This is a genomic window from Streptomyces sp. NPDC111520, assembly GCF_055635295.1.
Map to the genome: position 1 here is coordinate 110,892 of NZ_JBVKBW010000015.1, position 94,915 is coordinate 205,806.

A 94,915-nucleotide genomic window follows, 5' to 3' on the forward strand; every position below is an offset into this window, starting at 1 on the left:
CCGGTCGCCGCCGCGTCGCCGTCAGCCCTTCACCGCCCGGTCGGCGACCGCGACGGGCGCGGCGGTCCCCGCGCGGGCCGCGCCGATCGCCCGCACCCCCGGCACCGCCGCCGTCGCCAGGCAGGCGGTCGCCACGAGCGCCGCCGAGACCCACAGCGGGACCGCGGGGCCCCACAAGCCCTCGGCGAGCGGGGCCAGCGCGTAGCCGGCCGGCATCGCGGCGAGCGACAGCAGCCAGTCGTACGAGGTGACCCGGGCCAGCGCCTGCGGGGGCACCTGCTGCTGGACGACCGTCTCCCAGACCGGGTTGAGGTAGCCGAGGGCGGTCAGCGCCAGCCCGTACGCCGCGACGAGCAGCGGGGCCGGTGCGGCGAGGGCCAGCAGGGCCGACGGCAGCGCGTACGTCGCCAGGCCCAGGTTGGCGACGAGCACGGGACGGCGCGGGCGGGCCCGCGCGGCCAGCAGGGAACCGAGCACGAGCCCGACGGCCCCGGCCTCCAGCACCCAGAACCACACGCCCTCGCCGCCCAGCCGGTGGATCGCCACCCCCGGGCCGAGGGTGGTCAGGACCGCGGCCGCGCCGTTCCACGCGGCGTGCGCGACCAGGCTCGTCCAGTACCAGTCACGCGAACGGACCTCGCTCCAGCCCTGCTTGAGGTCGGCGAGCATCGACGCGCGGGGCAGCGGCGTCCGTTCGACCCGCAGCACCGCCAGCAGCGCGGCGCTCACCGCGAAGGAGGCGGCGTCCAGCACGAAGGCGAGGCCGGGGCCGGCGGCCCAGATCAGCGCCGCCGCGACTGCCGGGCCGCACAACCGGGTCACGCTGCTCGCCACTCCCAGCAGGGAGTTGGCCCGCTGCCGGGCCGCGCCGTCGGTCACGGTGCCGGCGACCAGCGGCGACTGGGTCGGCATCGAGAAGGCGGAGGCGGCGCCGCCCACCGCTTCCGCGAGCGCGATGGGGACCAGCGACGGGTCGCCGCCCAGCAGTTCGAGCCCGACGAACAGCTGCGCGGCGCAGCGCACGAGGTCGGTGGCGAGCGCCACGCGGCGGGCGTCGAAGCGGTCCGCGACCACCCCGCCGAGCGGGAGGAGCAGCAGCTTCGGCACCAGCGCGCAGCCCAGGACGAGGGCGAGGGCCGAGACGTCGCCGGTCGCCCGGGTCACGGCGATGACCAGTGCGGCGGGTACGAGCCCGTCGCCGAGCAGGGACAGCGCGCGTCCGGCGAACAGCAGCCGGAAGCCGCGCAGCCGGAGGGGGTGTGTGGGCGTCATGGCACGCCAATGTATTTCGGCACCGAATCATTCGCCACCGAAATATATTGCGCCGTACGATTCGGCCATGGAAACCGATGCCGAAACCGTCGCCCACACCGCGGCCGAAACCGTCGCCGACACGGCCGCCGAGGGCGCCGCTGTGGAACGGGACTGGACCGACGGGCACGTGGAGCGCTGGCTGCCCGTGCTGCCCGACCTCGACCCGGACATCGAGGGCGCCGTCACCCGCATGAAGCTCGTGACCAGCCACCTGCGCAAGGTCCGCGAGCAGTCGCTGGTCGACTTCGGCCTGCAGCGGCACGAGTTCGACACCCTGCACGCCCTCGCCGGGCGGGGCGGCCGCGCCGCCCCCTCCGAACTCGCCGCCGACCTCGACCTGGCCCCCGCCTCCGTCACCGGCCGGCTCGACGCGCTGGAGGCCCGCGGCCACGTCCGGCGCACCCACTCCACCGCCGACCGCCGGCGCATCGACGTCGAGCTGACCGGGTCCGGCCGGGCCACCTGGCTCGGCGCCATGGACGTCCTCGGCCACGAGGAGTACCGGTTGCTGGGGACCCTCGACGCGGACGAACGCCGTCACCTCTCCGACCTGCTGCGACGCGTCATGGTGAGGGCCGAGGGCGGCTGAGCACAGGATCCGGGAAGACCCGACATCCTGTGCGAAATTTGTGAGCGTTCACCGCTGACAGGCTGCCGAACCGCCGAGTAGCTTTACCTTCTCTTCGGCACGCAACCGCTCCGTCACTGCCGAAGGCCCGACCTGGGGGCAGCATGTTCAACGAGGACCGCTACCTGACCCTCCCCTCACCGCGGGGACCCTTCCCGGGCTTCCCCGTCGCCGGGGGCGTGGGACTCGCCACGCCGTCCGGCGACATGCGCCGCCCGGGGGCCGTCTGGCTGATGGGGCCCCTCACCTTCGGCGTGTACTGGCTCGTCTGGTACTACCGGGCCAACAAGGAGCTGCGGGAGTTCGACCCCGGCATCAAGGTCCGTCCCGCCCTGGCCGTGCTCGCCGTGAGCCTCGGCGCGCTGCTGCTCGTGCCCGCCGTCGTGTCCCTCTACAACACCGGCTGCCGCATCGCCCGCGCCCAGCGCCGCGCGGGCCTCCACAACACGGTCTCCGGCCTCAAGGGGCTCCTGCTGGCGCCGGCGTTCGGGCTGACCTCCTTCTACTACCAGGAGCAGCTCAACCAGGTCTGGGTCGCCCGGAACTGACGCTCAGCCCGTCGCGCGGTCGTCCGCCGGCAGGTCCGCGGCGTGGCCTGGACGCGTGAACTGCTCCGTCACCTGGATGAACGCCGCCTTCAGGTGCTCCGGGATGCCCAGCGCGTCCGCCGCCTGCGCGGCGGTCATGCGCGGTCCCGCGGAGGTGCCGCCCGCGGGGTGGGCGCCGGGCCGGGGGAGGTCGTCCTCGCTCAGCTTGCCGGACCGGACGAGCACGTCCCGTACGGGGATGCCGAGCGCGCGGGCGAGCCCGCGCATCGTCTCCAGGTCCGGCATGCTCTGCCGCTGCAGCAGCCGCGTGATGGCCGCGCGGTGCACCCCCGCGTCGTCCGCGAGCTTCGACTTGCCGCCGCCGCGCGGGCTGTCGATGTCGTACCCCCGGCCGCGCATGAGGCCTTCGATCCAGTCGGCGAACTCTTCGATGTGGTCGGCATCGCTCGGCACCTGTGGGGCTCCTCCCTCTCGCATCTTCACGATAACCAGCGTGCGCGTGCGAAATGTACCGTTGCGCGCTCGCATCGGTGAAGATCCCGTGTCCGGGTCGTCCCTGGTTGCCGCGGCGCTACCCGTGGCACCTCGAGGGGGTTCTTCGAGGGGGGCTCCCGGAGGACTCTCCGCGGGGCCCCGGAGAGGTTTGGCATATGCCGCAGGCACCAGCCTCCGGCCTGCGCCGGCAACAAATTTGTTGCGAGCGCGATCGCAACATGCGAAAGTATGTTCGAATTCGAGTCGTCGACGTCGGAGGGTCCGACCGCCGTGTCCTTACGTTCCCCGCACGATCCCCAGCCCCCGCGAGCCCCCGCCTGCGCCGGCCTGCCACCCTCCGTGGTCTTCGCCCGGCGCACCGGGGAGGCGATGCCGGCGCTGCTCGCCTGCGCCCGGTGCCCGATCCGCGCGACGTGCGAGGAGGTCGTCGACCCCGAGCACAGCTGGTTCGACGGCGTCTGCGCGGGCCGTCTGTGGCGCAACGGCCGGGTGATCGCGGCGGCGCCGGCCCCCGGCCTGTCCGCGTGAACCCCACCGCCGTCCACGACGAAAGGAATCGGCACGTGACCTGCAACCTCGCCATCGAGCACACCGCCCGGGCCGCCCGGTGGCTGGACATCCTCCGGCGTCAGTTCCCCGAACTCGTCCGCGAGCTCGTCCCCGGCAGCCCCGGCTCTTCGGCGATGTCCCGGGACCCCCTGGCGCCGGAGGCGCTGCGCTCGCTCGCCGAGCGCGACCGGGAGGACCGGGCCGACCGCGCGTGGGTGCTCGGCGGGGGCTCCGCCCCGCTGCGGCTCCATGTGTCCGACGCCCTCCGGGACATCACCGACGGCGTCGTCGAACTGGAGGAGGCCGTACGGGACAGGCTCGGCCTCGGCCGGGCGCGCCGCGCCCCCGTCCCCGAACGCCTGGGCCGGATCGCGGGTCTGCTCGACCGGGTGGCCGGGCATCCCGTCCTGGCCGCGCACGTCCTCGACGAATGCCGTCGCATGGCCCGCCGCTGCCAGTCGGTGCTGGGCGAGACCGAGGTCCTGGTCCGGGTCGACGGACGCTGCCCCTGGTGCGACTCGGTCTCGTTGCGGGCGCTTCCCGCCCGCCGGGCGGTGCTCTGCGTGAACCCCGGGTGCCGCTGCACGGACGAGGGCTGCGGCTGCGCGGACGACCCCGCGCGCCGCCACACCTGGGCCGAGACCGCGTGGGGTCAACTCCCCCTGGACCCGGCGGCGATCGCCGGACTCGTGGACCGGGAGGCCGAGTGAGGGGCGCGGCGCTCCCGGGACCGACGCTGATCAATGGTGAGGCCGCCGCACGCGAGACGGGCGTCGTCCCGGCCACGATCCGCAAGTGGGTGCAGCTCGGGCACCTGGCGGCGGCCGGCCGCAACGGCCGGGCGAGCCTGTACCGGCTGGAGGACGTGTTCGCCGCCGAGCGGAGGGCGCGTGGCCGAAAAGCGACCATCCGGCGCCCCTGACGCCACCACACCCCCATGCATCGCCCCGCGTACCCGAGGAGGTACGCGGGGCGCCGTCGTGTCCGGGGGACCGGCCGGCGTCAGGTCATGCCCGCCCCCGGCAGGCCTCGGGGCGGACGCCGCGGTCGCTTCGGCCGGGGAGCGGGCACCGGTCCCCGCGGGGCGGGCGCCGCGTCGGGCGCCGGGTCGACGAGCCGCGGAAAGCCCCCCGGGCGGGGGCGGGCGGCGCCGTCCTCCCGCTCCGTTCCCGCTTCCTCCCCGTACTGGTCCATCGCGTCCTGCCAGCCGTGGGCGTAGGCCCGCAGGGTGATCTCCTCCAGGTGGGAGCGGGTGACGGCCACGAGCCCCCCGGGCAGGCAGGCCTGGACGATCTCCTCGATGAGCCCGCGGGCCTCCTCCTCCGTCAGGAACCGGGCGGCGGGCGGAGCGGCGGGCCGGGCCTGTTCCTGAGCGTGTTCCTGCGTGCGCTGCCGTACCCGGTGCTCCACCGGTTCGTGCATGTCCTCCGTGCCTGGCACGGCACTCCCTCCCCGTTGCCCCCTGGTGCCGGGCGGCGGCCGGGCGCCGCCCGGCACCAGACGTCCTTCAAACACGTGTTCACCACTTTGAGGCGTCGTCAATCCTCGTGCGGCGTGGACGGGCGACGGAATCCGGCCAACGCGCGGACATTCAAGTTGCGTGCGCGAGCGCAATCAATCACCATGGATGCAGCGGCGGAGCTGTGCCCGGGACTGGGCCGGCCCGCCGCTTCGTGCTGGACGGCGGCCTTCCGCCCGTACCGCGGAACGCGCCGCCACCGACCGGAAGGAGCAGAACCCTTGGCCAATCCGCCCGTCTTCCCCGATGTGGAGAAGCTGGTCGTCGACTTCCTGAAGGCCCGCCCCGAACTGACCGGGGCGAGTGTCGACAACGTCGCGCCCGCCGGCTTCGACGGCACCCAGCCGGTCGTCCTGGTCTCCCGCGCGGGAGGGGCCTGGATCGACGACGCGCACCTGGACCAGCCCCTGGTCGACCTGGAGGTCTACGGCCCGACCAAGACGGCCGCCCACACCCTGGCCCTGTCCGCCAGGACCGCGCTGCAGGCGCTGCGGGCGACGGCCTACGGGACGGCCGTCGTCACCGACGTCGTCGAGGCCGACGGCCCGCGCTGGCTGCCCGACTGGAACCGGGCCGCCGCGAACCGCTACTACTCCACGACGCGGCTGTACATCCGGCCCGCCTGAGCGCGCACCGGCGCTCACCCCTGATCAGGCCCCGCCGTCCGGCGGGGCCTTCGTCATATCCGCATCCCTGACAAGGAGCCCCACATGGCAGGCAACAACTCCTCCGAGATCCGCGTCGCCGGCACCGGCCGCATCCTCGTCGCCCCGGTCGGCACCGCCGCCCCGGTCGACACCGTCGTCGCCTGGGCCGCCGCCTGGAAGGACCTCGGCTACACCTCGCCCGACGGCATCAAGTTCAACAAGAAGGACAAGCTCGACCCGGTCGAGACCTGGCAGTCCGTCAGCCCGGCGCGGTTCATCTACTCCGACCGCGACCTGAGCGTGAAGTTCCAGCTCCTGCAGCTCAACGAGGACACCCTGCCCTTCTTCATGGGCGGCGACACCGTGGCCGCGTCCGGCACGGAGTGGAAGTACGACCTCGCCGGCGCCCCGAAGTTCAACGAGAAGGCGATGGGCATCGAGTTCACCGACGGCTCCAACACCACCTACCGCTTCGTGATCCCGCGCGGCCAGGTGACCGAGACCGAGGAGATCACGCTCAACCGCACCTCCTCGGTCAAGCTCGGCGTGACCTTCACCGCGCTCGCCGTGGACGACGTCAAGCCGCTGGCCACGATCCTCATGAAGGACGCCTCCTACGCGTAGGCGTCCCACTCCCGCAGCCGGGGCCGGTGGCGCCATGCCACCGGCCCCGCCCCCGTTCCGCACGTCCCGCACGTCCCGTTCCACCCACCACCCATCACAGAGGGGACCCGCCATGGCCGGTTTCGACGTCAGCGCAGCCAGGGCCCAGCGCCTGGAGGCGCTCGGCCGCTCCTGGACCTTCACCGTCGACGGTGACACCTTCGAGCTCCCCACCGAGCTCACCCGCTCCACGGCCCGCGAACTGCGCGCCCTGGACGACAACGACGTGGACGGACTGCTCCAGCTGCTCCTGGGCGAGCGGCAGTTCGACCGCTTCGACCGCCACGAGGTCACGATGCAGGACATCGCGGCCGTCCTGGAGGCCTACGGCAAGGAGACCGGGCTCGGCCTGGGGGAAGGCTGAGCCTCGGCGGGTTCGTCGACGAACACGCCGAGGCGCTCGAGGCGGACCTGCTCCGCCACTACGGCGTGGACCTGCTGGACTGGCACCGCGGCCGGCTGTCCTCCCGCCGGCTCGCGGTGCTGGTCCGGCACCTGCCACGCGACAGCGCGACCCTGCGCCGCATCCACGGTGAGGCCGCCGACTGGTCGGTGGGCGACCACCTGCTCGCCGGCGTGGTCGACCACCTCGCGGAGGCCAACTGGATGTTCGCCACCGTCAACCGTGACGAGGACGCCGAGGCGCTGGAGTACCCCCAGCCCGTCCCGCGTCCCGGGGCCGGGGCCGGAGCGGCCGGGGACGAAGCCCCGCCGCCCCCCGGGAACCCCACGCCCGCCCAACTGATCCGCTTCTTCGCCTGAGGGGTCCATCCATCCGTGACCAGTTACACGGCGCTCAGCGCGCTTCCCTTCCCGCAGCCCACCGACAGTGCCGACCTGCCGGCCCACATGAAGGCCCTCGCCGACGCGGCGGACGGCCGCACCGTCCTGCGCTTCGCCGACGCCGCGACGCGCGACGCCAAGATCACCGCGCCGGCGGCGGGCATGGTCGCCTGGCTGGCCGCCCCCGGCTGCTTCACGTACCACAACGGCACCGCCTGGGTGCGGCTCGGCGTCTGGAACGGCTACACCCCGACCTGGACGGCCACGACCACCAATCCCACGATCGGCGACGGCACGATCGCCGGGCGGTACGCCCTCGTCGGCAAGACCTGCCACTTCCAGATGACCCTCGTCCACGGCTCCACCACGACCAACGGCAGCGGCGCGTACACCTTCGGCCTCCCCGTCGCCGCCGGTGCCGTCGGCACGCTCGTCCAGTTCGTCGGCAACACCTCCAACTCCGCCGGCCGTGCCCTCGTCAGCGGCCAGCTCTCCGCCGCGTCGGGGGCCACGGGCTTCACCGTCTGGGCGCCGGGCTCGACCACGGGGAACACCCTCGGCCAGCTCGGCAGCGGGGGCGTGTTCGGAACGGCGTTCGCGAGCGGGAGTTTTTTGCGTCTGAGCGGGACGTACGAGACGGCGTAGGGCCCGTGACGGCTCTGGGGCGCGCCGGAGGACTAGCCCAGGACGATCAGCGCCAGTGAGAGGAGGAGCGCGGTCGCGGAGCCGATGACAAAGGCCAGCGCCACCCTGCCGTTCGTCATCCGGTCCGGGGTCTCGACGTTGACCGGCTCTCTCGGGTCGTAGACCACATCGAGAAGGCCGCCTGTGCGGACGGGTGCGAAATTGAAGGGGCCAATACTGGTCCTTATGGTTTCCCCGGCGTCCGTGGTGAACTGTACGAGAAGCTGAACACTGCCGTTGGGACCGCCGCCCGTGTTCACGCACGTTGCCGTGGTCCGAATCCCGCGCTTCCTCAGCGCGCGACCCCCTCGGTAGATCCGTAATGACAGCCAGAGAGCGAGGGCCGACAGAGCGGACACCGGAATCGGCGGGCCGTACATTTTCCCCCCTTGTGGGAGCCTCAAGGTCTGTCGAATGAACGACGCTCCAGTCTGGGCTTGCTGGTTGCATATGTCAAGTGCCCTTTGGGCGTCCATCTTTAATGGGAGGGAAGCGTCATGACGAATCACTCGATCGATGAGGTGTACAGTCAAGTAGCAGACATAAGGGGCAAATTGGAGACGGGGGGTGGTATGGCCACCCAGGCTTACATCGACGGAAAGTTCAAGGAGCAGAAGGCGGGGGGGCTCACCAAGGAATACGTCGACCAAAAATTCAAGGACGCGAAGGAAGAGCCGACCCAGGCGGAGAACTGGGCCAAGTCGATCGGCTTCGGGCTGGATGGAGTGGTCAAGGGAATCCAGGACTTCAAGGCCGACTCGGTGGCGGCCTGGTCGACATTCGCGGCTATGTTGACCGGCTTCGCCGTCACTACCCTCTTCGACACCGAGAAATTGAAGGCATCGCTTTTGTCGAAGGCTCGGCTCAAGCACGATGATAACGGTATTCCGCGCCTGCGGAGAGATTCGGAGCCGGCGGTTCAAGCCCCGGTGACGGGAATTGATGTTGAGCGTGTGAAAACCATGCGGAGCGCGTCGATCGCCCTGTCCAGATCTCTCAGTGATCTCACCAAGGAACTGAACGACGCTGCACGGCAGATGGCCTGAAACGAACTGGAGTACACATGTCTCTTTCGAGAAGTGCGAACACGGCCGCGGGATCGCTCGCGCGCTTTCGGGGCGCGGCCTCCCAAGCGGTTACGGCCGCGCGCCAGATCCAGTCCTCGACCGCGGGGGCCGGGCCCTCGCTGGACAGGATCCGCGGCGGCTCCGACCGGCTGAACACCTCGCTGGGCAGAATGAGGTCGGCGGCAGCCGGCGGCGGCTCCGGCCTCGACAAGGTGAAGTCGTCGGCGGTGGGAGCCGACGGGGGGATGGGGAAGGCCAAGGGAGGGGCGGACAAGTTCAAGACGTCGCTCGACAAGCTCAAGGGTTCGTCCGGCAAGGCCGAGGGGGCGCTGCGGGAGGTCAAGCAGCAGGCGGACGCGGTCGAGAAGTCCGTCGGGAAGGCCGGCAAGAACGCCGACCGGGGCGGGAAGTCCATGGGGGGTCTCGGCAAGGGGCTCAAGGGGGCCTCGCTCGCGCAGCGGGGGCTCAACCTCGCGATGGCGGCGAACCCGTTCGGGCTGGTCATGGCCCTGCTCGCGCCGATCATCTCCCAGTTCATCAACATGGACAAGGTGTCCGCCGCCCTGGCGAAGGGCGTGAAGTGGGCCTGGAACACCATCCTCGGCGCGATCAAGTCCCACGCGGGCCCCATCAAGTCGGTGCTGCGGGGGATCATCAACGCCTTCACCGCGCTGCCCCGCGCCTACATCAGCGGCATCAACTACATGATCTCCGCGCTGAACCGGGTGCACGTGTCCATCCCGGGCTGGGTGCCGGTCATCGGCGGCAAGTCGTTCTCGATCCACATCCCGCAGATCCCCAACATCCCCGCCCTCGCACAAGGCGGTGTCGTCCCCGCCCGCGACGGCGGCACGCTCGCGCTGGTGGGTGAGGGCGGTGAGGCCGAGGCGGTCATCCCGCTCAGCAGGCTGGAGCGGATGCTCGGCGCGGGCGGCGGATCGGCGGCGCACATGGCGCGGCTGGCCGCGGCTGTGGAGAGGCTCGCGGAGCGGCCCGTGCTCGTCCAGGTGGACGCGCAGACCATCGCACGGGCCGTGGCCCTGGGCAACAGGCAGCTCGCGCGGCGCTGAACCGCGCTCCGCCCTTCGTACGGATTCGACGCCGGCGACCGTGTCGCCGGCTTTTTTCATGCCCTCACGGCAAGAGACGAGGTGACACATGGGCAGGAACCTGTGGATCGGACCGCCCGGTTCGCTGTACGAGATCGACCGCGCGGCGCGGACCTTCGACCGCAGCGCCGACCTCGGCGTGTCGGAGTTCACGTCGCTCGGCGGCCGGGTGACCGTCGTGCGCAACGTGCGCGCCAACCGCCGGACCAAGCTCAGCTGGGACACGCTGGAGCCCGCGCAGGCCAGGGTGCTGGACCGGCTGGCCCGCCGTACCGACGGCGCCGGCCCGGTCGCGCTGCTCGACCCCGCGGCGGCCAACATGCTGGACGGCCTGCAGGCGGCGGGACGGGGGGAGCCCGGAAGCCCGGGGCTCGCCCAGTGGTTCCTGGTGACGGGCGGCGGGACGGGGGTCGTCGTGGAATCGGCCTCTCCCGGGGTCTTCGCCTTCACGGCCTCGGACACCGCGGGCAAGGTCGCCTGGCGCCACCGCTACTGGGGCAACTTCCCCGTCGCGCCGGGCACCCGGATCTCCTTCCGGGCTCCCACGGCGATCGCCGCCCTGCCGACGTGCGCGGTGATCCTCGACTTCAAGAATGCGGCCGGCTCCTACCTGTCGTCCTTGTCGGCCAACGGCCCCTACACGGCCGGGACCGTGCCCGCGGGCGCCGCCTTCGTGACGCCCTGCGCCAGGCCCGGCACCACCGGTACGTACGCACTCGCCGGGGCCTGCCTGTCCTACGACGACGGCGCCGCCGACGGGATCCCCGGCGACGGCTGCCCCGCCATGGCGGTGACCGGGTACAGCGACGCCCCCGCCCAGCCCCTGCCGTACCGCGGCGTGAGCATCGACCTGGTGGAGGTGGCCGGTGCAGCGGGCTGACGACGACCTCGCCACCGCCCTCGCGCGGGGCGAGCGGACCACGTCCCACTCCACCCGCTTCGGCGGCCAGGAACTCGGCGCCCAGGTGCAGTCCTGGAGCGTGGACCGGTCCTACGCGACCGACCTGCCGGAGGCGATGCGGGCGTTCTCCGGCAGTGCCTCCGCCCAGGCCGAGTTCGAGATCTCGGGCGCGGCGCTCACCACGGCCGAGCACCTGCAGGGCCGGCCCGACCGGTCCGGCCCGCAGCTGTACTCGCCGTGGGCGCCCAGGACCACGGGAGACCTCGTGCGTCCCGGGCAGTCCGTGGTGCACGCCGCGGGGCTCGACGGGAACGACCTGTCCGCCTTCCGCGGCACGGTCCGGTCCCGCAGCGCCGCCTCCGGCAGCGACACCGTGAAGGTCACCGCGCTGGACGGGGCCGAGCGGCTGCGTGGCCCCGCCGTCCTGCCGAAGCCGTACATCGGGTTCTTCCGCAAGCGCCCGGTGTCCTCGGTGACCTGGTGCGTGGACGAACTCCTCCGGCAGGCGGGACTGCACAGCTCCCCGCCCGCGCGCTACCCCGAGTTCGTGGAGGGGCAGCCGCTCACCCTCGTGCACGCGACGCTGCACGGCGGGTTCACCACGCCCTACGGCCAGCCGGAGGTGCTGCCCGATCCGCGGAACTACACGTGGACCCGGCAGGACGCGCCGCACGAGATGGCGCTGGTGCCCACGGGCCTGGAACCGGGCACGACGGGCCTGACGGCCTCGTGGTTCCCGCGCAGCCGGGTCACCGTGCCGGGCAGCCGGCTGCTCGCCGAGGCGTGGGTCAACAACGCCGTGGGCATCGGCGACACGGTGGAGATCCACCTCCAGCTCAACCGCACGGGAACGGCGACGGGGACCCTGCGCCTGGTCGTCGACTTCGCCGCCGGCACCGTCCGCATCCACTCCGAGGGCTCGGACCCCCAGGGCTACTGGTACTTCGAGTGGTCGTGGCCGGCGCTCAGGGCCCAGCGGGGCGTCTGGCACATCGGCGCGTTCTTCGACACGACGGGCGCCGGCGGCACGGTCTACCCCACCGTGCAGCCGCGGCTGACCGCACCCGACGGAACGCACCTGCTGGGGCCCGCGGCCACGTACGTCCAGCCGCCCGGCGTCCAGAAGTCCTCCGAACTGGACCAGGTGCGGCTCGTGACCACCATGGCCGTGGAGTCGCTGCAGGTGACCTCCGGGCTGGCGGCCATGCCGGTCGCGGCCGACTTCGGCCAGTCCGGCACATGGACCAAGGGCGCCGTCCTCGACGACGCGGTCCTCCCGCTGGTCTCCGTCCCCCGGGTCTCGGGCTCGCAGTGGGACGTGCTGACGCAGATCGCCAAGGCGACCATGGCGACGGCCGAGTTCGACGAGCACGGCGTCTTCCGCTGGCGCAACCACACCCGGTTCGCCCAGCCCCCCACGGCGGCCGACCTCACGCTCACGACGGTGCGGGACATCGGCGCGCTGACCGTCACCGAGGAGATCGACGCCTGCCGGAACTACTGCGTCCAGCCCGCCAAGGACTGGTCCAGGACCGGCGCGGCGACCGGGACCGTCTACGACGACAGCACCGTCCGGGAGATCCCCGCGAACCGGTCCGTCACGGTCAGCTACGTGATGGCCGAGGAGGAGTTCGACATCGGACCGCCGCTGACCGACGACGACTCCGTCACCACCTCCGGGTCCTCCGTGCGTTTCGCGACCTCGCCCGCGGCCGGGGCGACGGCGGTCAAGGGGGCGGTCGACGTCCTGACCCGCCGTGAGGACGGCTACCTGGTGGTGCGCTTCAGCAACCGCAGCGCGCAGACGCTCTACACCGTCACGAAGACCGGCGAGCCGTCCGTCCACCTGGAGACCCTCAAGCCGGCCGACGACCCGGCCGAGCGCTACGCCACCTCGTGGGTGGCGGGTACCGCCGGCGAGCGGTTCTACGGCCGGCAGGAGTACTCCGCCGAGCCGACGGACTGGGTGCAGGACCTGCGGGGCGCCCAGTCGCTCGCGGACGCCATGCGCAGGGCGGGCGAGTACCCCGTCCCCGTCATCGGCGACGTCGAGGTGCTCCACGACCCGCGGATCCAGCTCGGCGACGTCGTGCGGCTGGTCGACACCCATGGCGCCCAGCTGGACACCCTGGCCTGGGTCACCGGGATCAAGACCGCGGCGACGGCGGCCGGCGGGGTGCGGCAGACCCTGACCCTGCGCGGGACCACGCCCAACGGGGTCCCCGCGGACTCGGGGCTGACCCCCGACGCCCCGGCGGACCCGGTGACGGCGGTGTGGCAGACGTACGCCCAGGTGGCGGCCGCGTGGCCGACCCTCGCCGAGGTGAAGGCCGACGGCCGGACCTGGCGGGACGTCAAGGAGGGCACCCATGCCTGAGAACACGCCCGGCACCGTGCCCGTCACCCTGACGGACGACCAGTTCCAGCAGCTGGCCGACACGGTGACGACGGAACTCGCCGGATACCTCGGGGTCGGCGTCGGCGCGGGGTACGGGCCCGACCACCCGGTCGCCGTCACGGTCAGCGACGGCCCGCCGCCGGAGGGGCAACCGGGGCCGCCGTCCCCGGAGGGCCCCGCCGAGGAGGAACCCACCCCGTACACGAAGACCGCCGAAGGCGGCGGCGTACCCGACCCCGCGACGGAGGCGACGGCGTGACCACGCAGTACACCCCGATCAGCAACCTGCCCTACCCCCAGGCCACCGACGCCGCCGACCTGCCCGCGCACCTCAGGGCGCTGGCGGAGGGCGTGGACGGCCGTACCGTGATGCGTTTCGCGGACGCGGCCTCGCGCGACGCCAGGGTCACGGCCCCCGTGGCCGGCATGGTCGCCTGGCTGACGACCCCGGGCCGGCTGGTGCAGTACACCGGGACCGCCTGGGTGCCGGTGGGAGCCGTACCGGTGTTCCGGGTGAACCTGGACGGCGGCACCACGACCTCGACGACCTACGCGGAGACGCTGACCGACGCGGTCGGCGACCCCATGGCGGCCGCCTTCACGGCGCCCGCCTCCGGCCAGGTCATCGTGACGGTGGGGGCCTACATGTGGAGTTCCGGGACGTACAGCTCCTTCATGTCCGCCACGGTGCGCAGGGCGTCGGACAACGCGGTGTTCCTGACGACCAGCGACGACCGGGCGGCGCTGGTCACCAACACCGGCCGGGCGTCCTCGTCCAGCCAGTTCCTCGTGACGGGCCTCACGGCGGGCGCCGGCTACACCGCCACACCCGCCTACCGCTCCGGCAACGCGGTCAACACGGCCACCTTCGACACCCGCTTCATCCGGATCGACCCGCTGATGTAGCGGCGCCGAGCGCCCCCGCCCCGAGCCCCGGACCGCCGTGCACACGGCGGTCCGGGGCTTTCCCGTTCCACCCCTTCCACCCCATCAGATCCGTCCCCCACCAAAGGAGGAACCATGGCCGCACCCGTCTCCGCGACGGCATTCCTGGCCGCTCTCGACGCCGAAGGCGTCACCGTCGCCGGGCACGGCGACTGGCGCACCCACCACCGCAACGCCGTCGGCGCCTGGGGCCCGGTGCACGGTGTGATGCTGCACCACACCGCCGGCCGGGACAGCGTCGGGCTCTGCCGGACCGGCCGCCCCGACCTGCCCGGACCGCTGTGCATCGGCGTCGTCGCCAAGGACGGCACCGTGCACCTCGTCGGGTACGGGCGCACCAACCACGCGGGAAGTGGTTCGAGCGCCGTCTACGAAGCCGTCCGCGCGGGCCGCCCGGTGCCCGCGAGGCCGGGTGCCGACACCGTCGACGGCAACGCCCACTTCTACGGGTTCGAGATCGAGAACCTCGGCGACGGCCGCGACCCCTACCCGGCCGCCCAACTGACCGCCGTGGAGCGGACCGCGGCCGCCCTGTGCCGGGCGCACGGCTGGAGTGCCGCCCACGTCGTCGGGCACAAGGAGTGGACCCGGCGGAAGATCGATCCGAGCTTCTCGATGCCCGCCATGCGGCAACGCGTCGAGAAGCGCCTGGGAGCCCGCCCCGCACGCACGTACGAGCCCTTCCCGGGGGCGGCCTTCTTCCGGGCCGGGCGCCGCAGCGACGTCGTCACCGCGATGGGGAAGCGCCTGGTCGCCGTCGGCTGCGGCCGCTACCGGCAGGGTCCCGGCCCGGAGTGGACCGAGGCCGACCGCAGCTCCTACGCCGCCTGGCAGCGCAAGCTCGGCTACGGCGGGGCGGACGCCGACGGGATCCCCGGCCGCACCAGTTGGGACGCCCTGCACGTCCCGAGGAAGGAGACCGCGTGACCGACGCCGACCGCCGTACCGTCCGCACCCTCGTCCAGACCGGCGTCGCCCTCGCCGCCGCCGCGCCACTGCTGGTGGACGCGACCTGGCCGGGCACCTGCACCGTGCTCGCCGTCGCGGCGGGCGTCACCCGCGTGATGTCCCTCGACGCCGTCGAGCGGCTGCTGCCCTCCTGGCTGAGGAGGTGCGGCGGATGACCACGCATCAGGAGGGCACCCTCGGGGTCGCCCTCGAACTGGAACGCCTGCGCCGCTCCGTCGACGTCGGCTTCGCCACCACGCGGGGCGACCTCGCCCTGCTCCTCCAGCGCGCCGACCAGACCGACAAGGTGCTGGGCGAGCACGAGGAGCGTCTGGAGGCGCTGGAGCGTTCCCGCTGGCCGCTGCCCGCCGTGGCGGCGCTCACCGGGCTGCTGGCGCTGGTCGTCGCCGCCTACGGGATCTTCGCCCGGTGACCCGCGGGCCCGGGCCGCGCGACGGCGGCCTCAGCGGGCGCGGCTCGAGCCGCGCCCGCGCCGCCGCGCGTCCCCCCGGGCGGCGGCCGTACGCTGCGGCAGCGGGCGGCGCCTGATCGCCAGGACGAACGCCGCCACGGCCGCCACCAGTACGGTCTCCGCGGCCGGTCCGACCCACGAGGACCCCTTCGACCCGTCGGCCTCCGCCGCGGGGCGCGGGCCGGGGCCGTCGGCCGGCGGCCCGCCGGCCATCGCGCGCGCCTGGCTCAGCGTCGGCACCAGCTCCCCGACCGGCTCCACGCGGCCCACCGCGTCGAAGCCCCAGTCGAGCAGGTCGGCCGCCTCCTGGTACACCTCGTCGTAGCCGGACTCCGGGTGCATCACGGTCACCAGCAGCGTCCGCCCGTCGCGTTCCGCGGCGCCCGTGAAGGTGTTCCCGGCGTTGGTGGTGTAGCCGTTCTTCACCCCGATCATGCCGTCGTAGTCGCCGAGCAGCCGGTTGGTGTTCTGGATCTCGAAGCTCGCGCCCTTCTCCCCGGGGAAGCGGGCGACCCGCGTGGCGCAGTAGTGCCGGAAGTCGGGGTTCCGCAGCCCCGCGCGGGCGAAGAGCGTCAGGTCGTACGCCGAGGAGAGCTGGCCGGGCGTGTCGTAGCCGTCCGGGCTCACCACGTGCGTGTCGTTCGCCTGCAGCTCCCGCGCCCGCGCCCGCATGTCCCGGACGGTCTTCTCGACGCCGCCGTTCATCGAGCACAGCACGTGCACCGCGTCGTTCCCCGAGCGCAGGAACACCCCGAGCCACAGCTGCTCGACCGTGTAGCTGATCCCCGCCTCGATCCCGACCAGACTGCTCCCGGCCCCTATGTCCGCCAGGTCCGCGTGCGTCACCTGGTGCCGGGACCGCCGGTCGAAGAGCGGCAGCAGCGTGTCCGCGAAGAGCATCTTCAGCGTGCTGGCCGGCGGCAGCCGCCGGTGCGCGTTGTACGACGCCAGGACGTCACCGGAGTCGGCGTCCGCCACGATCCACGACAGGGAGTTCGTCTCCGGCAGCTTCGGCGCCCCCACGGCCACCTGCACCCCGTGCAGCCCCAGCCGCTCGCCCCCGACCACGGATCTGCCGGCGGCCACCGCCTTTCCGGCGGGGAGCAGCGCGGCAGCCACGCCGAGCCCGAGGACGGCACGTCGCGGCGGTGTGGGGGGTGTCGCGGCCATGGGGGGACGGTACAAGCTGCGACCCCCCACGGCCGAACCGGGCCCACCCCCGTGCACACCGGTCGGCCCAGCGCACGGGGGGTGCTTGCGCCGGACGGGGGAAGCGCGGGGCGCTGTCAGAGGGCGGTCCTACGCTCGGTCGGGACGGGGAACGTGGGGTCGCCGCATGGGGGTGGACGGTGAGCGTGATCGTGTGGGGGGACGGCGGGGGGCCGGCCGTGCCCGGGTACGGGCTCGGGGTGGCGCAGCCGCTGGGCGGGGTCACCGCGCAGCTCGGCATCCGGGACGGGCGGGCCGTGCTGGGGTGGCGGAACGCGGCGGGCAAGGCCCTGAAGGGCGCCCCGGGGGCCGTACGGCGGGAGTACGCCGGGGAGTTGACGCGGCTCAGGACCGCCGTCAGGGACATCGACCGGACGCTGGCCGCCGAGACCGGCCGGCTGGACCGGCTGTTCCCGGAGCGGCCCGCGTGGCCGTACGCCGTCTGGCGGGACGGGTTCGCCGGCCACCCGCTGCTCGGCACCCTCGCCCGGCGGTTGCTGTGGACGGTCGACGGGGTCGCCTGCGGCTGGGCCGGGGGTGGCCTGCGCACGCTCGACGGCGCACCGGTCCCGGCCGGCGCAGAGGGCGTCGTCGTCGCGCTGTGGCACCCCCTGGGGCGCGAGCGCGCGGAGGTCACGGCCTGGCGGGAGTGGCTGGAGCGGCACGGCGTCACCCAGCCCTTCCGGCAGGCCCACCGCGAGGTGTACGGCCCGGCCGACGCCGGACGCCTCTTCGCCACCCCGCACGTCCTGAGGCGGCGGCGGTTCGCCGCGCTGGCCACCGCCCGGGGCTGGCGCCACCTCCCGCTCCCACCGCCCGGGGACGCCCTCCCGCCCGCCACGCGCGAACTCCCGCAGTGGGGGCTGCGCGTGGAACTGCCCCTCCAGGGCCTCGACGGCGACGGCGACGACCCGGCCCTCTGCGGCGGCCCCGCGCTCGTCGCGGCGGACCGGGTGCGCTTCCTCCCGCTGGACGCCCCCGCCGGGCGGGCCGACCCGTTGCCGCTCACCGGCGTCCCGCCGCTGGTCCTCAGCGAAGTCCTGCGCGACGTCGACCTGTTCGTCGGAGCCGCCGGCATCGGCAACGACCCCACCTGGCAGGACGGCGGCCCCGAAGGCCGGTTCCGCGCCTACTGGACGTCCTACGGCTCCGGCGAGCTGACCCCCTGCGCCGAGACCCGCCGCGACGTGCTGGCCCGCCTCGTGCCGCGCCTGGCCGTCGCCGGCCGCTGCGCCGTCGACGGCCGCTTCCTGCACGTCCGCGGCGACCGGCACACGTACCGGATCCACCTCGGCTCGGGCAACGTCCTGATGTCCCCGGGCGACCGCCACCTGTGCGTCGTCCCGCCCGCGACCGCCGGCGCGGTCCCGGGCCCCCTGCCCTTCGAGGGCGACCCCATGCTGCCGGTGATCCTCGCCAAGGCGCTGCTCCTGGCCCGCGACACGGAGATCACCGACCCGACGATCGTGAGCCGGCTGTGAGACGCGTACGGACCCTCGAGTACTCGCCCTGGGAGGACCCGGGCCGCATCGACCTCATCGCCCGGCTCACCGCGCGCGGGGACGCGGCCGAGCTGGCCGGGCAGTTGCTGTCGGCGCCGGAGTGCGAGGGGTACGGAGCGGTGTCCCTGCTGAGGGCGATGCCCCAGGAACTGCGGTTCACCCTCGCGGGGCTGCTCGTCGAGCGTGCCAACGCGCCCGGTTCGACGCCCGACCGGTACGAGCGGGTCACGGTGCTGCTGGCCGCGGTGTCCCGGGGCTTCGTGCACGACGCGTGGTGCGCCCTCTGGAACGACATGCTGGAGGGCATCGCCAGGCGGTCCTACTGCTTCAACTACGGCGACGAGATGCCCGTCGTCGCGGAGGCCCTGCTCGACGCGGGACGTCCGTTGTCGGCGGAGGTCGTCGGGATGATCCGCCGGTGCGCGCACCACGGCCTCGACTGGGCGGAACTCCTCCTGGACCGCCTTCCCGAGCCGCCCCTCAACCCCGGCGAGCCCTGGTCCGACCGCGTCCTGGCCGAGCTGCCGGCACTCGGCGCCCGGTGGCGGCGGCTGATCCCGCACCTGCGCGCCGCCAAGCCGGGCCCCGGCGCGCGCTGGGACCGGGCGGCCGCCGGGATCCTCGACGGCGTCGGCCCCGAGGCGGTACGCCGCACCGCCACGCCCTGGCTCGCCCTCGCGACCCACGGCGGCAGCGCCGAAGCGGGCGCCCACGACCCCTGGAACGTCTCCGCCGTACGGGGCCTGGCCTGGCTGCTGTCGTCCCCGGCCGTGCCTCCCCACCGGGAGACCGTCCGCGTCCTGGGCGCACTCGTGGAGCGGTCCCCGGTCAAGACCGTCGTCGCCGGTGCCGGCGTACGCGCCCTGGCCCGGCTGGAGGGCGGCGCCGGACGGGAGGAACTGCGCAGGCTCGCGGGGCGCGTCGACCACACGACCACCCGCAAGCAGATACACCGGGCGCTGGCCCCGTGAACGCCCGAGGGCCCCGCGGCCCGGCGGGAACCGGGTGCGGGGCCCTCGGGGGAGCCTCGGCGGAGGGGATCAGAAGCGACGCGTGATGAGCGCGCGCTTCACCTCCTGGATGGCCTTGGTGACCTCGATGCCACGCGGGCAGGCGTCGGTGCAGTTGAACGTGGTGCGGCAACGCCACACGCCGTCCTTGTCGTTCAGCACCTCGAGCCGCTGCTCGCCCGCCTCGTCACGCGAGTCGAAGATGAAGCGGTGGGCGTTCACGATGGCCGCCGGGCCGAAGTACTGGCCGTCGTTCCAGAAGACCGGGCAGGACGACGTGCACGCGGCGCACAGGATGCACTTGGTGGTGTCGTCGAAGCGCGCGCGGTCCTCGGGGGACTGCAGGCGCTCGCGGGTCGGCTCGTTGCCCTTGGTGATCAGGAAGGGCATCACGTCCCGGTAGGCCTGGAAGAACGGGTCCATGTCGACGACCAGGTCCTTCAGCACCGTCAGGCCCTTGATGGGCTCGACGGTGATGGGCTTGTCCGGGTTGATGTCCTTGATCAGGGTCTTGCAGGCCAGCCGGTTGCGGCCGTTGATGCGCATGGCGTCGGAGCCGCAGATGCCGTGGGCGCAGGAGCGACGGAACGTCAGCGTGCCGTCCATGTCCCACTTGATCTTGTGGAGGCCGTCGAGGACCCGCTCCTTGGGGTCGATCTCCAGCTCGAAGTCCTGCCAGGTGGCCTCGTCCGAGATCTCCGGGTTGAACCGGCGGATCCGGAAGGTGACGGTGATGTAGGGCGAGGCCTGGGCCTCGGCCTCGACCTTGTCGAGGGTCGCGGTGCTCATCAGTACTTACGCTCCATCGGCTGGTAGCGGGTCTGCACGACCGGCTTGTAGTCGAGACGGATCGACTCGGCGCCGTCGGCACCCACTTCGCGGTACGCCATCGTGTGCCGCATGAAGTTGACGTCGTCGCGGTTCGGGTAGTCCTCGCGGTAGTGGCCGCCGCGGGACTCCTTGCGGGCCAGGGCCGAGACCGCCATGACCTCGGCGAGGTCGAGCAGGTTGCCGAGCTCGATGGCCTCGAGCAGGTCGGTGTTGAACCGCTTGCCCTTGTCCTGGATCGACACGTTCTTGTACCGCGCGCGCAGCTCGCCGATCTTCTCGACGGCCGTCTTGATGGTCTGCTCGGTGCGGAACACCATCACGTTGGCGTCCATGGTCTCCTGCAGCTCCTTGCGCAGCTGCGCGACCCGCTCGTTGCCGGTGGAGGCGCGGAGCCGCTCGACCTGGTCCACGACCAGCTGGGCCGGGGCCTCGGGGAGCTCGACGTAGCCGTGGTCCGCGGAGTACTCGGCGGCCGCGATGCCGGCCCGGCGGCCGAAGACGTTGATGTCCAGCAGCGAGTTGGTGCCCAGGCGGTTGGCGCCGTGCACGGAGACGCAGGCGACCTCGCCGGCGGCGTACAGGCCCGGGACGACGGTGGTGTTGTCCGACAGGACCTCACCCTCGACGTTGGTGGGGATGCCGCCCATGGCGTAGTGCGCGGTGGGCTGGATCGGGATCGGGTCCGTGTAGGGCTCGATGCCGAGGTAGGTCCGCGCGAACTCCGTGATGTCCGGGAGCTTGGCGTCCAGCTGCTCCGGCGGCAGGTGCGTCAGGTCGAGGTAGACGTGGTCGCCCTCGGGACCGCAGCCGCGGCCCTCGCGGATCTCGGTGTAGATCGCGCGGGAGACGACGTCGCGCGAGGCGAGGTCCTTCATGACCGGCGCGTACTTCTCCATGAAGCGCTCGCCGTCCTTGTTGCGGAGGATGCCGCCCTCACCGCGGGCGCCCTCCGTCAGCAGGATGCCCATGCGCCAGATGCCGGTCGGGTGGAACTGGAAGAACTCCATGTCCTCCAGCGGCAGACCGCGGCGGTAGACGGCGGCCTGGCCGTCACCGGTGAGGGTGTGCGCGTTGGAGGTGACCTTGAAGAACTTGCCGGTGCCGCCGGAGGCGTACACGACGGCCTTCGCCTGGAAGACGTGGATCTCGCCGGTGGCCAGCTCGTAGGCGACCACACCGGCGGACTTCTGGACGCCGTCCTCCTCGACGAGGAGCTGGTCGAGGACGTAGAACTCGTTGAAGAACTCCACACCCTCCTTGACGCAGTTCTGGTACAGCGTCTGGAGGATCATGTGGCCGGTGCGGTCGGCCGCGTAGCAGGCACGGCGGACCGGGGCCTCGCCGTGGTTGCGCGAGTGACCGCCGAAGCGGCGCTGGTCGATCCGGCCCTCGGGGGTGCGGTTGAAGGGCAGGCCCATCTTCTCGAGGTCGAGGACCGCGTCGATGGCCTCCTTCGCCAGGATCTCGGCGGCGTCCTGGTCGACCAGGTAGTCACCGCCCTTGATCGTGTCGAAGGTGTGCCACTCCCAGTTGTCCTCCTCGACGTTCGCGAGGGCCGCGGCCATGCCGCCCTGGGCTGCGCCGGTGTGGGAGCGGGTGGGGTAGAGCTTCGTCAGCACGGCGGTGCGGCTGCGCTTCGTCGCCTCGATGGCGGCGCGCATGCCGGCGCCACCGGCGCCGACGATGACGGTGTCGTACTTGTGGATCTGCATGAGGGGTCGCTTCCCTGTCCAGCCCTGGCTAGCGGATGTTCGGGTCGAAGGTGAAGATCACCAGCGTGCCGAGGATGATGGTGAACGCGGTCGCGGTGTAGAGCACCATCTTCAGCCAGAACCGGGTGTTGTCCCGCTCCGCGTAGTCGTTGATCACGGTGCGCAGGCCGTTGCCGCCGTGCAGCATCGCCAGCCACAGCATGACCAGGTCCCAGGTCTGCCAGAACGGCGAGGCCCAGCGGCCGGCGACGAAGGCGAACCCGACCTTGGTCACGCCGCCGTCGAGGACCAGCTGGATCAGCAGGTGACCGATGACCAGGACGACCAGGACGATGCCGGACAGGCGCATGAACAGCCAGCCGTACAGCTCGAAGTTGGTCCGGGTGCTGCGCGGGGTGCGCTTGGTGCGGGCGCGCGGCGGCTCGATGACCGGGGCCGGGTTGTCGGGGCCGTAGGCGGCGCTGGAGGAGCTGAGCTCCACGTGTTCGGTTGCGGACATGACTTCGCTCAGCTCCCGAACAGCACTCGTGCGGCGTGGCCGAGGACGGGGTAGATGGCCCCGATCATCAGCACGACCCAGATTCCGACGACGGTCCACAGCATCTGCTTCTGGTACTTGGGGCCCTTGGACCAGAAGTCGACGGCGATGACGCGCAGGCCGTTCAGAGCGTGGAAGAGGACAGCCGCGACCAGCCCGTACTCGAGCAGGCTGACGATGGGCTGCTTGTAGGTGTTGACGACCTTGTCGTAGTCCTCGGGGGAGACACGCACCAGTGCGGTGTCGAGGACGTGGACGAACAGGAAGAAGAAGATGAGGACACCGGTGACTCGATGAGCCACCCATGACCACATGCCTTCCCGGCCGCGGTACAACGTTCCAGCCGGCACGGAAAAAACCCTCCGGGAGCGGATGTGGGGCCTGCCGGCTTCGTTGGTCGGTCGGCCCGGCCGGGTACGGTCCACCGGCCCTGGCCATCGTAGCGACGGCTTGTCGGGTACGTCCTGCCGGGTCCTTCAGGTGTGATCGATCCCGCACGTGTGGGTGTATCGGCCGGGAACCCCGGGCCCGCCCCGTGCGTCCCCGAGGGCCAGTCGCACCAGGCGGGAGCGGGTGACGCGGCGCAGTTCCTCCGCGGCCGTGACCCGTTCCTCGTCCGGGTCGTTGCCCAGACGCTGACGGAGTGACGCCAGCATCCGGTCGAGGGACTCACCGGGGTGCACGCCGTCGAGGGACAGCACGAAGACATGGCCGAAGCGCGCCTCGTACGCGGCCTGCGCGGCCCGCAGCGCCGTGTGCGCGGCGAGGTGGCCGCGGGTGGGGGCGGAGTCCGGCGGGGCGCCGGACGCCTCGGCGGCCAGCGCCTCGGCGAGGTCGGCGGGCGTCAGGTCGTAGGCGGCCTCGTCGGCGGCGGCCAGCAGTGCGGCCAGGTCGGGGTAGGGGCGGTGCGCGGCGACCCGGCGGGCCCAGCGCAGGCTGCCGCAACAGCTCAGCAAGGCGGCTTCGGCCGCGCCGGGCGAGGCGTCGTTGAGCCGCCGCAGGCCGTGGGGGAGGCCGGGGCGGATCGCCGGGGCGGGCCGGGGCACGCGGCCGCGCGACTGCGCGGGGAGGTGCGCCGGGGCCCGTGGCGGGACGGCGGGGGTGTCGCTGGACAGCGGTGGGCTCCTGGGAGGGAACGGTGACGGCGGTGGGGGGAACCGCGAGGCGGCTGCGCGGCGTGAACCACAGTGGGACGGCGAGTGACGACCACCGTATCGGCCTATGTTCGGCCCTGTACGACGGATGCGCGAATTTCACTCGTACGGGAACGAAAGTGCACGACTTCTCCAGGTCCGCGCGGCGAGATCCACACAGCGGGCATAAATTCGGATCATGTGGCAGATGCGGGCGAAACGTGCGTCGGCGTACGCGGCGACGGCCGTACTGGCCGCCGGGCTGACCGCTGTGCTCGGGGCGGGCCCGGCGCTCGCCGCGCCCGTGGGGACCACCGCCCCCGGCGCCCCGCGGACGGGGCAGGCGGGCGCGTCCGCCGGGTTCCCGTCGATCCCCGCCGTCCGTTCCTTCAGGCCCGCCGCCGGGGACGCCGCCTTCGTCCCGGGACCGGGTTCGCGGGTGGTGGCGCCCGCCGGGAGCGCGGTGGAGGACGAGGCGCGGCTGCTCGCGGGGGAGCTCCGCCGGCCGTACGCCGTCGGGCCCGCCGGACCGGGGGACATCTCACTTTCACTCGAACGGAGTAATTCGGGGCCGGAGTCGTACGAGATGACAAGTTCGGCCGACGGGGTGACAGTGCGCGCCGGCACCGACGCCGGGGTCTTCTACGGCACCCGCACCCTCCTCCAGGCGGTCCGTTCCACCGGAAGGGTGCCGGCCGGCACCGTCGAGGACGGTCCGGACCGCCCGGAGCGCGGGCTGATGATCGACATCGGCCGCAAGTACTTCAGCCGCGAGTGGCTGGAGGCCCGGGTCCGCGAGCTCGGCGACCTGAAGTACAACCAGCTCCACCTGCACCTCAGCGACGACCAGGGCTTCCGCGTGCAGAGCGACAGCCACCCCGAGGTCGTCTCGGCCCGGCACCTGTCCAAGGAGGACGTCCGCGCCGTCGTCGAACTCGCGGCGCAGCGGCACATCACCGTCGTCCCCGAGATCGACAGCCCCGGCCACATGGGCGCCGTGCTCGACGCCCACCCGGACCTGCAGCTGCGCTCCGCGAACGGCACGCCCGTGCGCGGGGCGCTCGACGTCTCCCGGCCCGGCGCGGCGGCCGTCGTCGACGACCTGATCAAGGAGTACGCGCCGCTCTTCCCCGGCACCTACTGGCACGTCGGCGGCGACGAGTACGGACCGCTCGTGACGGACGACCCGGAGGCGTCCTTCCCGCAGGTCGCCGCGTACGCGCGCGAGCGCTACGGCCCGGACGCGGGTGTGGCCGACGCGGCGGCCGGCTGGCTCAACGACCGCGCCGCCACGCTGCGCTCGCTCGGCAAACGGGTCGAGGCGTGGAACGACGGCTTCTCCGACGGCGCCCGGGTCGCCGCGGACCCGGACCGGGTGGTGGCCTACTGGTCCAGCAACAAACTGCGCGGACGGCTGCCCGAGGAGTACCTGCGCGAGGGCCGGCAGCTGCTCAACCTCAACTCCTGGTACCTCTACTACGTCCTCGGCGCGCCGGAGAACTTCCCCTACCCCAACGGGCGGCGCATCTACGAGGAGTGGACCCCGGCCGTCGTCTACCGGGACGACGCCGTGCCCGCGGCGCTGTCGGGGCCGGACCGCATCCTCGGCGCGCGGCTGGCCGTCTGGTGCGACCGGGCGGACGCCCAGACCGAGGAGGAGGTCGCGGCCGGCATCCGGATGCCGCTGCGCGCGCTCACCCAGAAGCTCTGGGATCCCGGTCCGCCCGCCCTGAGCTGGCAGGACTTCAGCGCCCTCGCCGAGCGCGCCGGCTGAACCGGCGCGCTCGCGCACACAGGTGAAGCGGCCGAAGTCCGCCTCCCCCCACAGGAGCGTCTCCGGCCGCTTCTGATTGTTAAAGCGCCGGCGCGGCCGAAAACGTCACACCCATCGCCACGCGGCCCGGCAGGTGTGACGATTCAATGCGAATCCACGCTGTACAGGATGCCGGCGATTCGAGGGGACGGTGTGGCCAGCAACGGGGGGCGCCACGATCCGCGGACCGACCGCGACATGGAGCTCGGGGCCGCGGTCCGGCGCGCCCAGGGCGGGGACGAGCACGCCTTCGCGGTCGTCTACCGGCTCGTCCAGCCGCTGCTGCTCGGCTACGTGCGCGGCCTCGTCGGCGACGAGGCCGAGGACGTCACCTCCGAGGCCTGGCTCGAAATCGCCCGCGACCTCGGCCGGTTCCGCGGCGACGGGGCGGGCTTCCGCGGCTGGGCGGCGACCATAGCCCGGCACCGCGCCCTGGACCACCTGCGGCGTCAGGACACCAGGCCCCGCGCCCGGCCCTTCGACGCCGAACTGCTGGACCTCCCCGCGGCCGAGGACACCGCCGACCGCGCGCTGGAGGCGCTCGCCACACGACGCGCGCTCTCCCTGATCGCCTCGCTGCCGCCCGACCAGGCGGAGGCGGTCCTGCTGCGCGTCGTCGTCGGGCTCGACGGGGGCTCCGCGGCCCGGGTGCTGGGCAAACGGGCGGGAGCGGTCCGCACGGCGGCGCACCGCGGCCTCAAGCGGCTCGCCAGGCTGCTGTCCTGACCCTTGGTGACCAGCCGGTAACCGCCCCGGGGGCCCTGCGGCCGCCCACCATGCGGCAGTATGGTGCGCGATTCCGAGGGGGAGGCTCGAACGTGGATTTGGCGACCGCGGTACGCGCGGCGCAGGAGGGGGACGAGGACGGCTTCCGGTTCGTGTACCGAGCGGTGCAGCCGCAACTGCTGCAGTACGTACGCTCACTGGTCGGCGCGGGGGACGCCGAGGACGTGGCGTCGGAGGCGTGGTTGCAGATAGCGCGCGACCTGCCGGGCTTCAGCGGCGACGGGGACGCGGTACGCGGCTGGGCCGCCCGGGTCGCCCGCAACCGCGCGCTGGACCACCTGCGGGCGGTGGGCCGCCGGCCGCTGGCCGCCGCCGGCGTGGAGGAACTGGTCGACCGGCCGTCCGTCTCGGACACCGCCGAGGAGGCGGTCGCCGCGGTGGGCACCGGTGCCGCGCTGGCGGCCATCGCGGCCCTTCCCCAGGACCAGGCCGAGGCGGTACTGCTGCGCGTGGTGATGGGCCTGGACTCCCGGTCGGCGGCCGAGGTCGTCGGCAAGAGGCCCGGTGCGATGCGCATGGCCACCAGCCGCGGCCTGCGCCGTCTCGCCGAGCTGCTGGATTCCGACGGCGGCTCGTCGAGTGTGACGTTTTCGGCGCCCCGAACGCTTGAGGACATGAGATGAGCGATAACCGAGGACACGACTGGCTGGACGACGCCACCGCGGAGCGGTTGCTGCGGGGTGCCCACGGTGACGACCCCGCCGGGCGGGCCTGGCGCGACGAGCGTGCCGCCGCCCTCGCGGGGCTGCTGTCCGCCGCCGCGGAGCCCGCGCCCCTCGACCCGGAACGCGAGGAGGCGGCCGTCGCCGCCTTCCGCGCCGCGCGTGACGACCGGGCGCTCACGGCGGACCCCGCGGGCGTCCGCCTGGGCGCGTCCGACGACTGGTCGCCCGGCGCGGGCGCGGGCGGGGTGTCCCGCAGCGTCCGCAACCGCACGGCCCGTCAGACCCGGTCGCTGACCGGGTCGCTGATCGCGACCGCGGCGGTGGCGGGGGTGAGCGTGGCGGCCGCCGCGGGCGCGCTGCCCGCCCTGCTCGGCCACGGCGTCCCGGACCCGACCCCGGTCCACACCCAGGGCGCGGCCACGGCCGCCTCGGACAGCGGTTCGCCGTCCCCGGGCCGTACCGCCCCGCCCGTCTCCTCCCGCCCCGGCTCCGGCAGCGACCGCCCGGCGGGCGGCGCCGGCGGCACCCACGGCACGGTCGTCCCCGGCCGGCCCGCCGGTACGCCGTCCTCCACGGCGCCGGTCACGGCGGCCCTGGACCACAAGGCGCTGTGCCGCGCCTACGCCGCTGCCGGACGGCACCGCAAGGGCGTGGACGAGCAGACCTACAAGCAGCTGCGCACGGCGGCGGGCGGCGGCGGCCAGCAGCAGGTCCGCCGCTACTGTGCCGGACTGCTCGGCTGGAACGCCGGGAACGCCGGGGAGGGCGCGAACGGGGCGAACGGCGGCAAGGCCCGGAGAGGTGACGAGTCGGGCGACAACGACTCGCAGGATGGCCGCGGCCGTTGGAAGAATCGTTCCGGTGGACCCCACCGCCACGGGGGCCGCGCACCGCGCGGCACCGCCGGGGGCCCTCCGGCCTTCCGGGCGGGCCCGTCCGTACCGACGTCCCGCCCGGCGGCGACCTCCCGTCCCGCACCGGCCGACGGGAGGCCGGGACCGCGTTCCGGACACGGCTCGCACGGCTCGCACGGCTCGCGCGGCGCCCACGGGTAGTGACACTTCCGGTGCCGCGGTTCGAGCGGACTGCCCAGCCGTGGGTCCGTGTGGGTGGGACGTGGCGCGGGACGCGTGCAAGTCCCCGGCCTGATTGGCGTTGAGCGGCGGCCATCACCGGAGAGCAGCAGACCGTCCAGGTCCCCTCGTCCTGCATCAGGGCTGTTTCCGCCTAACCGGGTGATTGTCAAGGCGCCGTGTGATCTGGAAAGAAGGGCCCGTACGGCACCGGGGGCGCCACCTGCGGTAGGGGCGCCCCCGGCGAATCGTCCGCGTCAGTCGACTTCGCCGTACTTCACGGGGAAGTCCGGGGGCCAGGGTTGATTGAAGTCGAACAGGGACGGATCCTCGAACTTGACGTGCGCCTCGCGTCACGAGGGATTACCGGAGACGACGAAGCTGTCGCCGCCGGATTCGATCATCCAAGTGACGACCGCCTTTTCCGAAGGGAGGTCATGGCGCTCCTGCAGTACCGCAAATTCGGCCTCGGTCGCTCGCCGAAGGTGAATACCCTTCTCGTAGATGGGCTTGAGCAGCATGAGCGTCACATGGCCGAAGTACACCTCGACGCGCGTGTTTGTATTGTCGACCGCGATGGCATCGCTGCGTAGCATCAGCGTCCGGTGCGACGGCGCGAAGCTGACCACGCGGAACAGTCGCCCCTCGCATACAAAATCCGGCATTCTTTCTTCCTGTTCCTGAGGTCCTCGGGTCACTGCGCCCAGTCCGGTATGGGCATGTCTTTGATGAGGCTCGGCGCGCTGTCACCCGGTTTGGTGAAGTACCAGTCGATGTCCTTGTACTCTCGGGCATCGGTGATCACCTTGAGACGTACAGTCGCCACTTCCCACGCGGTGCCGTTGTTGTTCCCTTTTTTGGCCACGACTTCCCACTTGCCATTCACCAGCGGTCTCCCGCGTTCAATGAGCTTGGTTAGGGCGTCAGCCGCGTTGGTCACCCCGCGGGTGAGTTCCGAGCGGATGGCGTCCACTACGGTTCGGGGCAGGAAGCGCCGCGACTGGAGAGGTGCCCCGCAAGCGCTCCGGGAAGATCGCGACCACCAGACCGATCGCATCCGCCTCGTTGTCGCGTCGCTCGTCCAACGCGGCGGAGCCGCCCGGCCCCGCGGATCCGGGCCTTTCCGTGCCCAGGGGTCCGCACCCGAGCGCGGCCGGGCGGCTCCCCTCTCCCGGCCGCGCTCCCGGGCGCGGCGGGTCCGGGGTGTGACACTTTCGGCCCCCAGGGCGCTTTAACCAGTAGACCGACTGGTCATCGGTCGAGGGGTCGCCCGGTCCCCCCGTATCGGGCCCCCAACGAGGGACGCGGGCGGAGCGCTTTCCCCCCGCTCCGCCCGCGTCCTCACGTACCGCCCCGGGGACGGCGGCGTAGGGTCGATTCCGTGATCTTCCGGATCGAGCGGCACTGCCCGCTCCCCGCCGCCGAGGCCTGGCGCCGGGTCACCGACTGGGAACGCCACGCCGAGCTGGTGCCGTTCACCACCGCCGTCGTGACGGGGGAGCGGTCGTTCACGGCGCGCACCGGGATCGGGCGGGCGGTCGTCGACGACCCCATGGACGTCGTGCGATGGGAGCCGCCGGAGGCGGGCCGTCCCGGGCGCTGCCGGCTGGAGAAGCGCGGCCGGACCGTGCTCGGCTGGGCCGAGATCGAGGTGTGGCCGCGCGAGGGCGGGGGCTCGCGGGTGGTGTGGCGCGAGGAGCTGCGGGTGCGCCCGCTGCCGGGGGTGTTCGACCGGCCCACCGCGTGGGCCGGCCGGTTGCTGTTCGGGCGGGCGCTGGACGGGCTCCTGGCCCGGGCTCACCAGTAGACGACGACCTTGTCGCCGATCCGCACCTGGTCGAAGAGCGCCGAGATCCTGGCCCGGTCGCGCACGTTGACGCAGCCGTGCGAGGCCCCCGCGTAGCCGCGGGCCGCGAAGTCGGCGGAGTAGTGCACCGCCTGGCCGCCGCTGAAGAACATCGCGTACGGCATGGGCGTGTGGTAGATCGTCGACACGTGGTTGCGGCTCTTGGCGAAGACGCTGAAGGTGCCCTCACGGGTGGGCGTGTACTGGGAGCCGAAGCGGACATCCATCGCCGAGACGACCCTGCCGTTCACGACCCAGGCCAGGGTGCGGCTGGTCTTGCTGACGCACAGCACGCGGCCCGTCATGCAGCGCGGGTCCAGCTTGGCCACCGTGTTGGCGGTCGGCGGGTACATGGCGTCGTGGGTGGGCTGCCGGGTGACCGAACGCAGCTTCGCCCAGGTCCTGTCGGTGACGGTGCCCGTGACCGGCAGCTTGTTGCGGGACTGGAAGGCGCGGACGGCGGAGACGGTGACGTCCCCGTAGTAGCCGGTGGGGTTGCGGCCGAAGAAGCCGAGCTGCTTCAGCCGGGCCTGCAGCTCGCGGACCCGGGCGCTGGTGCTGCCCCGCGCGATGACGACGACCGGCCGGGGGGTGCGGTCGGCCTTCGGCTTCTTCGTGGCCGTGGCCGTGGCGGAAGCGGAAGCGGAGGCCGTCGGGGAGGCGGAGCCGGTGGACGGCGCCGTGCTCGGGCTCGTGCTCGCGGAGGGGCTCGCCGTGCCGGCCGAGGCGTCCGGTGCCACGGAGCCCCTGGCGGTGGGCTCGCTCGCCTGGGCCGTGCAGCCGGCGAGGAGGGCCGCGGTGAGAAGCGCGGCGGCCGCTGCCGCCGCGCGCGGTCTTGCGACGGATATGAGTGCCACGTGGTCCCCCTGGTGATGAGTCGGTACACCCTTTGACTGATTTCCCCGGCATGTAGTTGCACCGGCGCGGGCACCGATCGCCGCACACTGAGGAAAGGGGCCCCGAGTCGCTGGAGGCACGAGACATGGCACGCGAGTCCGAATCCGGTCTGCCGATCGAGCCCGTCTACGGCCCCGGTGCCCTGGACGGCTGGGACCCGGCCGAACGGCTCGGTGAGCCGGGCGGCTACCCGTACACCCGCGGCGTCCACCCGGCCATGTACACCACGCGGCCCTGGACGATGCGCCAGTACGCGGGTTTCGGCACCGCCGCCGAGTCCAACGCGCGCTACCGGCAGCTGATCGCCCACGGCACCACCGGCCTGTCCGTCGCCTTCGACCTGCCGACCCAGATGGGCCACGACAGCGACGCGCCCCTCGCCCACGGCGAGGTCGGCAAGGTCGGCGTGGCCGTCGACTCGGTCGAGGACATGCGGGTGCTGTTCGACGGCATCCCGCTCGACCGGGTCTCCACCTCGATGACGATCAACGCGCCCGCGGCCCTGCTGCTCCTGATGTACAAGCTGGTCGGCGAGGAGCAGGGGGTCCCCGCGGACCAGCTCACCGGCACGATCCAGAACGACGTGCTCAAGGAGTACATCGCCCGCGGGACCTACATCTTCCCGCCCAAGCCCTCGCTCCGGCTGGTCGCGGACCTCTTCCGCTACTGCCGCGCCGAGATCCCGCGCTGGAACACCATCTCCATCTCCGGCTACCACATGGCCGAGGCCGGCGCCTCGCCCGCGCAGGAGATCGCCTTCACCCTCGCCGACGGCGTCGAGTACGTCCGTACCGCCAGCGCCGCCGGCATGGACGTCGACGACTTCGCGCCGCGGCTGTCCTTCTTCTTCGTCTCGCGCACGACCCTCCTGGAGGAGGTGGCCAAGTTCCGTGCCGCCCGCCGCATCTGGGCCCGGGTCATGCGCGAGGAGTTCGGGGCGAGGAACCCCAGGTCGCAGATGCTGCGCTTCCACACCCAGACCGCGGGCGTGCAACTCACCGCCCAGCAGCCGGAGGTGAATTTGGTGCGGGTCGCCGTCCAGGGGCTGGCCGCCGTGCTCGGCGGCACCCAGTCGCTGCACACCAACTCCTTCGACGAGGCGATCGCGCTCCCCACCGAGAAGTCCGCCCGGCTCGCGCTGCGCACCCAGCAGGTCCTGGCGTACGAGACCGACGTGACGGCGACCGTGGACCCCTTCGCCGGGTCCTACGTCGTGGAGTCGATGACCGACGCCGTCGAGGCGGCCGCACTGGACCTGATGGCCAGGGTGGAGGAGCTAGGCGGGGCGGTGAGCGCGATCGAACGCGGCTTCCAGAAGGCCGAGATCGAGCGCAACGCGTACCGGATCGCCCGGGAGACCGACTCCGGGGAGCGGGTGGTCGTCGGCGTCAACCGCTTCCGGCTGGCGGAGGAGGAACCGTACGAGCCGCTGCGCGTCGACCCGGCGATCGAGGCGGCGCAGGTGGCGCGGCTGGCCGCGCTGCGGGCCGGGCGCGACCGGCGGGCCGTGGACTCGGCGCTGTCCGCGCTGCGGAAGGCCGCCGAGGGCACGGAGGACGTCCTGTACCCGATGAGGGACGCGCTGCGCGCCCGTGCCACGGTGGGCGAGGTCTGCGACGCGCTCCGCGAGGTCTGGGGGACGTACGTCCCCTCGGAGGTGTTCTGAGTCATCCGGCGAAGCGGGCGAGCCAGGCGGTGACGCGCTCCGGGTCGTGCGTGGCGAGGCCGAGGTAGCCGTCCGGGCGGACGACGAACAGGCCCTCGCCGTACTCCCGGTGGACCGGGTCGCCGGGCCGGGCGCGGTGCGTGCGGACGAAGCCCGGCAGGTCCGCGGGTGGCTCGGCGCCGACCGCCAGCACGGTGAAGTGGGGGCCGCGCAGGACGTCGAAGAGCCGCCGCCCGCCGTCGAGCGGCGCGTCCGGTGCGCGGTCCCCGGCCCGCGGCCCCTCCTCGCCGAGGCCTTCGCGGGTCTCGGCGGTGAGCGGGCCGCCCCGGTAGCCGAGCCCGAGCTGGTGCACCTCGGTGCCGCGCTGGCTGCTCGCGCGGGAGTCGCCGACGGTGCCGCGGTGCAGCCGGGTGCTCATGCCGAGGACGTCCGCCGCGACCGGCCGCCGTTCCCGCTCGTAGCTGTCCAGCAGCGTGTCGTCCGCTCCGTGCCGCAGCACCTGGCCGAGTTTCCAGCCGAGGTTGTAGGCGTCCTGGACACCGGTGTTGAGGCCCTGGCCGCCGGCGGGGGAGTGGATGTGGGCGGCGTCGCCCGCGAGCAGCACCCGGCCGTCCCGGAAGCGGTCGGCGAGGGCCGCGCGCGGCCGGAAGTCGGAGGTCCACATGACCTCGCGGACGTCGCCGGCCGTGAGGTGGGTGCGCTGCTCCACGAGCTTGCGCACGCCGTCCGGTGAGGTGTCGGGGCGCTCCGCGTCGTCCGGGTAGGTCGCGACGAGCTGGACGTCCTCGGTGGTGCCGCCCAGGGGGAAGGCGACCAGACCGCTCCGGTCCCGGCCCCGCCACACGTGGATGTGGTCGCGGTCCAGGCCGCTCAGGCGCACGTCGGCGACGAGCATCGGGGCGGGGTCGACGGTCTCGCCGCGCATCGCGACGCCGAGCAGCCCGCGGACGGTGCTGCGGCCTCCGTCGGCGGCGACCAGGTAGGACGCCCGCAGGGCCGTACCGTCGGCCAGCTCGGCCGTCACGCCGTCGGCGTCCTGGGCGACGCCGGTCAGCCCGGCGCCGAACCGGACGGAGCCGCCGAGTTCCCGCAGCCGTGCGTGCAGGATCTCCTGGGTGCGCCACTGGGCGAGCATCCACGTCGTGCCGTAGGGGGCGGCGGGGGTGGCCGGGACCCGCTCGAACATGTCCCAGTCGTGGACCGGGCGGCCGTCCTGCCAGAGCCGTCCCTGCGGGTAGGGGGTGCCGGCGGCCAGCACGGTCCCGATCACGCCGAGGTCGTCCAGGACCTCCAGCGAGCGGGGCTGCAGCCCCTTGCCGCGGGAGCCGGGGAAGAGCCCGTCGGAGCGCTCCAGCACGAGCGCGGGCACGCCGCGCCGGGCGAGGTCGACGGCGAGGACCAGGCCGGTGGGGCCGGCTCCCACGATCAGGACGCCGGTTTCCTTAACGCTGTTAAGTCCCATGACCCGAGGGTCTCCTTAACGGTGTTAAATTGTCAAGGGGCACCGACGGACGGACAGGATGGGCACGTGGCAGCGACGCGACTGGACCGCGACAAGGTGGTGGAGACCGCCCTCGGCCTGCTGAACGAGGAGGGGCTGGAAGGGCTGACCCTGCGCCGGCTCGCCAAGGAGCTCCAGGTACAGGCACCCGCCCTGTACTGGCACTTCGCCAACAAACAGGCCCTGCTCGACGCCATGGCCACCCGCATGCTGCGGCAGATGCTGGAGAGCGGCACGGGCCAGGAGGTGCCCGGCTCCGACTGGCGGGACTGGATCACCGCCGCCTGCCGCGGCACCCGCCGGGCACTGCTGGCCTACCGCGACGGCGCCAAGGTCTTCAGCGGCACCCACCTCACCGACGACAGCCACGCGGGAGCCCTGGAACGCTACCTGGGCGGCTTCGTCGAACAGGGCTTCCGCCTCGAGGACGCCCTCGACGCGTGGTTCACCGGGTACACCTTCACCATCGGCTTCGTGATCGAGGAGCAGGCCGTGCAGCCGCTGCCCGGCCGGCGCGACCCGCGCTACGACGCCGACGAGCGGCAGGCCCGGCTCGGGGGCGACTTCCCGCTGGTGGGAGGGGCCGGACGGGAGATGTTCGACCACTACGAGGCACGCTTCGAGACCGGCCTGCGGATCCTCGTCGCGGGCATCGCCGCGACCCTCGCCCCGGACCCCGCACGGTAGCCCGCGTCGTCACACGCCCGACGCGGCGTGCGGCCCGGTCCCTCCGGCGGCCCGCGTGCGCAGGGGCCGGCGCGGTGGTCCGCGCCGGCCCCTGGTGTCGTTGACGGCCGCGGTCAGCGGCGCGACGCGACCCGCTTGATCCGCCGCGCGACCCGGCGCACGGCCGGGTTGGCCGGCAGGAACGCCAGCTGGGACGGCACCGCCCCCGGCAGCCCCAGCGACGCCAGCCGGCGCCGCTTGAAGTAGCGCCAGGTGCCGGCGTCCAGGCCGTCGGTCAGGTGGCGTACCGCGTCGTCCCGCAGGTGCGCGTACGTCTGGGGCTGCATGCAGTAGCCCACGGCGCGCACCAGGGAGGCCAGCTCGCGTTCGACCCGCTCCGCCGTCGGCGGCCGCCAGGCCCGCACCGCCTGCGGGTCCTCCAGGTCCGGCAGGAGGCGGTCGGCGATCGTGACGGGCACGCGGTTGCTGTTCGGGTACGGCGACAGCCGCTCCAGCACCAGCTCCGTGCCCACCCGGGCGACCGGCAGCCCGTACACCGCGGACGCGGTGAACAGTGCGGTGGAGAAGCAGCCGGCGACCAGCCGCGGCCGGGCCCGCAGGAAGAGGACCTCGGCGAGCTCGGACGCCCCGGCCACGGTCAGCTCCGCGCCCAGGGCCTCCGCCTCCCGCTCCAGCCGCCGCGACCAGTGGACGGGCGCCGTCGGGTGCGGCTTGAAGACCACCGTCCGGTGACCCGCCGCGACGGCTCCGCGCACCATGCGGACGTGCAGCTCCTCCTCCTCGTCGGCGGTGAGGACGTCCAGCGCCGACAGGTACTGGCCGAGCAGCAGCGCGCCGTCCTCGGGGAGCGGTGCCGGGGCCGTGTCGTGCTCCGCGATCCCCGCGAGGACCGCGGTGAAGGCGTCCGCGGGGACGAGCCCGGCGGGGACGTCGTGCTCCGACAGCAGCAGCGGCCGCAGCCCGGGGACCAGGTCCAGGTGCAGCACCCGGTCGACCCGGGTCGTGACCAGCGGGTCCAGCTTGTCCCGGGTCGGGCCGTAGACCATGAGGCCGTCGGCGTACACCCCGACGGGCGCGCCCGGGAAGACGTTCACCAGCGCCAGGGCCGGCTCGACGTGCAGGGACTCGACGACCAGCTCGACCTCGTCCTGGCCCAGGCCCCACAGCCGCCGCAGGTGGCGCTCCCACAGCGGTACGTCCTCGGGGCGGGGCGACCAGCCCGACGGGTGCAGCGGGGCGATCGTGTCGTTCCACGAGAGCACCCGGTCGAAGCGGGAGCGCAGCGCCCCGAAGCCGGGGGCCGTGTCCAGCGCCGGCGAGATCTCGGGGACGGCGGCGTTGTTGCTGACCAGCAGCAGCCTGCGGTCGGCCGGGGCGAACAGCCCGGCGTCCAGCGCGGCCGCCACCGTGGCGGCGCCGAACAGCGTCGACGCCAGGAACAGCTGGGTGCGGGGCATCAGGCCGCCACCGCCCCGGCGACGGCGAGCCGCCTGCGCGTCCTGCGCAGCAGCACGCTGCGCTTCATGTCCATCGAGTCCAGCGCCTCGTTCAGGATGTCCTGCGGCATCTGCTTCAGGGCCGCCGCGCTCAGCGCCTTCAGCCTGCGCGCGACCCGGGGCTCGTAGCGGCCCATGGCGCCCAGGTGGTGCGCGATCACCGCGCAGTAGGTGCGCACCGCCTTGGGCAGGAAGCGGTCCGCGTCGGGGTCCGCCGCGGTCTCGGCGAGGACCTGGTCGAAGGAGCGGATGAAGTCCAGCTGCCGGACGTCGCCGATCTGCGTGAGCGAGGTGGCCACCCCGCGCCGGTAGAAGACGCCCAGCAGGCCGACCACCGCGAAGGACTTCGCCTCGCGGTGCAGCCGCCAGATCCACGGCCGGTCCTCGGCGGTGCGCAGCCCGTCGGGGAAGTGCAGCAGCCCCGCGTCGACCAGCCGCCGGTGGTAGATGCCGGCCCAGGCGTACGGGTAGTCCACCGAGGTCGTGCGGTCGGCCGGGAGGATCGCCTGGCGCGGGTCGAGGGCGACCCCGCGACGGCCGTGCGGCACCCGGGCGACGGTGCGCCGGCGCCCGTACGAGACGACGTGGTCGGTGCGCACGAAGTCGGTGCCGAGGGTCTCGATGGCCTCCAGCAGGCGCGGGAGGTAGCCCTCGGCCAGCCAGTCGTCGCCGTCCAGGAAGGTCAGGTACTCGCCCCGGGCGGCGTCGATGCCCGTGTTGCGGGCGGTGGCGAGCCCGCCGTTGCGCTCGTGGGAGACGAGTATCGCCCCGGGCAGGTCGGGCAGCGCGCGCTCGAGGATCCCGGGGGTGTCGTCCGTTGCGCAGTCGTTCACGAGAATGAACTCGAAATCCGCGCGGGCATTCGCGCGGAGGCTCCTCAACATGTCAGGAGCAAAAGCCTGCACGTTGTAGAACGGGACGATGACGGAGAGCTTAACCACGTCGCGCACCCTATGGGGTGGCTCGTCCCCCGCCCTGACGCCTCCCCCACCCCGAGGTGAACGGGAGATGTCGGAACCGTGAATCCGGTGCCGGGGGCGGCCGATTCTTCATTCGGCGGCGTGTTGTTAACCGTCCGTTGGCGTTGCGTTGGAGACCCGCTCGGAATGCATTCCTACCGTCTGCGGCGTGCCAGCAAGTACCGCCGACCCGATGAGGGTCACCGTCCTCGCCGACTCGGACACCCGATGGAAATGGGGTGCGCTGACGGCGCGCCGCATCGCCCCGGAGGCGCGGCTCGACGCCCGCCTGCTCCGTGGCCGGGCGACCCCGACCGAGCGCCAGCTCGCGGAGGTCGGCATCCCCGCGGACTCGATGCGCGAGGTCACCGCGGCACAGTTCCTGGCCGGGACCTCCCGTGACACGGCGGACGTGGTCGTGCTCTCCTGCGTCGGCGGCTCCGTCCAGGCCATGCTGCACGGACTCGCCCGCGCGTGGCAGGGCACCCCCCGCCGTCCGGTCGTCGTGACCGGCTACGTCGGGGTCGTCTACGAGAAGCTCGCCGACGGGCTCCTGCTGCGGGCCGGTGCCGACGCGGTGCTCGCCAACAGCGCCCACGACGCGCGGCGCTTCCGCGAGGTCTACGAGGGCGTCGGCACGGACGCCGGGGCGATCGTCGAGACCGCCCTGCCCTTCCTGGAGGGCAAGCCCTACGAGTCCTCCGCGGACCGCCCCTTCACCGTGGTCTTCGCCGTCCAGCCCTCCGTGCCGGACAGCCGCAAGGACCGTACGTACCTGCTGCGCCGCGCGGTGGACCACGCGCGCTTCCACCCGGAGCGCGAGGTCCTGGTCAAGCTGCGCAGCAAGCCCGGTGAGCACACCACGCACATCGAGGAACAGCCGTACCAGAAGCTGGTGTCCAAGCTGGACCCGCCGAAGAACCTCAAGCTCGTCTACGGGCACATGGGCGAGGTCCTGGACCGCACCGACCTGCTGGTCACGGTGAGCTCGACGGCGGCGCTGGAGTCCATGCACCGCGGCATCCCCACGGCCGTCCTCACCGACCTCGGCATCCGCGAGGCGCTGGGCAACCACCACTTCCTCGGTTCCGGCGCCTACGCCTCCTGGGACCAGATCGACTCCGGCGACGTGCCGAGGGTGCACCCCGAGTGGGCCCGCGCCCAGGGCATCGCCTCCGGTGGCGACCCCTTCCGGAGCGTGCGCGAGCGCGTCACGGCACTGGCCGCCGCCCCCGTGCTCCCGCCGCTGGCGCCGTACTACACGACCACCACCGCGCCCGGTTACCTGCCCGGCGTCCTCGCCCGCCACGGCCTCGACCCCAAGGGCGAGCCCCTGCCGGGCGCCGCGACCGAGCCCACCGAGCCCAGTCCGCTGCGCCGGGCCGTGCGCGACATCGCGCGCAACTCCGCGCGTGCCGCGTACCGCCAGGGCGTGCAGCGCGTCGCGCCCGTGATCCGCAGGTGGGGGCAGCTGTGAACCCGCACCCCAAATCGCAAGGAGCCACCATGCCAACGGTGTTGGCCGTCATTCCCGCCCGCGGCGGCTCGAAGGGCGTACCCGGCAAGAACCTGGCCACGGTCGGCGGCGTGCCGCTGGTCGCCCGCGCCGTGCGGGCCTGCACCGAGGCGGACCTGGTCACCGACGTCGTCGTCTCCACCGACGACCCCGCCATCGCCGACGCGGCCCGCACCGCCGGCGCCGAGGTCGTCCTGCGACCGGCCGCCATCGCCGGGGACACCGCGACCAGCGAGGCCGCGGTCCTGCACGCGATGGACGCGCACGAGGCGATGACCGGCCGCGGCGCCGACGTGGTGCTGCTCGTCCAGTGCACCAGCCCGTTCATCACCACCGAGGACGTCAACGGCGTGGCCGCCGCGGTCGTCGAGGACGGCGCGGACACCGCCGTGACCGTGGCCCCCTTCCACGGCTTCATCTGGCGCGACGCCGCCGACCAGATCGGCGCCGCCGCCGCCGCGGCCGCCGACGAGGCCGCCGAGGGCGGCCGGGCCCGTACGACGGTGGCCGCCGCGACCGGCGGCTACGGCGTCAACCACGACAAGGCCCACCGCCCGCGCCGCCAGGACCGGCCGCAGGACCTGCTGGAGACCGGCGCCGCCTACGCGATGCGCGTCCCGGGCTTCCGCGAGGCCAAGCACCGCTTCTTCGGCCACACCGCGCTGGTGCGCACCGACCCGGCCAAGGTCCTGGAGGTCGACGAGCCGGACGACCTGGCCCGCGCCCGCGCCCTGGCCCCGCTGCTCGACCCCGCCGCGGATGCCGCAGCCGAGGCGCCGGCGCGCCCGACCCGCGACGACGTCGACGCGGTCGTACTCGACTTCGACGGCACCCAGACCGACGACACGGTGCTGGTCGACTCCGAAGGACGCGAGGCCGTCACCGTGCACCGCGGTGACGGACTCGGGATCGCCGCCCTGCGCGACAACGGCCTGCCCGTCCTGATCCTGTCCACGGAGACCAACCCGGTCGTCGCCGCGCGGGCCCGCAAGCTCAAGGTCCCCGTGCTCCACGGCATCGACCGCAAGGACCTCGCACTCAAGCAGTGGTGCGAGGAGCAGGGAATCGCCCCCGAGCGGGTCCTGTACGTCGGCAACGACGTCAACGACCTCGGCTGTTTCGCGCTCGTCGGCTGGCCCACGGCCGTCGCCAACGCGCACGACATCGTCAAGGACGCCGCCCGCTCCATCACCGCAACGCCCGGAGGAAGCGGAGCTATCCGCGAGATCGCCTCGTGGATCCTCGGCCCCTCACTTTCCCGAAGGGAACTCTCGCAGTGACCACCACCAACGCCCGCCTTCGTCCGATCGGCGACCGCCTGGTCGGCCCCGGCCAGCCCGTCTACGTCACCGGCGAGATCGGCATCAACCACAACGGCTCCCTCGAGGACGCCTTCGCCCTGATCGACGCGGCCGTGGAGGCCGGCGCCGACGGTGTGAAGTTCCAGAAGCGCACTCCGGAGATCTGCACCCCGCGCGACCAGTGGGACATCGAGCGCGACACCCCCTGGGGCCGCATGACCTACATCGACTACCGCCACAAGGTGGAGTTCGGTGAGGACGAGTACCGCGCGATCGACGAGTACTGCACCAAGAAGGGCATCGACTGGTTCGCCTCCCCGTGGGACGTCCCCTCGGTCGCGTTCCTGGAGAAGTTCGAGAACGTCCGGGTCCACAAGGTCGCCTCGGCCTCGCTGACCGACGACGAGCTGCTGCGCGCCCTGCGCGCCACCGGCAAGACGGTCATCCTCTCGACCGGCATGTCGACCCCGAAGCAGATCCGCCACGCGGTGGAGGTGCTCGGCAGCGAGAACATCATCCTGTGCCACGCCACGTCGACCTACCCGGCGAAGCACGAGGAGCTCAACCTGCGGATGATCAACACCCTGCAGAACGAGTTCCCGAACGTGCCGGTCGGCTACTCCGGCCACGAGATCGGCCTGCAGACCACCCTCGCGGCCGTCGCCCTGGGCGCCGTCTTCGTCGAGCGCCACATCACCCTCGACCGTGCCAACTGGGGCTCGGACCAGGCCGCCTCCGTCGAGCCGCAGGGCCTGGACCGCCTGGTCCGCGACATCCGCATCATCGAGCAGGCGCTCGGCGACGGTGTCAAGAAGGTCTACGAGGGCGAGCTCGGCCCGATGAAGAAGCTGCGCCGCGTGCCCGGCGTCATCGCCGAGCAGGAGGCGGCCCAGGCGGCCGCCGCCGCCGAGGCCGAGACGGTGTCGGCCTGACCCATGGGCGACAGCGGCACTCTGGCACTCGTAGAGAGCCCCGTTCAGCTGCTCAACGTGCTGGAGTGGGCGCATGTTCACCCGCCCGCGGTGCCCACACCGCGGCCCGGGACGGTCACGGCCGTCCCGGGCCCGGTGGCGTCCGGGCGGCCGCTCACCATCGTCGCCCTCGCCCCGCGTGACCCCATGACGCGTGGCCAGCTCCGTCGCATGACGGAACTGGCGATGGACGAGGGCATCACCGTGCGCTGGTGCGAGGCCCGCTCCTCCCGGGGCTCGTTGCTGCGCACCGCCGCCGATCTGACGCCGGCCCTGCGGGCCGCGCGTCGGATCGTCCTGGGTGACCCCTTCTCCCGGCTGGTGCAGGTGCTCCTGCCGCTCAGCCGGGCGAAGGAGATCACCGTCGTGGACGACGGCACGGCGACCATGGAGTTCACCGAACTCCTCACCCGGGGTGCCCGGCTCGTCCGCTGGCACCGCAGCGGCCGCCGGCTCTCGCCGGCGGACGCGGCCTTCGGCGTCTTCGCCTCGGCTGCCCGGCGCCGTCTCACCCCCGGCGCCGGAAGGCGCGTCGAGCTGTTCAGCTCGATGCCCGCCTCGCCTCCCCCCGGGATGGCGTTGCGGACCAACCGCTTCGCCTGGACCCGGGCGCGGTTCGGGCCGCCCAGGGTCAGCGCCGGCACCGACATCGTCGGCACCTCCCTGGTGGAGACCGGGGTCGTCGATCCCGAGCGCTACCTGACCGCCGTCGCGGCCCTGGCCCGGGCGCACGGCGCCACCCGCTACTTCGCGCACCGCCGGGAGAGCGCCGACAAGCTGCACCGGCTGTCGGTGGAGACCGGGCTGCAGATCGTGCGGCCCGACCTGCCGTTGGAGCTGATCGCGCGTCGTGGCCCGATCGGCCACACGATCCTGAGCTTCCCCTCCACGGTCGTGCACACCCTGCCGCTCGCCCTGGAGGGTACCGGCGTCAGGATCACGGTCTGCGACGTCGACCCGGAGTGGCTGACCGACAAGGCCTCGCCCCGGGCCCAGAGCTTCCTGTCCGGGATCACGGGCAGCGCCCGCGACCTGCACGGCCTGGCCTCGGTGGCCTCGGGCACGGTCCCGGTCAACTGAACCCGGCTCGCCGGCTTCAGTCGACCGGAACCGCCGGGGGGTCAGTGCGTGACGGAGACGACCTCCATCTCCGTCGGCAGGCTGCCGCTGCTCAGCTGGGCGGCCAGCCGGCCGGCGGAGCTGCGGGTGTAGTTGCCGGTGATGACGGCTGTGCCGCCGGTGATGGCCGAGTTGACCAGCGGCGCCGACAGCACGGCGCCGTCGAGCACCATCGCGCACTGGTTGGCCGGGCTCAGCCGGGACGCCAGGCTCCTGGTGAGGTCGGCGAACTTCCGCGCGCCGCCGCTGCCGAAGGTCAGCCGGACCTGCCAGCCGGCGGCGTTCTGCGTGTCCAGCACGGCCTCCGCGTCACTGATGTCGGTGCCGCCCAGGGCCACCGGCCCGAGCAGGTACTTCGCCCAGGCACCGCTCTCGGCCCGCTCGGCGCAGGCGACGGCCCGGTCCGTGGCGCCCCGCCGGTGCTCGGCCCGCTGGGCCGGCACCGAGCAGTCCAGGGCGGCGTACTCCGCGCTGCCGGGCGCCGAGGTGCCACCGGAGCCGCCCGTCGACCCCGGCGGTGGCGCGGGCGAGCCGCGGCCGGAGGCCTCCAGCATCACCACCGGCCGGAAGACCAGGACCGCGGGCTTCCCCAGCGAGGCGATCTCCCACTCGCTCCCCCCGCGCAGGGAGACCGTGACCCGGCCCGCGTCGGCCTCCGCGGTGACGTCCTCGTAGCCGAAGCCCTCCGCGCGCTGCGCCATGAGGCCGGCGATCTGCCGCAGCCGTGCCGCGTCCACGGGCTCGCGCGGGGCGAACACGGCCGTCGTACGCGGTCCTTCGGCGGACCCGCCCGACCCCTCTCCCGCGCCCGGCAGCGAGCACGCCGACGCCATCGCGGCGCAGCACAGCGCCATCGCCGCCGCCGACCGTCCACGGTGCGGCCGCTCACCCACCGGTGACCGCCCGTACGCTCTCGTGGACCGCGGTGACCAGCCCGGTGAGCGCGGTGGCGTCGCCGACGAGGGCCCGCAGCCGGGTCAGCCGCTCGCCCACCCGGCGCCCGTCCACACCCCCGCCGTCCGCGCCGTACGCCGCCGTTTCCGCGGAGGCGCCCGCGCTCCCGGCGCCCGGGTATCGCGATGTCACACGCCCCACCCCCATTCCCCTCGTCACACCAGTCTGGAGGCCGGTGACAAGCTCCCGAAAGGCGTGGCAAGGGTGAAAACCGGCCGCGCCGGGGCGCGTTGAAGTGCGGGGGCGCGCAAGAGCGCGTGAGCCGGCGGCTGGTGTCGTTCCGCTCACCGCAAGATCCACTTCACCGAGCGGTCACCCGAACCCGGTTGTCTTGATCCATGGCAACGGCACCGAGGTCCGCGCCGCGCATCGCGGTCCTCGCGGACAGCGCGCTCGACGGTGACTCCCGGGCGCACCGCGTCGCCGCCGCCGCGGCCGCGGCGGGGTACGACGTCACCCTCATCGGCCGCGCCGCCGACGCACCGGTCACCGGCGCCGGCACCGCGCCCGCCGGGGTGCGGCTGATCCGTGTGACCGTCGCCGAGACGCTCCACCGCAGGCGGCTGCAGCGCCCCCGTCCGGGCCTGCGGCACGTCCTGGCCTACCGCAGCGCCGACGCCCACGCCTACCGCACCGCGCTGCTCGCCGCCCACGCGTCCCTGCTGGCCTCGCGCGGGGCCGAACTGGATGTGATCCACCGCCCTTTACCGCTGAAGGCCGCCGCCCGCCTGGTCCACGCGGGCGGGCGGTTCCGGCACGTGCTGCGCCGGGCCTGGACGGCGGTGCGCTCGGCGCAGTACCGCGCCGCGGTCCGCCGCCGCGCCACTCCCGGCGGTTCCCTCGAAGGGGCCGCCGCCACCGCGACCCGGCTGCTGCTCGGCAAGCGCTGCTGGCGCCGGCTCGACCCGCTCCTGCTCGACCTGGAGATCGCCTACGGCCCGGTCCTCGACGAACTGCGCCCGCACCTCGTGCACGCCCTGGGCCACCGCACCTTGGGCACCGCCGTGCGGGCCGCGATGCGCGCCGAGGGCACCGGGCACCGGGTGGAGGTGGTCTGGGACACCACCGCCAAGGCCGAGGCCACCCGGCGCGCCGCCCTCGCCCGGGACGCCCACGAGCGCAGCTACGTACCGCTCACCGACGGCGTGGTCACCGTCGCCGACACCTACGCCGACCGCCTCCGCGAGCGTCACCGGCTGCCCGCGCGCCCGGCCGTCGCCCGCAACACCCCGCCGCACGAGCCGCCGCCCTCCCCGCCGCCTCCCGGCGTCCGCGACCGCTGCCACCTCGCCCCCGAGGTCCCGCTGCTGGTCCACAGCGGCTCCGCCGGCCCCGCCGGCGGCCTGCTCACGGTCGTCGACGCGCTGCCCAAGCTGTACGACCTGCACGCCGCGCTGATCGTCCCCGACCCGGACGACCCCTGGATCCGCACCCTCACCGGCCGCGCCGCCGAGCTGGGTGTGGCCCGCCGGCTGCACGTGCTGCCCTACGTGCCGCCCGCGGAGATCCCGCGCTTCCTGTCCTCGGCCGACATCGGCGTGCTCCCCATGCACCGCCTCCCCGACCGGCAGGTCGCGCTCCCGGCCCGCTACTTCGAGTACGCGCACGCCCGGCTGCCCGTGGTGGTCAGCGACGTCCGCGTGCTGGCCCGCCCGACCCTGGAGATCGGCAACGGAGAGGTCTTCCGCTCCGGGGACACCGCCGACTTCGTCCGTGCCGTGGGCGCCGTGCTCACCAATCCGCGCCGCTACCGCAAGGCGTACGAGCGCGGGGACGTCCTGCGCGAGTGGTCCTGGCAGAAGCAGTCCGAGCCGCTCCTCGACCTCTACGCCCGCCTCCTGGGCCCCCGCCGTCCCTCCCCGGAGCTGTCCGCCTCCGAGGCACCCGTCGCCCTGGCCTGAACCGTCACGGAGTGTCGCTGCGCACCCTCGCTCCGGGTCGCCCACGGGTTGCGGCGAGGCCGGCTGGGCCGTTCCGGGCCGCTCACAGGGCGTTGCCTCGCGGCCTGGCGATCGTTGCGCCACTATGGAGTGGCGAGGGATAAACCAGGTTGATACCCCTGTACGGGGCGGGGTACGCGCCGAACGGGGGAGTTTTTCTTCCTCGCGCGGCATGAATTTACGGCGATGTAGTGATCGGGAGCACAGATGCGGTCTAGCCTGTCGGAGGTGAACGACTCAGCCTCCGAACCCTCCGAAAATCCCGTGCCAGTGGCGCCCACAGTTCCCGCCGCACCCGAAGGTGCGCTGCTGGGCGTACTGCCCGAGCGCCTCCGGGTCGAGCTCGTGGCGTTCCGGCGGGACCTGCACATGAACCCCGAGCTGGGCCGGCAGGAGTTCCGTACCACCGCCGCGATCAAGGCCCGCCTGGAGCAGGCCGGCCTGCGGCCGCGCGTGATGCCCGGCGGTACCGGTCTGCTGTGCGACATCGGCGCCACCGACCCGGAGCGTCCGCGACTGGCGCTGCGCGCGGACCTCGACGCGCTGCCGATCCCGGACACCAAGCGGGTGGAGTACCGCTCGACCGTGCCCGGCCGGGCGCACGCCTGCGGCCACGACGTGCACACCACGGTGGTGCTCGGCGCCGGCCTGGTGCTGGCGGAGCTGGAGCGCGAGGGCAAGCTGAGGCGTCCGGTACGGCTGGTGTTCCAGCCGGCCGAGGAGGTCATGCCGGGCGGCGCGCTGGACGCCATCAAGGCGAACGCGCTGGACGGCGTGGGCCGGATCCTGGCCCTGCACTGCGACCCGAAGGTGGAGGTCGGCCGGATCGGGCTGCGCCAGGGGCCGATCACCTCGGCCGTGGACCGGCTGGAGCTCTCGCTGGACGGCGCGGGCGGCCACACGGCCCGCCCCCACCTCACCACCGACCTGGTGACGGCCGCCGCCAAGATGGCCACCGAGCTGCCGGCCGTGCTGGCCCGGCGGATCGACCCCCGCTCCGGGATGAGCATCGTGTGGGGCCGCATCGAGGCCGGCCACGCGGCCAACGTCATCCCGCAGCACGCCGAGCTGGAGGGCACGGTCCGCTGCCTGGACCTGAACGCCTGGCACGAGGCCCCCGACCTGGTCCATGAGGTGATCGACCAGGTGGCCGCCATGTACCGGGCCAAGTGGGAGCTGACCTACCACCGCGGCGTGCCGCCGGTGGTGAACGAGGCGGACTCGACCGAGCTGCTGCGCGACGCCATGACGGCCCGCTACGGCGCGCACACCGTCGAGGACACGGAGCAGAGCCTCGGCGGCGAGGACTTCTCCTGGTACCTGGAGCAGGTCCCGGGGGCGCTCGCGAGGCTGGGCGTACGGCCCGTCGGGGACACGGCGAAGCGTGATCTGCACCAAGGTGATTTCGACGTCGACGAGGGCGCGATCACGGTCGGCGTGGAGCTCTTCACCTCCGCTGCGCTGCTCGCATGACGGTGGGTGACCCGGCCGACACGGCCGGGTCACCTGGCCGAAATGCGACGATCCGATAACGGGCGGCCAACCCCCCTTTACCTGACATCTACGCGCGTTAAGCTCCGGTTAAGCCAGCGCCGGACGGGGCGCTCAGAGTTGAAGGGGTACCCTCTTGCGCCGGGTAACCAAGATCGCCGCCGCGGGTATAGCCTCCGCGGCTCTCGCGCTCACTGCGACCGCTTGCGGCAGCAGCTCCAAGGACAGTGACACCACCAGCGGCAGCAGCGACAGCAGCAAGCTGAAGGTCGGCGTCGCCTACGACGTGGGTGGCCGTGGTGACCACTCGTTCAACGACTCCGCCGCCGCGGGCCTGGACAAGGCGAAGGCCGACTTCGGCGTCGAGGTGAAGGAGCTGACCGCCAAGACCTCGGACACCGAGGCCGACCGCGAGCAGCGCCTGGAGGACCTGGCCGACGCGGGTTACAACCCGGTCATCGGTGTCGGCTTCGCGTACGCCGAGTCCATCACGGCCGCGGCCAAGAAGTACCCCAAGACGACCTTCGCGATCGTCGACTCGGTCGTCGACGCCAAGAACGTCGACAGCATCGTCTTCACCGAGGAGCAGAGCTCCTACCTCGCCGGTGTCGCCGCCGCCCTGAAGACCAAGGACAACAAGGTCGGCTTCATCGGTGGCGTGGACATCCCGCTGATCAACAAGTTCGAGGCCGGCTTCCGCCAGGGCGTCGAGGCGACCAACCCGAAGGTCAAGGTCACCACCCAGTACCTGACCCCCGGCTCGGACATCTCCGGCTTCTCCGACCCCGCCAAGGGCAAGGCCGCCGCGCAGGGCATGCTGGACAACGGCATCGACGTGATCTACTCGGCCGCCGGCTCCTCCGGCAACGGCGCCATCGAGGCCGTCGCCGGCAAGTCCGGCACCTGGGCGATCGGTGTCGACTCCGACCAGCACGAGCAGCCCGGTCTGGCGAAGTACAAGGACTCGATCCTGACCTCCGCGCTGAAGAACGTGAACGTCGCGGTCTACGAGGCGGTCAAGTCGGTCAAGGACGGTGCCCCGCTGACCGGCACCAACGCCTACGACCTGGCCAAGGACGGTGTCGGCCTGTCCACCAGCGGTGGCTTCATCGACGACATCAAGTCCCAGCTGGACGAGGCCAAGACCAAGATCGTGAGCGGCGAGATCAAGGTCAAGACGACCGTCAAGTGACGTCCGGTCTCTCATGAGCGCCGGGCGCGAGGCTCGGGAGGGGACAGCCCAGGCTCCCCCCTTCCCGGGCCTCGCGCCTGCGTTCAGCCGGGTGTCGCGCACGCGGTATCCGTTGTGACTCATCCCCTTATGGATCTGGCAACGCTACGCGTGTAGAAGCCCCTCCTCGCGATACGTTCGCCACACCCCGCCCACCCCGCTCTTTTCCGCGAGGAGAGTGCGCCATCGACGCGTCCAGCCCCCCCAGCCAGAACGCCGTGGAGCTCCGCGGCATCACCAAGCGATTCCCAGGCGTCGTGGCCAACCACGACATCGACATCACGGTTCGCCGTGGCACGGTGCACGCCCTCGTGGGCGAGAACGGCGCCGGCAAGTCGACGCTGATGAAGATCCTCTACGGCATGCAGAAGCCGGACGAGGGCACCATCACCGTCGACGGCGACCGGGTCACCTTCCACGACCCGGGCGACGCCATCGCCCGCGGCATCGGCATGGTGCACCAGCACTTCATGCTCGCCGACAACCTCACCGTCCTCGAGAACGTCGTCCTCGGCAGCGAGAAGCTGTACGGCATCGGCGGCAGGGCCCGGGCGAAGATCAAGGAGATCTCGGACGCCTACGGCCTCGGAGTGCGCCCGGACGTCCTGGTGGAGGACCTCGGTGTCGCCGACCGTCAGCGCGTCGAGATCCTGAAGGTCCTCTTCCGCGGCGCCCGTACGCTGATCCTCGACGAGCCGACCGCGGTCCTCGTCCCGCAGGAGGTCGACGCGCTCTTCGACAACCTGCGCGAGCTCAAGGCCGAGGGCCTGACGGTCATCTTCATCTCCCACAAGCTGGGCGAGGTGCTCTCCGTCGCCGACGAGATCACCGTCATCCGCCGGGGCACCACGGTCGGTTCCGCCGACCCGGCGACCACGACCCCCAAGCAGCTCGCGGAGCTGATGGTCGGCAGCGAGCTGCCGTCGCCGGAGACCCGCGAGTCCACGGTCACCGACGTCCCGATGCTGACCGTCGACGGTCTGCACCTGTCGGAGACCGACCTGGAGGGCATCGAGCGGGTCGTCCTGGACCGGATCTCCTTCACCATCCACAAGGGCGAGGTCCTCGGCATCGCGGGTGTCGAGGGTAACGGCCAGGCGGAACTCGTCGAGGCGATCATGGGCATCCTGCCGCCCGACGCGGGCCGGATCGGCCTGGACGGCGACGAGATCACCCAGCTCTCGACCCGCAGGCGCCGCGAGGGCGGCATCGGCTACATCCCCGAGGACCGGCACCGGCACGCGCTGCTGCTGGAGGCCCCGCTCTGGGAGAACCGCATCCTGGGCCACGTCACCGAGCGCCCCAACAGCAAGGGCGGCTTCCTCGACCCGGCCGCGGCCCGCCGCGACACCGAGCGGATCGTGCGCGAGTACGACGTCCGCACCCCCGGCATCGAGGTGACCGCCGCGTCCCTGTCCGGCGGCAACCAGCAGAAGCTGATCGTCGGCCGTGAGATGAGCCACCGGCCCAAGCTGCTGATAGCCGCGCACCCCACCCGGGGCGTGGACGTCGGCGCCCAGGCCCAGATCTGGGACCAGATCCGCGAGGCCCGGCGCGAGGGCCTGGCCGTGCTGCTGATCTCCGCCGACCTGGACGAGCTGATCGGCCTGTCCGACACCCTGCGCGTCATGTACCGCGGCCGCCTGGTCGCCGACGCCGACCCCGCCACCATCACCCCGGAGGAGCTGGGCTCCGCGATGACCGGCGCGGCCGCCGGCCATCTCGAGCACGAGGACGGCGACGCCGGCCACGGGGGAGAGGACCGATGAAGAAGTTCGACAAGGAGCGGGTGCTCCTCGCCATCGCCGCCCCCGTGCTGGCGCTCGTGGCCGCGTTCGTGATCACGGCGCTGGTGCTGCTCGCCACGGGCAAGGAGCCGTTCGGCGCCTTCGGGACGATGTTCGACTACGGCTTCAAGAGCGACAGCCAGGTCGAGATCATCAACAAGGCGACCACGTACTACATCGCGGGCATCGCGGTCGCCGTCGGCTTCCGCATGAACCTGTTCAACATCGGTGTCGAGGGCCAGTACCGCCTGGGCGCGTTCTTCGCCGCGGCCGTCGGCGGCGCGGTGTCGCTGCCGGGCTTCCTGCAGGTCCCGCTGATCATCGTGGTCGCCATGACCGTCGGCGCGATGTGGGCCGGTATCGCGGGTGTGCTGAAGACCTCGCGCGGGGTCAGCGAGGTCATCGCGACGATCATGCTGAACGCGATCGCCCTGTCCATCGTCGGCTACCTGCTCAAGGACGGCCGGCTCGGCCACCTCGACGAGGCGGGCACCTCGGTGTCGACCACGCCGCTGCCCTCCTCCGGCCACCTGTTCAACTTCGACATGGGCGAGGACGTCGGCCAGATCTACGGCTTCGTCGTGCTCGCCGTGATCATCGGCGTCGGCTACTGGTTCGTGCTGGGCCGCACCCGCTTCGGCTTCGACCTGCGCAGCGTCGGCCTGTCCGAGAGCGCCGCCACCGCCAGCGGCGTCAGCGTCAAGCGCATGGTCGTCACCAGCATGCTGATCTCCGGCGGCCTGGCCGGTCTCACCGGCCTGCCGCTGCTGCTGAACGACACCCACGCCTACGGGGCCGACCTCTTCCCGGCCGGCATCGGCTTCACCGGCATCTCGGTGGCCCTGCTGGGCCGCAACAACCCGGTCGGCGTCGCGCTGGCCGCCCTGCTGTGGGGCTTCCTGGAGCGCGGCTCGGGCCGCCTGGAGTTCGAGGGCTACGACAAGGAGATCGTCGGCGTGATGCAGGGCGTCATCGTCCTGAGCGTCGTCATCGCCTACGAGGTCGTCCGCCGCTACGGCCTCAAGCGCCAGCAGCAGAAGGTCGGCGAGGAGCTCGCCGCCCAGGCCCGCACCAAGAAGGAGGTGACGGCGTGACCGCCACGACGACCCAGACCCCGCCGCCCGCGGCTCCCAAGGCCGCAGGGGCCAAGGGCCGCAAGGGCCGCCTCTCCTTCCCGGTGGTCCTGCTGATCATCGCCGCCGCGATCGCGCTGGTGTCGGTGGTACGGATCATCACCGGCCAGGACCAGCTCACCGCCCAGGGCCAGATCACCGCCGCACTCGGCCTCGCCGTGCCGATCGGCCTGGCCGGCCTCGCCGGCCTGTGGTCCGAGCGCTCCGGCGTGGTCAACATCGGCCTCGAGGGCATGATGATCCTCGGCACCTTCTTCGGTGCCTGGGCCGGCTGGCAGACCAACCCCTGGGTGGGCGTGCTCGCCGGTGTCGTCGGCGGTGCGCTCGGCGGCCTGATCCACGCGGTCGCCACCGTCACCTTCGGCGTCGACCACATCATCTCCGGCGTGGCCATCAACATCCTGGCGCTGGGTGCCACCCAGTACCTCGCCAAGCTGTGGTTCTCCACCGGCGACGCGGCCACCAAGGGCGGCAACCCCAAGCAGTCCCCGCCGGTCGACTCCCTGCCGTCGTTCGACGTCCCCGGGCTGTCCGACGGGCTGGCGAGCATCGAGAAGCACGGCTGGTTCTTCGTCTCCGACCTCGCCGGCATCCTCGGCGGCCTGGTCACCGACGTGTCCGCGCTGACGCTGGTCGCGGTGGTGCTCTTCGTCGGCAGCTTCTTCCTGCTGTGGCGCAGCCCGTTCGGCCTGCGGCTGCGCTCCTGCGGCGAGAACCCGATCGCGGCCGAGTCGCTCGGCGTCAACGTGTACCTGTACAAGTACATCGCCGTGATCGCCTCCGGCGGTCTGGCCGGCCTCGGCGGCGCCTTCCTCGCGATGGTGCCCGCGCACATCTACCTCGAGGGCCAGACCGGCGGCCGCGGCTACATCGGCCTCGCCGCGATGATCTTCGGCAACTGGCGGGTCGGCGGCCTCGCCACCGGCGCCGGCCTCTTCGGCTACTCCGACGCGCTCCAGCTGCGCAACGGCGGTCCCACGGTGCACGCGCTGCTGCTGCTCCTGGTGGTCCTGCTGGTGCTGCTGGCGGCCTGGAAGCTGTGGAAGCGGAGCTTCTGGCAGGGCGGCGTCAGCCTCGTCGTCGGCGCGCTGGTGCTGGGCTGGTACCTGCTGACCGACGAGGTGCCCGGCGAGTTCGTGGGCGCGACCCCGTACGTCGTCACCCTGCTGGTGCTCTCCCTGTCGGCACAACGCCTGCGGATGCCCAAGGCTGACGGCATGAGGTACCGGAAGGGCCAGGGCAAGTGAGCGACACCGCGGGCCGGGCCGGCGTCGACGACGTCGACTGGGAAGGCCTGCGGGCGCAGGCCCGGGACGCCATGTCCCGGGCCTACGTCCCGTACTCCCAGTTCCCCGTCGGCGCTGCCGCGCTGGTGGACGACGGGCGGGTCATCTCGGCCTGCAACGTGGAGAACGCCAGCTACGGCCTCGGCCTGTGCGCCGAGTGCGGCCTGGTGTCGATCCTGCACGCCACCGGCGGCGGCCGGCTCGTCGCCTTCACCTGCGTCGACCGCAAGGGCGACCAGCTGATGCCGTGCGGCCGCTGCCGTCAGCTCCTGTGGGAGCACGGCGGCCCCGAACTGCTGGTGGAGATGTCCGACGGCATCCGCACGATGCGCGACGTCCTCCCCGACGCGTTCGGCCCGGACGACCTGATCAACCGCTAAGAAGGTACGTGAACCATGGACGCCATTTCCGTCATCCGCACCAAGCGCGACGGCGGCCGCCTCGGCGACGACCAGATCGACTGGGTCATCGACGCCTACACCAAGGGTGAGGTCGCCGACGAGCAGATGTCCGCCCTCGCCATGGCGATCCTGCTCAACGGCATGGACCGGGCCGAGATCGCGCGCTGGACGGCCGCGATGATCGCCAGCGGCGAGCGCATGGAGTTCTCCTCGCTGCCCCGCCCCACGGCCGACAAGCACTCCACCGGTGGCGTCGGCGACAAGATCACGCTGCCGCTCGCGCCGCTGGTCGCGGCGTGCGGCGCGGCCGTCCCCCAGCTCTCCGGCCGGGGCCTCGGCCACACCGGCGGCACGCTGGACAAGCTGGAGTCCATCCCCGGCTGGCGGGCGCTGCTGTCGAACGAGGAGATGCTGCGGGTCCTGGGCGACACCGGCGCCGTCATCTGCGCCGCGGGCGACGGCCTCGCCCCGGCCGACAAGAAGCTGTACGCGCTGCGCGACGTCACCGGAACGGTCGAGGCGATCCCGCTGATCGCCTCCTCGATCATGTCCAAGAAGATCGCCGAGGGCACGGGCTCGCTCGTCCTGGACGTCAAGGTCGGCTCCGGCGCCTTCATGAAGAACCTGGAGCAGGCCCGGGAACTGGCCGCCACGATGGTGGGGCTGGGCACCGACCACGGCGTGCGGACGGTGGCGCTGCTCACCGGCATGTCCACCCCGCTGGGCCTGACCGCGGGCAACGCGCTGGAGGTCCGCGAGTCCGTCGAGGTGCTGGCGGGCGGCGGCCCGGCCGACGTGGTCGAGCTGACCCTCGCCCTGGCGCGCGAGATGCTCGACGCGGCCGGCCTGAAGGACGCCGACCCGGCCAAGGCGCTCGCCGACGGCTCCGCCATGGACGTGTGGCGCCGCATGATCGCCGCCCAGGGCGGCGACCCGGACGCGGCGCTGCCCGTCGCGCGCGAGCAGCACGTAGTGACGGCCGAGCGCTCCGGTGTCCTCACCGGCCTGGACGCCTACGCCGTCGGTGTCGCCGCCTGGCGCCTGGGCGCCGGCCGGGCGCGCAAGGAGGACCCGGTGCAGGCCGGCGCGGGCATCGAGCTGCACGCCAAGCCGGGTGCCACGGTCACCGAGGGCCAGCCGCTGCTCACCCTGCACACCGACACCCCGGAGAAGTTCGGCTACGCGCTGGAGGCCCTCGCCGGCGGCGTCGAGATCTCCCCGGCGGGCACGGCGTTCACGCCGGACCCGATCGTGCTGGACCGCATCGCCTGAGCGGGGCCGCCCCGCGGCACGGAACGGGACCGGTGGACTTCCACCGGTCCCGATGCCTTCCCCGCCGGTCAGACCGCCCGTCCCGCCGGGAGGGCGAGCCGCCGGTCCGCCGCCGCGCGCCGGGTCGCGTGCAGGGTGATGCCCGCGACGCCCAGGACGGCGGCCAGGCACAGGGCGACGGTGCCGTTCCAGCCGGCGGAGTGGAAGGCGGAGGCGCCGAGGGTGCCGCCGAGGCTGTTGCCGATGTAGTACGCGGTCAGGTAGAGCGCGGAGGCCTGGGCGCGGCCGGTGGTGGCGGTACGGCTGACCGCGCCGGAGGCGATGGAGTGCCCGGTGAAGAAGCCGGCCGTGATGAGCACCAGACCCGTCAGCACGGCCGCGAGGGAGCCCGCGAGGGTGAGCAGCAGCCCGCCCGTGGCCAGCGCCACAGCGACGTAGAGGGCGCCGCGCCGGCCGAGACGGCCGTGCAGGACGCCGGAGGCCGCGGAGGCGCCGGTGCCGACCAGGTAGACCAGGAAGATGAGGCCGATCGCGGTCTGCGACAGGCCGAAGGGCGCGGCGGCCAGCCGGTAGCCCAGCACGTTGTAGACGGCGCCGAAGACCGCCATGAACAGCAGCCCGATCAGGTAGAGCCGGCGCAGCAGCGGGGTGCGCAGGTGGCCGGTGACCGTGTGCCAGAGCGCGACGGGACTGACCGGGCCGGGACGGAAGTTGCGGGCGGCGGGGATCAGCAGGCGGAAGGCGACGGCGCACAGCACCGCCATCGCGCCCGCGGCCAACAGCGCGGCGCGCCAGCCGAAGGCCTGTGCCACGGCGCCGGTCAGGACCCGGGAACTCATGCCGCCGATGCTGTTGCCCGCGACGTAGAGGCCGATCGCCGAGGCGACGGCCTTCGGGTGGATCTCCTCGCCGAGGTACGCCATCGCGGTCGCCGGCAGCCCGGCCAGGGCCACGCCCTGCGCGGCGCGCAGCACGACCAGGGTGGTCAGGTCCGGCGCGAAGGGGACGGCCAGGGCCAGCGCCGAGGCGCTGAAGACCGACGCCGTCATCACCGGCGTGCGCCCGTACTTCTCGCTGAGCGCGCTCACCGGCAGCAGGGCCAGCGCCAGCGCGGCGGTGGTGGCCGACACGGTGAGGCTGGCCTGGGCCGGACTCAGGGACAGCCCCGTGGAGAGCGCCGGGAGCAGGGCCTGCGTGGAGTAGAGCAGTGCGAAGGTGGCGAGACCCGCGGCGAACAGGGCCAGGTTGGCGCGGCGGTAGCCGGGCTCACCCGGCCGGAGCGTGGCGGCTGAGGAGGCGGAGGAGGCGGCGCCCGGCCGTGTCATGGTGGACGCCCCCGTATCGGCGGGAGGCATGTCTTCACGCTAGGCCTGGCCCGTTTCATGCGTCCAATGCACACGGCGCCCATAATCGTTCCCATGGTGCATGAAGCGAGGTCAGCCCGATCGCCGTCGCAGTCCCGTGACGCAACAGACATGCGGGCGGAGCTGGACAGCGCGTCCTGGGCGGCGGTGCTGGCGCCCCGGCTGGCCCAGTTCGCCGCCGTGGCGCGGCACGAGCACGTCACCCGCGCGGCGCGTGAGCTGGGCGTGCCCCAGTCCACGCTGAGCCGGGCGATGGCTCGGCTCGAACTCGACCTGGGCGTGACGCTCTTCGCCCGGCAGGGCCGTACGGTCTCGCTCACCCCCGCCGGCCGCGGCTTCCTCGCCTCCGTGGAGCGGGCGCTGGGCGAGGTGGAGCGCTCGGCGGAGTCCGTGCGCGCCGCGGCCGACCCCCAGTCGGGACGGGTCGCCTTCGGCTTCCTCCACACCCTCGGCCCGGAGACCGTACCGGCGCTGCTGCGCGCCTTCCGCGCCGACCACCCGCGGATCCGCTTCCAGTTGGTGCAGAACTACGGCGAGGCGATGCTCGCCGGGCTGCGCGCGGGCGAGCTGGACCTCTGCCTGACCTCACCGGTGCCGGACGCCCCGGACCTGGTCGTCCGCCGCCTGGACGAGCAGCGGCTGCGGCTGGTCGTCCCCGCCGACCACCGGCTCGCGACCCGCCGCAGGGTGCGCCTGGCGGAGGCCTCCGGGGAGCTGTTCGTGAGCCTGGAGGCCGGGTACGGGCTGCGGCGCATCACCGACGCCCTGTGCGCGGAGGCGGGCTTCACCCCGCGGGTGGGCTTCGAGGGGGAGGAGGCCGAGACCCTGCGCGGGCTGGTCGCCGCCGGCCTGGGCGTGGCCCTGCTGCCTCCCCCGCTCGTGCCGCGTCCGGGCGTCGTGGAGCTGACCGTCACGGCCCCGCGCGCGGTCCGCGAGATCGGGGTGGCCTGGCTCGGCGGCCACGCCGACACGGCCCCCGTCGCCGCGTTCAAGAAGTTCCTCCTGAGCCGGCGCGGGCAGCTCCTCCCCGACTGACGGCGCCGCCCGCGCCGTCCGCGCCGGACGCCCCGGAACCCGGATGCGCCCCGCGCCGCCGGTCCCGGAGGATACGGGGCATGCCCCGTGCGACCGGCGCGATCCCGCCGCCCCCGCGTGTCCTGGAGGCCTTCGGGCTGCCCGGCCGGCCCGAGCCGCTCGAAGGAGGCCGGGGGCAGAGCTTCCGGGTGGCCGGCGCGGTGCTGAAGCCGGGCGCCGACGCGGCGGAGACCGCATGGGCCGCGGGGCTGATGGAACGTCTGCGGGGGCGCCGGGGTTTCCGGGTGCCGCGGTTCCTGCGCTCCGCGGAGGGCGGCCACGTCGTCGAAGGCTGGGCGGCTACCGAGTTCCTGCCGGGTGAGCCCGGCCCCGCCGGCAGATGGGCCGCCCTGCTGGCCGCGGGAAGGGCCTTCCACGAGGCCCTGCGCGATGTGCCGCGTCCCGCTCACCTGGACGCGCGGCGGCATCCGTGGGCGGTGGCCGATCGCCTCGCCTGGGGGGAGGCCACGGCGTGGATGCCGGTGGACGTCCGGAGGCCGCTCGCCCGGCTGGAGCGGCTCCGCGCACCGGTCGACGCTCCGGCCCGGCTCATCCACGGCGACCTGACGGGGAACGTCCTCTTCGCGGCCGGCCGGGACCCCGCGGTCATCGACTTCTCCCCCTACTGGCGACCCGTCGCGTACGCCGACGCGATCGTGGCGGTCGACGGCCTCCTCCACCACGGCGCTCCGCACGACCTGCTGGACTCGGCCGTCCCCGGTGCCGAGGGCGCGCAGCTGCTCCTGCGCGCCCTGATCTTCCGCCTGGCGGCGTCGGTCCTCCTGGCCGGTCCCGGCGCCGCCCTGCCCGAGGACGAGGTGGCCGGGTTCACCCGGGTCGCCGACCTGGTCGAACGGAGGGTGGGCGGGCGGCGGTGAGCCCGGGGGTCGCCGGACGGCTCAGCGCAGTTGGGGCGAACGGCCGAAGCCGGAGGCCAGGGGCATGCGCAGGCCGAGCGGGGGAGGGGCGGCCAGCGCGTCGGCGACCGGGCGGGCGAAGGAACGTCCCAGCAGGGTGCCGAGGACGAAGTCGGACGTCAGGGAGGCCACTTCGGAGCGGTGGTCGTGGAGCAGATGGCCGTCGGTGTGCACCTCGAAGCGGCACACGTCCCGGTTGACCTTCTTCACCCGCTCGGCCAGCCGGTAGGAGAGGTCCGGGTGGGTGGAGCCGTCGTTCGTGCCGTGCACGATCAGGACGTGGCGGCCTATCAGCTGCTTCACCGGATCGGGTTCGGGCCCGTCCGGCAGCCACGGGGCTATGGCGACCGCGGAGTTGACGGCCGGGTGGCCCGCGGCCCGCAGCGCGGCACGGGCGCCCATGTCCATGCCGACCAGCGACACCGGTACGTCACCGTAACGGCGGACGACCTCGTCGACCGCCCACTGCGCGTCCTCGGCCGGGTGGGCGTGACCGCCGTTCCAGCCGCGGAAGCGGTAGTGCACGACGTGCACCGCCAGGCCCTCACCGCGTCCCGCCGCCCGCACCAGCCGGCGCGCCAGCGGCACCATCGCCGCGGCGGCCACGGGCGAGCGCCGGCGGGTGCTCAGCGCACTGCCGCCGGGCAGCAGCAGCACGGCAGCACGGACCGCCTCCTCGTCCGTCTCCCGCCGGGCCGCCGGGTTCAGACCCGGAGTCACTCTCTTCCCCAACCGCGCACCACGCACCGGTAAAGCTTGCGAAGCCATGGCGTAACCATGGCAGACGGGAAGGTGTGCACGACCTGGCCAGGAGGTCAATATTCGGCATCATCCAAGAGTTCTACGCGCGTAGGGGGTATGTTTCGGAAATGACGAGCTCAAGCACGCTCCCCTTCCCCGCGGGCGCTGCGGGGGCCACCCCCACGCCCGAGCAGATCCGGCGCGCGCCCAAGGTACTGCTCCACGACCACCTCGACGGCGGCGTGCGCCCCGGCACCGTCGTCGACCTGGCCCGCACCTCGGGCTACGACGGCCTGCCCGAGACCGACCCGGACAAGCTCGGCACCTGGTTCCGCGAGGCCGCCGACTCCGGATCGCTGGAGCGCTACCTGGAGACCTTCTCGCACACGGTCGGCGTCATGCAGACCCGCGAGGCGCTCACCCGGGTCGCCGCCGAGTGCGCGGAGGACCTCGCCGCGGACGGCGTCGTCTACGCCGAGGTGCGCTACGCCCCCGAACTCCACGTCGAACGCGGGCTCTCCCTCGACGAGGTCGTGGAGGCCGTCAACGAGGGCTTCCGGGAGGGCGAACGGCGGGCCCGCGAGGCGGGCGGCCGGATCCGGGTGGGCGCCCTGCTCACCGCGATGCGGCACGCCGCCCGCTCCCAGGAGATCGCCGAACTGGCCATCCGCTACCGCGACCGGGGCGTCGTCGGCTTCGACATCGCGGGCGCCGAGGCCGGCTTCCCGCCCACCCGCCACCTCGACGCCTTCGAGTACCTCCAGCGGGAGAACTTCCACTTCACCATCCACGCCGGCGAGGCCTTCGGCCTGCCCTCCATCTGGCAGGCGCTGCAGTGGTGCGGCGCCGACCGGCTCGGCCACGGCGTGCGCATCATCGACGACATCGAGGTCGCGGACGACGGCTCGGTCTCCCTCGGGCGGCTCGCCAACTACGTGCGCGACAAGCGCATCCCCCTGGAGATGTGCCCCACCTCCAACCTGCAGACCGGTGCGGCCGCCTCGTACGCGCAGCACCCCATCGGGCTGCTGCGCAGGCTGCACTTCCGGGTCACGGTCAACACCGACAACCGCCTGATGAGCGGTACGAGCATGAGCCGCGAGTTCGCCGAACTGGTGGCCGCGTTCGGCTACACCCTCGACGACATGCAGTGGTTCACGGTCAACGCGATGAAGTCGGCCTTCATCCCTTTCGATGAACGTCTCGCGATGATCAATGACGTGATCAAGCCCGGTTACTCGGAGCTGAAGGCCGAGTGGCTGTTCCGCCAGACGACCGCCGGCACCGCCGTGGCCAGCGATTCCTCGCCGGAAGAGGGATGAGGACCGGGCCGGCCCGCCGTTCCGGTGCGGGCCGGTCCGGGCCCCGGGCGGCCGCGCGCGGCTGCTTGCACCGCCCCGCGTTCCGTCGCTACGTTCCGAAATCCCGCGAACACCATCCGTGTGCTCCGCGGCGGACGCACCATCCCCCATCACGAGGATCGCAACCATGAAGACCGGAACCGTCAAGACTCTCGGTGCCGCCGCGCTGGGCGTGGCCTTCGTCGGGGCCGCCGCGGGCGTCGCCTCCGCCGCTCCGACGGAAGCCAACCTCGGCCTGCCGGACGCCTCGGCCCTGCCGGCCTCCGTGCCGGTCGCCAACGTCGCGAAGGCGGTCCCGGTCGACGCCGTCACCAGCGGCCTGCCGAAGTCGACCAACCTCGTCCCCGGTGTGCAGAACGCCCCCAAGGGCCTGGGCACCCTGCTCGGCGGCCTCCCGGTCGGCGGGCAGCTGCCGCTGGGTCAGCTCCCGCTGCAGGGCCTGCCGATCGGCGGCTGAGCACCGGCCGTACGCACGGCGGACGGGCCGCACCCCTCAGGGGTGCGGCCCGCCGGTGCTCCGGGGCCGTGGCGTCACACAGCGGCCTTCGTGGCCCCCTCGTTCGGCAGCAGCAGCCACAGCGCGAGGTAGAGCAGGAACTGCGGCCCGGGCAGCAGGCACGACAGCAGGAAGATCACGCGCATCGTGGTGGCGGAGGTGCCGAACCGGTCTGCGAGCCCGGCGCAGACCCCGGCGATCATCCGGCCGTGACGGGGGCGGACCAGTGCGGACATGGTGGGTGCTCCTTCGGGAGTCCAGGCCGGTCTCTCCGGCCGATGACATCACCGTACGAGCGCATACCGTCGCGAATCGTCGCTCTACGGTGCGATCCCGACCCTGGGAATCCTCGGGGTCCGCCCCTGAGTGCCGGTCAGCCGGGCCTGCCGGCGGACGCTGCGCCGGTGCACCCAGGCGCGCACCGCGGGCACCACGGCGAGGTGGGCCAGCGCGACCCCGGCCGTGTTGAGCAGCAGGGCGTCCACGTCGAATATCTGGCCCGGCACCCCGGTCTGCACGAACTCCAGCGCGAGCGAGATCATCAGCCCCGCGAAGACCGTGCGCGCGAACGAGCCCGGCGCCGACACCCGCACCCGGCCGCCCGCCATCGGCAGCAGCACACCCAGCGGGGCCAGCAGCGCCAGCCCCGCGCCGATCCGGCGGGCCGCCTCCGCGGGCCCGAGGGCGAGGTCGGAACGGATGCTGGCGAACGGGCGGAGGTTGGGGGCGTCCACCCAGGGCACGTACTGCGGACGCAACATCAGCCACCCGACCAGAGCCAGATGGACCGCGGCGAGTACCAGGCCCACCGCGCGCACTTTCGGGAGAGAGCCGTCGCGCCGCACGCCTGGAAGGACGTCCGTCACTTCACGGCGGTTCCAGCGGTCTCGGCCGCCTCCGGGTCGGTGCGCAGGTCGCCGGTGCAGGTGAAGCGGCGCACCGGGGTGTCGTCGGGGCCGCCCAGGAGCACCCCGCCGGTGACGGAGCTCGCGGCCGTCCCCGCGTAGGTGCACACCAGCTGGGCGAGCGCGAACGGCGGCAGGTCGCCCAGCGGGGCGCTGAGCCGCAGCGAGCCGCGCGGGTCGTCGCGGCGCGGTCCCTCCACCGCGAGGTCGCCCTGCACGGCCGTGGTGAAGCCGGCCGACGACTCCCCGCCGCGCGGTTTGTGCTGCAGTTCGCGCAGGAGCAGCACGGCCGTGCCCAGCTGGTCCAGGCCCTCGGTCCGCACCGAGCGGTTCACCGCGGCCACCTGGGCGCTGCACACCAGGTACACCCGGGCGGTCAGCCCGCGGGGCGACGCCGAGGTCGTCGCCGTGGCGGTCGCCTCCTCGTCCGGCACCGCGCAGGAGACACGGGAGGGCGCGGGCCCGGCGTCCACCGGCACCGAGGTGGTGCGGATGCCGCAGCCGGCCAGCAGGACCACGCCGAGCAGGGTGAGGAGCGGGGCGCGCCGACGGCGGGCGGCACCCGCGGACGTCGGAGCCGGGGCGTCCGGGGCGGCGCCCCGGGACGGCTGCGTCACTTGCTCTCGTTCCCTTCCTCGGTCTCCGCCGCCTGGCCCGCCCCGGTGCGCATCGGCAGCCGCAGCGTGAACACCGCACCGCCGGCAGGGTCGTTGGCCGCGGCGATCTCTCCGCCGTGGATGTGCGCGTTCTCCAGGGCGATGGACAGGCCCAGGCCGCTCCCCTCGGAACGGGCCCGGGAGGCGTCCGCCTTGAAGAACCGGTCGAAGACGTGCGGCAGCACGTCCTCCGGGATGCCGGGGCCGTTGTCGGCGACCTCGACGACGAGCTCGTCCCCGTCCTGCCTGACCTTGACCCGGACCGGCGAACCGCCGTGCTTGAGGGCGTTGCCGATCAGGTTGGCCAGGATCACGTCGATGCGGCGCGGGTCGAGCAGCGCGATGATGCCGCGCGGCGCGTCCAGTTCCACCGCGTCGAGCCAGGCACGGGCGTCGATGCAGGCGGTGACCAGGTCGGAGACGTCGACGTCGTCCATGACCAGGCGGGCCGTGCCCGCGTCGAAGCGGGTGACCTCCATCAGGTTCTCCACCAGCTCGCCCAGCCGCTTGGTCTCGCTGACCACCAGCCGCACCGCCGGGGCGATCATCGGGTCGAGCGAGTCCGCCTCGTCCTCCAGGACCTCGGTCACGGCGGTGATGGCGGTCAGCGGGGTGCGCAGCTCGTGCGACATGTCGGCCACGAAGCGGCGGCTGGCCGCCTCGCGCTGGCTGAGCTCGTCCACCCGCCGCTCCAGCCGCTCCGCGGTGCGGTTGAACGTCCGTGACAGCTCGGCGAGTTCGTCGGTCCCGGTGACCCGCAGCCGGGTGTCGAGCTTGCCCTCGCCGAGCCGCCTGGCGGCGTCGCCGAGGCGCGCCACGGGCCGCAGCACGGTGGAGGCCGCGGCCTGGGCCAGCAGCGCCGCGCCGATCAGGGCGAGGGCGGTGGCGATGCCGAGCGACCAGGCCAGCGAGTTGAGGTCCTTCCGCTCGGCCTCCAGCGACTTGAACATGTAGCCGGTCGGCCCGCCGCCGATCACCTTGGCCCCGCCCACCAGGTACGGCTGGCCGTTGCGGGTGACCCGCTGCCAGTACAGGTGGTACTCGGCGGGGTCGCCCGCCTTGGGGTTGCGCTTGCTGACGGCCTTGCGGAGCGTGGAGGGGACGGCGTCCAGCGAGAAGCCGTCGCTCTGCGACTTGGTCGCGCAGCGCTCGCCGTCCGGGCCGGTGCCGATCAGCAGCACCTGGTAGCTCTGCGTGCTGCTGCCGATGTTGCGCGCGGCGTCGGCCAGCTTGTCGCAGGACGGGTGCCGGGGCAGCGAGCCCGCGTTGCGGGTCATCGAGGCGCGGAAGTCGTTGAGGGCGGCGTTCTGGGCGCGGGTCAGCACGGCGTCGCGGTTGAGCCAGTACGCGATGCCGGAGGCCGAGACGGCGGCCGCCAGGGCCACCGCGGCGAAGACGGCGACCAGCCGCAGCCGCAGGCTGGTCAGCCGCAGCAGCCGCGACCTCCAGCCGCTCAGCCGCCGGTCCGCGCCGTCGTCACCCGTCGTGTCCTCGCGGTCCTCGTGGAGCGGTTGACTCACGCCGGCGCGTCCAGGCGGTAACCGACACCCCGGACGGTACGGATCAGGGTCGGCGACGAGGGCACGTCCTCGATCTTGGCGCGCAGCCGCTGCACGCAGGCGTCCACCAGCCGCGAGTCGCCGAGGTAGTCGTGCTCCCACACCAGGCGCAGCAACTGCTGCCGGGACAGGGCCTGTCCGGGCCGGCGGCTCAGCTCCAGCAGCAGCCGCAGCTCGGTCGGCGTGAGCTGCAGGTCCTCGCCGTTCTTCGTGACGGTCATCGCCGAGCGGTCGATGACGATGCTGCCGAAGGCGGCCGAGTCGGTGCTGTCCCGCTCGCCCCGCCGCAGCACGGCACGGATGCGGGCGTCCAGCACCCGGGGCTGGATGGGCTTGACGACGTAGTCGTCGGCGCCGGACTCCAGGCCCACCACGACGTCGATGTCGTCGGAGCGCGCGGTCAGCAGGATGATCGGCAGTTGGTCGGTGCGCCGGATGCGCCGGCACACCTCGAATCCGTCGATGCCCGGGAGCATCACGTCCAGCACGATCAGGTCCGGCCGCTGCTCACGCAGCAGTTTCAGCCCGTCCTCGCCCGTGGCCGCGGCCACCACACGGTGGCCCTGGCGCGACAGGGCGAGTTCGAGGCTCGCTCGGATGGCGTCGTCGTCCTCGATCAGCAACAGGAAAGGCACGCTCGCATTCTCTCCCAAGAGGGCCCGTGGAAGGTACCGCCGTGGTCTGTGACGGGGCTGTGACACTCGGCGGACAGCGCCATGAAACTGGCACGGCAGGCTAATGCCCATCGACGGGGACGCCACCGGGCGGCCCTCGCCGGACAGGTACGAAGACCAGACCGGCTCCACCCACGGGGGGCGCGAAATGAACGCACTGCACAGCACGACGACCACCGCAGTCCTTCAGCCGCGCCTGCACACCGCGGGCAGGGGCGCAGAGAAGTCCGGTGCCACGGGCGGGCGGGGGTGCGCTCGTGGCACCGGGCGTCAGGTGGTCCGCAACCGGCCGTCGTACATCACGGCGGTCGAGGGCGGTCACGGGGGAGACGGGGGACACGGGGGTGTCGCCGGCGGGGAGGCCACGGGGGCCCGGGAGATCCCGGGGGAGCGGTGCTTCACGGCGGACGCGGACTTCACCGCGTACGTCCAGGAGCGCCGGGCCTCCCTGTACGCGACCGCCTACCACCTGACGGGCGACCGCTACGAGGCGGAGGACCTGCTGCAGAGCGCGCTGTTCTCCACCTACCGGGCCTGGGACCGGATCAGCGACAAGGCCGCGGTCGGCGGCTACCTGCGCCGGACCATGACCAACCTGCACATCAGCGCCTGGCGGCGCCGCAAGCTCAACGAGTACCCGACCGAGGAGCTGCCGGAGACGGCGGGCGAGACGGACGCGATGCGCGGCACCGAACTGCGGGCCGTGCTGTGGCAGGCACTGGCCAAGCTCCCGGAGCCGCAGCGCACGATGCTGGTGCTCCGTTACTACGAGGGCCGCACCGACCCGGAGATCGCCGAGATCCTCGGCATCAGCGTCGGCACGGTGAAGAGCAGCATCTGGCGCTCCCTGCGCCGGCTGCGCGAGGACCAGACGCTCAGCGCGGGCGTCGACGAAGAGGCGGCGTTCGGCGAGCTGGTGGCCTGACGCCGGGGGGAACGGGGGAACGGGGGGCCCACGGGGGATCGGGGGAGCCCACGGGGGGATCGGGGGAAGCAAGAGGGAGCGGTCGCGCCCAGCGGGGGGTCTGTGCGCACCGCTCCCTCACGCATGTCCTTACGGCCCCGCGCGCCGTTTCGTTCAAACCTGGACGGCGACCGGTGGGAAATTTGCACGACCGATCCGTTCCAGCGCCTCGTCACGGTCGCACACATGCGCCCCGAGCGCCGCGTGCCGGGCGACGATGTCCCGTTCGGCGCGCATCAGGTTCCAGCCGCGGCGCAGCAGGAAGGACAGTGACTTCCGCCCCTCGCGCAGGTCGCGGACGAAGCGGCGGCGTGCGGTGGTGACCGCGCCCCGGCTCAGGCACAGCGCGTCCGCGAGCAGGCCGAGTTCGGCGCAGCGCGCGACGATGTCGGCGGCGAAGATGCCCTCGGCGATGAACAGCGGCGCCCCGTCGAGGCCGACCTCCGCCCGCCCGGTGATGGAGCTGGTGGAGATCTCGTACACCGGGACGGCCGTCCGGCCCGTGGCGCACAACTCCGCGACGGCGTCCACCGCCGCGTCGGCGTTCCAGGACGACGGGGAGTCCCAGTCGGCGCCGATGCCGCTCGGCAGCATGGGGAGCGACGGGTCGTCGTGCTCCTTGTAGAAGTCGTCCAGCCGCAGGACCGGCAGGCCGGTGCGGGCGGCGAGGGAGGACTTGCCGGATCCGGAGGGACCGGTCAGCAGGATCACGCGGGCGGCGGGAGGGCGAGAGCTCACGGGACACCAGTGTGACGCATTACGCCTTTGGAGTGACCCGCCGGGACATGCTTTGGATGCGTGATGTTCAACCTAATACCGTGAGTGACGTCATTGTCGCGTACGGGGACGGTCGCCGCGCCGTCCCGGGACCGGTCCGTGGGCGGGCCGGCGACCAGGCAGGTGGATCCTCATGCCGCAGTTCTCCCGCACCCTTCTCCGCGCCACCGTCCTCGCGGTGTCGTCCGTCGCGGCCGTCGCCTCGGCGGGCGCGGCGCACGCGGACGCCGAGAGCGAAGGAGCGGCCACGGCCGCCAAGGCCGGCCGGGCGGCGACGTCGGCCCTGATCGGCACGGTGAACCACCTGCCGGTCAACCCGTTCGCGCAGACCAGCGTCAACCCGCTGGACAACTCCGTGGGTTCGCAGGTCGCCGACTTCAAGCCGGTCTCCACCGCGGACGTCACCAAGCCGGTCGCCGACAGCCGTACGGTCTCCGACCTGCCGCTGGTGGGCGACACCGTCAGGACCCTGCAGGGCGGCTGACGCCGCGCCGGGACGCGTACGGCCACGCGTACGGCGGCGGGCCCCCGCGGACATCTCGTTCGCGGGGGCCCGCCGTCGGTCGTGCGGGTGCCGTCGTCCCCCCGGCGACGGGACGGGCCGCCGGGGGAACGGGTCAGTACGCGGAGCCGGAAGCCGCGCCGGCACCCGCGGGGTGCCAGACGGTCTTGGTCTCCAGGAAGGCCGTCATGCGGTCCGTGCCGGGCTCGGCGGCCCAGTCCACAGCCTGTGGACGGAGCACGCGCTTGAGGTTGTCCGCGGCGGCGACCTCCAGCTCCTTCGCGAGCGCGGCGTCGTCCACCGTCCCCGCCAGGTCCAGCGCGTTGACGTCCATGTGCGCCGCGAGCGTCGGCGCGACCTCGGAGGTGCGGCCGGACAGGATGTTGACCACCCCGCCCGGCAGGTCGGAGGTGGCCAGCACCTCGCCCAGCGACAGCGCGGGCAGCGGGGCCCGCTCGCCGGCCACCACCACGGCGGTGTTGCCGGTGGCGATCACCGGGGCGATCACCGAGACCAGGCCGAGGAAGGACGACTCCTGCGGTGCCACGACCGCCACCACACCGGTCGGTTCGGGGCTCGACAGGTTGAAGTACGGGCCCGCCACCGGGTTGGCGCCGCCCACGACCTGGGCGATCTTGTCCGTCCAGCCCGCGTACCAGACCCAGCGGTCGATCGCGGCGTCCACCACGGCCGCCGCCTTGGACTTCGACAGCCCCTCGGCCTCGGCGACCTCGCGCACGAACTGCTCCCGGCGGCCCTCCAGCATCTCCGCGACGCGGTAGAGGATCTGCCCCCGGTTGTACGCGGTCGCGCCCGACCAGCCGGCGAAGGCCTTGCGGGCGGCGGACACCGCGTCACGGGCGTCCTTGCGGGAGGACTGCGGGGCGTTGGCCAGCCACTTGCCCTTGGCGTCGGTCACCTCGTACACCCGCCCGCTCTCGCTGCGGGGGAACTTGCCCCCGACGAACAGCTTGTAGGTCTTGAAGACGGACAGCCGCGCCGCCTCGGTCTTCTCGTGCTTGTCAGACATCGAGGTAGGCCTCCAGACCGTGGCGGCCGCCCTCACGGCCGAAGCCCGACTCCTTGTAGCCGCCGAAGGGCGAGGTCGGGTCGAACTTGTTGAACGTGTTGGCCCACACCACACCGGCCCGCAGCTGGTTCGCGACCGAGAGGATGCGCGAGCCCTTCTCCGTCCAGATCCCGGCGGACAGGCCGTACGGGGTGTTGTTGGCCTTCTCCACGGCCTCGGCCGGGGTGCGGAAGGTCAGCACCGACAGCACCGGGCCGAAGATCTCCTCGCGGGCGACGCGGTGCGCCTGGGTGACCCCGGTGAAGAGCGTCGGCGCGAACCAGTAGCCCGCGGAGGGCAGTTCGCACGCCGGTGACCAGCGCTCGGCGCCCTCGGCCTCGCCGGCCTCGGCGAGCGCGGTGATCCGGGCCAGCTGCTCGGCGGAGTTGATCGCGCCGATGTCGGTGTTCTTGTCCAGCGGGTCGCCGACGCGCAGCGTCGACAGCCGGCGCTTGAGCGCGTCCAGCACCTCGTCCGCGACGGACTCCTGGACCAGCAGCCGCGAGCCCGCGCAGCAGACCTGACCCTGGTTGAAGAAGATGCCGTTGACGATGCCCTCGACGGCCTGGTCGACGGGCGCGTCGTCGAAGACGATGTTGGCGCCCTTGCCGCCGAGCTCCAGGGTGAGCTTCTTCCGGCTGCCGGCGACGGTGCGGGCGATCTGCTTGCCGACGGCGGTGGAGCCGGTGAAGGCGACCTTGTCCACGTCCTCGTGCGCGACCAGCGCGGCGCCGGCGTCACCGTAGCCGGGGAGGACGTTGACGACGCCCTTGGGCAGGCCCGCCTGGCGGCAGATGTCGGCGAAGAACAGCGCCGACAACGGGGTGGTCTCGGCCGGCTTGAGCACGACCGTGTTGCCGGTGGCCAGCGCGGGGGCGATCTTCCACGCCAGCATCAGCAGCGGGAAGTTCCACGGGATGACCTGGCCGGCCACGCCCAGCGGGCGGGGGGCCGGGCCGAAGCCGGCGTGCCCGAGCTTGTCGGCCCAGCCGGCGTAGTAGAAGAAGTGCGCGGCGACCAGCGGGAGGTCGGCGTCGCGGGTCTCCTTGATCGGCTTGCCGTTGTCCAGCGTCTCCAGGACGGCCAGCTCGCGCGAGCGCTCCTGGACGATCCGGGCGATGCGGAACAGGTACTTGGCCCGCTCGGAGCCGGGCAGCGCCGACCACGACGCGAAGGCCTTGCGGGCGGCCCTGACAGCCCGGTCCACGTCCGCCTCGCCGGCCCGGGCGACCTCGGAGAGGACCTCCTCGGTGGAGGGGCTCACGGTCTTGAAGACCCGGCCGTCGGCGGCGTCGGTGAACTCGCCGTCGATGAACAGGCCGTAGGACGGGGCGATGTCGACGACGGAGCGGGACTCCGGGGCCGGCGCGTACGTGAAGGCGGAGCCCGGCTTCGGCTGCGCGGCCGGCTGGGGCTGCTGGTTCTTCTTGGTCTGTGTCATCGGAGTTCTCAGTCCACCGTCACGTAGTCGGGGCCGGAGTAGCGGCCGGTGCTCAGCTTCTGACGCTGCATGAGCAGGTCGTTCAGCAGGCTGGAGGCACCGAAGCGGAACCACTCGTTGCTCAGCCACTCTTCGCCCACGGTCTCGTTGACGAGGACCAGGAACTTGATGGCGTCCTTGGAGGTGCGGATGCCGCCGGCCGGCTTCACGCCGACCTGCACGCCCGTGGCGGCGCGGAAGTCGCGCACCGCCTCGAGCATCAGCAGGGTGTTGGCGGGGGTGGCGTTGACGGCCACCTTGCCGGTGGAGGTCTTGATGAAGTCGGCGCCGGCGAGCATGCCGAGCCAGGAGGCGCGGCGGATGTTGTCGTACGTCGCCAGCTCGCCGGTCTCGAAGATGACCTTGAGGTGGGCGGAGCTGCCGTCGGGCCGGCGGCAGGCCTCCTTCACCGCCTTGATCTCCTCGAAGACCTTCAGGTAGTGGCCGGCGAGGAAGGCGCCGCGGTCGATGACCATGTCCACTTCGTCGGCGCCGGCGGCCACGGCGTCGGCGGTGTCGGCGAGCTTGACCGGCAGCGCGGCACGGCCGGCCGGGAAGGCGGTGGCGACGGAGGCGACGCGCACGCCGGAGTCGCCGAGGGCCTCCTTGGCGGTCGCGGCCATGTCCGGGTAGACGCAGATCGCGGCGACCCTGGGGGTCGTGCGGTCGGTCGGGTCCGGGTTGACGCCCTTGGCGCACAGCGCCCGGACCTTGCCCGGGGTGTCCGCGCCTTCGAGCGTGGTGAGGTCGATCATCGAGATCGCCAGGTCGATGGCGTACGCCTTCGCCGTGGTCTTGATCGAACGGGTGCCGAGGCTTGCGGCGCGGGCCTCGAGGCCGACCGCGTCGACGCCGGGCAGCCCGTGCAGGTAGCGGCGCAGCGCGGCGTCGGAGGCCGTGACGTCGGCCATCGACGCCAGCCGGGCCGCGGCGTCGGGGCCGTGAGCGGGAACAGTGGTGGGCATGGTCACCAGACCAGCATATCTACGCGCGTAGCGAATGTCACCGTCACGGACGGATCCGTCCGACCCCTTACGGGGGGCCCGGCAACCGAATCGGCGGAACCGGTGGTCTGGTGGGTGAAGGGGGTCATCGATGAATCCAGACGACGAGGCGGAGTTCCAAGGCTACGTCCGCGCCAGATGGGCCCATCTGGTCAGGACCGCCTACCTGCTCACAGGTGACGGGCATCACGCGGAGGACCTGGCGCAGACCGCGCTGGCCAAGGCGTACCGGTCCTGGCGGCGGGTGCAGCGCAGCGACAACCCGGACGCGTACGTGCGGCGGATCCTGATCAGCTGCAACAAGGACCGGTTCCGCAAGAAACGCGTGGCCGAACGGCTCACGGACGTACCGCCCGAGGGCGCCGGGGCCGATCCCACGGCGCGGGTGGCGCAGCGCGAGGAGCTGCTCGCCGCCCTCGGCGAACTGCCCGCCCGGCAGCGGGCCGTGGTCGTGCTGCGGTACTGGGACGACCTGTCCGAGACGGAGGTCGCCCACGCCCTGGGCTGCTCGGCCGGGACGGTCAAGAGCCAGGCGGCCAGGGGCCTGGCCAAGCTGCGGGCCCGGCTGGGCACGGCCGTGACGGCCGGGGAGCCCGTCGGCGCGGGGGCCGGCGCGGCGACGCGGCCGGGGCGCTGGGGCACGGCGAAGGACACGAAGCTCGAAGGAGGGGCCCGATGAGGGACACGGGAGACACGACGGGGCACGGCCTCGCGGACGGCGACACGGAGTTCGAGGCGCGGCTGCGCGAGCTCCTGGAGGAACAGACGGACGGACTGCACACGCGCGAGGCGCCCTACACCACGATCGTGCGGCAGGGCAGGACGAGCCGCAGACGCCGGGTGTTCGCCGCCGGGGCCGGGCTGGCGGCACTCGTCGTGGTGCCCGGCACGGCCGTCGCGATGCACTACCAGCCGGGCGGCGGTTCGGCCGCCCTGCCGGGTCAGGACGCCCGGCCGTCGGTGCGGGCGAGCGCCGACTCGCCGCACCCGTCCGCACCGGTGCGCACGAGCGCGGCACCGAGCGGGCCGGCGGCTCCGGTCACGCCGGGGCAACTCGCCGACGGGATCACGCTGGAGCGGGCGGCCGAGGCCCTGGAGGGGTGCCTCGCCTTCGACGCGCAGCACCAGCGGGCGGACTCGCCCGCCGCACAGGAGCTCGGTAAGCCCGAGGACTACCGGGTGCTCCTCGCGCTGAACGCCACCGGCGACATGAACTCGCCCGGCGACGGCATCCGGGTGGTGGCGGTCGGCAGCCCCGGTGGCACGCCGGTCCGGCTCATCTGCACGGACAAGGGCGGGGAGACGCAGGGCGTGAACGTCAGCTCGGGCGACACCTCCGACCCCGGCCGCGGGCCCGTCGTGCCGGACGACAACGCCTACCGGCTCTACAAGCAGGACACCGCCACCGGCCCGGGGCTGCCGTACCGGTTCCCCTTCCGCTGGGGCAGCGTCGGCACGGTCGAACCCGGCGTCGCCAAGGTCACCGTCTCCTGGGGCGGCGTCACGCAGCAGGCCGCGCTCGACCACGGGTACTTCGCCGCGACGGGGGTCCTGGCCCAGGCGGAGGACACCCTGCCGCACATCAAGGGCTACGACGCGGGGGGCAAGGTCGTCTACGACTCCGCGCAGGACAAGGCGTACGAGTGAGCGGTCGCTGACGCCGATGCACTAACGCAACCTCCGTCCCGCGGGGCGGAGGCGCGGGGTCAGGCACAATCTGATCTCATGACGAGCTCCGAGAATCCCGCCCCCGAACCGCAGCCCGAACCCGGGCAGCCGAAGTACGCCGAGCGTTCCTACCGCTCGGCGGCCGGCGTCGCAGGCGGCGTGCTCATGCTCGCCATCACGCTGTGGCTCGGCATCGACGCCGTCGTCCGCGGCACGGGGAACACGCCGTGGGTGGCCCTCGCGCTGATGCTGCTGATCGTGCCGCTGGTCGTCGCGTTCACCCTGCGTCCGGTCGTCCGGGCGGGCGACGACCGGCTCGTGGTCCGCAACCCGTTCCGTACCGTCACCGCGTCCTGGGGCGCCGTGGAGGGGCTGCGCTCGGGGTACTCGACCGAGCTGTTCGCGGAGGGCAGGAAGTACCAGCTGTGGGCGGTCCCGGTGTCGATGCGGGCCCGCAAGCGGGCCGCGCGGGCCAAGTCGCGCGCCGCCGCCGCGGGCGACCCGGGCGCGACGCTGGGGTCCCGTCCCGGGGGCCCGGACACGAGCCGGGCCTGGTCCGACCGCGTCGTCGACGAGCTGCGCGAGCTCGCGGAGCGGCACGGCGGCCGGGAGGGCGCGCCCAGCGAGGTCACGGTCCGCTGGGCCTACGAGGTGATCGCCCCCGCGGTCGCGGGAGTGGTCGTGCTGATCGTGCTGCTCGCCATCGGCTGAGCCGGCGGACGGGGCGCCGTCGCTCCGCGGGGGCGTCAGGGCCGTGCCGCGGCCTCGTCGCCGGGAAGCCCGGCGGCCGTCGCGAGGTCGGCCTTGACGGCCGCCAGGACCTCGGCGGCCTGAGCGCGCACGGCGGCCAGGCGGTCGGCGCCCGGCACGGGCAGCACGACCTCCAGGTAGCACTTCAGCTTGGGCTCGGTGCCGCTCGGCCGCACGATCACCCGGGCCGACTCCACACCGGCGCCCGGTGAGCCGGCCAGCCGGTAGCGCAGGCCGTCGGTGGGCGGCAGCTCCGCGCTGCCCTTGGCGAGGTCCTCGGCGGAGTCGACGGCGATACCGGCCAGCGAGCCGGGCGGCCGCTCGCGCAGCCGGCTCATCGCGTCGTCGATCACCGACAGGTCGGCGACCCGCACCGAGAGCTGGTCGGTGGCGTGCAGCCCGTACTCCAGGGCGATGTCGTCCAGCAGGTCGGAGAGGGTGCGGCCCTTCGCCTTGAGCTCGGCGGTCAGTTCCGCCACGGCCAGGGCGGCGGTGACGCCGTCCTTGTCACGCACGCCCTCGGGGTCGACGCAGTAGCCCAGCGCCTCCTCGTACCCGTAGCGCAGGCCCTCCACCCGGGAGATCCACTTGAAGCCGGTCAGGGTGTCGGCGTAGGGCAGCCCCGCGCGGGCGGCGATGCGCGACAGCAGGGAGGAGGAGACGATGCTCGCCGCGAAGGTGCCGTCGGCCCGGCGGTGCACCAGGTGGGTGGCGAGCAGCGCGCCGACCTCGTCGCCGCGCAGCATCCGCCAGCCGCCGTCGGCGGCGCGGTCCGGCACGGCCACGGCGCAGCGGTCGGCGTCGGGGTCGTTGGCGATGACGATGTCGACACCGGGGCCGAGCGCACGGGCCGCGGCGAAGGCCAGGTCCATCGCCCCCGGCTCCTCCGGGTTCGGGAAGGCGACGGTCGGGAAGTCCGGGTCCGGCTCGCCCTGTTCGGCGACGACGTGCGGGGCGGGGAACCCGGCCCGCACGAAGGCGGCGGTCAGCACGTCGCGGCCGACCCCGTGCAGGGGGGTGTAGACGACCGAGAGGTCGCGCGGGGTGTGGCGGTCCACGACCGAGGCGGCGCGGTCCAGGTAGGCCTCGACGACCTCGTCGCCGAGGACCTCCCAGCCCTCGTCCGCGAGCGGCACGCCGGCCAGCGGGCCGACCGCGGCGATCTCGTCGGCGATCCCGGCGTCGGCGGGCGGGACGATCTGCGAGCCGTCGCCCAGGTAGACCTTGTAGCCGTTGTCGCGCGGGGGGTTGTGGCTCGCGGTCACCGCGACCCCCGCGACCGCGCCCAGGTGACGGACGGCGAAGGCCAGCACCGGCGTCGGCAGCGGACCGGGCAGCACGGCCGCCCGCAGGCCCGCGCCGACCATGACGGCGGCGGTGTCGCGGGCGAAGTCCACCGACTTGTGGCGGGCGTCGTGACCCACGACGACCAGACCGTCGCCCCGGCCCTGCGCCTTGAGGTACGCGGCGAGACCGGCGGCGGCCCGGATGACCACGGAGCGGTTCATGCGCATCGGGCCCGCGCCGACCTCCCCGCGCAGCCCCGCGGTCCCGAACTGCAGGGTGCCGGCGAACCGGGCCGCGAGGTCGTCGGCGGCCGCCGTGTCGCCCGACTCGACGGCCGCGAGCAGGGCCTCCAGCTCGGAGCGGGTGTCGGGGTCCGGGTCCTCGGCCAGCCAGGTGCGTGCCTGAAGGACCAACTCCGCGTTCTCGCTTGCGCTTGCCACGTGATGCTCCTGCGATGTCTCGGTCTTCGGTGCCGCCCGCGCCCCGCGCGGGTCGGCCTGGGCCCATGGCCCGTCATGCCCGCGACAGGTACCACAGCGGGAGGCCGCGCGGCGGGATCCCGTACGGCACGGCGGCGGGGCGGTGCGCCGTGACGGGTGCCGTCCGGTCACCTCCCCGTAGGGCGCCTTCCCCAACCAGGGTGCGGGCACCCCCCTGATCGCGCGCGGTCTGCCGGCGCGGGTGCGCCGGCCCGCCCCGACGGGGGTGCGGGGCAGGTCAGATCCGCTCGAGCACCTGGGCGAGCAGGCTGCCCATGCGCGCGGCGGAGTCGCGGCCGGCCTCCAGGACCTCCTCGTGGTTCAGCGGCTCGCCGGTCATGCCCGCGGCGAGGTTGGTCACCAGGGAGATGCCGAGCACCTCGGCGCCCGCCTCACGCGCCGCGATGGCCTCCAGCGCGGTGGACATGCCGACGAGGTCGCCGCCGATGACCCGGACCATGTTGATCTCGGCCGGGGTCTCGTAGTGCGGGCCCGGGAGCTGGACGTAGACGCCCTCCTCCAGGGAGGGGTCGACCTCCTTGCACAGGGCGCGCAGCCGCGGCGAGTACAGGTCGGTGAGGTCGACGAAGTTGGCGCCGACGATCGGGGAGGCGGCCGTCATGTTGATGTGGTCGCCGATCAGCACGGCCTGCCCGGGGCGGTAGGTGGTGCGCAGCCCGCCGCAGCCGTTGGTCAGGACGACGGTCTTGCAGCCGGCGGCGACGGCGGTGCGCACGCCGTGAGCGACGGTGGCGACGCCGTGGCCCTCGTAGTAGTGGTTGCGGCCGAGGTAGACCAGCGCCCGCTTGTCGCCGATCCGCACGGAACGCACCTTGCCGGAGTGCCCGGCCACGGCCGGCGGCGGGAAGCCCGGCAGCTCGGTCACTGCGAACTCGTACTCGGCCTCGCCGAGGGCGTCGGCGGCAGGCACCCAGCCGGAGCCCATGACCAGGGCCACGTCGTGGGTCTCGCCGCCGGTCAGCTCGCGCAGGCGGGCGGCGGCTGCCGTGGCGGCGGCGTACGGGTCGCCCAGCGGGCTGCGGGCGGCGTGGGGAGTTGCGGAAGAGTTCACGCGGATGAGAGTAGCCGGTTATCTCCTACGCGCGTAGACGTCCCAGGTCACGGTCTGCGAAATTTCGGAGGATCAGCCGATTGACGGGGCCCGCGGGGCCACGGGGGCCGCTGTGCCGCGCCCTTCGCCGTGCCCTTTGCCGCGCCCTTCGCCGTACCGGCCGCAGTACCGCCGGCGGTGTCGCCGCCGGGTCGTGTGCCGGAGCGTCAGCAGGGCCGCTTGCGCAGTTCCATCACGTAGTCGTGCGGGGCGCCCGCGGACTCCGCCGCGTCCGCGATCTCGCCGAGGTAGCGCGCGGAGGGCAGGCCGCCCTCGTAGTCGTTGAGGACGTAGATCCACGCGGGCAGGTCGCCGTCGAGGGTGTGCACCCGCACCAGGTGCCGCCGGTAGATGCCCAGCGGAACGCCCTCCCAGCGGTCCACCGCCTCCTCGTCGACCGGGGCGATGTCGTAGAGCCCGACGAAGACCTGGTGCAGCGGATCCTCCACCAGGGTGGCGAGCGCGCCCTCCCAGCCCATCTGCTCGCCGCCGAAGGTCAGCCGCCAGCCGCTCAGCCACCCGGTGCCGCGCAGGGGCGAGTGCGGGGCGCGGCGCGTCATCAGCCGGGCGTCGAGGTTGCCGGCGTAGGCGGCGTAGAGCGACATGGTCATGAGAGTACGACAGTGGGGCACCGCCCCCGTAAGTGATCACTTGGCGCGTGCGGGACAATGGGGTACGTGACTCGGATCGTGATCATTGGTGGCGGACCCGGCGGATACGAAGCGGCCCTGGTGGCCAGCCAGCTGGGCGCGGAGGTGACCGTCGTCGACTGCGACGGTCTGGGCGGGGCTTCGGTACTCACGGACTGCGTGCCGTCGAAGACCCTGATCGCGACGGCCGAGGTGATGACCACCTTCGACTCCTCGTACGAGGAACTGGGCATCATCGTGGCGGACGACACACCGCACATCGAGCAGGCCGCCCGGGTGGTCGGCGTCGACCTCGGCAAGGTGAACCGACGGGTCAAGCGCCTCGCGCTCGCCCAGTCCCACGACATCACCGCCTCCGTCACCCGTGCGGGCGCCCGCGTGATGCGCGGCCGCGGCCGGCTGGAGGGCATGCAGGCGATGGACGGCTCCCGCACCGTCGTCGTCGAGGCGGCCGACGGCACCTCCGAGACCCTCACCGCGGACGCCGTGCTGATCGCCACCGGCGGCCGGCCCCGTGAGCTGCCCGACGCGAAGCCGGACGGCGAGCGGATCCTCAACTGGACGCAGGTGTACGACCTGGAGGAGCTCCCCGAGGAGCTCATCGTGGTCGGCTCCGGCGTGACCGGCGCCGAGTTCGCCGGCGCGTACCAGGCGCTCGGCTCGAAGGTGACGCTGGTCTCCTCCCGCGACCGCGTCCTGCCCGGCGAGGACCCGGACGCCGCCGCGGTCCTGGAGGACGTCTTCCGCCGCCGCGGCATGAACGTCATGGCCCGTTCCCGCGCCGAGGCCGTCAAGCGGGTCGGCGACCGCGTCGAGGTCACCCTCTCCGACGGCCGGGTCATCACCGGCAGCCACTGCCTGATGGCGGTCGGCGCCATACCGAACACCGGCGCCATGGGCCTGGAGGGCGCGGGCGTCAAGCTCAAGGAATCCGGCCACATCTGGACCGACAAGGTCTCCCGCACCTCGGCCCCGGGCGTCTACGCGGCCGGTGACGTCACGGGCGTCTTCGCGCTCGCCTCGGTCGCGGCCATGCAGGGCCGGATCGCGATGTACCACTTCCTGGGTGAGACGGTCGGCCCGCTCGACCTCAAGACGGTCTCCTCCAACGTCTTCACCGACCCCGAGATCGCGACCGTCGGCTACACCCAGGCCGACGTCGACGGGGGCGTCATGGACGCACGCGTCGTCAAGCTGCCGCTGCTGCGCAACCCGCGCGCCAAGATGCAGGGCATCAGGGACGGTTTCGTGAAGCTGTTCTGCCGTCCGGGCACCGGCATCGTGGTCGGCGGCGTGGTCGTCTCGCCGCGTGCCAGCGAACTCATCCACCCCATCTCGATCGCGGTCGACAACAACCTGACCATCGAACAGATGGCGAACACCTACACGGTCTACCCCTCGCTGTCGGGTTCGATCGCCGAGGCGGCACGGCAGTTGGCGACCCGCAAGGCGGCCGGAGAGCTCTAGGACGACACGGCCCGGGCACGGCCCGGGCACGGCCCGGGGTGTGCGGCACCGGCCCCCCTTCGTCACCGAAAGGGATGTCGTCGCCTATATAGCACGGGGCGTCCGGCCCTGCGAACAACTTCTGTTAATCGGTGCAAACTGCTGATAGCAGACGGTCATTGGCGTTACTGTCAGTTTCGTGTTCGCAGCAGAACGTCGCCAACTGATCCTCGAAATGGTGCGTGCCAACGGAGCGGTCTCGCTCCGTGAGCTCGCCCGTGTCGTCCAGACCTCGGAAGTGACCGTACGGCGTGACGTGCGGGCGCTGGAGGCAGAAGGACTGCTCGACCGCCGGCACGGCGGTGCGGTGCTGCCGGGGGGCTTCACCAGGGAGTCCGGCTTCCCGCAGAAATCCCATCTATCGACCGCGGAGAAGACGGCGATCGCCGATCTCGCGGCCGGTCTCGTCGAGGAGGGCGAGGCCATCGTCGTCGGTGCCGGCACGACCACCCAGGAGCTGGCACGCCGGCTCGCCCGGGTGCCGGGGCTGACCGTCGTCACCAACTCCCTGCTGGTGGCGCAGGCCCTGGCGCACGCGAACCGGGTCGAGGTGGTCATGACCGGTGGCACGCTCCGCGGCTCCAACTACGCGCTGGTCGGCAGTGGCGCCGAACAGTCCCTGCAGGGACTGCGGGTGTCGCGGGCCTTCCTGTCCGGGGCGGGACTCACCGCGGAACGCGGGCTGTCCACGTCCAACATGCTCTCCGCCAGCGTCGACCGGGCCCTGGTCCAGGCGGCGGCGGAGGTCGTGGTCCTGGCGGACCACACCAAGCTGGGCACGGACACCATGTTCCAGACCGTGCCGACGGACCTGATCACGCATCTGGTCACGGACGAGCCCCCGGCGGGCGACGACCGCGCCGCCACGGAGCTCCAGGCGCTGGCCGACCGCGGTGTGCAGGTCGCCGTGGCGTCGACGGACGGGGCGGACAACGGGATGTCCCACGGGCGGCAGCGACGGGAGATGCCGCCCGTGCCCGGACCCCGGCGCCACCAGCACCCCTCCGGCAACTACCCGGGCGGTGCGGCCCCCGGCGAGCCGCGCGCCAGGGCCGCCGGCCAGTCGGTCGGCGGTGTGTCGGGGATGGGCCCGCTGCGCACCGCCCAACTGGCCGGGGATCAGCAGGCGGCCCGGATCGCCGACCTGGCGCCGCGCAGACGCTAGCCCTGCCGGCGGAACGCCGCGGGCCCCGGCCGGTTGTCCGGCCGGGGCCCGCGGCGTTCGTGCTGCCGTCCGCGGAGGGCGGGTCAGTCCTTGATCTCGCAGAGGAGGGCGCCCGAGGAGACGGAGGAGCCGACGTCCGCGGTCAGGCCCTTGATGGTGCCGGCGCGGTGCGCGTTGATGGGCTGCTCCATCTTCATCGCCTCCAGCACCACCACGAGGTCGCCCTCGTTGACGTGCTGGCCCTCCTCGACGGCGATCTTGACGATCGTGCCCTGCATCGGGGACGTCAGGGAGTCGCCGGAGGCCGCGGAGCCGGCCTTCTTGGTGGCGCGGCGCTTGGGGCGGGCACCGCCGGCGGCGGCGGTGCGGGCCAGGGTCATGCCCAGCGAGGCGGGCAGGGAGACCTCCAGGCGCTTGCCGCCGACCTCGACGACCACGGTCTCGCGACCGGGCTCGGAGTCGTCCTCGGCGTCGGCCGGGGCGGCGAAGGGCTTGATGTCGTTGACGAACTCGGTCTCGATCCACCGGGTGTGGACGGTGAACGGTCCGGTCTTGCCGTTGACCTCGGGAGCGAACGCCGGGTCGACGACCGCCGCGCGGTGGAACGGGATGGCGGTGGCCATGCCCTCGACCTGGAACTCGGCCAGGGCGCGCGCGGCGCGCTGCAGGGCCTGCTGCCGGGTGGCACCGGTGACGACGAGCTTGGCGAGCAGCGAGTCCCAGGCCGGGCCGATGACGCTGCCGGTCTCGACGCCCGCGTCCAGGCGGACGCCGGGGCCGGTCGGCGGGTCGAAGCGGGTGACGGTGCCCGGGGCGGGCAGGAAGCCCCGGCCCGGGTCCTCGCCGTTGATGCGGAACTCGAAGGAGTGGCCGCGCAGCGGCGGGTCGTCGTAGCCGAGTTCCTCGCCGTCGGCGATGCGGAACATCTCGCGTACGAGGTCGATGCCGGTGACCTCCTCGGTGACCGGGTGTTCGACCTGCAGACGGGTGTTCACCTCCAGGAAGGAGATGGTGCCGTCGGTGCCGACCAGGAACTCGCAGGTGCCGGCGCCGACGTAGCCGGCCTCCTTGAGGATGGCCTTGGACGCCGCGTAGAGCTGGGCGTTCTGCTCCGGGGTGAGGAAGGGCGCGGGGGCCTCCTCCACGAGCTTCTGGTGGCGGCGCTGCAGCGAGCAGTCACGGGTGGAGACGACCACGACGTTGCCGTGGGAGTCCGCCAGGCACTGGGTCTCCACGTGCCGCGGCTTGTCGAGGTAGCGCTCGACGAAGCACTCGCCGCGGCCGAAGGCGGCGACGGCCTCGCGGACCGCCGACTCGTACAGCTCGGGGACCTCGTCCAGGGTGCGGGCGACCTTCAGGCCGCGGCCGCCGCCGCCGAAGGCGGCCTTGATCGCGATCGGCAGGCCGTTCTCGCGCGCGAAGGCGACGACCTCGTCGGCGCCCGCGACCGGGTCCGGGGTACCGGCGACGAGGGGGGCCCCGGCGCGCTGGGCGATGTGCCGCGCGGCGACCTTGTCGCCGAGGTCGCGGATGGCCTGCGGCGGGGGGCCGATCCAGGTGAGCCCGGCGTCCAGGACGGCCTGGGCGAAGTCGGCGTTCTCCGACAGGAAGCCGTAGCCGGGGTGGACGGCGTCGGCCCCGGACTCGGCCGCGGCCGCCAGCACCTTGGAGATGTCCAGGTAACTGGTGGCCGGGGTGTCACCGCCCAGCGCGTACGCCTCATCGGCCACGCGCACATGCAGCGCGTCCCGGTCCGGCTCCGCGTAGACGGCCACGCTGGCGATCCCGGCATCCCGGCAGGCACGGGCGACGCGGACTGCGATTTCACCGCGGTTGGCGATGAGCACCTTGCGCACGATGGCTCCCTCCTTGAAACAAGCAGAGTTTAGGTACTGGCGACACTTCGTGCCGAGGCACCCCTGGGGGTGAGCTTGCCCACACGGAGGGTGATACGGGCCCCCAATCGAGACCCGGATGCCTAGGCTTCCTACGGTAAAGCCCTATTTATCCCGGTGCTTGTGGCCCTGGGGTGTGGGCCGGGTCACCGCCCTCCACCGTGACCGACGTGGCGCTTTTTTTGTGGGAACTCCACGAAGGCCCGGGTAAATCTTTGCCGGACCGGCGCCCCATACGGGTGGTGCCGCGCGGACTCTTGCCGCAACTCCTACCCGTTAGTAGCGTTCGGCCCACGAAATACCGCCGGTAATAGGGGTACTGGGACAGGGGGCGCGCAGTGCGCAGAAGTGTCGCCGTGGTGGCGGCCGTGTTGCTGATCCTGGAGGCGTTCGGCTTCGCCTTCGTCAACTGGATCATGGGCATCGTCGTACGCCACCAGAAGATGTCCCTGGCCGGGCTCGACCCCGGCGCGATGGCGATGGGTGCGTGGGCGGCCGGGGCGGTGATGGCGCTCTTCCTCATCGGCTGCGCGGTCGTCCTCGTCCGCATGGCGCAGCGCGACCGGGCCCCGGGCCGCTTCGGCCGGCTCCTGCTCGTCGTGTGCGCGGTGACCCACGGGGTCCTGGGCGCGGGGCTGGCGGCCCCGGTGGGCTGGGCCGCGTTCGCGGGGCTGATGGTGATCCTGGGGTTCGTGGTGCTCGCCCTGGTGCTCTACGCGGGGGAGACCCCGGCCTCCGGACCGGGCGACGAGCCCGGCGGGAGCACGCCCCCGCCGCCCGTCACCCCCGCGGTGGCCTGACCGTACGGCCGTACGGGCCGCCCGGCCGGCTCAGACCCAGAAGTCGGTGATGCGCAGGTCCAGCTCACCGAGGAGACGGCGCAGCAGCGGCAGCGAGATGCCGATGACGTTGCCGTGGTCGCCCTCGATGCCGTCGACGAACGGCGCCGAGCGGCCGTCCAGGGTGAAGGCGCCCGCCACGTGCAGCGGCTCGCCCGAGGCGACGTAGGCCGCGACCTCGTCGTCGTCCGGGGTGCCGAACCGCACCGTGGTGGAGGCGGTCTCCGAGACCCGGCGCCCGGTGGCGAGGTCGATGACGCAGTGCCCGGTCCGCAGCACGCCGGAGCGGCCGCGCATGGACTTCCAGCGGGCCGTGGCGTCCTCGGCGTCGACCGGCTTGCCCAGCGCGACCCCGTCCAGGTCCAGGACGGAGTCGCAGCCGACGACGACCTCGCCGCCGGAGAGCCCCACGGCGACCGCGGAGGCCTTGGCCTCGGCCAGTACCCGGGCCAGCTCGGCGGGGCTGTCGGCGCTGATCGCGTCCTCGTCGACACCGCTGACGACGACCCGCGGGTCGAGCCCGGCCTGCCGCAGCAGGCCCAGGCGCGCGGGGGAGGCGGAGGCGAGGACGAGCGGGCGGGGGCTGCGGCTGCTGTCGGTCATGCCCGTCATCGTAGTCAGCAGCGCCAGGCCACCAGGGCCGTGATCAGGGGGACGGCGACGGCGATCACGAGCATCGCGCGGCGCAGCATCGCCTGCGCCTGCCGCATCTCCTCGGGGGGTTCGTCGGACGGGTCTGACCACAGCATGCCGTCCAGGTTGCGCCGCGCGGAACGCCCGCGCCTGAGTACGGATACTCAGGCGCGGGCGGGCGAACGGACCATTTCCGTCCGGCCGGGTCAGTGCGGCCAGTACGTGGCGCGCCAGGACACCGGCGCCGGGCGCGGCATCCGGCCTGGGACGTTGCGCGCGGGGGAGGCCCACTCGTCCGCGTTCCGCGGGCCGTCGGCGGGCCCCGCGGCCGCCGCGGCCCGGGCCTGGACGAGGGCCACGACGGCCGCCAGCTCCTCGGGGGTCGGGTTGCCCCGTTCGACCTTGATCACCATGACAGGGCGGGCTCCTTACAGGGGGATGTTGCCGTGCTTCTTGGGGGGCAGGCTCTCGCGCTTGTTGCGCAGCGTCCGCAGCGCCTTCACCAGGTGCATGCGGGTCTCCGACGGCAGGACGACCGCGTCGACGTAGCCGCGCTCCGCGGCGACGTACGGGTTGAGCAGGGTGTCCTCGTACTCCTGCATCAGCTGGGCGCGCAGCGCCTCGGCCTCCTCCGGGGAGCCCGCCTCGGCCAGGGTGCGGCGGTGCAGGATGTTGACCGCGCCCTGGGCGCCCATGACGGCGATCTGGGCGGTCGGCCAGGCCAGGTTGAGGTCGGCGCCGAGGTGCTTGGAGCCCATGACGTCGTAGGCGCCGCCGAAGGCCTTGCGGGTGATGATGGTGATCAGCGGCACCGTGGCCTCGGCGTAGGCGTAGATCAGCTTGGCGCCGCGCCGGATGATGCCGTTCCACTCCTGGTCGGTGCCGGGCAGGAAGCCGGGGACGTCGACGAAGGTGACGACCGGGACGTTGAAGCTGTCGCAGGTGCGGACGAAGCGCGCCGCCTTCTCGCTGGCGTCGATGTCCAGGCAGCCGGCGAACTGCATCGGCTGGTTGGCGACGACGCCGACCGGGTGGCCCTCGATCCGGCCGAAGCCGGTGAGGATGTTGGGCGCGAACAGCGCCTGGGTCTCCAGGAACTCGCCGTCGTCCAGGACGTGCTCGATGACCTGGTGCATGTCGTACGGCTGGTTCGCCGAGTCCGGGATCAGGAGGTCGAGCTCGAGGTCCTCCGCCGACACCGCCGTCTCGGCCTCCTGCGGGAAGGCCGGGGCCTCCTGCAGGTTGTTGGACGGCAGGTAGGACAGCAGCGCCTTGACGTACTCGATGGCGTCCTTCTCGTCGCCTGCCATGTGGTGCGCGTTGCCGGAGACGGTGTTGTGCGACCGGGCGCCGCCCAGCTCCTCGAAGCCGACGTCCTCACCGGTGACGGTCTTGATGACGTCCGGGCCGGTGATGAACATGTGCGAGGTCTGGTCGACCATCACCACGAAGTCGGTGATGGCGGGGGAGTAGACCGCGCCGCCCGCGCAGGGGCCCAGGATGAGCGAGATCTGCGGGATGACGCCGGAGGCGTGGGTGTTGCGGCGGAAGATCTCGCCGTACAGGCCCAGCGAGGTCACGCCCTCCTGGATGCGCGCGCCGCCGGAGTCGTTGATGCCGATGACCGGGCAGCCGGTCTTCAGCGCCCAGTCCATGACCTTGACGATCTTCTCGCCGAAGACCTCGCCGAGCGCGCCGCCGAACACGGTGAAGTCCTGGGAGAACACCGCCACCGGGCGGCCGTCCACGGTGCCGTAGCCGGTGACGACGCCGTCGCCGTAGGGGCGGTTCCGCTCCAGCCCGAAGTTGGTCGAGCGGTGCCGGGCCAGCTCGTCCAGCTCGACGAAGGAGCCCTCGTCCAGCAGCAGTTCGATGCGCTCACGCGCGGTCAGCTTGCCCTTCGCGTGCTGCTTCTCCACCGCGCGCGCCGAGCCGGCGTGGGTCGCCTCGTCGGTACGGCGGCGCAGGTCCGCCAGCTTGCCCGCGGTGGTGTGGATGTCGATCTCCGGCTCGGCCATGGGAGGCGGCTCTCCTGCTCTCGTCGGGTCGTGCTGAGGGTGTGACGTGACTGGCGAGTAATGCTGTTTTCGTAGCGTAACCGCGCGGATGCTGCCCGGTCAGTGCGGCGTTGGCCACACTCCACCTCCAGGGTCCGCCCTGCGGGCCGCCGCGTCGTCCCGGACCCGTCAGGGCCGCGTCCACGGCGATCCGGAGGGCAGACCCTAGGCTGGACACATGACCTCGAACCGCTGGTCCGACCTCGAGCGGCCGCCGCTCAACGCGGCTTCCCTGCGCCGCGCGATCGTCACCCCCGACAGCCTGTGGACCGACCTGGACGTGGTCGACTCCACCGGTTCCACCAACAGCGACCTGGGCGCCCGGGCCCGGGAGGGCGCCGCCGAGGGCGCGGTCCTGGTCGCCGAGGAGCAGTCCGCGGGGCGCGGCCGGCTGGACCGGCAGTGGCAGGCCCCCGCCCGCTCCGGGCTGATCTTCTCCGTGCTGCTGCGGCCGACCGCCGTGCCGCCCCGGCACTGGGGCTGGCTGCCGCTGCTGGCCGGCGTCGCGACCGCCACCGCCGTGGCGCGGACGGCGGGCGTGGACACCGGGCTGAAGTGGCCCAACGACGTGCTCGTCACCGTCGACGGCGAGGAGCGGAAGGCCGGCGGCATCCTCGCCGAGCGCGTCGGCGACGACGCCGTGGTGATCGGCATCGGCCTCAACGTCACGCTCCGCGAGGAGGAACTGCCGGTGCCCGCCGCGGGTTCCCTCGCCCTCGCCGGGGCCAAGGCCACCGACCGCGACCCGCTGCTGCGCGCGGTGCTGCGCGCGCTCGCCGAGTGGTACGGCGAGTGGCTGCGCGCCGGCGGCGACCCGGCGGCCTCCCGGCTCCAGCAGGCGTACGCCGCCGGCTGCGTGACGCTCGGCCGCACCGTACGCGCCGAACTCCCGGGCGGGGCCGAGCTCAGCGGGCGCGCGGTGGCCGTCGACGAGGACGGACGGCTGGTCGTCGCGACCGACGAGGGCGAGCGGGCGGTCGGCGCGGGCGACGTCGTCCACGTGCGCCCGGCGGGAGAGTGAGCCAGACCACACCTGCCGTATGGTTGAGGCGGCAGCCTCCGGCGCGGTGATCGGAAGGGCCGGTGCGCAGGGACCCAGGAGGGGGCGGGCGGTGACCGTGGACGACGCGAGCGGCCTCCCGCCGCACGAAGGGCCGGGCGGGCCACAGGGCGGGCAGCCGGAACGCGAGGAGCGTGAAGAGCCCGAGGAACGGGGCGGATCGGCCCGCGCGCACGCCATCGAAGAGGACCCGATCGCGCTCCGCCTGGAGCACCTGATCCTCGGTTCCGGACGGCACTACACGCCCTTCCAGGCGGCCCGCAGCGCCGGCGTCTCCATGGACCTCGCGGCCCGGTTCTGGCGGGCGATGGGCTTCGCCGACATCGGCCAGGCCCGCGCGCTGACCGAGGCCGACGTCCTGGCGCTGCGCCGGCTGGCCGGTCTGGTCGAGGCCGGGCTGATCAGCGAGAGCACGGCGATCCAGGTCGCCCGGTCCACCGGCCAGACCACGGCCCGGCTGGCCGAGTGGCAGACCGACTCCTTCCTGGAGGAGCTGACCGAGCCGCCCGAACCCGGCATGACCCGGGGCGAGGTGGCCTATCCGCTGGTCGAGCTGCTGCTGCCGGAGCTGGAGGAGTTCCTCACGTACGTGTGGCGACGTCAGCTCGCCGCCGCCACCAGCCGGGTCGTCCGCTCGGACGACGAGGAGGCCGTGGACCGCCGGCTCGCGGTCGGCTTCGCGGACCTCGTGGGCTTCACCCGGCTCACCCGCCGGCTGGAGGAGGAGGAACTCGGCGAGCTGGTCGAGGCGTTCGAGACCACCGCCGCCGACCAGGTGGCCGCGCACGGCGGACGCCTCATCAAGACCCTCGGTGACGAAGTGCTGTTCGTCGCGGACGACGCCGGCACCGCCGCGGAGATCGGCATGCGGCTCATCGAGACCATGAACGGCGACGAGACGATGCCGGCGCTGCGCGTGGGCATGGCCTTCGGCACCGTCACGACCCGCATGGGCGACGTCTTCGGCACCACGGTGAACCTGGCGAGCCGGCTGACCTCGATAGCGCCCCGGGACGCGGTGCTCGTCGACGGCGAGCTGGCGCAGGCGCTCGTCGCGGCGGGCGAGGCACCCGAGTCGGAGGCGGAGATCGTGCCCGGCTCGGAGGAGAAGTACCGCTTCGGGCTGCAGCCCATGTGGCGGCGGCCGGTGCGCGGTCTCGGCGTCGTCGAGCCCTGGCTGCTGAGCCGCCGGGGCGGCTGAGTCCGGCGAGCGGCCGCTCCCGGGAGAGCACCGCGCGCGGCTGCCGCGTCCGGGCGGACCATGTGGTCGTCCGCGCCCACGCCGAGCCCGGCAGGCATGTCGGTCTCGGCGCCGCGGGCGGTCGGCCCGGCACCCGTGGTACCCGGGGAGCATGACGTCGGGGACGGACGCGCCCACTACGCTGGCGGTCGACGTTCACGATCGTTAACAGCGACCCGGAGGTGGCGGCGCGATGGCCGAGCAGCGGTTTGGCGAGTGGGTGGCGGTACGCAGGCACGGTGACGCCGGGCGGGTGGCGGAACTCGTGCTGGACCGGCCCAAGGCGATGAACGCCATCTCGACGGACATGGCCCGGTCGCTCACCGAGGCGTGCGCGGCGCTGTCCGGCGACCGGTCGGTCAGCTGCGTGGTGCTCACCTCGACCCACGAGCGGGCGTTCTGCGTGGGCGCCGACCTGAAGGAACGCAACTCCTTCACCGACGCCGACCTCGCGCGGCAGCGCCCGTACACCCGGGCCGCCTACACGGCCGTGCTGGAGCTGCCGGTGCCGTCCATCGCCTCGGTGCACGGCTTCGCCCTCGGCGGCGGCTACGAGCTGGCGCTGGCGTGCGACGTGATCGTCGCGGACCCGACGGCCGTCGTGGGGCTGCCCGAGGTGACGGTCGGCGTGATCCCCGGCGGCGGCGGCACGCAGCTGCTGCCGCGCCGGGTGGGCGCGGCGCGGGCGGCGCAGCTGATCTTCACCGGGCGCCGGGTGCCCGCGGCGGAGGCGCTGGCGCTGGGCCTGGTGGACGTGCTCGCCGAGGAGGGCCAGGGCCGCGCCGAGGCGCTCGCGCTGGCCGCCCGGATCGCCGCCAACTCGCCGGTGGGCCTGCGGGCGGCCAAGCGGGCGCTGCGGCTGGGCCAGGGCACGGACCTGCGCACCGGTCTGGACGTCGAGGACTCCGCCTGGCGCACGGTCGCCTTCTCCGGCGACCGCGCCGAGGGTGTCGCGGCGTTCAACGAGAAGCGTGACCCGGTGTGGCCGGGTGAGTGATTGACGCGGGAAAACGACCGCGCCGCCGGTACGTGACGTGCGGGGCCGTGCGAACGTCGCAAACTGGTAAAAAGTTCTGCTGCGACAGGAGACGGGCGCATGAACGGCACCGGCGGGGACGCTCGACTGCGCGCCGTCGCCGAACTCGCGCGGGCGGTGGCGGCGGCGAAGTCGCCCATGGAGGCGGTCGTCGCCGCCGCCTCCTCGGCGCGGGTCGCGCTCGGCGGCTCCATGTCGGCGATCTCCCGCTGGGAGCGCGACCGGGGGCGGCTGCGCGTCCTGGTCAACGACGGGGACCTGGCGCCCGGCGAGGAGCCGCAGCCCGACGAGGAGGTGTACTCGGTCGCGGACTTCCCCGAGATCGTGGAGTTCCTGCACGCCAAGTGGACCGAGGGCGGTGAGCCGCACGCCTGGATCGAGACCGCCGAGGGCCCCGCGGAGGGCCGCGGCGGCGCCTACTGCCACCAGCGGGTGGCCACGCTGCGGCGGCGCGGCCGCACCTCCTGCGTCGTCGCGCCGATCATGCTGCACGGGCTCGCCTGGGGCGAGCTGTACGTGGCCCGGGGCGCCGGGCGGCCGGTCTTCGACCGGGACGACGCCGAGTTCGCGACCGTGCTCGCGACGCTCACCGCGGCCGGGATCGCCCAGGCCGAGCGGCTGGCCGAGGTGCGCCGGCTGGCCTTCAGTGACCCGCTGACCGGGCTGGCCAACCGGCGGGCCGTCGACCAGCGGCTGGAGGAGGCGGTGGAACGGCACCGCGCCGACGGGACCCCGGTGAGCCTGGTGGTCTGCGACCTCAACGGGCTCAAGCGGGTCAACGACCAGCTCGGGCACGCCGTCGGCGACCGGCTGCTGGTCGGCTTCGGGTCGGTGCTGTCGTTGTGCGGGGCCGCCCTGGAGGGCAGCCTGGTGGCGCGGCTGGGCGGCGACGAGTTCTGCCTGCTCTCGGTCGGGCACCGCGCGGAGGAGGTCGTGGCGGTCGCCGAGGAGCTGTGCGTGCGCACCAAGTGGCTGGGGCTGGGCGACGGGGTCGCGGTCGGGGTGGCGTCCACGGACGCGGAGATCGGCGTGGTGACCTCGGGGCGCCGGCTGTTCCGGCTGGCGGACGCGGCCCAGTATCGGGCGAAGGCCCTGCACTCGGTGGAGCCCGTCGTCGCCGGGCGCGGGGCGCCCGAGGACCCGGTGGTCCGCCTCGCCGACCAGCCCTCGGGCCACGACGTGGAACGACGCCGCTTCCGGGGCCGGGACTGACCGGCTCGCACGTGGGCGGGGCCGTGGTGTGTGGTGCCGCTTGGCAAGGTCGCGGTCGGGGCGGCGCCGGTGTGGGTGGCGGATCAGCCGTTGGGCCGCGCGCCATGGAGGTGCGCTGCTGGCGAAGGCGGGACGGGGCCGGTGGCTGGACGCTGCCCTGGGTGGGGTCCGCGGGCGTCGGGGTCCCGGAGCGATGTCTGTTCGGTGCCGATCAGCCGCGTACCGCGACCTGGGGTGTTGCCGCTTCCGGGGCCGGGACTGACGGGTGGGGCGTGTGCGGTGTCGCGGGCGCCGGCCGGGCGGCGCCCGCGCCACGCCATGGAGGTGAAGGCACGGCGGGTTGGCGGCGCGCCGGTGCCCGCGGGGCGCCCGACCAGTCGGCGGTGGGGCGGGACTGGGCCTCCGGGCGGCTCGGCGGTGCGGCCGCGGAGCGGAGCGGTGCCGCTTCCGGGGTGGGGGAGGGGGCGGGCGGAAGAGGTGAGTCCGACGCGTGACAGGTAGCGATTCAGTCCGTAGGGTTCGTGAATATGAGTATGCATAACGTGGTGATCGGGGCCCACGGGGTCGCGGCGGAGGATGTGCTGGCGGTGGCCCGCGGCGGGGCGCGGGTCGAGCTGTCTGCGGAGGCGCTGGCCGGGATCGCCGCGGCGCGCGAGGTCGTGGAGGCCCTGGCGGCGAAGCCGGAGCCGGTGTACGGCGTGTCGACGGGCTTCGGCGCGCTCGCGGTGCGGCACATCAGCCCCGAGCTGCGCGCGCAGCTGCAGCGCAGCCTGGTGCGCTCGCACGCCGCCGGCATGGGCCCGCGCGTGGAGCGCGAGGTGGTGCGCGCGCTGATGTTCCTGCGGCTGAAGACGCTGGCCTCCGGCCGGACGGGCGTCCGTCCCGTCGTCGCCGAGACGATGGCCGCGCTGCTCAACGCGGGCATCACCCCCGTCGTCCACGAGTTCGGCTCCCTGGGCTGCTCCGGCGACCTGGCGCCGCTGTCGCACTGCGCGCTGGTCCTGATGGGCGAGGGCGAGGCGGAGGGCCCGGACGGCGTCGTGCGCCCCGTCCCGGAGCTGCTGGCCGCGCACGGCATCGAGCCCGTCGAGCTGCGCGAGAAGGAGGGCCTGGCCCTCATCAACGGCACGGACGGCATGCTCGGCATGCTCGTCATGGCCATCGACGACCTGCGCCGGCTGTTCACCGCCGCCGACGTCACCGCCGCGCTCTCGATGGAGGCGCTGCTGGGCACCGACAAGGTGCTCGCCCCCGAGCTGCACGCGATCCGCCCGCACCCCGGCCAGGCGGCCAGCGCCGAGAACATGCGCCGCGTGCTCGCCGGCTCCGGGCTCACCGGGCACCACCAGGACGACGCGCCGCGGGTGCAGGACGCGTACTCGATCCGCTGCGCCCCGCAGGTGGCCGGTGCCGGCCGGGACACCGTGACGCACGCCATGACGGTGGCCGACCGGGAGCTGGTCTCCGCCGTCGACAACCCGGTCGTCTTTGCCGATGGCAGGGTGGAGTCCAACGGCAACTTCCACGGCGCCCCCGTCGCCTACGTGCTGGACTTCCTGGCCATCGCCGCGGCCGACCTCGGGTCGATAGCGGAACGGCGCACCGACCGGCTGCTGGACAAGAGCCGCTCGCACGGCCTGCCGGCGTTCCTGGCCGACGACCCCGGCGTGGACTCCGGCCTGATGATCGCCCAGTACACGCAGGCCGCGCTGGTCAGCGAGAACAAGCGGCTCGCGGTGCCCGCGTCGGTGGACTCGATCCCGTCCTCGGCGATGCAGGAGGACCACGTCTCGATGGGCTGGTCGGCCGCGCGCAAGCTGCGGCAGGCGGTGGACAACCTGGCCCGCATCGTCGCGGTCGAGCTGATGGCCGCGTCACGCGCCGTGGAGCTGCGCGTGCAGGGCAGCGAGGTGCTGGTGGCCGCACCGGCGACGCAGGCGGTGGTGAAGGCGGCACGCGAGGCGGGAGTGGGCGGCCCCGGTCCGGACCGCTTCCTGTCCCCGGACCTGGAGGCCGCGTACGACTTCGTGCGCGGCGGCGGTCTGGTGGCGGCGGCCGAGTCGGTCACCGGTCCGCTCGCCTGAGCCGGTCCCGGCGCCGCACCCCCCTCGGACCCGGAGGTCCGAGGGGGCGGTGCGGACGGGCTCTAGTAGGCGTCGCGTGCCCGGCGGCTCGCGTTGAACACGAGTGCCGCGCCCAGGCCGAGGAAGGCGGTACCGCCGACCAGGTAGGGCGTGGTGTCGACGCTTCCGGTGTCCGCCAGGTGCTGCCCCGGGCCGGTGCCCGAGCCGGTGGTGGAAGCGGACGACTGCGCGCTCGTGTTCGCCGTGTGCTCGGCACTGGCGGACGCGTTGGGCACGAAGTACAGGGCGCCGAGGACGGCGGCCGCCGTGATGGCGACGAAGGCGGGCGGACGGTGCGAGGTCAACGGATCCCCCAGCGGTTGCGGCGACTTGACCGTGAAGCCCGATGGTAGTGAGACAACCGCCGTGGAGGGAAGTTCGGCCCCGGAACCGGTGCTTCCGGGGGTTGCCGGAGGGCAGCCGCGGGTATCCTTCGGCGCCGGAAGCGGACTGCCTGCGCACTGCGGGCCGTTCCCCCGCATACGCTCCGTCACATGAGCACTACTGACATCCCCACCGGGGAGAGCGGGCCGCGCTACGTGCGGCTCCAGGTGGAGCTGGTCCTGGAGATCACCGGGTCCGGCGAGCTGACCGACGCCGCGCTGGACCAGATCGGCGGCGACGACTACATGCCGGACGACGAGCGGCAGCACGCCGAGGCGTCGGTGCGGCAGGACGAGTCGGAGGCGCTGGCCTACCTCGTCGACCCGTTCGACCTGGTCACCAGCGTGCCGGGGATCGAACTGGTGCAGGCGTCCTGGTCCTGCGCCCACACCGAGTACGACCCCGACTCCGACGAGTGGGACCTCTACGACGACGAGGCCGACGACGAGGCGGAGGACGAGGACGAGGAAGCCGACATCGACGAGGAGGAACCGCGCGGGCGCTGACCGCGTCCTCGCCAGTGCGTGACTCACCTGCCCCGGGCCCCTCAATGGGTCCGGGGTTTCGCACGGGCCGCGGCAGAGCGCCCATGTCACGTGCGTCACGCACGTGTTCTTCCCCACACTTCGAGGCGTGGGGGAACGGACCAAAGACCCTGGCAGTTCCTGGACGTACGAGTGAGGCTCGATCGAGGGCCGTGGCCCGCGACGCGAGCGGGCCGGGGGAAACGCGTACCGGAAGACATTGGAGACCTGTGTGAAGCGCGCCGAGACCGGCACAGTCACCGACACGATTCCCTCCCGCAAGCGGCGAGCCGGGCTGGCAGCTCTGGCGCTGCTCGCCGCCGGGGCGATCACCCTGACCGCGTGCGGGGGCGACAAGTCGGGAACCGCCGGTTCCGACAACAACGTCAAGTCGCAGGACTCGGTCGACGAGCAGGCGGCCAAGGACGCGTCGGACGCCCGAATATCGATCATCCCGAAGACCGGCGCCGACAACGTCGGCATCAACACCGGTGCCAAGGTGCAGGTGACCGAGGGTGAGCTCACCAGTGTCGTGATGACCTCGGTCGCCGACGGCTCCGAGGTCGAGGGCACGATCTCCGCGGACGGCACGAGCTGGTCCCCCAACGACCAGCTGGAGCGGGCCACCAAGTACAAGATCGCCGCCGCGGCGGAGGACGGCAAGGGCCGCAAGGCGGCCGAGAACTCCACCTTCACCACGGTCAGCCCCGAGCACAGCTTCATCGGCTACTACACGCCCGAGAACGGCCAGACCGTCGGCGTGGGCATGCCGGTCTCGCTCAACTTCACCAAGGCGATCGAGGACAAGAAGGCCGTCCAGTCGGCGATCTCGGTGACCTCCAGCAGCGGCCAGGAGGTCGTCGGCCACTGGTTCAACTCCACGCGGCTCGACTTCCGTCCCGAGGCCTACTGGCAGGCCGGCTCCACCGTGACCCTCAAGCTGAACCTCGACGGGGTCGAGGGCGCCAGCGGCGTCTACGGCGTGCAGGAGAAGACCGTCACCTTCAAGATCGGGCGAAGCCAGGTCTCCACGGTCGACGCCTCCACGCACCGGATGAAGGTCGTCCGCGACGGCAAGGTCATCCGCAACGTCCCGATCTCCGCGGGTTCCGACGAGAACACCACCTACAACGGCCAGATGGTGATCTCCGAGAAGTTCACCGAGACCCGGATGAACGGCGCCACCGTCGGCTTCACCGACGACGACGGCAAGGGCGAGTACGACATCAAGGACGTGCCGCACGCCATGCGCCTGACCACGTCCGGCACCTTCATCCACGGCAACTACTGGGGTCCCGACTCGGTGTTCGGCAGTGTCAACACCAGCCATGGCTGCGTGGGCCTGAACGACACCAAGGGCGCCAAGGACACCTCGACGGACGCCTACTGGTTCTACACGAACTCGATCATCGGCGACGTCGTGACCGTGAAGAACTCCAAGGACAAGACCGTCGACCCGTCCAACGGCCTCAACGGCTGGAACATGAGCTGGAGCGCCTGGAAGGCGGGCAGCGCGGTCTGAGACCGCCCCCGCCCCGGACGGCCGCAGGGGCCCGGAACCGTGAGGTTCCGGGCCCCTGCGGCGTTCCCGGCCGCGCCCCGCACGGGCGCGCCCGGCGGGCTCAGTCCTTGGTGCCGTCCACGATGACCGGGGAGCCGCCGGAGTTCGTACCGCAGGGCACCGCGTACACGGGGTTGGACTTCGCGGCCTCGCGGTAGGCGTCGAGGCACTGGTTGTAGAGCACCTTGTCGCTCAGCGACCGGGCGATGATCCGGTTGGCGCTCGCGATGCCCTCCGCCTCGATCCGCTTGCGCTCCGCCTCGGCCTTGGCGGTCCTGGCCGCCTCGACGGCCCGCTCGGTGGCCTGCTGCTGCTGGATCTTCTTGTCGATCTGCTCCTGCAACTGGTCGGAGGGCCGCACGTTGCGCAGGTTGACGGCGGTGACGTCGATGCCGCGCGGAGCGAGGCGCTGCTTGATCAGGGAGTCGATCTCCGAGCCGATCTGCTCGCGGGCGGAGGCGTACCCCTCCTCGCTGGAGTGCTTGGCGAAGACGTTGCGGATGATCTCGCGGCTGTCCGGCATCACCAGCCGCGACTGGATGGCCTCCTCGTTGCCCGCCAGCCGGTAGAGCTCGACGGCCTTGGCGGGCACCACGGCCCACTTGATGGTGACGTCGGCGTAGAGCACCCCGCCCTGCGAGGAGCGGACCTCGACCACCTCCTTGTCGTGCAGGTCGAGGTCGACCGGACGCGTCGAGAACGAGGTGACGTCGGTGAACGGCGACCTGAAGTGGATGCCGGAGGTCAGCGGCGAGCCGACCTTGCCGAAGGTGACCGGCACGCCGACCTCGTAGGCGCTCACCACGTGGATGCAGGCGAAGACGCCGGCCAGCACGCCCGCCACGGCGCTGAGCGCCGCCCCCAGCTTCCAGCCGCCGGAGCTCTGGCCCCGGGCGACGAAGAACAGCACGACCGCCGCTATGAGCAGCAGGATGGACAGCACGAACACAGGGATCCCCCTCCGGACCACGGACCGGCGCCGCCCCCCGGCCGCGCCGCGCAGCGCATCGTAACGGTCCGAGGTGACGGGCGGCTGCGCTGTGTGACGGGCCGTGAGGAGCTGTGGCAAGGCTGTTGCCGGGTCCGTACGGGACCGTGGCACGGCTCCCCGCCGGCCTACCGCGGACGCAGCGCCTGGGGGTCGTCCAGGACGGCCCGCACCACGCTGTACGCGGCACCGAGCAGCACGCCCTCGCGGCCCAGCCGGGACACCCGTACGGCGTCCGCGCGCCATTGACGGTCCGTCACACGGCGGCCCAGCTCGCGCTCGACGGCCGAGCGCAGCCACGGCGCCAGCGAGGCCAGCGTGCCGCCCAGCACCACGGCCTGCGGGTCCAGCAGGTTCACCGCGCCGCTCAGCGCGATCCCGAAGGCCTGCCCGGCGGCCGCGAGCGCCTTCAGCGCGGCCGGGTCCCGCTCCGTGGCGGCCGCCTGGAGGGCCTTCAGGGCGTCCGGCCGCTCCGGGGCGATCCCCGCGGCACGCAGCACGGCCTCCTCGCCCGCGTACTGCTCCAGGCAGCCGCGCGCCCCGCAGGAGCAGCGCGGGCCCGTCGGGTGCACGGGTACGTGGCCGAGCTCCCCGGCGAAGCCGCGCGCACCGCGGAAGAGCCGGCCGTCGACGACCAGGGCGGCGCCGATGCCGATCTCCGCCGAGACGTGCACGAAGTCGGTGACGCCCTCGTGGCCGCCCAGCCAGAGCTCGGCGAGGGCACCGAGGTTGGCCTCGTTCTCGACGGTGACCGGGACGGGGGAGGCGGCCAGGCCGTTCCCGGACCGCGCGAACCAGCCGGCGGCGTCGACGTCCTCCCAGCCGAGGTTGGGCGCCCGCATCACGACCTGCCGGTCGCGGCCGACCAGGCCCGGCACGGCGAGCGTCAGCCCGGCCGGTTCCAGCCCGGCGGCCCGGGCCTGCCGCCGGACCTCGGCCACGAGTGCCGCGAGTTCGCGCAGCACCTCCGCCGCCGGACGGCCGCGGTTGTCCGCCTCGACGCGGGCCCGGGCGCGCACGGTGCCCCGCAGGTCGACGGCGACGGCGGCGAGGTGGTCCACCCCGACCTCCGCGCCGAGGCCCGCCGGGCCCGTGTCGTTCAGGGCCAGGGCGGTGCCGGGGCGGCCGACCGTGCCGGGGCGCTGGGCGCCCAGCTCCACCAGCAGGCCGGTCGCCAGCAGCTCGTCGACGAGGGTCGACACGGTGGCCCGGGTCAGGCCCACCTCGGCGGCGACGGCCGCACGGGACACCTCGCCGTGTTCCGCCACGGCCCGCATCACCAGCGCCAGATTCCGCCGTCGCAACCCCGCCTGCGACCCCGGCCGTTCCGCCACGCTCCGGTCCCCTTCCGCTCTCGTCCGTCATCCGTCCTGGTAGACGTCGTCCCTCCCCACCCTCGCACGCCCCGCCCGGGGGACGGGCCCCGGGCGGGGGGAGCGGCTCACCGCACGTCGAAGGAGTCGGCCAGCGCCGTCGCCAGGCGGTCGAGCGCGGCGTCGTCGCGCGGGACGGGGTCGTAGGACGGGCCGGCCGTGGTGTCCCAGCGGCGGGCGACGGCCTGCGGGGTCTCCTTGGTGAGCAGCCCGGCGGCCTGCGCGGCCGCGCCGAGGGCGACCAGCTCGTCCGCCACGGGGATCCGGACGGCCCGGCCCGACAGGCGCCGCACGGTCTCCCGCCACGCCGTGCCGCGGGCGCCGCCGCCGATCAGCAGCAGCGGCTCGTCCGAGCCGGCGCCGTCGACCGCGAGCACCTGGTCCAGGGCGGTGAGCAGGGCGTACGCCGCGCCGTCGTAGGCGGCCTGGAGGATC

The 94,915-nt window shown here is 73.1% G+C and carries 99 protein-coding genes and 1 pseudogene; 59 read left to right on the forward strand and 41 right to left on the reverse strand.

Annotated elements, in window-relative coordinates; genetic code table 11:
* Positions 1-21: 21 nt before the first annotated feature.
* Complete coding sequence (locus ACZ7MY_RS30870; RefSeq protein ID WP_499606564.1) at positions 22-1,272, reverse strand: MFS transporter; 1,251 nt, start codon at positions 1,270-1,272, stop codon at positions 22-24.
* A gap of 67 nt (positions 1,273-1,339) precedes the next feature.
* On the opposite strand from ACZ7MY_RS30870, the gene ACZ7MY_RS30875 reads away from it, so the two are divergent.
* Both ACZ7MY_RS30875 and ACZ7MY_RS30880 read left to right on the forward strand, forming a co-directional pair.
* Entirely contained in the window at positions 1,340-1,903 is a 564-nt protein-coding gene (locus ACZ7MY_RS30875; protein WP_499606565.1) for a MarR family winged helix-turn-helix transcriptional regulator, read from the forward strand.
* A gap of 143 nt (positions 1,904-2,046) precedes the next feature.
* Complete coding sequence (locus ACZ7MY_RS30880; protein ID WP_499606566.1) at positions 2,047-2,490, forward strand: DUF4234 domain-containing protein; 444 nt, start codon at positions 2,047-2,049, stop codon at positions 2,488-2,490.
* 3 nt (positions 2,491-2,493) lie between these two features.
* Here the strand turns inward: ACZ7MY_RS30880 and ACZ7MY_RS30885 are convergent, their stop codons facing one another.
* A complete protein-coding gene (locus ACZ7MY_RS30885; protein ID WP_499606657.1) occupies positions 2,494-2,889 on the reverse strand; it encodes a helix-turn-helix transcriptional regulator in 396 nt (131 codons plus the stop codon).
* Positions 2,890-3,255: 366 nt separating this feature from the next.
* Between ACZ7MY_RS30885 and ACZ7MY_RS30890 the strand changes: the two genes are divergently transcribed.
* The 3 genes from ACZ7MY_RS30890 to ACZ7MY_RS30900 are packed head-to-tail and all read left to right on the forward strand — an operon-like array spanning position 3,256 to position 4,456.
* Positions 3,256-3,513, forward strand: coding sequence for a WhiB family transcriptional regulator (locus ACZ7MY_RS30890; protein WP_499606567.1), 258 nt, complete (start codon positions 3,256-3,258; stop codon positions 3,511-3,513).
* Positions 3,514-3,548: 35 nt separating this feature from the next.
* The gene (locus tag ACZ7MY_RS30895) at positions 3,549-4,244 is read left to right on the forward strand and encodes a hypothetical protein (protein ID WP_499606568.1); all 696 of its coding nucleotides are present in this window, start codon (positions 3,549-3,551) and stop codon (positions 4,242-4,244) included.
* On the forward strand, positions 4,241-4,456 hold the full coding sequence (locus tag ACZ7MY_RS30900) for a hypothetical protein (protein WP_499606569.1): 216 nt from the start codon (positions 4,241-4,243) through the stop codon (positions 4,454-4,456). The genes ACZ7MY_RS30895 and ACZ7MY_RS30900 overlap by 4 nt, the downstream gene beginning before the upstream one ends.
* Before the next feature lie 80 nt (positions 4,457-4,536).
* On the opposite strand, the gene ACZ7MY_RS30905 is transcribed toward ACZ7MY_RS30900, so the two are convergent.
* Complete coding sequence (locus tag ACZ7MY_RS30905) at positions 4,537-4,974, reverse strand: hypothetical protein (protein ID WP_499606570.1); 438 nt, start codon at positions 4,972-4,974, stop codon at positions 4,537-4,539.
* A 300-nt stretch (positions 4,975-5,274) separates the two neighbouring features.
* Here ACZ7MY_RS30905 and ACZ7MY_RS30910 point away from each other — a divergent pair, with 300 nt between their 5' ends.
* The 5 genes from ACZ7MY_RS30910 (at position 5,275) to ACZ7MY_RS30930 (ending at position 7,791) form a co-directional block, all read left to right on the forward strand.
* Complete coding sequence (locus tag ACZ7MY_RS30910) at positions 5,275-5,679, forward strand: phage tail termination protein (protein ID WP_499606571.1); 405 nt, start codon at positions 5,275-5,277, stop codon at positions 5,677-5,679.
* An 84-nt stretch (positions 5,680-5,763) separates the two neighbouring features.
* Positions 5,764-6,324, forward strand: a complete 561-nt coding sequence (locus ACZ7MY_RS30915) for a phage tail tube protein (protein ID WP_499606572.1) — start codon at positions 5,764-5,766, stop codon at positions 6,322-6,324.
* A gap of 112 nt (positions 6,325-6,436) precedes the next feature.
* Positions 6,437-6,727: a hypothetical protein gene (locus ACZ7MY_RS30920; RefSeq protein WP_499606573.1), complete on the forward strand. Its 291-nt coding sequence runs from the start codon at positions 6,437-6,439 to the stop codon at positions 6,725-6,727.
* Positions 6,728-6,792: 65 nt separating this feature from the next.
* The gene (locus tag ACZ7MY_RS30925) at positions 6,793-7,125 is read left to right on the forward strand and encodes a hypothetical protein (RefSeq protein WP_499606574.1); all 333 of its coding nucleotides are present in this window, start codon (positions 6,793-6,795) and stop codon (positions 7,123-7,125) included.
* 15 nt (positions 7,126-7,140) lie between these two features.
* Positions 7,141-7,791 (forward strand): hypothetical protein, encoded by a 651-nt coding sequence (locus tag ACZ7MY_RS30930; protein WP_499606575.1) that lies wholly within the window; start codon positions 7,141-7,143, stop codon positions 7,789-7,791.
* A 32-nt stretch (positions 7,792-7,823) separates the two neighbouring features.
* Here ACZ7MY_RS30930 and ACZ7MY_RS30935 read toward each other — a convergent pair whose 3' ends face one another.
* Complete coding sequence (locus ACZ7MY_RS30935; RefSeq protein ID WP_499606576.1) at positions 7,824-7,958, reverse strand: hypothetical protein; 135 nt, start codon at positions 7,956-7,958, stop codon at positions 7,824-7,826.
* Between the two features lie 369 nt (positions 7,959-8,327).
* Between ACZ7MY_RS30935 and ACZ7MY_RS30940 the strand changes: the two genes are divergently transcribed.
* From ACZ7MY_RS30940 to ACZ7MY_RS30980, 9 genes are all read left to right on the forward strand, one after another.
* Positions 8,328-8,876 carry a hypothetical protein gene (locus tag ACZ7MY_RS30940; RefSeq protein WP_499606577.1) on the forward strand — a complete coding sequence of 183 codons (549 nt, stop codon included), beginning with the start codon at positions 8,328-8,330 and terminating at the stop codon, positions 8,874-8,876.
* A 191-nt stretch (positions 8,877-9,067) separates the two neighbouring features.
* Entirely contained in the window at positions 9,068-9,967 is a 900-nt protein-coding gene (locus tag ACZ7MY_RS30945; protein ID WP_499606578.1) for a hypothetical protein, read from the forward strand.
* Positions 9,968-10,055: 88 nt separating this feature from the next.
* Positions 10,056-10,886, forward strand: a complete 831-nt coding sequence (locus tag ACZ7MY_RS30950; protein WP_499606579.1) for a hypothetical protein — start codon at positions 10,056-10,058, stop codon at positions 10,884-10,886.
* Positions 10,873-13,284, forward strand: coding sequence for a hypothetical protein (locus ACZ7MY_RS30955; RefSeq protein WP_499606580.1), 2,412 nt, complete (start codon positions 10,873-10,875; stop codon positions 13,282-13,284). The genes ACZ7MY_RS30950 and ACZ7MY_RS30955 overlap by 14 nt, the downstream gene beginning before the upstream one ends.
* Complete coding sequence (locus ACZ7MY_RS30960; protein ID WP_499606581.1) at positions 13,277-13,564, forward strand: hypothetical protein; 288 nt, start codon at positions 13,277-13,279, stop codon at positions 13,562-13,564. Before ACZ7MY_RS30955 ends, ACZ7MY_RS30960 begins: the two co-directional genes overlap by 8 nt.
* Positions 13,561-14,211 (forward strand): hypothetical protein, encoded by a 651-nt coding sequence (locus ACZ7MY_RS30965; RefSeq protein WP_499606582.1) that lies wholly within the window; start codon positions 13,561-13,563, stop codon positions 14,209-14,211. The genes ACZ7MY_RS30960 and ACZ7MY_RS30965 overlap by 4 nt, the downstream gene beginning before the upstream one ends.
* Before the next feature lie 114 nt (positions 14,212-14,325).
* Positions 14,326-15,177, forward strand: a complete 852-nt coding sequence (locus ACZ7MY_RS30970; RefSeq protein ID WP_499606583.1) for a peptidoglycan-binding protein — start codon at positions 14,326-14,328, stop codon at positions 15,175-15,177.
* On the forward strand, positions 15,174-15,374 hold the full coding sequence (locus ACZ7MY_RS30975; RefSeq protein WP_499606584.1) for a hypothetical protein: 201 nt from the start codon (positions 15,174-15,176) through the stop codon (positions 15,372-15,374). Before ACZ7MY_RS30970 ends, ACZ7MY_RS30975 begins: the two co-directional genes overlap by 4 nt.
* Positions 15,371-15,631 carry a hypothetical protein gene (locus tag ACZ7MY_RS30980; RefSeq protein WP_499606585.1) on the forward strand — a complete coding sequence of 87 codons (261 nt, stop codon included), beginning with the start codon at positions 15,371-15,373 and terminating at the stop codon, positions 15,629-15,631. Before ACZ7MY_RS30975 ends, ACZ7MY_RS30980 begins: the two co-directional genes overlap by 4 nt.
* Positions 15,632-15,661: 30 nt before the next feature.
* Here ACZ7MY_RS30980 and ACZ7MY_RS30985 read toward each other — a convergent pair whose 3' ends face one another.
* On the reverse strand, positions 15,662-16,840 hold the full coding sequence (locus tag ACZ7MY_RS30985) for a D-alanyl-D-alanine carboxypeptidase family protein (protein ID WP_499606586.1): 1,179 nt from the start codon (positions 16,838-16,840) through the stop codon (positions 15,662-15,664).
* A 179-nt stretch (positions 16,841-17,019) separates the two neighbouring features.
* Here ACZ7MY_RS30985 and ACZ7MY_RS30990 point away from each other — a divergent pair, with 179 nt between their 5' ends.
* Positions 17,020-18,360 carry a DUF4132 domain-containing protein gene (locus ACZ7MY_RS30990; RefSeq protein ID WP_499606587.1) on the forward strand — a complete coding sequence of 447 codons (1,341 nt, stop codon included), beginning with the start codon at positions 17,020-17,022 and terminating at the stop codon, positions 18,358-18,360.
* Entirely contained in the window at positions 18,357-19,352 is a 996-nt protein-coding gene (locus ACZ7MY_RS30995; protein WP_499606588.1) for a hypothetical protein, read from the forward strand. Before ACZ7MY_RS30990 ends, ACZ7MY_RS30995 begins: the two co-directional genes overlap by 4 nt.
* A 69-nt stretch (positions 19,353-19,421) precedes the next feature.
* On the opposite strand, the gene ACZ7MY_RS31000 is transcribed toward ACZ7MY_RS30995, so the two are convergent.
* From ACZ7MY_RS31000 to ACZ7MY_RS31020, 5 genes are all read right to left on the reverse strand, one after another.
* Positions 19,422-20,180 (reverse strand): succinate dehydrogenase iron-sulfur subunit, encoded by a 759-nt coding sequence (locus ACZ7MY_RS31000; RefSeq protein ID WP_499606589.1) that lies wholly within the window; start codon positions 20,178-20,180, stop codon positions 19,422-19,424.
* Positions 20,180-21,934 (reverse strand): succinate dehydrogenase flavoprotein subunit, encoded by a 1,755-nt coding sequence (gene sdhA, locus ACZ7MY_RS31005; RefSeq protein WP_499606590.1) that lies wholly within the window; start codon positions 21,932-21,934, stop codon positions 20,180-20,182. Before sdhA ends, ACZ7MY_RS31000 begins: the two co-directional genes overlap by 1 nt.
* A gap of 28 nt (positions 21,935-21,962) precedes the next feature.
* Positions 21,963-22,433 carry a succinate dehydrogenase hydrophobic membrane anchor subunit gene (locus tag ACZ7MY_RS31010; protein WP_499606591.1) on the reverse strand — a complete coding sequence of 157 codons (471 nt, stop codon included), beginning with the start codon at positions 22,431-22,433 and terminating at the stop codon, positions 21,963-21,965.
* Positions 22,434-22,441: 8 nt separating this feature from the next.
* Entirely contained in the window at positions 22,442-22,822 is a 381-nt protein-coding gene (sdhC, locus tag ACZ7MY_RS31015; RefSeq protein WP_078620037.1) for a succinate dehydrogenase, cytochrome b556 subunit, read from the reverse strand.
* Positions 22,823-22,948: 126 nt separating this feature from the next.
* Positions 22,949-23,518 carry a 2-oxo-4-hydroxy-4-carboxy-5-ureidoimidazoline decarboxylase gene (locus ACZ7MY_RS31020; protein WP_499606592.1) on the reverse strand — a complete coding sequence of 190 codons (570 nt, stop codon included), beginning with the start codon at positions 23,516-23,518 and terminating at the stop codon, positions 22,949-22,951.
* Positions 23,519-23,813: 295 nt separating this feature from the next.
* Between ACZ7MY_RS31020 and ACZ7MY_RS31025 the strand changes: the two genes are divergently transcribed.
* The 4 genes from ACZ7MY_RS31025 to ACZ7MY_RS31040 all read left to right on the forward strand — a co-directional run bounded on the left by ACZ7MY_RS31025 (position 23,814) and on the right by ACZ7MY_RS31040 (position 27,924).
* On the forward strand, positions 23,814-25,379 hold the full coding sequence (locus tag ACZ7MY_RS31025) for a beta-N-acetylhexosaminidase (protein WP_499606593.1): 1,566 nt from the start codon (positions 23,814-23,816) through the stop codon (positions 25,377-25,379).
* Positions 25,380-25,616: 237 nt separating this feature from the next.
* Positions 25,617-26,144 (forward strand): RNA polymerase sigma factor, encoded by a 528-nt coding sequence (locus tag ACZ7MY_RS31030; RefSeq protein ID WP_499606658.1) that lies wholly within the window; start codon positions 25,617-25,619, stop codon positions 26,142-26,144.
* A gap of 50 nt (positions 26,145-26,194) precedes the next feature.
* The gene (locus ACZ7MY_RS31035; RefSeq protein ID WP_499606594.1) at positions 26,195-26,827 is read left to right on the forward strand and encodes an RNA polymerase sigma factor; all 633 of its coding nucleotides are present in this window, start codon (positions 26,195-26,197) and stop codon (positions 26,825-26,827) included.
* On the forward strand, positions 26,824-27,924 hold the full coding sequence (locus ACZ7MY_RS31040; protein ID WP_499606595.1) for a hypothetical protein: 1,101 nt from the start codon (positions 26,824-26,826) through the stop codon (positions 27,922-27,924). Before ACZ7MY_RS31035 ends, ACZ7MY_RS31040 begins: the two co-directional genes overlap by 4 nt.
* Positions 27,925-28,295: 371 nt before the next feature.
* Here the strand turns inward: ACZ7MY_RS31040 and ACZ7MY_RS31045 are convergent, their stop codons facing one another.
* Together ACZ7MY_RS31045 and ACZ7MY_RS31050 are read right to left on the reverse strand one after the other, a co-directional pair.
* Complete coding sequence (locus tag ACZ7MY_RS31045) at positions 28,296-28,607, reverse strand: hypothetical protein (protein ID WP_499606596.1); 312 nt, start codon at positions 28,605-28,607, stop codon at positions 28,296-28,298.
* Positions 28,608-28,636: 29 nt separating this feature from the next.
* Positions 28,637-28,915, reverse strand: a complete 279-nt coding sequence (locus ACZ7MY_RS31050; protein WP_499606597.1) for a polymorphic toxin type 27 domain-containing protein — start codon at positions 28,913-28,915, stop codon at positions 28,637-28,639.
* Positions 28,916-29,323: 408 nt separating this feature from the next.
* Here ACZ7MY_RS31050 and ACZ7MY_RS31055 point away from each other — a divergent pair, with 408 nt between their 5' ends.
* Complete coding sequence (locus ACZ7MY_RS31055; RefSeq protein WP_499606598.1) at positions 29,324-29,749, forward strand: SRPBCC family protein; 426 nt, start codon at positions 29,324-29,326, stop codon at positions 29,747-29,749.
* Here the strand turns inward: ACZ7MY_RS31055 and ACZ7MY_RS31060 are convergent.
* The gene (locus ACZ7MY_RS31060; protein WP_499606599.1) at positions 29,740-30,645 is read right to left on the reverse strand and encodes a L,D-transpeptidase family protein; all 906 of its coding nucleotides are present in this window, start codon (positions 30,643-30,645) and stop codon (positions 29,740-29,742) included. The two genes, ACZ7MY_RS31055 and ACZ7MY_RS31060, sit on opposite strands and share 10 nt — an antisense overlap.
* A 125-nt stretch (positions 30,646-30,770) precedes the next feature.
* On the opposite strand from ACZ7MY_RS31060, the gene ACZ7MY_RS31065 reads away from it, so the two are divergent.
* Positions 30,771-32,351, forward strand: a complete 1,581-nt coding sequence (locus ACZ7MY_RS31065; protein ID WP_499606600.1) for an acyl-CoA mutase large subunit family protein — start codon at positions 30,771-30,773, stop codon at positions 32,349-32,351.
* Between the two features lies 1 nt (position 32,352).
* On the opposite strand, the gene ACZ7MY_RS31070 is transcribed toward ACZ7MY_RS31065, so the two are convergent.
* Entirely contained in the window at positions 32,353-33,813 is a 1,461-nt protein-coding gene (locus tag ACZ7MY_RS31070; RefSeq protein WP_499606601.1) for an FAD-dependent monooxygenase, read from the reverse strand.
* A gap of 66 nt (positions 33,814-33,879) precedes the next feature.
* Between ACZ7MY_RS31070 and ACZ7MY_RS31075 the strand changes: the two genes are divergently transcribed.
* Positions 33,880-34,539 carry a TetR/AcrR family transcriptional regulator C-terminal domain-containing protein gene (locus ACZ7MY_RS31075; protein ID WP_499606602.1) on the forward strand — a complete coding sequence of 220 codons (660 nt, stop codon included), beginning with the start codon at positions 33,880-33,882 and terminating at the stop codon, positions 34,537-34,539.
* 113 nt (positions 34,540-34,652) lie between these two features.
* Here ACZ7MY_RS31075 and ACZ7MY_RS31080 read toward each other — a convergent pair whose 3' ends face one another.
* Together ACZ7MY_RS31080 and ACZ7MY_RS31085 are read right to left on the reverse strand one after the other, a co-directional pair.
* A complete protein-coding gene (locus ACZ7MY_RS31080; protein WP_499606603.1) occupies positions 34,653-35,996 on the reverse strand; it encodes a polysialyltransferase family glycosyltransferase in 1,344 nt (447 codons plus the stop codon).
* A complete protein-coding gene (locus tag ACZ7MY_RS31085; protein WP_499606604.1) occupies positions 35,996-36,976 on the reverse strand; it encodes a glycosyltransferase family 2 protein in 981 nt (326 codons plus the stop codon). The genes ACZ7MY_RS31080 and ACZ7MY_RS31085 overlap by 1 nt, the downstream gene beginning before the upstream one ends.
* Before the next feature lie 187 nt (positions 36,977-37,163).
* On the opposite strand from ACZ7MY_RS31085, the gene ACZ7MY_RS31090 reads away from it, so the two are divergent.
* Genes ACZ7MY_RS31090 through ACZ7MY_RS31105 form a run of 4 tightly spaced genes read left to right on the forward strand, consistent with a single transcriptional unit; the run spans position 37,164 to position 41,862 of the window.
* Positions 37,164-38,471, forward strand: coding sequence for a DUF6716 putative glycosyltransferase (locus ACZ7MY_RS31090; RefSeq protein ID WP_499606605.1), 1,308 nt, complete (start codon positions 37,164-37,166; stop codon positions 38,469-38,471).
* A 29-nt stretch (positions 38,472-38,500) separates the two neighbouring features.
* Positions 38,501-39,790: a cytidylyltransferase domain-containing protein gene (locus ACZ7MY_RS31095; RefSeq protein WP_499606606.1), complete on the forward strand. Its 1,290-nt coding sequence runs from the start codon at positions 38,501-38,503 to the stop codon at positions 39,788-39,790.
* Positions 39,787-40,743, forward strand: a complete 957-nt coding sequence (locus ACZ7MY_RS31100) for an N-acetylneuraminate synthase family protein (RefSeq protein WP_499606607.1) — start codon at positions 39,787-39,789, stop codon at positions 40,741-40,743. Before ACZ7MY_RS31095 ends, ACZ7MY_RS31100 begins: the two co-directional genes overlap by 4 nt.
* 3 nt (positions 40,744-40,746) lie before the next feature.
* Positions 40,747-41,862: a hypothetical protein gene (locus ACZ7MY_RS31105; RefSeq protein WP_499606608.1), complete on the forward strand. Its 1,116-nt coding sequence runs from the start codon at positions 40,747-40,749 to the stop codon at positions 41,860-41,862.
* A gap of 41 nt (positions 41,863-41,903) precedes the next feature.
* On the opposite strand, the gene ACZ7MY_RS31110 is transcribed toward ACZ7MY_RS31105, so the two are convergent.
* Together ACZ7MY_RS31110 and ACZ7MY_RS31115 are read right to left on the reverse strand one after the other, a co-directional pair.
* Positions 41,904-42,659 carry a SecDF P1 head subdomain-containing protein gene (locus ACZ7MY_RS31110; RefSeq protein WP_499606609.1) on the reverse strand — a complete coding sequence of 252 codons (756 nt, stop codon included), beginning with the start codon at positions 42,657-42,659 and terminating at the stop codon, positions 41,904-41,906.
* 127 nt (positions 42,660-42,786) lie between these two features.
* On the reverse strand, positions 42,787-42,987 hold the full coding sequence (locus tag ACZ7MY_RS31115) for a hypothetical protein (RefSeq protein ID WP_499606610.1): 201 nt from the start codon (positions 42,985-42,987) through the stop codon (positions 42,787-42,789).
* Positions 42,988-43,193: 206 nt separating this feature from the next.
* Between ACZ7MY_RS31115 and ACZ7MY_RS31120 the strand changes: the two genes are divergently transcribed.
* The 8 genes from ACZ7MY_RS31120 (at position 43,194) to ACZ7MY_RS31155 (ending at position 53,396) form a co-directional block, all read left to right on the forward strand.
* Positions 43,194-44,756 carry a glycosyltransferase gene (locus tag ACZ7MY_RS31120; RefSeq protein WP_499606611.1) on the forward strand — a complete coding sequence of 521 codons (1,563 nt, stop codon included), beginning with the start codon at positions 43,194-43,196 and terminating at the stop codon, positions 44,754-44,756.
* Positions 44,757-45,065: 309 nt separating this feature from the next.
* Positions 45,066-46,268 (forward strand): M20 family metallopeptidase, encoded by a 1,203-nt coding sequence (locus tag ACZ7MY_RS31125; RefSeq protein WP_499606612.1) that lies wholly within the window; start codon positions 45,066-45,068, stop codon positions 46,266-46,268.
* Between the two features lie 154 nt (positions 46,269-46,422).
* Positions 46,423-47,478 carry a BMP family lipoprotein gene (locus tag ACZ7MY_RS31130; RefSeq protein WP_499606613.1) on the forward strand — a complete coding sequence of 352 codons (1,056 nt, stop codon included), beginning with the start codon at positions 46,423-46,425 and terminating at the stop codon, positions 47,476-47,478.
* Between the two features lie 257 nt (positions 47,479-47,735).
* The gene (locus ACZ7MY_RS31135; protein ID WP_499606614.1) at positions 47,736-49,286 is read left to right on the forward strand and encodes an ABC transporter ATP-binding protein; all 1,551 of its coding nucleotides are present in this window, start codon (positions 47,736-47,738) and stop codon (positions 49,284-49,286) included.
* Entirely contained in the window at positions 49,283-50,398 is a 1,116-nt protein-coding gene (locus tag ACZ7MY_RS31140) for an ABC transporter permease (RefSeq protein WP_499606615.1), read from the forward strand. Before ACZ7MY_RS31135 ends, ACZ7MY_RS31140 begins: the two co-directional genes overlap by 4 nt.
* Positions 50,395-51,684, forward strand: a complete 1,290-nt coding sequence (locus ACZ7MY_RS31145) for an ABC transporter permease (protein WP_499606616.1) — start codon at positions 50,395-50,397, stop codon at positions 51,682-51,684. The genes ACZ7MY_RS31140 and ACZ7MY_RS31145 overlap by 4 nt, the downstream gene beginning before the upstream one ends.
* The gene (locus ACZ7MY_RS31150) at positions 51,681-52,103 is read left to right on the forward strand and encodes a cytidine deaminase (RefSeq protein WP_499606617.1); all 423 of its coding nucleotides are present in this window, start codon (positions 51,681-51,683) and stop codon (positions 52,101-52,103) included. Before ACZ7MY_RS31145 ends, ACZ7MY_RS31150 begins: the two co-directional genes overlap by 4 nt.
* A gap of 15 nt (positions 52,104-52,118) precedes the next feature.
* Positions 52,119-53,396, forward strand: coding sequence for a thymidine phosphorylase (locus ACZ7MY_RS31155; RefSeq protein ID WP_499606618.1), 1,278 nt, complete (start codon positions 52,119-52,121; stop codon positions 53,394-53,396).
* 68 nt (positions 53,397-53,464) lie between these two features.
* Here ACZ7MY_RS31155 and ACZ7MY_RS31160 read toward each other — a convergent pair whose 3' ends face one another.
* Positions 53,465-54,751, reverse strand: coding sequence for an MFS transporter (locus ACZ7MY_RS31160; protein WP_499606619.1), 1,287 nt, complete (start codon positions 54,749-54,751; stop codon positions 53,465-53,467).
* Between the two features lie 63 nt (positions 54,752-54,814).
* Between ACZ7MY_RS31160 and ACZ7MY_RS31165 the strand changes: the two genes are divergently transcribed.
* A complete protein-coding gene (locus ACZ7MY_RS31165; RefSeq protein WP_499606620.1) occupies positions 54,815-55,795 on the forward strand; it encodes a LysR family transcriptional regulator in 981 nt (326 codons plus the stop codon).
* 80 nt (positions 55,796-55,875) lie between these two features.
* Positions 55,876-56,712: an aminoglycoside phosphotransferase gene (locus tag ACZ7MY_RS31170; protein WP_499606621.1), complete on the forward strand. Its 837-nt coding sequence runs from the start codon at positions 55,876-55,878 to the stop codon at positions 56,710-56,712.
* Positions 56,713-56,733: 21 nt separating this feature from the next.
* Here the strand turns inward: ACZ7MY_RS31170 and ACZ7MY_RS31175 are convergent, their stop codons facing one another.
* On the reverse strand, positions 56,734-57,519 hold the full coding sequence (locus ACZ7MY_RS31175) for an alpha/beta fold hydrolase (RefSeq protein WP_499606622.1): 786 nt from the start codon (positions 57,517-57,519) through the stop codon (positions 56,734-56,736).
* Positions 57,520-57,620: 101 nt separating this feature from the next.
* On the opposite strand from ACZ7MY_RS31175, the gene ACZ7MY_RS31180 reads away from it, so the two are divergent.
* Entirely contained in the window at positions 57,621-58,814 is a 1,194-nt protein-coding gene (locus ACZ7MY_RS31180; protein ID WP_499606623.1) for an adenosine deaminase, read from the forward strand.
* Between the two features lie 166 nt (positions 58,815-58,980).
* Entirely contained in the window at positions 58,981-59,310 is a 330-nt protein-coding gene (locus ACZ7MY_RS31185) for a hypothetical protein (protein ID WP_499606624.1), read from the forward strand.
* A 74-nt stretch (positions 59,311-59,384) separates the two neighbouring features.
* Here the strand turns inward: ACZ7MY_RS31185 and ACZ7MY_RS31190 are convergent, their stop codons facing one another.
* From ACZ7MY_RS31190 to ACZ7MY_RS31210, 5 genes are all read right to left on the reverse strand, one after another.
* Entirely contained in the window at positions 59,385-59,585 is a 201-nt protein-coding gene (locus ACZ7MY_RS31190) for a PspC domain-containing protein (RefSeq protein ID WP_499606625.1), read from the reverse strand.
* A gap of 84 nt (positions 59,586-59,669) precedes the next feature.
* A complete protein-coding gene (locus ACZ7MY_RS31195; RefSeq protein ID WP_499606626.1) occupies positions 59,670-60,158 on the reverse strand; it encodes a VanZ family protein in 489 nt (162 codons plus the stop codon).
* Between the two features lie 53 nt (positions 60,159-60,211).
* Positions 60,212-60,871, reverse strand: a complete 660-nt coding sequence (locus ACZ7MY_RS31200; RefSeq protein ID WP_499606627.1) for a hypothetical protein — start codon at positions 60,869-60,871, stop codon at positions 60,212-60,214.
* Positions 60,868-62,343 (reverse strand): ATP-binding protein, encoded by a 1,476-nt coding sequence (locus tag ACZ7MY_RS31205; RefSeq protein ID WP_499606659.1) that lies wholly within the window; start codon positions 62,341-62,343, stop codon positions 60,868-60,870. The genes ACZ7MY_RS31200 and ACZ7MY_RS31205 overlap by 4 nt, the downstream gene beginning before the upstream one ends.
* Positions 62,344-62,426: 83 nt before the next feature.
* Positions 62,427-63,104 (reverse strand): response regulator, encoded by a 678-nt coding sequence (locus tag ACZ7MY_RS31210; RefSeq protein WP_431960160.1) that lies wholly within the window; start codon positions 63,102-63,104, stop codon positions 62,427-62,429.
* A gap of 187 nt (positions 63,105-63,291) precedes the next feature.
* Here ACZ7MY_RS31210 and ACZ7MY_RS31215 point away from each other — a divergent pair, with 187 nt between their 5' ends.
* Positions 63,292-64,068 carry a SigE family RNA polymerase sigma factor gene (locus ACZ7MY_RS31215; RefSeq protein WP_499606628.1) on the forward strand — a complete coding sequence of 259 codons (777 nt, stop codon included), beginning with the start codon at positions 63,292-63,294 and terminating at the stop codon, positions 64,066-64,068.
* A 153-nt stretch (positions 64,069-64,221) separates the two neighbouring features.
* On the opposite strand, the gene ACZ7MY_RS31220 is transcribed toward ACZ7MY_RS31215, so the two are convergent.
* On the reverse strand, positions 64,222-64,845 hold the full coding sequence (locus tag ACZ7MY_RS31220; protein WP_499606629.1) for an ATP-binding protein: 624 nt from the start codon (positions 64,843-64,845) through the stop codon (positions 64,222-64,224).
* A gap of 172 nt (positions 64,846-65,017) precedes the next feature.
* Between ACZ7MY_RS31220 and ACZ7MY_RS31225 the strand changes: the two genes are divergently transcribed.
* A complete protein-coding gene (locus tag ACZ7MY_RS31225) occupies positions 65,018-65,368 on the forward strand; it encodes a hypothetical protein (protein ID WP_499606630.1) in 351 nt (116 codons plus the stop codon).
* Positions 65,369-65,501: 133 nt separating this feature from the next.
* On the opposite strand, the gene ACZ7MY_RS31230 is transcribed toward ACZ7MY_RS31225, so the two are convergent.
* The 3 genes from ACZ7MY_RS31230 to deoC are packed head-to-tail and all read right to left on the reverse strand — an operon-like array spanning position 65,502 to position 68,900.
* Positions 65,502-66,416: an aldehyde dehydrogenase family protein gene (locus ACZ7MY_RS31230; protein WP_499606631.1), complete on the reverse strand. Its 915-nt coding sequence runs from the start codon at positions 66,414-66,416 to the stop codon at positions 65,502-65,504.
* Positions 66,409-67,896: an aldehyde dehydrogenase family protein gene (locus tag ACZ7MY_RS31235; protein ID WP_499606632.1), complete on the reverse strand. Its 1,488-nt coding sequence runs from the start codon at positions 67,894-67,896 to the stop codon at positions 66,409-66,411. Before ACZ7MY_RS31235 ends, ACZ7MY_RS31230 begins: the two co-directional genes overlap by 8 nt.
* A gap of 8 nt (positions 67,897-67,904) precedes the next feature.
* Positions 67,905-68,900 carry a deoxyribose-phosphate aldolase gene (gene deoC, locus ACZ7MY_RS31240; protein WP_499606660.1) on the reverse strand — a complete coding sequence of 332 codons (996 nt, stop codon included), beginning with the start codon at positions 68,898-68,900 and terminating at the stop codon, positions 67,905-67,907.
* Positions 68,901-69,030: 130 nt separating this feature from the next.
* Between deoC and ACZ7MY_RS31245 the strand changes: the two genes are divergently transcribed.
* The 3 genes from ACZ7MY_RS31245 to ACZ7MY_RS31255 all read left to right on the forward strand — a co-directional run bounded on the left by ACZ7MY_RS31245 (position 69,031) and on the right by ACZ7MY_RS31255 (position 71,318).
* Positions 69,031-69,618 carry a SigE family RNA polymerase sigma factor gene (locus tag ACZ7MY_RS31245; protein ID WP_499606633.1) on the forward strand — a complete coding sequence of 196 codons (588 nt, stop codon included), beginning with the start codon at positions 69,031-69,033 and terminating at the stop codon, positions 69,616-69,618.
* A complete protein-coding gene (locus ACZ7MY_RS31250; RefSeq protein WP_499606634.1) occupies positions 69,615-70,586 on the forward strand; it encodes a hypothetical protein in 972 nt (323 codons plus the stop codon). The genes ACZ7MY_RS31245 and ACZ7MY_RS31250 overlap by 4 nt, the downstream gene beginning before the upstream one ends.
* Positions 70,587-70,664: 78 nt before the next feature.
* Positions 70,665-71,318, forward strand: coding sequence for a PH domain-containing protein (locus tag ACZ7MY_RS31255; RefSeq protein WP_499606635.1), 654 nt, complete (start codon positions 70,665-70,667; stop codon positions 71,316-71,318).
* Positions 71,319-71,353: 35 nt separating this feature from the next.
* Here ACZ7MY_RS31255 and ACZ7MY_RS31260 read toward each other — a convergent pair whose 3' ends face one another.
* The 3 genes from ACZ7MY_RS31260 to ACZ7MY_RS31270 all read right to left on the reverse strand — a co-directional run bounded on the left by ACZ7MY_RS31260 (position 71,354) and on the right by ACZ7MY_RS31270 (position 74,839).
* On the reverse strand, positions 71,354-73,084 hold the full coding sequence (locus tag ACZ7MY_RS31260) for a phospho-sugar mutase (RefSeq protein ID WP_499606636.1): 1,731 nt from the start codon (positions 73,082-73,084) through the stop codon (positions 71,354-71,356).
* 277 nt (positions 73,085-73,361) lie between these two features.
* Positions 73,362-74,195, reverse strand: coding sequence for a purine-nucleoside phosphorylase (locus ACZ7MY_RS31265; RefSeq protein WP_499606637.1), 834 nt, complete (start codon positions 74,193-74,195; stop codon positions 73,362-73,364).
* 206 nt (positions 74,196-74,401) lie between these two features.
* Positions 74,402-74,839 (reverse strand): gamma-glutamylcyclotransferase family protein, encoded by a 438-nt coding sequence (locus tag ACZ7MY_RS31270; protein WP_499606638.1) that lies wholly within the window; start codon positions 74,837-74,839, stop codon positions 74,402-74,404.
* A gap of 63 nt (positions 74,840-74,902) precedes the next feature.
* Between ACZ7MY_RS31270 and ACZ7MY_RS31275 the strand changes: the two genes are divergently transcribed.
* Together ACZ7MY_RS31275 and ACZ7MY_RS31280 are read left to right on the forward strand one after the other, a co-directional pair.
* Entirely contained in the window at positions 74,903-76,351 is a 1,449-nt protein-coding gene (locus tag ACZ7MY_RS31275; protein WP_499606639.1) for an NAD(P)H-quinone dehydrogenase, read from the forward strand.
* Between the two features lie 214 nt (positions 76,352-76,565).
* A complete protein-coding gene (locus ACZ7MY_RS31280; protein ID WP_499606661.1) occupies positions 76,566-77,555 on the forward strand; it encodes a DeoR/GlpR family DNA-binding transcription regulator in 990 nt (329 codons plus the stop codon).
* A gap of 83 nt (positions 77,556-77,638) precedes the next feature.
* On the opposite strand, the gene ACZ7MY_RS31285 is transcribed toward ACZ7MY_RS31280, so the two are convergent.
* Positions 77,639-79,411 carry an acetyl/propionyl/methylcrotonyl-CoA carboxylase subunit alpha gene (locus ACZ7MY_RS31285; RefSeq protein ID WP_499606640.1) on the reverse strand — a complete coding sequence of 591 codons (1,773 nt, stop codon included), beginning with the start codon at positions 79,409-79,411 and terminating at the stop codon, positions 77,639-77,641.
* 377 nt (positions 79,412-79,788) lie between these two features.
* On the opposite strand from ACZ7MY_RS31285, the gene ACZ7MY_RS31290 reads away from it, so the two are divergent.
* Positions 79,789-80,250: a hypothetical protein gene (locus ACZ7MY_RS31290; RefSeq protein ID WP_499606641.1), complete on the forward strand. Its 462-nt coding sequence runs from the start codon at positions 79,789-79,791 to the stop codon at positions 80,248-80,250.
* A 30-nt stretch (positions 80,251-80,280) separates the two neighbouring features.
* Here the strand turns inward: ACZ7MY_RS31290 and ACZ7MY_RS31295 are convergent, their stop codons facing one another.
* The 4 genes from ACZ7MY_RS31295 to ACZ7MY_RS31310 all read right to left on the reverse strand — a co-directional run bounded on the left by ACZ7MY_RS31295 (position 80,281) and on the right by ACZ7MY_RS31310 (position 82,940).
* Positions 80,281-80,892 (reverse strand): Maf family protein, encoded by a 612-nt coding sequence (locus tag ACZ7MY_RS31295; protein WP_499606642.1) that lies wholly within the window; start codon positions 80,890-80,892, stop codon positions 80,281-80,283.
* Between the two features lie 14 nt (positions 80,893-80,906).
* Entirely contained in the window at positions 80,907-81,038 is a 132-nt protein-coding gene (gene mmpB / locus ACZ7MY_RS31300) for a morphogenic membrane protein MmpB (RefSeq protein ID WP_018561319.1), read from the reverse strand.
* A gap of 90 nt (positions 81,039-81,128) precedes the next feature.
* Positions 81,129-81,335, reverse strand: coding sequence for an acyl-CoA carboxylase subunit epsilon (locus tag ACZ7MY_RS31305; protein ID WP_499606643.1), 207 nt, complete (start codon positions 81,333-81,335; stop codon positions 81,129-81,131).
* Positions 81,336-81,350: 15 nt separating this feature from the next.
* Positions 81,351-82,940, reverse strand: a complete 1,590-nt coding sequence (locus tag ACZ7MY_RS31310; RefSeq protein ID WP_499606644.1) for an acyl-CoA carboxylase subunit beta — start codon at positions 82,938-82,940, stop codon at positions 81,351-81,353.
* 217 nt (positions 82,941-83,157) lie between these two features.
* Between ACZ7MY_RS31310 and ACZ7MY_RS31315 the strand changes: the two genes are divergently transcribed.
* The 5 genes from ACZ7MY_RS31315 to hutH all read left to right on the forward strand — a co-directional run bounded on the left by ACZ7MY_RS31315 (position 83,158) and on the right by hutH (position 89,611).
* Positions 83,158-84,000 carry a biotin--[acetyl-CoA-carboxylase] ligase gene (locus ACZ7MY_RS31315; RefSeq protein WP_499606645.1) on the forward strand — a complete coding sequence of 281 codons (843 nt, stop codon included), beginning with the start codon at positions 83,158-83,160 and terminating at the stop codon, positions 83,998-84,000.
* A gap of 91 nt (positions 84,001-84,091) precedes the next feature.
* On the forward strand, positions 84,092-85,240 hold the full coding sequence (locus ACZ7MY_RS31320; protein ID WP_499606646.1) for an adenylate/guanylate cyclase domain-containing protein: 1,149 nt from the start codon (positions 84,092-84,094) through the stop codon (positions 85,238-85,240).
* A 232-nt stretch (positions 85,241-85,472) separates the two neighbouring features.
* Entirely contained in the window at positions 85,473-86,276 is an 804-nt protein-coding gene (locus ACZ7MY_RS31325) for an enoyl-CoA hydratase/isomerase family protein (RefSeq protein ID WP_499606647.1), read from the forward strand.
* A 99-nt stretch (positions 86,277-86,375) separates the two neighbouring features.
* Positions 86,376-87,527 (forward strand): diguanylate cyclase domain-containing protein, encoded by a 1,152-nt coding sequence (locus ACZ7MY_RS31330; protein ID WP_499606648.1) that lies wholly within the window; start codon positions 86,376-86,378, stop codon positions 87,525-87,527.
* Between the two features lie 533 nt (positions 87,528-88,060).
* Positions 88,061-89,611: a histidine ammonia-lyase gene (gene hutH, locus ACZ7MY_RS31335; RefSeq protein WP_499606662.1), complete on the forward strand. Its 1,551-nt coding sequence runs from the start codon at positions 88,061-88,063 to the stop codon at positions 89,609-89,611.
* Between the two features lie 62 nt (positions 89,612-89,673).
* Here hutH and ACZ7MY_RS31340 read toward each other — a convergent pair whose 3' ends face one another.
* A complete protein-coding gene (locus ACZ7MY_RS31340) occupies positions 89,674-89,955 on the reverse strand; it encodes a hypothetical protein (protein ID WP_499606649.1) in 282 nt (93 codons plus the stop codon).
* 189 nt (positions 89,956-90,144) lie between these two features.
* Between ACZ7MY_RS31340 and ACZ7MY_RS31345 the strand changes: the two genes are divergently transcribed.
* A complete protein-coding gene (locus tag ACZ7MY_RS31345) occupies positions 90,145-90,540 on the forward strand; it encodes a hypothetical protein (protein ID WP_499606650.1) in 396 nt (131 codons plus the stop codon).
* A 250-nt stretch (positions 90,541-90,790) separates the two neighbouring features.
* A complete protein-coding gene (locus ACZ7MY_RS31350; RefSeq protein ID WP_499606651.1) occupies positions 90,791-92,080 on the forward strand; it encodes a L,D-transpeptidase in 1,290 nt (429 codons plus the stop codon).
* A gap of 100 nt (positions 92,081-92,180) precedes the next feature.
* On the opposite strand, the gene ACZ7MY_RS31355 is transcribed toward ACZ7MY_RS31350, so the two are convergent.
* The 3 genes and pseudogenes from ACZ7MY_RS31355 to ACZ7MY_RS31365 form a co-directional block, all read right to left on the reverse strand.
* Entirely contained in the window at positions 92,181-93,068 is an 888-nt protein-coding gene (locus ACZ7MY_RS31355; RefSeq protein WP_499606652.1) for a prohibitin family protein, read from the reverse strand.
* Between the two features lie 167 nt (positions 93,069-93,235).
* The gene (locus tag ACZ7MY_RS31360) at positions 93,236-94,384 is read right to left on the reverse strand and encodes an ROK family transcriptional regulator (protein ID WP_499606663.1); all 1,149 of its coding nucleotides are present in this window, start codon (positions 94,382-94,384) and stop codon (positions 93,236-93,238) included.
* Positions 94,385-94,548: 164 nt separating this feature from the next.
* Positions 94,549-94,915, reverse strand: a pseudogene (locus ACZ7MY_RS31365) (xylulokinase); the annotation flags it as partial.

Excerpts from the sequence above, each read along its gene's own strand:
- ACZ7MY_RS30870 (WP_499606564.1), bottom strand. The coding sequence starts at position 1,272 with ATGACGCCCACACACCCCCTCCGGCTGCGCGGCTTCCGGCTGCTGTTC.
- ACZ7MY_RS30875 (WP_499606565.1), top strand. The coding sequence starts at position 1,340 with ATGGAAACCGATGCCGAAACCGTCGCCCACACCGCGGCCGAAACCGTC.
- ACZ7MY_RS30880 (WP_499606566.1), top strand. The coding sequence starts at position 2,047 with ATGTTCAACGAGGACCGCTACCTGACCCTCCCCTCACCGCGGGGACCC.
- ACZ7MY_RS30885 (WP_499606657.1), bottom strand. The coding sequence starts at position 2,889 with ATGCGCGGCCGGGGGTACGACATCGACAGCCCGCGCGGCGGCGGCAAG.
- ACZ7MY_RS30915 (WP_499606572.1), top strand. The coding sequence starts at position 5,764 with ATGGCAGGCAACAACTCCTCCGAGATCCGCGTCGCCGGCACCGGCCGC.
- ACZ7MY_RS30920 (WP_499606573.1), top strand. The coding sequence starts at position 6,437 with ATGGCCGGTTTCGACGTCAGCGCAGCCAGGGCCCAGCGCCTGGAGGCG.
- ACZ7MY_RS30940 (WP_499606577.1), top strand. The coding sequence starts at position 8,328 with ATGACGAATCACTCGATCGATGAGGTGTACAGTCAAGTAGCAGACATA.
- ACZ7MY_RS30945 (WP_499606578.1), top strand. The coding sequence starts at position 9,068 with ATGAGGTCGGCGGCAGCCGGCGGCGGCTCCGGCCTCGACAAGGTGAAG.
- ACZ7MY_RS30950 (WP_499606579.1), top strand. The coding sequence starts at position 10,056 with ATGGGCAGGAACCTGTGGATCGGACCGCCCGGTTCGCTGTACGAGATC.
- ACZ7MY_RS30960 (WP_499606581.1), top strand. The coding sequence starts at position 13,277 with ATGCCTGAGAACACGCCCGGCACCGTGCCCGTCACCCTGACGGACGAC.
- ACZ7MY_RS30970 (WP_499606583.1), top strand. The coding sequence starts at position 14,326 with ATGGCCGCACCCGTCTCCGCGACGGCATTCCTGGCCGCTCTCGACGCC.
- ACZ7MY_RS30980 (WP_499606585.1), top strand. The coding sequence starts at position 15,371 with ATGACCACGCATCAGGAGGGCACCCTCGGGGTCGCCCTCGAACTGGAA.
- ACZ7MY_RS30985 (WP_499606586.1), bottom strand. The coding sequence starts at position 16,840 with ATGGCCGCGACACCCCCCACACCGCCGCGACGTGCCGTCCTCGGGCTC.
- ACZ7MY_RS31000 (WP_499606589.1), bottom strand. The coding sequence starts at position 20,180 with ATGAGCACCGCGACCCTCGACAAGGTCGAGGCCGAGGCCCAGGCCTCG.
- sdhA (WP_499606590.1), bottom strand. The coding sequence starts at position 21,934 with ATGCAGATCCACAAGTACGACACCGTCATCGTCGGCGCCGGTGGCGCC.
- ACZ7MY_RS31010 (WP_499606591.1), bottom strand. The coding sequence starts at position 22,433 with ATGTCCGCAACCGAACACGTGGAGCTCAGCTCCTCCAGCGCCGCCTAC.
- ACZ7MY_RS31025 (WP_499606593.1), top strand. The coding sequence starts at position 23,814 with ATGCGGGCGAAACGTGCGTCGGCGTACGCGGCGACGGCCGTACTGGCC.
- ACZ7MY_RS31030 (WP_499606658.1), top strand. The coding sequence starts at position 25,617 with ATGGAGCTCGGGGCCGCGGTCCGGCGCGCCCAGGGCGGGGACGAGCAC.
- ACZ7MY_RS31035 (WP_499606594.1), top strand. The coding sequence starts at position 26,195 with ATGCGGCAGTATGGTGCGCGATTCCGAGGGGGAGGCTCGAACGTGGAT.
- ACZ7MY_RS31040 (WP_499606595.1), top strand. The coding sequence starts at position 26,824 with ATGAGCGATAACCGAGGACACGACTGGCTGGACGACGCCACCGCGGAG.
- ACZ7MY_RS31045 (WP_499606596.1), bottom strand. The coding sequence starts at position 28,607 with ATGCCGGATTTTGTATGCGAGGGGCGACTGTTCCGCGTGGTCAGCTTC.
- ACZ7MY_RS31065 (WP_499606600.1), top strand. The coding sequence starts at position 30,771 with ATGGCACGCGAGTCCGAATCCGGTCTGCCGATCGAGCCCGTCTACGGC.
- ACZ7MY_RS31070 (WP_499606601.1), bottom strand. The coding sequence starts at position 33,813 with ATGGGACTTAACAGCGTTAAGGAAACCGGCGTCCTGATCGTGGGAGCC.
- ACZ7MY_RS31080 (WP_499606603.1), bottom strand. The coding sequence starts at position 35,996 with ATGCCCCGCACCCAGCTGTTCCTGGCGTCGACGCTGTTCGGCGCCGCC.
- ACZ7MY_RS31095 (WP_499606606.1), top strand. The coding sequence starts at position 38,501 with ATGCCAACGGTGTTGGCCGTCATTCCCGCCCGCGGCGGCTCGAAGGGC.
- ACZ7MY_RS31105 (WP_499606608.1), top strand. The coding sequence starts at position 40,747 with ATGGGCGACAGCGGCACTCTGGCACTCGTAGAGAGCCCCGTTCAGCTG.
- ACZ7MY_RS31120 (WP_499606611.1), top strand. The coding sequence starts at position 43,194 with ATGGCAACGGCACCGAGGTCCGCGCCGCGCATCGCGGTCCTCGCGGAC.
- ACZ7MY_RS31140 (WP_499606615.1), top strand. The coding sequence starts at position 49,283 with ATGAAGAAGTTCGACAAGGAGCGGGTGCTCCTCGCCATCGCCGCCCCC.
- ACZ7MY_RS31155 (WP_499606618.1), top strand. The coding sequence starts at position 52,119 with ATGGACGCCATTTCCGTCATCCGCACCAAGCGCGACGGCGGCCGCCTC.
- ACZ7MY_RS31160 (WP_499606619.1), bottom strand. The coding sequence starts at position 54,751 with ATGCCTCCCGCCGATACGGGGGCGTCCACCATGACACGGCCGGGCGCC.
- ACZ7MY_RS31165 (WP_499606620.1), top strand. The coding sequence starts at position 54,815 with ATGGTGCATGAAGCGAGGTCAGCCCGATCGCCGTCGCAGTCCCGTGAC.
- ACZ7MY_RS31170 (WP_499606621.1), top strand. The coding sequence starts at position 55,876 with ATGCCCCGTGCGACCGGCGCGATCCCGCCGCCCCCGCGTGTCCTGGAG.
- ACZ7MY_RS31175 (WP_499606622.1), bottom strand. The coding sequence starts at position 57,519 with ATGGCTTCGCAAGCTTTACCGGTGCGTGGTGCGCGGTTGGGGAAGAGA.
- ACZ7MY_RS31180 (WP_499606623.1), top strand. The coding sequence starts at position 57,621 with ATGACGAGCTCAAGCACGCTCCCCTTCCCCGCGGGCGCTGCGGGGGCC.
- ACZ7MY_RS31185 (WP_499606624.1), top strand. The coding sequence starts at position 58,981 with ATGAAGACCGGAACCGTCAAGACTCTCGGTGCCGCCGCGCTGGGCGTG.
- ACZ7MY_RS31190 (WP_499606625.1), bottom strand. The coding sequence starts at position 59,585 with ATGTCCGCACTGGTCCGCCCCCGTCACGGCCGGATGATCGCCGGGGTC.
- ACZ7MY_RS31215 (WP_499606628.1), top strand. The coding sequence starts at position 63,292 with ATGAACGCACTGCACAGCACGACGACCACCGCAGTCCTTCAGCCGCGC.
- ACZ7MY_RS31225 (WP_499606630.1), top strand. The coding sequence starts at position 65,018 with ATGCCGCAGTTCTCCCGCACCCTTCTCCGCGCCACCGTCCTCGCGGTG.
- ACZ7MY_RS31230 (WP_499606631.1), bottom strand. The coding sequence starts at position 66,416 with ATGTCTGACAAGCACGAGAAGACCGAGGCGGCGCGGCTGTCCGTCTTC.
- ACZ7MY_RS31235 (WP_499606632.1), bottom strand. The coding sequence starts at position 67,896 with ATGACACAGACCAAGAAGAACCAGCAGCCCCAGCCGGCCGCGCAGCCG.
- deoC (WP_499606660.1), bottom strand. The coding sequence starts at position 68,900 with ATGCCCACCACTGTTCCCGCTCACGGCCCCGACGCCGCGGCCCGGCTG.
- ACZ7MY_RS31245 (WP_499606633.1), top strand. The coding sequence starts at position 69,031 with ATGAATCCAGACGACGAGGCGGAGTTCCAAGGCTACGTCCGCGCCAGA.
- ACZ7MY_RS31250 (WP_499606634.1), top strand. The coding sequence starts at position 69,615 with ATGAGGGACACGGGAGACACGACGGGGCACGGCCTCGCGGACGGCGAC.
- ACZ7MY_RS31255 (WP_499606635.1), top strand. The coding sequence starts at position 70,665 with ATGACGAGCTCCGAGAATCCCGCCCCCGAACCGCAGCCCGAACCCGGG.
- ACZ7MY_RS31270 (WP_499606638.1), bottom strand. The coding sequence starts at position 74,839 with ATGTCGCTCTACGCCGCCTACGCCGGCAACCTCGACGCCCGGCTGATG.
- ACZ7MY_RS31275 (WP_499606639.1), top strand. The coding sequence starts at position 74,903 with ATGGGGTACGTGACTCGGATCGTGATCATTGGTGGCGGACCCGGCGGA.
- ACZ7MY_RS31280 (WP_499606661.1), top strand. The coding sequence starts at position 76,566 with ATGGTGCGTGCCAACGGAGCGGTCTCGCTCCGTGAGCTCGCCCGTGTC.
- ACZ7MY_RS31295 (WP_499606642.1), bottom strand. The coding sequence starts at position 80,892 with ATGACCGACAGCAGCCGCAGCCCCCGCCCGCTCGTCCTCGCCTCCGCC.
- mmpB (WP_018561319.1), bottom strand. The coding sequence starts at position 81,038 with ATGCTGTGGTCAGACCCGTCCGACGAACCCCCCGAGGAGATGCGGCAG.
- ACZ7MY_RS31305 (WP_499606643.1), bottom strand. The coding sequence starts at position 81,335 with ATGGTGATCAAGGTCGAACGGGGCAACCCGACCCCCGAGGAGCTGGCG.
- ACZ7MY_RS31310 (WP_499606644.1), bottom strand. The coding sequence starts at position 82,940 with ATGGCCGAGCCGGAGATCGACATCCACACCACCGCGGGCAAGCTGGCG.
- ACZ7MY_RS31315 (WP_499606645.1), top strand. The coding sequence starts at position 83,158 with ATGACCTCGAACCGCTGGTCCGACCTCGAGCGGCCGCCGCTCAACGCG.
- ACZ7MY_RS31325 (WP_499606647.1), top strand. The coding sequence starts at position 85,473 with ATGGCCGAGCAGCGGTTTGGCGAGTGGGTGGCGGTACGCAGGCACGGT.
- ACZ7MY_RS31330 (WP_499606648.1), top strand. The coding sequence starts at position 86,376 with ATGAACGGCACCGGCGGGGACGCTCGACTGCGCGCCGTCGCCGAACTC.
- hutH (WP_499606662.1), top strand. The coding sequence starts at position 88,061 with ATGCATAACGTGGTGATCGGGGCCCACGGGGTCGCGGCGGAGGATGTG.
- ACZ7MY_RS31345 (WP_499606650.1), top strand. The coding sequence starts at position 90,145 with ATGAGCACTACTGACATCCCCACCGGGGAGAGCGGGCCGCGCTACGTG.
- ACZ7MY_RS31360 (WP_499606663.1), bottom strand. The coding sequence starts at position 94,384 with ATGCGGGCCGTGGCGGAACACGGCGAGGTGTCCCGTGCGGCCGTCGCC.